Here is an 89,712-nt window from a genome sequence, read left to right as displayed (position 1 = left end):
CGCTCGCGCAAATCAATCGAATAGGCTCGGCTCATCCCTGCTGGCCTCCTGCCCAGCCAGCAGGTTGAATCAGAAATCCCCCAACAAGGGAATCCAGATTCAATCAATCACGATCACGCTCTAGGACCCAATTCCTCCCCTCCGGGGAAGGAATGACCTCACCCACAATGAAAAAAGCCGCGGGATCGCTCCCGCGGCCTTTTCTTGCCCGTCGAGCGGACGGCTTATTCGGCGCGTTCGGCCAGCACGGTCAGCCCGCGCTCGTTCACTTCGGCGAAGCCGCCTTCGATGCGGATCGTCTCGGGCGTGGTCGCGCCGGCCTTGTAGATTTCGAGATTGCCGTCGCGGATCGTCGACATCAGCGGCGCATGGCCCTCCAGCACGCCGAAGTCGCCTTCGGTGCCGGGGACGACGACCATATGCACCTCTTCCGAGCGGACGAGGCGTTCCGGCGTCACGAGTTCGAAGTGCAGTGCCATTGTTTTCTTCCTAAGCCTCTCCCCTTCAGGGGGAGGGGTTGGGGTGGGGCGTTTCAGTCTCACCGAGACCGGAGCCTATGTGGATAGGCCCACCCCAACCCCTCCCGTAAAGGGAGGGGCTAGTGGAAAGTTACGCCTCGTCGGCCAGCTTCTTGGCCTTGGCGATCGCATCGTCGATGCCGCCGACCATGTAGAAGGCCGCTTCGGGCAGATGGTCATAGTCGCCCGCGACCACCGCCTTGAACGACTTGATCGTGTCCTCGATCTGCACGAACGCACCGGGGATGCCGGTGAACACCTCGGCGACGTGGAACGGCTGGCTGAGGAAACGCTGGATCTTGCGAGCGCGCGAGACCGTCAGCTTATCTTCTTCCGACAGTTCGTCCATGCCGAGGATCGCGATGATGTCCTGCAGCGACTTGTACTTCTGCAGCGTCGACTGGACGGCGCGGGCGGTCTCGTAATGCTCCTGGCCGACGATGCGCGGCTCGAGCACACGCGAGGTCGAGTCGAGCGGATCGACCGCCGGGTAGATGCCCAGCTCCGAGATCGCGCGGTTGAGCACGGTCGTCGCGTCCAGATGGGCGAACGAGGTCGCCGGCGCCGGGTCGGTCAAGTCGTCGGCGGGCACGTACACGGCCTGCACCGAGGTGATCGAACCCTTGTTGGTCGAGGTGATGCGCTCCTGCAGCGCGCCCATGTCGGTCGACAGCGTCGGCTGATAGCCCACCGCCGACGGGATGCGGCCGAGCAGCGCCGACACTTCCGCGCCCGCCTGGGTGAAGCGGAAGATGTTGTCGACGAAGAACAGCACGTCCTGGCCTTCGACGTCGCGGAAATATTCGGCGATCGTCAGGCCCGACAGCGCGACGCGCGCGCGGGCGCCCGGCGGCTCGTTCATCTGGCCATAGACCAGCGCCACCTTCGAACCTTCGCTGATGGCATTGCCGTCGGCGTCCTTGGCGATGACGCCTGCGTCGAGGAACTCGTGATAGAGGTCGTTGCCCTCACGGGTACGCTCGCCGACGCCCGCGAACACCGACGTGCCGCCATGGCCCTTGGCGATGTTGTTGATCAGCTCCTGGATGAGCACGGTCTTGCCCACGCCGGCGCCGCCGAACAGGCCGATCTTGCCGCCCTTCGCATAAGGCGCGAGCAGGTCGATGACCTTGATGCCGGTGACCAGGATCGCGCTGTCGGTCGACTGGTCGACGAACAGCGGGGCCTCAGCATGGATCGGCGAACGCAGGTCGGTCTGCACCGGGCCGCGCTCGTCGATCGGCTCGCCGATCACGTTGAGGATGCGGCCGAGCGTCGCCGGGCCAACCGGGACCTGGATCTGCGCACCGGTGTCGGTGACGGCCTGGCCGCGGGTCAGCCCCTCGGTCGAGTCCATCGCGATGGTGCGGACGGTGCTCTCGCCGAGATGCTGTGCGACCTCGAGCACGAGGCGCTGGCCATTGTTGCTGGTTTCCAGCGCCGAGAGGATCTTGGGCAGCGCGCCGTCGAAGCTGACGTCGACGACCGCGCCGATCACCTGGCTGATGCGGCCGGTGCTGGTGCCGGCGACGGGCGCGGCGGCCTGCGTCGTGCCAGTGACGGCCTTGGGCGCGCGGGGCTTCCGGGCGGGCTTTTCTGCGGTGGGGGCTGCGGTTGCCATGATCGGTTCCTTGGCTTTCTTAGTTCGATTGCTTGGTAAAATTGATGGTCGTGCGGGCGTCCTTGCGGAGCACCGCGTAATTCGCGCCCGCGACCTTGCCGGTGGCGGGCTTGGCGTCAGCGGTCAGCGCGGCCTTGACGACCGCTTCGCCGTCGAGGCCCGCGACGCGCAGCACATTGCCGATCGACTCGAGCGCGCGCTGGCGCGAGGCTTCGGCCTGGGCCTGATCCTCGATCACCACATCGAACGACACGCCCTGCAACTGACTGGCATCGCCGCTCGCGGTGAAGGCCAGCGTGTTCTTCTTGCCCGCCGCGGTATCGGCGAGGCTGATCGGCGCGCCGTGCGACATGTGCATGTCGCCCATGACCTCATAGGCACCCGGACGCAGGCTCAGCTTCTCGAAGATCGCGATGGCCTCGCTCGCGGGCTTGGCGAACAGCTCGTCCCAGCCCCTGGTTTCGGCGGCGGGCGCAGCCACATTCTCCGCAGCCACGACGTTCTCCGCGCCGGCAGCATTGCCGGGCGCGGTTCCGCCGCAGCCCGCCAGCGCGAGCGCCGGAAGCAGGAGAAGGGCGAAACGCATCGCTTAGAGCGCCTCGGCGCCCGAGATGATCTCGACCAGCTCGGTCGTGATCGCGGCCTGACGCTGGCGGTTATAGACCGTGTTGAGCCGCTTGATCAGGTCACCGGCGTTGCGCGTGGCGTTGTCCATCGCGGTCATCTTGCTGCCCTGCTCCGACGCGGCGTTCTCGCGGATCGCGCGATAGAGCTGGATCGCGACGTTGCGCGGCAACAGGTCGGCGAGGATCGCTTCCTCGTCCGGCTCATAGATGACGGCGGCGGGCGCACCCTGGCTGACCGGCGTGCCGGCCGGGACCGAGCTCGGCGCGACCGGGATGATCTGCTGCTCGGTCGGTTCCTGCGCCAGCACTGACCTGAAGTTCGAATAGAACAGATGCGCCACGTCGAACTGGCCGGCTTCGTAGCGGGCGATCAGGTCGTCGGCATAGCCGCGCGCGCTGGAAAAGGTCAGCTTGCCAAGGTCGCCCGGCTCGATCGAGTGGATGAAGTCCTTGGGATAGAGCCGGTTCAACACCGCGCGGCCCTTGCGGCCGATCGTGTAGAATTTGACCGTCCTGCCCTCGGCGATCAGCTCGCCCGCGCGCTTGCGGGCGAGGCGCGCGATGTTGGTGTTGAACGCGCCGGCGAGGCCCTTGTCCGAAGTCGCGACGACGAACAGATGGACCTGATCCTTGCCGGTGCCGGCAAGCAGCTTGGGGCTGGATTCGCTGACGGTCACCTTGCTGGCGAGCGAGGCGACGACGCTTTCGAGGCGCTGGGCATAGGGACGCCCGGCCTCGGCCGCTTCCTGCGCCCGGCGCAGCTTGGCGGCGGCGACCATCTTCATCGCCTTGGTGATCTTCTGCGTCGACTTCACCGAAGCGATGCGGATCTTGAGTGCCTTGAGGCTGGCCATTTATCGTCCGTTTCTAGCCCCGGCCGCCGGAGCGGCCGGGAAAGAGATCAAGCAAAGGTCTTGCCGAACGCTGCGAGCGCGTCCTTGAGCTGACCCTTGACGTCGTCGCCCAGATCCTTGGTGTCGCGGATCGTCTCGAGGATGCCGGCGTGCTTGCTGCGCAGCTCCGCGAGCATCGCGGCCTCGTAACGGGTCACGTCCTGCACCGGCACGCTGTCGATATAGCCGTTGGTGCCCGCGAAGATCGACACCGTCTGCTCCTCGAACGGCAGTGGCGAGAACTGCGGTTGCTTGAGCAGCTCGGTCAGGCGCGCGCCGCGGTTGAGCAGCTTCTGCGTCGAGGCGTCGAGGTCCGAGCCGAACTGAGCGAAGGCAGCCATTTCGCGATACTGCGCCAGCTCCAGCTTGATCGAGCCGGCGACCTTCTTCATCGCCTTGGTCTGCGCCGACGAACCCACGCGGCTCACCGACAGACCCACGTTGATCGCCGGACGGATGCCCGCGAAGAACAGGTCGGTCTCGAGGAAGATCTGGCCGTCGGTGATCGAGATCACGTTGGTCGGAATGTACGCCGACACGTCGCCTGCCTGAGTCTCGATGATCGGCAGCGCGGTCAGCGAGCCATTGCCATTGGCGTCGTTGAGCTTCGCGGCGCGCTCCAGCAGGCGGCTGTGCAGATAGAACACGTCGCCTGGATACGCTTCGCGGCCCGGCGGGCGGCGCAGCAGCAGCGACATCTGGCGATAGGCGACCGCCTGCTTCGACAGATCGTCGAACACGATCAGCGCGTGCATGCCGTTGTCGCGGAAATACTCGCCCATCGCGGTGCCGGTATAGGGCGCGAGGAACTGCAGCGGGGCCGGCTCCGACGCGGTCGCGGCGACGACGATGGAATATTCCATCGCGCCATTCTCTTCGAGCGTCTTGACCAGCTGGGCGACCGTCGAGCGCTTCTGGCCGACCGCGACATAGACGCAGTACAGCTTCTTGCTCTCGTCATCACCGGCGTTGGTGTGCTTCTGGTTGATGAAGGTGTCGATCGCGACGGCCGACTTGCCGGTCTGGCGGTCGCCGATGATCAGCTCGCGCTGGCCGCGGCCAACGGGGACGAGTGCGTCGATCGCCTTCAGGCCGGTCTGCACCGGCTCGTGCACCGACTTGCGCGGGATGATGCCGGGCGCCTTCACCTCGACGCGCGAGCGCTGATCGGAGACGATCGGACCCTTGCCGTCGATCGGGTTGCCCAGGCCATCGACCACGCGGCCGAGCAGGCCCCTGCCGACGGGGACGTCCACGATCGTGCCGGTGCGCTTGACGACGTCACCTTCCTTGATCTCGCTGTCGGAGCCGAAGATCACGACGCCGACATTGTCGGCTTCGAGGTTGAGCGCCATGCCCTGCACGCCGTTCGAGAACTCGACCATCTCGCCCGCCTGGACGTTGTCGAGGCCGTGGACGCGCGCGATGCCGTCACCGACGCTCAGCACCTGGCCGGTCTCGCTGACCTCTGCCTCGGAGCCGAAATTGGCGATCTGGTCCTTGATGACCTTCGAGATTTCTGCGGCGCGGATATCCATTGTCTTAGCCTTCAGCCTTTCATCGCGTGCGCGAGGGAATTGAGACGGGTCTTGATCGAGCTGTCGATCATCTGGCTGCCGATCTTCACGACCAGGCCGCCAAGCAGCGAAGCGTCGACCGACAGGTCGACATTGACGTCACGGCCGACGCGCTGGCGCAGCTGCGCCTTGAGCGCCTCGACCTGATCGTTCGAGAGCGGATGCGCCGAAACCACTTCGGCGGTCACTTCGCCGCGGTGATTCGCGGCGAGCGCACGGAACGCACGGGCAATCGCCGGCAGTTCCTTGAGGCGGCGGTTCTGCGCGAGCACGCCGAGGAAGTTGGCGGTGAGCGAATCGAGCTTCAGCGCCTTCGCCGCCGCCGCCACGCCATTCGCCGCGTCGCCGCGCCCGATCAGCGGGCTCGTGGTGAGCGAGGCGAAATCCGCCGAATCGGTCAGCGCCTGGCGGACGGTGGAAAGGCTCGATTCGACCGTCTCGATCGATCCGCCTTCGCGTGCCAGTTCGAACAGGGCGGTCGCATAACGTCCGCTTAGGCTGGCTTGAATACCGCCGGAATTATCCACGCGATGCTGCTTCCTCTTGGGCTTACCAGAAATGGCCCCATGCAAAAAAGGGGCAGGCCGGAAAGGCAGCCCCGCTTGGGTTGGCGGGCGCGTAGCAAAGGGGTGCACAGGATGCAACCCGAGTCCGGTTGCAGTGCGGTATGGCGTGGCGGATTACACCTCGGCGCGGCGCAGTGCCTCATTGATTCGCGTCTGCCAGCCCGGGCCGGTGGCGCGGAACTTGGCCAGCACGTCCTTGTCGATGCGCAGCGCGACCTGCTCCTTGTTGGAGCCGCGCGGGCGGCCGGTCTTGGCCTTGGCGAAGGCCGCGATCACTTCGGCGGGCAGCACCTCGGCAGCGGGCCTTGCTCGCGCGAAGTCCTCTTCTGTCCATTCGGGGTCGTCGTCGTCAAAAACGACGGGCGGCACTCTATCTGCCATAGCGGCGCATCTCCTTTTCACGCGCGCGCGGAAGCTGATGATCCGAACGGCGTCCTCGCGAAACGTGAACACTAGACAATGTCTGATGCCGTCAATCCGTCCGAAGGCGCGATACCGGACCTCACCATAGTCCGCGCGATTATCGATTTCGACCACGGCATCGCCCAATTCGAAGCGATGGGCGTCCGCCAAAGGCAGCCCGTGCTTCCGAGTTCACGGCATCCTTCGCGGGATCGAACTCGATATCCACGGCAGTTTATGCAGATGCAAAAACGCCGGGGATCAAGGTCTACAAACGAAAAAGGCCAGCGCGAAGGCTGGCCTGTTCCGATGCGTTAGACGATTTACTTGCTGCGCTCGACCTGGTCGAAATCCAGCTCGACCGGGGTCGCGCGGCCGAAGATCGACACGCTGACCTTGACCTTCGACTTGTCGAAATCGAGCTCCTCGACCACGCCGTTGAAGCTCGCGAACGGGCCGTCCAGCACCTTGACCGAGTCGCCGATCTCGTAATCGACCTTGATCTGGTGCTTGGGCGCGGCGGCGGCTTCCTCCTTGGTATTGAGGATGCGCGCGGCTTCGGCCTCGCTGATCGCCTGGGGCTTGCCCATCGAGCCGAGGAAGCCGGTCACCTTCGGCGTGTTTTTCACCAGGTGATAGACGTCGTCGTTCATCGACAGCTTGGCCAGCACATAACCGGGGAAGAACTTGCGCTCCGACTGCACCTTCTTGCCGCGGCGCACTTCGGTCACGGTCTCGACCGGCACCTCGACCTGCTCGACCAGCGCGTCGAGGCCGAGCCGCGTCGCGTCGGACAGGATCTGGTCCCGCACCTTGTTCTCGAAGCCCGAATAGGCGTGAATGATGTACCAGCGCGCCATGACGATCCCTGTTCTGTTATGCGGCGAAGCTAAGGAGGAACTTGACGATCGCGTCGAAGAAGCGATCGACGCCGAAGAAGAAGATGCCCAGCAGCGATGCCATGATGAACACCATCACGGCGGTCATCACGGTTTCCTTGCGCGTCGGCCAGACGACCTTCTTCGTCTCGGCCTGTACCTGGCGCATGAATTCGAGCGGACTGGTCTTGGCCACCTGGTTTGCCTCGCAAATGTTTGCCCGTCAGCGGGACAGGTTTCGCCGCCCGGCTCCGTCAAGGAACCCGGCGAAGCCCATCCACGCTGTCGGATTGGGGGCGGTATCTAGCGACTCGGGAGGCAGCGGGCAAGGGGGCGCGCAAGCAGCGCGCTTGAACGCATACAGGGCGCTTCTCCACAGAGAAACGCCCCGCGCGGCCGAACGAAAAACGGGCGATCAGTTGCTGTCGGAATCGTCGATGATCTCGACCAGACCCCAGATCATGGCGCCCGCCACGACCGCGAGCAGGACATAGCCCAGTGCCGATCCGCCGGTGAGTTCGTTGCCGTCACCGGCATCGCTGGCCGCGCGCGAGATGGCGGGCGAATTGCCGAGACTCAGCGCCTGCGCCGACGTCGCCTGCGCCGTCGTGGCGGTCAGCAGCGAGAGCGATGCGACGAGCATCGCCAGAAACTTCTTGATCACGGGCCTTCTCCTCCATTGCGATTGCACGCCGCGCTCTAGACAGCGGACCGATGGCGATCATCGGTCGGAAGCTGACATGCGCTCGCACGGCTCAACCGGGTGGCCAACGCCGCGTTCCGGCGGCTCTGCTGCGATGCGGCGAAACGTTAGCTGCGAAGGTCGAGCAGTTCGACACGGGGCAGGGTGACCGATCCGCCCTGCTCGTGCCAATGCGCATGGTTGAAGACGGCGCCCTCGCGCCGCACGCGCTCGACCCGCGCCGGGTCGATCTCGCCGAACACCCAGCCGGGCCGATCCAGCTCGCCCTGCGCGACGTTGCCGTCCGCCGGAAAACCGAGATCGGGCGGGCCGAAGATGCCCGCCGCGCCGTGGCTCGTGCCGAGCGACGGCGTCCATTCGGCCTCGCCGATCACCGGCGACTGCACGACATAGCATTGATTCTCGAGCGCCCGCGCCCGCGCACCCACGCGCACGCGATGAAAGCCGTGCAGCGAATCGGTTGCCGACGGCGCAAGGATCAGCGTCGCGCCCGCCTCGGCCAGCGCGCGGACCAGCAGCGGGAATTCGACATCATAACAGATGGCGATCCCGATGCGGCCGAGATCGGTGTCGAACAGGGTCAGCGCTGCGCCGCTCGCGATGTCCCATTCCTCGCGCTCGAAGCGAGTCATCACGATCTTGCGCTGCGTGCCCGACTTGCCGTTGGGCGCGAACAACCGCGCATGGTTGCGGAACCGGCCATCGGCTTCGCGCACGGGGAGGCTCGCGGCGCAGATATGCATGCCATATCGCGCGGCGAGGCCCGCGTGCAGCGAATCGACTTGTTCGACCAATGCGCCGAGCGCCGCGATCGAGGCGTGGAGGTCGTCGACGCTCGCCGGGTCGAGGGCGGTCAGCTCCATCCCGCCATATTCGGGAAATACCGCCAGCTTCGCGCCGCCCGCCGCCGCCTCGGCCACCCAGCGCTCGATCTTGGCGGCATAGTCGGCGAAGCTCGCCAGTTGCTCGACCGGATATTGCGCTGCCGCGAGGATGAACGCGCTCACAGCGCGCGGCTCCAGAACTGCAACGCATGCGGTGATTCGGCGGCCTCGCCGATCTCGCGCCAGTCGAGACGGCAGGTCAGCCCCGGCACCTCCGCATAGCCGCGTTTCGTCCAGAAATGATGGTGGCTGCGCGCATCGGCGGGGCGCAGCGGGTGGTCGGCGGTGCGGACCACCGAGCAGAACAGCGCCGTTTCTGCGTCCGCCGCCCGTGCGCCCGCCTCACGATGGTCGAAAAAGGCGTGGCCGATGCCATGGCCACGATAGCCCGGCAGCAGCACCGATTCGCCGAAATAGAAGCAGCGGCTGATGTCGAACCGGGCTGCGGCGACCGGCTCGCGAATCTCGGGCGCTTGCGCCGTCATCGGCGACGCGGTGGCCATGCCGACGATCGCGTCGCCGTCGAACGCTGCGGCCAACACAGCGTGCGGCGCGTGCGCGAAGGCGGTCAGATAGGCCGCCTCATAGCCGGCATCGCCGTCGTAGAGATAAGGCCATTCGCGGAACACCGCGATCCGCAGCCGCGCGAGATCGTCGAGCTGCTCGGCGATCTGGCCCGGTTCGAGCGTGCGGACTGCGATCCCCATCGAAATGGCTGCTCAGCCTTCGACCTGCCGCGTCCAGTCGGCGAGGTTGTAATAGACGCTGACGCGCGCGATCCGCCCGTCGCTGATGTCGAAGAACGCCCCGGCGGGCAGCATGTAGCGCTGGCCCAATGCGGGCGGCAGGCCTTCGTCGGTGGTCAGATATTCGCCATGCACCACGAATTCGGCCGCGCCGCGCGCGCCGTCTTCGGATGCCATCAGCACGATGCCGTCGAGCCGCTCGCGATAGCAGCGGTCCATATGGCCGAGAAATGCGCGGAAGGCGTCCTTGCCGGTCTGGCGCTCGCCTTGGTTGATGTCATGCGCCACGTCATCGGCGAGGCAGGCGAGCATCGCTTCGCGGTCGCCGGCATTGAAGGCGGCGTAGTAACGCGAAAGCAGGTCGAGCGAATCGGTGCGGCTGGTCATCGCGCGCTCATAGCAATGTTTTGCGGGTCGACGAGCGGGTCACGGCCGCAACGCACAAAAAATGGCGGCCGAAGCCGCCATTTCCCGCGATCCGCAAGGATCGAATAAGGCTTAGTTGCTGTCCGAAGTCAGCTCGATCACGCCCCACACGACCAGGCCAAGCGCGATCGCGGCGAGGACCCATGCGGTGGTGCCGACCAGCTCGTTGCTCTCGCCGGTGGCGGTCGCAGCGCGCGGGCTGTTCTGCAGGCTAAGCGCCTGAGCCGAGGTGGCCTGAGCGGTGCTGCCCATGAGCAGCGCTGCGGTAGCCGCAGCAGCAAACATCTTCTTCATAAAACTTCTCCCCTTCAAAACTGCAGTGCAGGCAAAGTTGCACGCCTGACGGCACGTCTCCGACTACGCTCGGTGACGCATAGGCATCCATTTCACTACGATTGCGTTACACGCAAGCATATTTTTTGCAGTGCGGTACGATTTCACCCCCAGAACGGGTATAACTATCGATTATATCAGCGCGACCACTGCAAAACCGCCGATCAGCGCCGCCAGAACGACCCACCCGATCAGGTTCATCCGTTCTTCGATCACCCTTTGCACGGGCTCGCCGAATCGCTTGAGCAGATAGGCGACGAGGAAGAAGCGCGCGCCGCGGGTGATCGAGGCCAGAATCACGAACAGCGGGAAGTTGAAGGTGAAGATGCCGCTGGCGATGGTGACCAGCTTGAACGGGATCGGCGTCAGCCCCTTGATCAGGATCACCGCCGCGCCATACTGGTCGTACAGCGCCTTGAGCCCCGCAATCTTGCCCTCGAGATGATAGAGGTCGAGCAGCCACTTGCCCACGCTCTCGTACAGGAAATAGCCGATCCCATAGCCGAGCATGGCGCCGAGCACCGACGAGATCGTGCAGATCGCGGCGATTCGATAGGCCTGCTCGCGCCGTGCCAGGATCATTGGCACCAGCATCACGTCCGGCGGGATCGGGAAGAAGCTGCTCTCGGCAAACGACACCGCCGCCATGTAGCGGTCGGCATGACGGTGACCGGCGAGCTTGAGCGTCCAGTCGTACAGCGCGCGGAACATGCGGGGCGGAACCTCGGTGGTCCGGTGCGACCGGAAAAGATGGCAGGGGAGCTCGGATTCGAACCGAGGGCCTTCGGTTTTGGAGACCGACGCTCTAACCAGCTGAGCTACACCCCTGTGCGGTGGAGCGCTTTAGCGTCGCGTGTCGGCGGGGGCAAGCGCCGCTTGGCGGAATTACGCCGCGACGCTCGTCCCGCCGCTCTCGCGCGTCGCCAGCCCGCGCGCCTCGAGCACGGGCAGCGGGCGGCCGAAATAATAGCCTTGTACCTTGGTGCAGCCCAACGCCTGGATCATGCGGTGCTCGTCCTCGGTTTCGACGCCTTCCGCGGTCGTCGCCATGCCGAGGCTGTCGGCCAGCGCGACGACGGCGCGAATGATCGCGATCGCCTCCTTGCTGCCCTTGGAGGCGCCCTGCACGAAGCTGCGGTCGACCTTGATCGACGAGAAGCGCGTGCGGCTGAGATAGCCGAGCGAGGAATAGCCCGTGCCGAAATCGTCGAGGCTGAGGCGCACGCCCAGATCGAGGATCATTTCGAGCGTCTGCACCGCCGCCGTGCCTTCGCGCATGAACACGCTTTCTGTCACCTCCAGCTCGAGCCGCTCGGGGCGCAGCCCGCTGTCCTGCAGCGCGGTAGCGACGAACGAGGCGAAGGCGGGGTTGTGCAGCTGTTCGGGGCTGACATTGACCGCGACGCGGATCGGGCTGTCCCAGCGCGCCGCTTCCATGCACGCGTTTCGCAGCACCCATTCGCCGATCGGCGCGATCAGCCGCGCTTCCTCGGCCAAAGGCACGAACTTGGCCGGTGAGATGTTGCCATGTTCGGGATGCGTCCAGCGCAGCAGCGCCTCGAACCCCATCAGAGCGCCGGTGCCGGCCTGCACCACCGGCTGATAAAGCAGATGAAACTGGTCATTCTCGAGTGCCGCGCGCAGCGCCATTTCGAGCACCCGGCGCTCCTCGGCCTGGGTGTGCAATTCGGGCTCATAGGCGTGATAGGCGCCGCCGCCGGCATCCTTGGAGCGATAGAGCGCAAGGTCGGCCGAGCGGATCAGCATCTCCGCGGTGCGGCCGTCGCGCGGGCCCATCGCGAGGCCGACGCTGGCGCCGATAAAGAGCGTGTGCGCATCGACCTCATAAGGCTGCGACAGCACGCCGATGATGGTCTGAGCGAGCCGCTCGACCGCGGCGGTGTCGGTCGCGTCGCGCACCACCACGGCGAACTCGTCGCCGCCCAGCCGCCCGATCATCTCCTTGGCGCTCATCAGCTGCTTGAGCCGCTCCGACACGCGCATCAGCAGCCGGTCGCCGACGGGGTGGCCGAGCGTGTCGTTGACTGCCTTGAAGCGGTCGAGGTCGATCATCATGAAGGCGCAGCGCGAACTCCATTTGTCGGCTTCGGCCATCGCCAGTGCCAGCGTCTCGTTGATCAGTAGCCGGTTGGGCAGGCCGGTGAGCGAATCGTAACGCGCCATGCGGCTGATCTTGCTCGCCGATTCACGCGCCTCGGTGACGTCCGATCCGACGCCCCGAAAGCCGCAGAACGCGCCGTCCTCGCCAAAGCGCGGCGACCCGGTCATTTCCCACCAGCGCTCGACCCCCTCGACCTTGACGGGTAGCAGCAGGTCGCGGAACGCCTCGCGCTTCTTGAGCCTGTCGGCCATGTCACGCAGCCCCGGCGCGAAGTCGCCGCTCTCCCATGCCGGTCCCGCCAGCACCTGCAGGAACGGCATGCCGTTGATCGCCTTGGGATCGACGCCGAGCGACACCGCGAAGCGCGGATTGGCGCGGATCACGCGCCGCTGCGCGTCGGTCTCCCACAGCCAGTCGGCGGCCTTGTCCTCGAACTCGCGCAGCAATAGGCTGACGGTCTCGTCGCGCTCGGTAAGCGCGAGCTCGTTGGCGCGAATGACGACCAGCGCCTTGCCGCGCGAATAGCAGGCGACTATCAGCAATGTCGTAAACAGCATCCACGCCGCGCTGAGCGTCGGAGAGAGCGAAAGCCAGGTCAGCGCCGCGACCGAACCGCCCAGCATCGCCATGAAGATGATCGTCGCGAGCGGCAGCGCGGCCATCGCGACCGCCGATGCGGCGATCAGGATCGCCACCACCGCCCATAAGCCCAAAGTCGCGCCCGCATCCGCCTGGATCCCGAAGAGCAGCGGCGCGATCGACCACACCGCGCCCAGCGCCACGCCGTCGAGCATGGTGTCGCGCACATCCTTGAGACTGGCAGCCCGCTCGGTACGATGCCGTGCCGACAGGCGGCGGAACGCGACCGCCACGCCGACTGCAGCGACTAGTGCGCCCCAGCTGGCGAGCTGCCACACTGGTATCAGATGCGCGAAGTTGAGCGTGACAAGCGCCGCGCCGAGCACATTGGCGGCGAGCATGAACACGGCGAGCTGGCTGCCGGCATTAAGCTGAGCCGCACGAATCGGCCCCCAATCCGTCGTATCCGCAGGATCGTACAGGCCTAGCAGCGCACGAACATCGATGCGCGGCTTCGCGAATTGAGAAGTCGTCTGGCTCGTCACGCGATCGAAATAGCCGCGAGCAGGTTAGCGAACGGTTAGATTTACCCGAAACGACGAAAATTTTTTTCCGCCGTTTCGAGGGGTTAACCTCGATCAGGCCGCGATGCTGTAGGGCTTGATCTCGCCGTTAAGATACTGATTCCGCGCCTTCGCCCGGCTCAGCTTGCCCGAACTGGTGCGTGGCAGCGTGCGTGGCGGGACCAGTTCGATCACGCAGTTCATGCCGGTCACCGTGCGCACTCGCTCGCGAATCTCCTCGCGCAGGCGGACGCGCTCGGCCTCGTCGCTGGTGCGGCACTGAACCAGCACCGCGGGGGTTTCCTCGCCGCCCGGCGTGGTGATTGCGAATGCGGCGACGTCACCCTGCTTGAACGCGGGCAGCTGCTCGACCGCCCATTCGATGTCCTGCGGCCAGTGATTCTTGCCGTTGACAATGATCATGTCCTTCGCCCGGCCGACGATGTAGATATAGCCGTCCGAGAGATAGCCCATGTCGCCGGTGTCGAGCCAGCCATCGACGAGGCACGCGGCGGTCGATTCGGGGTCGCGGAAATAGCCGACCATCACGCTTGGGCCGCGGCACCACACCTTGCCGATCGCGCGTTCGGGCAGCGGCGTGCCGTCCTCCTCGCGGATCTCGATCTCCATGTCGCGTGCGGGCTTGCCGCAATTGACGATCGCGCGGAAGCGCTGCGGCCGCTTGCCGCTGACGCCGGAGCTGTCGCCCGACAGCTGCGTCTCCTCGACCAGCTCGACGACGATCCCCTCGCCTGGCGGCATGATCGACACCGCCAGCGTCGCCTCAGCGAGGCCATAGCTCGGCAGGAAGGCGCTCGCCTTGAACCCGGCATCGGCAAAGGCATCGACGAACGACTGCATTACGTCGGGCCGGATCATGTCCGCGCCATTGCCCGCGACGCGCCAGCGCGACAGGTCGAAGCGATCGGCCGGGTGGCTCTGGCTGGAGATGCGCCGCGCGCAGATGTCGTAGCCGAAGGTTGGCGAATAGGAGAGGGTGGTGCCCTGGTTGCGGCTGATCAGGTCGAGCCATGCCAGCGGACGCCGCGCGAAATCCTCGGTCTTGAGATAGTCGGTCGAGACCTGGTTGGCGACGATCGACAGGAAGCAGCCGACCAGCCCCATGTCGTGATACCAGGGCAGCCACGAAACGCAGCGGTCGCCGTCGCCGACATGCATGCCATGGCTGTGCGCGGCGAGATTGTTGAGCAGCGCATGGTGTGTGATCGCCACGCCATGCGGAAAGCGCGTCGAACCGCTGCTATACTGAAGATAGGCGATGTCGTTGGTGTCGGCTTGCGGCAGCTCGGCCTGGGGCGCCTCGCGCTCGCCGAATTCGGCCCAGTCCATCCCCTCGACGCCGCGGTTGCTCGCGGCCTCGGCGCACATCGCGCCGATCTCCGGCGGATAGAACAGCATCGTCGGGTCGCAGCTGGTGAGCTGGACGGTGAGCTGGTCGATATAGCTCTGCGCGCCGCCGAAGCTGGTCGGGAGCGGCAGCGGCACCGGCCAGGCGCCGGCATAGATCACGCCGAAGAAGATCGAAGCGAATTCCGGCCCGGTCTCGGCGATCATCGCGATCCGGTCCTGCGGCTTCACGCCCGCAGCGATCAGGCGGTGCGCCTGGGCCAGCGCATCCGCGCGCATTTCGGAAAAGGGATAGGCACGGGTCAGCGTGCCGCGCGCGTCATGGAAGTTCAGCCCGCGCACGCCCTGCGCGGCATAATCCAGCGCATCGCCCAGCGTCGCGAAATCCGCGAAGCGGCGCGGAAGCGCGTCATCGGTCGGTGTCGGCTGCAATGCCGCGACGGTCTCGACCTTATCCTTGACGTTCAAAGCCATTCTCTCAATTTTCCGTGCCCCTGACCGTGACAGGCCGCCTCGCTATCGACGATTGGCCCCACATCAGAAATGCGGGCGGCTCTGCTACGCACTATCGTTCAAAATCGGTTGCCAGTGTGGCACAAAGAAGGCGCATGCCCAGAGTCCGCACAGGCGACTGCCGCCCCATTCCCCCGCTCGACGCGGCGTCGCTCGACCGGCTCGCGCTGCGCTATGTCGAGCGTTTCGCCACCACGCGCGGCAAGCTCGCCGCCTATCTCCACCGCAAGATTCGCGAGCGCGGCTGGGACGGGCCGCCAGCCGACCCGACCGCGCTCGCCGAGCGCTTCGCCAAGCTTGGCTATGTCAACGACCGGCTGTTCGCCGAATCCAAGGCCTCGGCGATGGCACGCCGCGGGCTGGGCGCGCGTCGCGTGAACGAGGCGCTGCGCCATGCCGGGATCGATGGAGACGATGCCGAGGCGATCGCCCCGCAAGTCGCCGCGCGGCGCGGCGAAACCGCTGTGGCTTTTGCCCGACGCAAGCGAATCGGGCCGTTCGCGCTCGCGCCCGCCGACCGCGCGGCACAGGCAAAGAGCGTCGCGGCAATGGTCCGGGCGGGCCATTCGCCCGATCTCGCGTGGAAGATTGTCCGGATGCAGCCGGGTGAAAACGTTGACCCGTTTCTGGAAGGCGATGGCTAACAAAGGATTCGCACCAGTCGGAAATGCTGTGTTAATGTCGGCGGTCTGGGGGAAATCTTCATGCGCGTTTCGCCGCAGGGAGTGCAGGAAGAATATGACGTCGTGCCGATCGGTGCGACGCTTTCTGCGCTGGATGCGGCGGAGAGTTGGGCGGACGAACCGCGCCACGCCGGCACCGTCAAATGGTTCGATGTCACCCGCGGCTTCGGCTTCATAGTCGCCGATGACGAGACCGTCGGCGACATCCTCATCCATTTCTCGGTGCTTCAGCCGCATGGCCGACGCAGCCTGCCTGAAGGCGCACGGGTCGAGTGCACCACGGTCAAGCGCGAGCGTGGTCTGCAGGCGCGCGAGATCCTGTCGATCGACCTCACCAACGCGGTCGAGCCGGTCAAGCCGCGGAGCAGCGGCGGCGACCGCACCGACCGGCTGGGCCTGATCGATTCCGCCGGCCCGTTCGAGCCGGTAACCGTCAAATGGTTCAATCGCCTCAAGGGCTATGGCTTTCTGGTGCGCGACGCCGATTCGGCCGATATATTCGTGCACATGGAAACGCTTCGCCGGGCGGAGATTTATGACGTCGAACCAGACCAGCCGCTACGCGCCCGCATCGTCGAGGGCGAAAAGGGACCGCTCGCGGTCGTCGTCGAACAGGCTTAGTTTGTTGTTCAGCATCGCTGGATTGCGGCGCCGCACCACCAGCGGCGTGCTGCTGGCAATAGGCGCGCTGGCACTGCTGCCCGGCTGCCAGGGCACCGATGCCGGCAACGCGCCTGCCGAGCAGTCGATGGCGCAGGCGGTTGTCACCGTCGAAAGCGCCGGCGCAAAGCACGTCTTCAAGGTAGGAGTCGCGCGCACAGCGCAGGAGCAGCAGCGCGGTCTGATGTTCCGCACCGGCATCCCCGCCGATGGCGGCATGCTCTTCGCGCCCTATCCCGCCGGCGGCGGCGCGCCGAAGGAGGCGAGCTTCTGGATGAAGGATACGCCAAGCCCGCTCGACATCATCTTCATCCGCGCCGACGGCACCATCGCGCACATCGCGGAGAACACCGTGCCCTTCTCGGAGGCGCAGGTGAGATCGGGCGAGCCGGTCGCGGCCGTGCTGGAGATCAACGGCGGAAGGTCCGCGGAGCTGGGCATATCGGTCGGCGACAAGGTGAGCTGGAAGTAGCAACTTCTAGCACTCTCGCTTGCGGGAGAGGGGCGGGTGAGGGCCTTCTTGCTTTTCTAGCCAATGGTCAGCGCTGCGCGGGCTTGCGGCGAGCCCGAAAACACAAAAGAAGACCCTCCCCAACCCCTGCCGCGAAGGGCGGGAGGGGCTAAGAATGGCTGCACCCGACCGGTCTCAATTCGCCATTCCCTTCGGCAAACGCAACGGCCTGTCGAAGACCCATCACAAGAAGTGTCGAAATCGTCACATTGAGATTCCACCGCACGTCGCGCAATCGGCGTAAAATCGTGTTCAACCTTGCTACCGCTGCCATCTTAATCCCCAAAAATCGCGACAAATCAGCCTGTCGAACTGATCGCTTTCCTATGAACCAAATCGGTTATGTCACTCAAGATAGGCCACTGCCGAAGTCCGTAGCCGAACGATGACAACGCCACGCCCCCACGCAAACCCGATTGCCGCCGCCGCGCAGGTCTCGTAAAGCGCGGGCCATGAGCATCTTCGCCAACATTTTCACCTGGTGGAACGGTTCCACCTTCGGCACCTGGGTCGGTCTGCGCGGCAAGGACGTGGTGGGCGAGGATGCGTTGGGCAACGTCTATTATCAGGGCGGGCGCGACACCGCGGGCAACCCGCGCCGCTGGGTGATCTACAAGGGCTCGAACGATTCGAGCCGCGTGCCGCCCGAATGGTTCAGCTGGCTTCACCACCAGATCGACGACATCCCCTCGCGCGCGCTGCCGCCGGTGCGGCAGTGGGAACAGCCGGCGCTGGCCAACCTGACCGGCACCGCCGCCGCCTATCGTCCGGCGGGCGCGCTCGAAAAGGGCGGCGAGCGCATCGGCGCGACCGGAGACTACGAAGCCTGGACGCCCGGCGCCTGATGCGCCTGACCCGGCTTGCTGTCCTGCTGACGGCGCCGCTGGCGCTGGCGGGTTGCGACTGGGTGAAGAGCCTTCAGCCTGAACCCAAAAAATCGGCGGCGGCCGACAAGGTCGAGGTCGCGCCTAAGGGCGGCGGGCCGGGCGAGGAGATCGTCACGGTCGACGCGAGCGGCGCGGCAGCGTCGACCGCGGGCGCGACGCCGATGAATGATCGTGTCGCGGTGCTCGGCCTGCTCAACAAGCGCAATGGCGTCGCGCGCGACATCTCGTTGAAGCCCGGGCAGGCCACGCGCGTCGGCGACGTCATCGTCCGGCTGCGCGCATGCGAGAAGACGGCGCCGTTCGAGAGCGAGCAATATACCGGCGCCTTCGCTCAGGTCGACGTGCGCGGCACCGATGGCAATTGGTCACGCGTCTTTTCGGGCTGGCTGTTCAAGGAGCGGCCCGCGCTCAACGTCGTGCCGCACCCGATCTACGACGTCTGGGTCAAAAGCTGCGCGATGACCTTCCCCGAAACGGGCGGCGAGACGGTGGACGGCGCAGCGCCCGATGGCGACGCGCCGAAAGCGTCGAGCGCGCCGAAGTCGCCGGCCACCACCGCAACACCCGTCGCCAGACCCGCCGAGCCTTCGCCGAGCGAATCCGACAAGAGCGAAAGGTAAGTCTCGCGCGGCACCTCCACCGCGCCCAGCGAGGCGAGGTGGTCGGTCATGAACTGGCAGTCGAGCAACGTGAACCCGCCGAGCCGCAGCCGCGCCACCAGCGCCGCGATCGCCACCTTGGACGCGTCGCGCGCGCGGCTGACCATCGATTCGCCGAAGAACGCCCGGCCCAATGCGAGTCCATAGAGTCCGCCGACCAGCTGCTCGCCGTCCCAGCATTCGACCGAATGCGCGAAGCCGCGGCGGTGCAACTCGCCGAACACGCGTTCGATCGCCGGGTTGATCCAAGTGTCCGGGCGGTCGTCGGCGGACTCGGCGCACAGCGCGATCACTTGCTCCAACGCCGCGTCGGCAGTGACGCGGAAGCGGCCGGACGTGAGCGTCTTGCGCAGCGAGCGCGAGAGGTGGAAGCCGTCGAGCGGGAGGATCGCGCGCTGGCGCGGCTCGACCCAGAATACGCTGGCCTCGTCGCGATGCTCGGCCATCGGGAACACGCCCATCGCATAGGCGCGCAACACCAGATCGGGGTCGAGATCCTGCGAGCGGGGCGTCGGGCGGGTCATGCTTTCCTTTTCGCTTTGGCGAGGCGACGTTCGATCGCCTGCCACAGCTCGGCAAACGCCCTGGCCCCGGCAGTGCGCCCGGCAAAGGCGCCGACCGGCGCACGCCGCGCCGCCATCGTCTCGACCACGCTCGCCATCGGAATGACGGGCCAGCCGGGATTTCGCGCAATCGTCTCTGCGTGCAGCTTGCGGCGGCGGTCGGCCATCGAATGCACCGGCATCAGCCGCCCGGTCGCCTTGTTGCCGAGATGGGCCTCGATTTCGGCCAGCGCGCGTTCCGAGAGTGGCGAGGGGATCACCGGCACCACGATCAGGTCGGCGGCGCGCATTACCTGCTCGCTGGTCTCGGTCAGGCCCGGCGGACAATCGAGCACCATGCGGTCATAGGCCTTGTCGAGCTGGCCGAGCAGCTTGGCGAGCCGCTTCTTCTTGTCGAGTTCGTGGAACAGCAGGTCGAGCCCGCGCAGCGACGCGTCGGCGCCGATCAGGTCGAGCCGCGCGGTCGCGCTCGCGTGGACCAGCTTGGCCGGCTCCACATCCTTGCTGAACACCGACTGCGCCTGTGCCTTGCCTGTGCCGCCGCCGAGCAGGAAGGTCGCGGCGGCCTGCGGGTCGAGGTCCCACAGCAATGTCCGGCGGGCTGACAGCGTCGCGGAGCACCAGGCCAAATTGACCGCCAGCGTCGTCTTTCCGACCCCGCCCTTGAGACTATAGACCGCAACCGTCGCCAACCCTCAACTCCTTGCACTCAGCGTGGCACAAGCAGGCGATGGATGAAAATTGTTTCAGTTCACCGCGCAGTCAGCTGTCATAGGCGAATGGTACACAGGCTTGCGCTCCGCCTGATGGCGACGGTATCACCTGCAACATCATTCAATTCCCGGGAATTCTCATGAAACTAGCCCTTGGCGCGGCGCTGTTTGCCACTACCTCGCTCCTGACCCCGATGAGTTTGGCCAGCACCATGCAACAGACCGCGCCTGCGCCGACCGCGCCCAATCCCGCACCGATGACCGACGTCTGGCCCGGGCCGTATGATGGCGTGCCCCAGTGGGACAAGGTGACGCCGGCGATGTTCCCGGCCGCGTTCGAGCGGGGGATGGCCGAGGCGCGCGCGCAATTCGCCAAGGTGCGCGACAATCCCGAAGCGCCCACCTTCGCCAACACGATCGAGGCGCAGCAAAAGGCGACCAACTCGCTGAACCGCGTCTTCCCGGTATGGGGCGTCTATACCAGCAACCTCGCTACGCCCGAGGTTCAGAAGATCGCGACCGAGTGGAGCCCTAAGCTCTCGGCCTTCTCGACCGAACTCAGCCTCGACCGCAAGATGTTCGCCCGCGTCAAGACACTCTACGACAAGCGCCAAACGCTCGGCCTCAACGCGCAGCAGCTCCGGCTGCTCGAGCGCAGCTATCGCGATTCGGTGACCTCCGGCGCGCTGCTCAACGAGGCGCAGAAGACCGAGATCAAGCGCATCAACGGCGAGCTGGCCAAGGCCTATACCGAGTTCAGCAAGCGCGTGCTGGCGGACGAAGAGACGGCGATCTTCATCGACAAGGAAGCCGACCTCGCCGGACTGCCCGACAGCTTCAAGTCGAGCCTCGCCGACGAAGCCAAGGCGCGCGGGCAGGCGGGCAAATGGGCGGTCAAGAACACGCGCTCGTCGATGCAGCCCTTCCTGATGTACGCCAGCAACCGCGCGCTGCGTGAGAAGATCTACAACGCCTATATCAACCGCGGCGACAATGGCGACGCCAACGACACCAATGCGGTGATCGCCGGCATCCTCAAGCTGCGCCAGGAACGCGCGGTCATCCTCGGCTTCAAGACGCATGCCGACTATCGCATGGACGAAACGATGGCGGAGACGCCGGCCAATGCCATGAAGCTGATGATGTCGGTCTGGCCCGCCGCGCGCGCCCGCGTGCTGGAGGAAGTCGCCGACATGCAGAAGCTCGCCGACGCCGAGGCTGCGGCGGGCAGGGGGCCGAAGATCAAGGTCGAAGGCTGGGACTATCGCTACTATGCCGAGAAGGTGCGCAAGGCGAAGTATGACCTCGATGAGAGCGAGGTGAAGCCGTATCTCGAGCTCAACAACATGGTGAACGCCATGTTCTACGCGGCGGGGCGGCTCTACGATCTCAATTTCAAGGAGAATAGCGGCGCGGTGCCGGTGTTCCATCCCGACGTCCGCACCTTCGAGGTGACGCGGCAGGGGCAGGTCGTCGGCGTCTTCTACCTCGACAATTTCGCGCGGGCGGGGAAGCGCTCGGGCGCCTGGGCGACGGCCTATCGGGGGCGGTCCGGGCTGCGCGGCGACAAGCTCGTGCTGGCATCGAACAACAACAATTTCACCAAGGGCGGGGCGGGTGCGCCGACGCTGATCAGCATCGACGACGCCTCGACGCTGTTCCACGAGTTCGGCCATGCGCTGCACAGCCTGCTCGGCAATGTCTATTATCCGGGTCTCGGCGGCACGCCGCGGGACTTTGTGGAATATCCCAGCCAGGTGAACGAGAACTGGTTGCTGACCCCCGACGTGCTCAACCGCTTCGCCAAGCATTACAAGACGGGCGAGGTGATTCCTGCGGCGTTGGTCGAGAAGATCGAGAAGGCGCAGACGTTCAACCAAGGGTTCGACACGGTCGAATATCTGTCGTCGGCGATCGTCGACATGAAGCTGCATGACCGCACCACGCCGGTGACCGATCCGGATGCGTTCGAGCGGACGGCGCTGGCCGAGCTGCAGATGCCCAGGGAGATCGTCATGCGGCACCGGTTGCCGCAGTTCAATCACCTGTTCTCGTCCGACGCCTATTCGGCGGGCTATTATTCCTACCTGTGGTCGGAGACGATGGACGCCGACACCTGGGCGGCGTTCGAGGAGAGCGGGAACGTCTGGGACAAGACGACCGCCGACAAGTTCCGCACCGTGCTGCTGGAGACGGGCAACGAGACCGACCGGAAGGTGGCGTACCGGGCGTTTCGGGGCCGCGATCCGGATGTGAAGGCGCTGTTCAAGCGGCGGGGGTTTCCGAGCCAGTGACGAAAAAGGGCCGGTGGGTGAACCACCGGCCCTTTTTTTTAATCACTTAAGCCGCAATCAGGCGTGGCAGGTGAGCTTGCCCTTGCCGGGCAGTTCGACGGTCGCGGTCTTCGAATTGCCGGTCAGCTTGTAGCCGCCCTCGGCCGTGAAGGGCTGGCCTGCCTCGGCCGCCTTGAGGTCGGTCGGGTCGCCATCGCGCTCGGTGCGGACCTTGACCAGCTTGTCGCCCTCGAAGAATTCGGCGAACACAAGCGCGTTGCCGGGCTGGCAGCGCATCGAGACCGAAGCCTTGATCGCCGGCGGCAGCTCGACCTTCGGCGCATTCTTGAGCTGCTCCTCGAGCGGATCGGGCGCGCGGCTATCGACCACTTCGGGCTTGTTGTCACAGGCGGCGAGCGACAGGAGCGCGATCGCGGCGGCGGGGAGGAGGGGGCGGATGTTCATAGCGAGCGGTCCTTTTGCTTACGCAGCAATTGACGTCAAGAGATACGTTATACCGGGCACCAATCGATTTTGCGGTGCAATAGGCAAGTTCAACGCTCACTCGTGAAATTCATCGAGATCAGGGATACGGCCGAACGCAATTTTCGTTCCGATGCGATCGCTTCGGCTGCCGTCCATCGGCCCGACCGAGACGGCATGACGCCCGAACTTTTCATTGATCCGGTCCATCGCCCTGCTGAGCGAGAGCGTTCGCGTCTCGCGCGCCAGCGGGTCGTTGGGATCGAGCATCGCGAACAGCGAATCCTGCTCGCCCTCAAGCGGCGCGATTTCGGCCAGCGTCACCCCGATCATGCGGATCTGGAAGCCGCCGGCACGCATGCGGCCGGCCTCCTTGAGCCGCGGGAAGATCGAATCGAGCGCGGCGAGGACGGTGAAGCTGTCCTGCGTCGAGGGCAGCTTGATCGATGTGCGCCAGACCGACTTGTCATCCTCGAACCGCGCATGCAGCACCAATAGCCGGCTGACCTTGCCCTTGCGCCGCAAGCGGCTCGCGGCCTTGAGCGCGAGGCGGCGGGCGGTGAGGCGGACCGGCTCATAGCCGCGCTTGCGGGGCGAGAGGACGTGGCTGTGACCGATGGTGCGGCTCTGCGTCGGCTTTTCGGGCAGGTCGAAGCCGTGGAGCAGATACCAGAGCCGGTCGCCATTGACCCCGCCCCAGGCGGAGCCCGCGTCGCGCGGGCGGCGATCGCACAGCTGGCCGATGTCGAGAATGCCCTGCTGCGCGAGCCGCTTCTCCATCTTCGCGCCAATCCCGGCGATGTCGCGCAGCGGCATCGAGAACAGGCGATGCGGCAGTTCCTCCTCGCTCAGCACGACGAGGCCGTCGGGCTTCTGCATGTCGCTGGCGAGCTTGGCGAGCAGGCGGTTGGGGGCGATGCCGACCGACGAAGTGAGGCACTCGCCGACGTTGGCGCGGATGCCGGCCTTGATGCGGTTGGCGAGCGCGATGGCGGTGTCGCGGTCATTCTCGTTGTCGAGCAGGCGGCAGGCGACCTCGTCGATCGAGCAGACGCGGTCGACCGGGATGTGCTTCCACACTTCGTCGACGATCATCTGGTGGAATTCGACGTACTTCTCGTGCTGGCCGGGGGTGACGATGAGGTCGCGGCACAGGCGCTTCGCTTCCCACACCGGCGTGCCGGTGCGGATGCCGTATTTCTTGGCCTGGACCGAAGCGGCGATGGCGACGGTGGTGTCGGAATTGACCGGCGCGACGATGATCGGCTTGCCGCGAAGATCCGGGTTCAACTGCTGCTCGACCGCCGCGAAATAGCTGTTGAGGTCGAGATACAGCCAGCGCAGCGGGCGGGGCGGAAGGTCGAGAGGCGCCGCGTCGGGCATGGCGGAACGATACGCGAACGGGGGCGGGGAGTCACGCGGCGGCGCGGGGGTACCCAAAATGATCGAAGTTGACAGGGGTACGAGGGGAAGTTGACAGTTTTGGGGGGTGTCATGCGCGAGGCGGGGACGGCGGAAAGTCACAAAGGTCCCGACATCCTTCGCGCGCGAGCGGGCGCGGGAGGGCGTGCGGGTGACGCCTGCGGTTGCGCGGGACGAACTTGAAGGGAAGGGCGGCATGAGGAGCGTCCCGGCGAAAAGGGGACGGATGAGATATGCCGGAATGGGGGTTGTAGGAAAGCGGCCAATCGCCACGTCTTGCCGCAATCGATCGCTGCCGTCAGGCCTGTCCGACCGACGCTGGATGAGGACGGTCTAACCTAGCGATCGAGCGCGTTCAGCGCTTCGGTCAGAGCGTTCGCTGAAATGAGCAGCGCAGCCTCCTCGGCCGGTTCGAGCGGTGGAAACAGGACTCGCTCGATTCCCGCCGAGCCGATGACACAGGGCAGGCTCAGGCAAATATCGGCTGCCCCAAGCCTTCGGTCGATCCATGTGCTCACTGGCAGCACGGCGCGCTCGTCGCGAACGATGGCCTCGCAGATCCGGACGATCGCCGTGGCGATGCCGAACGAGGTATATCCCTTGCCGGTAATGATGCGATAGCCGGCGTCGCGAACATCTACAGCGAGCGCGGCTAGATCGGGCTGGGGATGGCCCGCCGCGAATTGCGCGATCGTCTGGCCGCCGATGCGCACGGTCGAGAATGCGGCAACTTCGCTGTCGCCATGCTCGCCGAGCACATAACCGTCGATCGCGCCGGGTGCGACGTGCAGCGCATCGCCGAGCGCCTGTTTGAGGCGACTGGTGTCGAGCAAGGTGCCGGTGCCGATGACGCGCGTCGGCGCAAATCCCGCGGCGCGCATGGCGACGACGGTCATCAAATCGACGGGGTTCGATGCGACGATCAGCACGCCGGTGAAGCCCCCATCGACAAGCCCGGTTGCGCACGCCCTGACGATCGCGGCACTGCGCGACGCGAGGCTCAGCCGGCTTTCACTGCCGTGCGAGGCTGCGCCGGCGGTGATGACCGCGACTTGCGCCGAAGCGGCATCGTCATAGCATCCAGCCCATATCCGCGCCGGTCGAGCCAATGCATTGGCATCGGCAAGATCCTCCGCCTCGGCGCTGGCCAGTTCGACATTGCTGTCGATCAGGACGATTTCCTCGAACAGCGCCCGCAGCATCATCGCATAGGCGGCGGTCGCGCCAACGTGGCCCGCGCCCACGAAGGCGATGCGGGAGGGCGCGTCGTTCGACGAAACCGTGATCAAGCGATCATTCCTTCTGGAAGATGGCGGCAGAACTGAAGCGTGTTGCAAGGGTATGAGCGACGAGACGGATGCTGTCCGAGTCCCGCCGCCCAATCCCGTGGCGCAGCGCGATCGCGCCGCGCGCTGTCGAGCCGGCACTCCGCCGGCTCGCGAATCACATGTCGCGATATCGCCGCGGGAACACCGCCGCCACGCGGCCGCTGCGTATGTTCACCAGAAGCACATCGTCGCCATAGCGAATCCAGCGTTGATTGCGAGCCAGCGAGCCGAGCTGATAGGCTTCAGGGTTCGAGATCACGTAGCGCGTGCCGTAGAATTTGGGCCGCAGTCGCGAGCCCATCGCAGGCGTGCTCTGGCTCCAGTCGCGGTAGGGTGCTTCGTACCGGCTCGTCTTCTGATCGCGGCGATCTTCGCGCAGTTCCTGTCGGGCATCGCGGAGGTCTTCACGCGCTTCCTGCACGTCCTTGGGGTCGCTGCGATCGCGAGCCTCGACCAGCTGCTCCTGCTTCGTTTCGACCGCGCGCTCGTCCTTGCGGATTTCGCGCTCGGATTGTGCGCTGGCGGTTCCAGCGAGGCTGATGCCGGCGAGAAGCGCGGCGATCAATAATCTGCTCATATTTTGTACCTGGGCTGTGGGGAAGGGGATTTGGCTGGACAACCGCCATGCAGCAATCGCATCGACGCTCATATAAGCGTAGTAATTTATAATATAAGAGCGTATAAATTAAATAATGATGTGACTATATTCCATCCGACAATAGTATAGGTGAATCCGAATTGCGGGTTGTAACGGCAGGATAATTTGATGGATCCTCTAACTTTTATTACGATAATCCTTGTTTTGTTCATCATGGGCATGACGGGTGTGTGTGTCTGGACGTTGTGGCACCGCCAAAAGGTTCGGCGCGGCACCTAGCGCAGACGAGTCGGCGCCGATGCTGCTGCGGCTGGTCGAGCCGGGCGTGCCGGCAGCTTTGGAAGCGCAAACCGATCTCGCGGGCGATCTCCGGCAAGTCGCCCCCTCATCACCCATCTCATGCCCGATTTCACCCGTCTGCGCCGTTCTCGCCGGCCTCGAACCATGTTCAACTCGTCTGGGCGGCGACGCGGGTTTGCGGGGCCGGTGCATCGGGAGGCGATATGAGGGCGTTGGTTCTGCTTGGCGCGTTGCTGGTGTCCACGAGCGCTCTGGCGCAATCGACCTTGAAGGCGACCACGCCGGATAGCGCCGAGGCGAAGTCGCTGCCGACGTTCGAGCTGTTCAAGATCGTGCCGGGCAAGCTCGACGAGTTCATGGAGGGCGTCGCGGTGTGGGATCTGGTCAGCATTGCCGGCGGCCAGCCCAAGACGCAGGTCTATCTGCTCAAAAGCGGCCGCTACGACATCTATGACGTGATCCTGTACAAGGAGCCGCGCGTCCCGCCGACACCGGCACAGGAGGCGGCGATGGCGGCGAAGATCAAGGAGCTTGGCCTGCCCACCGGCGACGCGTTCGTGAAGAAATTTCTCACCCAGATCCGCGGCCGCAGCATCCTGGAGATGGAAGGGCCGATCGACGGCGCGGAATGGATGGCGAAGCGCAGGAAGCCATAGGAGTGGGCATGATGGGCATTCGCAACGTTCCCGTTGCGGCTGCGGCTGCGGCTGCGGCTGCGGCCGCGATCGCCATCGCGGCCTTGCCGGTCGCGGCGCAGGACAAGGCGGCGAGCCCGGCGCCGGCGGCAGCGGCGAAGGTGCAGCCCTTTGCAATGCCGCAGACCGACAGCTGGGAGCTCACCTCTGACGGCGGCGAAGTCTATCGCATCTTCGTCTCGTTCCCGATCACGCCGCCGCCGGCCGACGGGTGGCCGGTGCTGTATGTGCTGGACGGCAATGCCGAGTTTGCGGGCTTTGCGGAGGCGCGGCGGGTGCAGGAATATGACGATGTGGGGAAGGGCATCGTCGTCGGCGTCGGCTATCCGACCGACCAGGTCTATGACTCGCGGCGATTGTACGATTATGCGCCCAAGATCCCCAATCCGCCGCCGCCCGGGATGGAGCGGTTCGCCAAGTTGCGGAGCGGCGGGCAGGACCCGTTCGTGGCGTTCCTGACCGGAAAGCTGCGCGCCGAGATCGCGCGGCGCTATACGATCAACCCGCATCGCCAGTCGCTGTTCGGCCATTCGCTCGGTGGGTTGCTCGCGCTGCATGCGCTCTACACGCGGTCCGATGCCTTCAATGCGATCGTCGCGGCGAGTCCGTCGCTGGCGTGGAACGGGCAGAGCGTGCTGCCGCTGGAGCGCGAGTTCACCGCGCGGCTGGTCGCCGGGAAAATCGCGCGGCCGAGCCGGCTGATGGTGGTGGTCGGCGGGCAGGAAGGCGGCGCGGAAACGGCGGCGTCGTTCGCGCGGCGGATCGACCGGCTGTCCGGCTATGGCCTGCGCTCGCAATTCCGGCTGTATGGCGAGGAAGGCCATATGAGCGTGCCGTCGCGCGCGGTCACCGATACGCTGCGTTTCGTGTTCGGGGCGCGCTGAGCCGCCCCGTCAGAACAACGTCGTCAGGCCATAGAACAGCGCGCCGACGGCCGCCGAGGCGGGGATGGTGATCACCCACGCCGCGATGACGTTCTGCGCCACGCCCCAGCGCACGGCGCTGGCGCGGCGGGCGGTGCCGGCACCGATGATGCTGCCGGTGATGGTGTGGGTGGTGGAGACGGGGATGCCGAGCAGCGACGCAGTGAACACCATGATCGAGCCGCCCATCGAGGCGCTGAAGCCCTGGTGCTGGGACAGCTTAGTGATGCGGCTGCCCATCGTCTCGATGATCTTCCACCCGCCGGAGAGCGTGCCGAGCGCGATCGCGATGTAGCACGCGATGGCGACCCAGTGGGGGACGTGGAACTCGCCCGACAGGTATCCCGTGGAGTAGAGCAGGACGGTGATGATCCCCATCGTCTTCTGCGCGTCGTTGAGGCCGTGGCTGATCGAATAGGCGGCGGAGGAGACGAGGTGGAGCGCGCGGAAGCTCTTTTCGGCGACGCGGTTGCTGGCGCGGGCGAAGGCCCAGCTGCTGATCAGCATGATCAGCATCGCGAGCAGCATGCCGAGCAGGGGCGAGAGGACGATGGCGATCAGCGTCTTGTTGAGGCCGGTCCACTGGATGCCGGTGAAGCCGGCATGCGCGACGCCGGCGCCGACGATGCCGCCGACCAGCGCGTGGCTGGAGGAGGAGGGGATACCCTTGAGCCATGTGACGACGTTCCAGAACATCGCGCCGACCAGCGCGCCGAACACGACGCCGGGGGTGACGAGGTCCTTGTCGATCAGGCCCTTGCCGATCGTTTCGGCGACCTTGTGCAGCTCGGGGAAGCCGAGCGTGAGGAAATAGGCCGCGAAGTTGAAGAAGGCGGCGAAGGCGACCGCCTGCACCGGGCCGAGCAGGCGGGTGGCGACGACGGTCGCGATCGAGTTGGCGGCGTCGTGCAGGCCATTGAGGAAGTCGAAGGCGAGCGCGACGAGGATCAGGCCGACGAGCAGCGGAAACGCGAGTTCATGCATTACGCGTGGTCGATCACGATGCCGTCGATCTCGTTGGCGACGTCTTCCAGCGCGTCGACGATGCGTTCGAGATGCTTGTAGATTTCGCGCGCGACGATGAACTTGAGCGTGTCGGTGGCGCCATATTCGGTGAAGGCGCGCTTGATGCCGGCGTCGTGGATGTCGTCGGCATGGCCCTCCATGCGGACGAGGCGCTCGGTCAGCTCGTGCAGGCGTGCGCCGTTCTTCGCGACGTCGCGCAGCAGCGGCATGGCTTCACAGGTAAGACGAGCGGCATCGACGATGATCGCGGCCATGTCGCGCATCTCGGGCTCGAACACCGTGACTTCGTAGAGATCGACCGCGGCGGCGGCGGCCTGCATCTCGTCCACCGCATCGTCCATCGCGCCGATCAGGCTGGTGATCGCGCTGCGGTCGAACGGGGTGAGGAAGGTTTTCCGCACGGTCTGGAGCACTTCGCGGATGATGTTGTCGGCATCATGCTCGCGCTCCATGATCTCACGGATGTGATCCTGGGTCGGACCGCCATTCTGCTGGAACAGCCGCGCGAGCGCGTCGGCCGCGGCGGTGATGGTGACCGCATGCGCCTCGAACAGCTCGAAGAAGTTGCCGGTCTTGGGGAGGAGGCGCTGGAACCAGCCGAACATGTGGGGAATCCTCGATTTCTGGGCGACGGCGGCGAGCATGGTGGCGCGCCTTGTGGCGGCCTTGAACTCGCGCGCGTCGAACGAGCGGATGAGATCGCGAAGGTCGGGCTCCTCGACCGCGTCGGCGGCGTCGGCGAGCGTGAACCAGCGGCGTTCGCGCTGGTGCTGCTCCTTCCATTTGAGGAGCTCGGTGGTGACGGCGAGCGGGAAGACCTCGACATCGGCCATCAGCGAGGCGCCGTTGCCGCGGCGCTTGCGGTAACGGTAGCTGCCGATCGGCGTAGGGCAGGCGGCGCCGACGACGCCGGCTTCCTCCTCGGCCTCGCTGGCGGCGGCGACGTGCGGGGCGAGGCCGGAGGCGACATTGCCCTTGGGAATCACCCAGCGCCCGGTGCCGCGCGAAGTGACCAGCAGTACGCGCACGGGGGCGTCGATGGCTGAACCTTCGGTGCGATAGGGCAGGGCGGCGATCTGGCGAATGGCTATGGCTCCGGTTGGCGCTCCGATGCCCGATCGCGGGGAATGTTACAATATTGTGACGCGAGTTTGTGGTGGATGGTCAGTAAGGTGCTCGCGCAGGGCGAGCCAGGCGGGCAGCTTGGCGGCGAGGCCGACGGTGTGCAGCGGGCTGCTGGAGGGCAGGGCGATGGTGGCGAGCGAGGTCGGGCCGAGCTGGCGCAGCCCGTGTTTCAGCGCGGTGCCGCCGTTGAAGGCGATCGCGCGCAGGCCGGGTAGCGTGGCGGCGAGCGCGGCGATGTCGTTGGGGGCGATGTCGGCGAGCGCGGCGTCGGCGCTGCCCTCGCGGCGGGCGGTGGCGACCACGTCCCACAGGCCGATATGATGGTCGAGCAGCGCGGCGAGGCGGTCGGGGTAAGCGAGGGTGGTGAGGTCGCGGCCGATGACGGCAGAGATCAGTGGCCAGAACTGGTTCTGCGGGTGGGCGTAATATTGGCGCTGGGCGAGGCTGCGCTCACCGGGGAGGCTGCCGCAGATGAGCAGATGGGTGTGGGCGTCGGCTACCGGGGGGAAGCTAGATTTGAGCGCGGTTGATTGCATGATCCGGGCGTCCTAGCATCGGTGCATGGCGCGCGCGATCACCCGCTATGCCGAGTTCTGGCCTTATTACCTTCGCGAACATGCGAAGCCGCAGACGCGGGCGCTGCATTATGCGGGGACCGGGCTGACCTTCGTCGCGCTGGCGGCGGGGATCTGGCTCAATGCGTGGTGGTTGCTGGCGATTCCGCTGGCGGGCTACGGGTTCGCGTGGAGCGGGCATTTCGGGGTGGAGAAGAACCGGCCGGCGACCTTCACCTATCCGTTGTGGTCGCTGGGCAGCGACTATCGCATGTTCTTCCTGTGGTCGACGGGGCGGTTGGGGCCGCATTTGAAGGCGGCTGGCGTCTCGACATAGTTTCACTTGCTTGCGAGTGCGCGTGCGGCGTGCAATCCAAGCCCCATGCAGATCGCAAAAGATACGCTCGCGCTGATCGGGAACACGCCCTTGGTGCGCCTCAAGGGGCCGAGCGAGGCCGCCGGGTGCGACATCTTCGGCAAGTGCGAATTCGCCAATCCCGGCGCCAGCGTGAAGGACCGCGCGGCGCTGTTCATTGTCGAGGATGCCGAGGAACGCGGGCTGATCCAGCCCGGCGGCACGATCGTCGAGGGGACCGCGGGCAATACCGGGATCGGGCTGGCGCTGGTCGCCAATGCCAAGGGCTACAAGACGATCATCGTCATGCCCGAGACGCAGAGCCGCGAGAAGATGGACACGCTGCGCGCGCTCGGCGCCGAGCTGGTGCTGGTGCCGGCGGCGCCCTATTCGAACCCCGGCCATTTCGTACACACCAGCCGCCGCATCGCGGAGGAGACGCCCAACGCCATCTGGGCCAACCAGTTCGACAATATCGCCAACCGCCGCGCGCATATCGTGACGACCGCGGAAGAGATCTGGACGCAGATGGAGGGGCGGATCGACGGCTTCACCTGTTCGGCCGGCACCGGGGGCACGCTGGCGGGCGTCGGGCTGGGGCTCAAGGAAAGGGACGAGAAGGTCAGAATCGCGCTGACCGATCCGCACGGCGCGGCGCTGTACGAATATTATGCGCATGGCGAGCTCAAGGCCGAAGGAACGTCGGTCGCCGAGGGGATCGGGCAGGGGCGGATTACCGCGAACCTCGAGGGCGCGCCGGTCGATACGCAATACCGTGTTGCCGACGAGGAAGGGCTGGAATGGGTTCGCCGCCTGCTCGACGAGGAAGGGCTGTGCTTGGGCCTGTCGTCGGGAATCAACGTGGCGGGCGCGGTGCGGCTCGGGCGCGAGCTGGGATCGGGCAAGCGCGTCGCGACGATCCTGTGCGATACCGGCTTTCGTTATCTGTCGACGCTCTACAATGCCGAGTGGCTGCGCGAAAAAGGACTGCCGATTTTCCCTTGGCTTGAGACGAACTGAAACAGGGGTTCGACAAAGCGCTGGCGAAGCGTTACATTTATACCACAGCCATGAAGTCGCTTCCGACCGATCCCAAACAGAGCATGCAGCGAGTCCGCGTGGGCCTGACCGGCCTTGCCACGGTGCTGTTGCTGATCGGCGTGGCGAGCGCGATCTTCTCCTCGGCCGACCGTGAGGCGCCGGTGCTGGCGGACGGCGCGTCGCGGCCCGACGTGGTCGCCAACATGACCGATGGTGCGGCGAATGGCGCCGCCGAAAAGAACGAGCCGATCGCCGAACTGGGCATCGCACCGCGCACCGCAGAGGAAAAGCCCGAGCCGGCACTCAGTCCGACTCCGCAGCGCTGACTTCAGATTCGGCCAAATCGCCGGCTGAAATCCGATCACAGATTCAAGAACAAACGGCGAACTGTTAAGCACTATGCTTAACCGAACGGAGCCGGCTATTGCCGTTCGAACCCATTCGGGACCATCTGGTGGGGCATTTTACCGTGAATTCCCCGGTTCAGGCATTGAAAACCGGACAGGCTTGAGTTACGCCATCAAGTTAACAGGGCAACCTTATCGTCAGCCGGGAATGGGTCCGGGGCGGGCAGCGATGCGCGCTTCCGGAGACGGGGGAGGTTTGTCCGCAGCAAGGGGCGGGCGTGGCGCGAAGCGGGTATCGAGGCGTGGGGCTGCAGATGGTGGACGACAAGGGTCGTGTCGCCATCCCCGCCGCCCTGCGCGCGACGCTCGAGAAGAATAGCGGCCAGCCCGTCGACACCAAGGACAGCCGAGTCGCCATTCTCTCCGCCCATGAGAGCGACCGCTGCCTGATCGCCTATGACGAGCCCTATTTCGACTTGCTGTTCGAGCGGCTGAGCAGCCGCGCCGAAACCTTTGCCGGTGCCCGCGGCGAGGCGGATTCGAACATCATGCGCGAAGGCATCGGCCCCGGCGAGAACATCGCCTTCGACCCCTCCGGCCGATTCATCCTGCCCGGCTTCCTCGGTGAACATGCCGGGGTGAAGAAGCAGGGCTATGCCTTTTTCTATGGCGTCGGCAACGTGATCGAGATCTGGGACCCGAGGACCCTGCTCGATCATCCCAAGGCGCCCGAGATCATGAAGTCGGCGTGCCGCTACCACCTCTCCGAGAAGAAGGTGGTGCTGTGACCGCTCCGCATATCCCCGTCCTGCTCAACGAAGTGATCGACGGCCTCGCGATTTCGCCCGGCGAGCGGCATGTCGACGCGACGTTCGGCGCGGGCGGGTACACCAGCTCGTTCCTCGAGCGGGGAGCCGAGGTGGCCGCTTTCGACCGCGACCCGAGCGCGATCGAGAGCGGCCAAACCCTCGTCGCCGCGAGCAACGGCCGGCTGACGCTGATCGAGGCGCCGTTCTCGGCGATGGACAGCGAGCTCGAATCGCGCGGGCTGGCGCCGGTCGATGGCGTGACGATGGATATCGGCGTGTCGTCGATGCAGCTCGACCAGGCCGAGCGCGGGTTCAGCTTTCAGGGTGACGGGCCGCTCGACATGCGCATGGCCGCAGAGGGGATGACCGCGGCGGAGTTCGTCAACGAGGCGGACGAGGCCGAGATCGCCGACGTGCTGTTCCATTATGGCGAGGAGCCGCGCTCGCGCCGGGTGGCGAAGGCGATCGTCGCGGCGCGACCGCTGAGCCGCACCGGCGAGCTGGCGAACGTCGTGCGCAAGGCGCTGGGCTACAAGCCGCACGACAAGAAGGACCCGGCGACGCGGACCTTTCAGGCGATCCGCATCCATATCAACCGCGAGCTCGACGAACTGGCCGAGGGGCTGGCGGCGGCGGAGCGCGTGCTCAAGCCCGGCGGGCGGCTGGCGGTGGTGACCTTCCACAGCCTGGAAGACCGCATGGTCAAGAAATTCCTGCGCGAGCGGTCGGGGAGCGAGCCGGCCGGATCGCGGCACCGGCCCGCCGCGAGCGCGGCGCGTGCGCCGAGCTTCGAGACCCCCGCCAAGGCGGTGCGGCCGAGCGAGGCAGAGATTGCGGCGAACCCGCGCGCCCGGTCCGCGACGCTCCGCGTCGCGCGGCGCAGCGCGGCGGATGCCTGGGCGAGTTGAGGAGGCGGTGATGGCGATAAAGGCATTGAACGGGTTCGGCTGGTTCCTGACCGGGGTGATCGTGGCCCCGGGCTGTTATCTCGTCTCGTCGCAGGTGGCGTCGGAGCGCGCGCGCGTCGAGGGGCTGGAACGCGCGATCGTCAAGGCGCGCAAGGATATTCGCGGGCTGGAAACCGAATTCGACACGCGCGCAAACCTCGCCCAGCTCGAACGCTGGAACGGCGAAGTGATGCGCTACACCGCGCCGACTCCCGCGCAGTTCCTGCCGGGCGACGCCGCGCTGGCGCAGCTGCGGCCGCTCGAGGGCAATGGCCTGGCCGAGCGCTATGCCGCGATGGTGGTGCCCGAGGGCGTGCCCGATGTCGTGACCGGCACGGCCCGGACCGCGTCGGACGCGGTCGCTGCCGTGGCGCCTAAGCCCGCGGCAGTGGCGGCAGCGGTAACGTCGGCGCCGGCGGTGAAGTCCGAGACGATCGCGGCGGCGGTGTCCAAGCCGGTTCGCGCGGCGGCGGCGAAGGCCAAGGACGAGGCAGTCGCCGCGCTCGACAGCAGGCTGCTCAAGGACAGCTCGTTCGGCGATCTGATGAAGGGCGTGCGCGCGGAGGCAAAGAAGATTCGGTGACCGTCCTCGTCGCCCCCGCGCATCGTGATCGCCCGCGTCCCGGTTCCCGGCACGCGGGCGTCGCCGTCGCGCATGTGCGGCTGATGATCCTGGCGCTGCTGTTCGCCGCGGCGATCAGCGTGATCGTCGGGCGGCTGGCGCTGCTCGCCTTGTTCGCGGAGCCGCAGAGTTCGCCGAGCATCAACGCGATGCTGGTGCCGTTGCGCGGCGACCTGGTCGACCGCAACGGCGCGCCGCTCGCGCGGACGATCGACGCCTGGTCGATCGGCGTGCGGCCGGGCAAGGTGATCGGCGACAAGAACGAGCTGGCGCGGATGCTGGCGGCGACGCTGCCGGGCAAGAGCGAGGGCGAGTATCGCGCGCTGCTCGATAGCGAGTCCAAATTCACTTATCTGAAACGCCGCGCGGTGCCCGAGCTGGTCGCGGCAGTGCATGCGCTGGGCGAGCCGGGGATCGAGTTCGCGCGCGAACCGCAGCGGCTCTATCCGCAGGCGGCACTGGCGGCGCACACGCTCGGCTATGTCGATTTCGACGGCAAGGGCGCGTTCGGCATGGAGCTGGCGCTCGACAAGCAGCTGACCGATCCGGCGCGGCGCGGCCAGCCGGTGGCGCTCTCGCTCGACCTGCGCGCGCAGGCGGCGCTTGAGAGCGAGCTGGGGCAGGCGATGACCAGCTTCCAGGCGCGCGGCGCGGCCGGGCTGATCATGGACGTGGCGACCGGCGAACTGGTCGCGGTCGCGTCGCTGCCGACGTTCAACCCCAACAACGTCAAGGGGTCGAATCCCGAGCATTTCCGCAACAACGTCACGCAGAGCGTCTATGAGCTGGGCTCGACGTTCAAGCCGCTGACGATGGCGATGGCGATCGAGACCGGCGTGGTGCCGTCGATGGCCAAACGCTATGACGCGACCGCGCCGCTTCAGGTCGGCGGGTTTCGTATCCGCGACGACCATTCGCAGCGGCGCTGGCTCAACGTGCCGGAGACGCTGATCCACTCGTCGAACATCGCCACCGCGCGCATCGCCGACGAGCTGGGCAAGGAGCGGATGGAGACGATGTTCCGCAAGCTCGGCTTCGATCACAAGCCGCCGGTCGAGCTGGGTGGCCTCGCCGGGCCGCTCTGGCCGAAATATTGGGCGCGCACGACGGTGATGACGACCGCTTACGGCCATGGCATCGCGGTGACGCCGCTGCATCTCGCCAGCGCCTATGCCTCGCTGGTCAATGGCGGGATGTGGCATCCCGCCACGCTGCGCAAGATCGAGCCAGGCAAGACGCCCGAGGGCCGCCGCGTCTTTTCCGAGGCGACGAGCGCGCGCATGCGTCAGCTGTTGCGGCTGATCGTGACGCACGGCACCGGCAGCAAGGCCGACGCGCCGGGCTATCGCGTCGGCGGCAAGACCGGCACCGCCGAAGTGCCCGGCGCGGGTGGTTACAAGCGCAATCAGAATGTTTCCACGTTCGCGGCGGCTTTCCCGATGGACGCACCGCGCTATGTGGTGCTGGTGATGCTCGATTCCCCCATCGGAAATGCCCAGTCATTCGGTCTGACCACCGCCGGCTGGACCGCCGCCCCGGTCGTCAACCGCGTGATCATGCGCACCGGCGCGATGCTGGGCGTGGTACCCGACGAGACGCGCGACGTCGATGTCTCCGACGTGATTCCGCTGCTGTGGAAGGCCGAGCCGAAGAACAAGGGCACCGCCGTCGCCGCCGTGCGCGCGCCGATCGTCGCGCCGGGAGCCGGGGAGTGAGGCTGGGCGAACTGACCGGCGGCGCCGAAGACACGATCGTCACGGGCTTCGCCATCGACCACCGCAAGGTTGCCCCCGGCACGGTGTTCGGCGCCTTTCGCGGGATCAAGTTCAACGGCGAGGATTTCATCGCGCAGGCGGTGGCGAGCGGCGCAGTGGCGGTGGTGGCGCGGCCCGAGGTGACAGTCGAGGGCGCGGCGCATATCGCGAGCGACCACCCGCGCACCGAGTTCGCACGGATCGCGGCGCGCTTCTTCGCGCCATTCCCCGAAACGTCGGTGGCGGTCACCGGCACCAACGGCAAGACCTCTACCGTCGAGATGGTGCGGCAATTGTGGCGGATGGCGGGGCATCATGCCGCGTCGATCGGCACGCTGGGCGTGACCACGGCGGACGAGATGGTGTCGACCGGACTGACGACGCCGGACGTGGTGACATTTCTGTCGAATGTCGCCGGGTTGGCGCGCGAGGGCGTGACGCATCTGGCGTTCGAGGCGTCGAGTCACGGGCTGTCGCAATACCGCACCGAAGGGCTGCCGGTGAAGGCGGCGGCGTTCACCAACCTGTCGCGCGATCACCTCGATTATCATGCCGATATGGCCGATTATCTGACCGCCAAGCTACGGTTGTTCGCCGATGTGCTCGATTCCGATGGGACGGCGGTGGTGTGGGCCGATGATCCGCATTCGGAGCGGGTGATCGATATCGCGCGGATGCGCGGCAACCGCATCATGACGGTGGGCGAGCATGGCGACGCGCTGCGGCTGGTGTCGCGCGAGCCGACACTGCTCGATCAGAAACTGGTGATCGCCGCCGACGGGGCCGAGCATCGCGTGAGCCTGCCGCTGATCGGCGGCTATCAGGCGGCGAATGCGCTGGTCGCGGCGGCGCTGGTGATCGCGACCGGTGGCGACACGGCGGCGACGCTGGGCAATCTGGCGCGGCTGCAACCTGTTCGCGGGCGGCTGGAGCGGGCGGCGATCAGCCGCAGCGGGGCGCCGGTCTATGTCGACTACGCGCACACGCCCGATGCGATCGAGGCGGCAATTGCTGCATTGAAACCGCATGCCGAGGGGCGGCTGATCCTTGTGCTGGGTGCGGGCGGCGACCGCGATCCGGGCAAGCGCGAGCCGATGGGGCAGGCCGCGGCGGCGGGCGCGGATGTGGTGATCGTGACCGACGACAATCCGCGCAGCGAGAGTCCGGCGGCGATCCGCGCGGACGTGCTCAAGGGTTGCCCCAACGCGGCCGAGATCGGCGACCGGCGTGCGGCGATTGCCGCCGCCATTGCCGAGGCCGGGCCGCAGGATATCGTGCTGATCGCGGGCAAGGGGCATGAGGAGGGACAGATCGTCGGCAGCATGGTGCTGCCGTTCGACGACGTTACGGTCGCGCGCGAGATGGCGGCGTGACGGAAGCACTCTGGACCTCCGCCGAAATCGCATCGGCGACCGGTGGCACGGCGTCGGCCGAGTTCGAGGCCGGGGCGGTCGCGTTCGACAGCCGCGAGGTGGGGTCGGGCGCGCTGTTCTTCGCGCTGACCGGCGAATCCACCGACGGACACAAATTTCTGGATCAGGCCTTCGCGAGCGGGGCCGCGGGTGCGGTCGTTTCCTCCCAGACACCGCACCCCAATATTCTGGTGGGCGACACCACCATAGCACTGGAGAATCTGGCGCGGGCGAGCCGCAAGCGGATCAGCGGCGTGGTGATCGGCGTCACCGGATCGGTCGGCAAGACCGGGACCAAGGAAGCGCTGTTCGAGTGCCTCGACCGCATCGCGCCCGGGGAAGCGCATCGCTCGGTCAAGAGCTACAACAACCATACCGGCGTGCCGCTGAGCCTCGCCCGCATGCCGCGCGAGACCAAATATGGCGTGTTCGAGATGGGCATGAACCATGCCGGCGAACTGCTCGCGCTGACACATATGGTGCGGCCGCATGTCGCCGTGGTGACGACGATCGCGCCGGCGCACACCGAGTTCTTCGCCAGCGAGGAAGCGATTGCCGACGCCAAGGGCGAGATCTTCCAGGGGCTGGAGCCGGGCGGGACCGCGATCGTGCCGTTCGACAGCCCGCATCGCGACCGGCTGATCGCGGCTGCCGAACCCCATGCGGACAAGATCGTGACGTTCGGGCTTGGCGAGGGCGCCGATGTGCGCGCGATCGAGATCCTGCCGGGTCAGCCGGGCGGGACCTTCGTCACCGCGCAGATCGGGGCGGCCAATGAAGATGGTGGGCGGACGCTGGGCTTCACGCTGTCGCAGCCGGGTGATCACTGGGTCGCCAATGCGATGGCGGTGCTGGCGGCGGTCGATGCGGCGGGCGGCGATCTGGAGCAGGCGGGGCTGGCGCTGGCCGAGATGGGCGGTCTGGCCGGGCGCGGCGCACGCTTCAAGACCGGAGCGGGCGACGGCACCGCGCTGGTGATCGACGAGAGCTACAACGCCAACCCTGCATCGATGCGCGCGACGCTGGCGGTGCTGTCGGAAACGCGCGCCACGCGGCGGCTGGCGGTGCTGGGCGAAATGCGCGAGCTGGGCGAGCAGTCGGCGGCTTTTCATGCCGGGCTGGCCGGCCCGATTCGTGACGCCGGCGTCGAAGCGTTGCTTCTGGTCGGTGAAGGGATGGCGCCGCTCGCACGAGCGCTTGAGGGCCATATCGAATTGGTCCATGTGCCCGACGCCGCTGCCGCCCGTGAGCGCATCGAGACAATGCTGCGCCCGGGCGATGCGGTCCTCATCAAGGGTTCGAACGGGGTCGGGCTGTCGCGCGTGGTCGCGGCGCTGGCGGGAAGGGCATAGGCGAATGTTGTACGAGATCGCCGAGTGGCTGGGCTTTCCGGGGCTCCTCAACCTGATCCGCTATCTCTCGTTCCGCACCGGCGCGGCGGTGGCGACGGCGCTGGTGATCGGCCTGATCATCGGGCCGCGCTTCATCGGCTGGCTGCGCGTGCGGCAAGGCAAGGGCCAGCCGATCCGCAGTGACGGGCCGCAGAGCCACCTCGCCAAGCGCGGCACGCCGACGATGGGCGGCCTCATGATCCTCACCAGCCTCGCGCTGTCGGTGTTCCTGTGGATGGACCTCAGCAACCCTTATGTCTGGGCGTGCATGTTCGTGACGCTTGGCTTCGGCCTGATCGGGTTCCTCGACGACTATGACAAGGTGCGCAAGGCGAGCACGGCGGGCGTTTCGGGGCGCACGCGGCTGCTCGGCGAGTTCGTCATCGCGGGCGTCGCCGCGTGGGTCATCACGCAGCAGAACGGGACCGTGCTGTATGTGCCGTTCTTCAGCCAGTTCAGCGTCGATCTGGGGCCGGCCTATATCGCCTTCGCCGCGTTCACGATCGTCGCGTTCGGCAATGCCGTGAACCTGACCGACGGGCTCGACGGCCTCGCGACGATGCCGGTGATCATCGCCAGCCTCGCTTTCCTGCTGATCGTCTATCTGGCGGGCAACAAGGTGTTCGCGGCGTATCTCGGCATTCCGCATGTGCCCGGCGCGGGCGACCTTGCCATCTTCTGCGGCGCGATCGTCGGCGCGGGCCTCGCCTTCCTGTGGTTCAATGCACCCCCAGCCGCGGTGTTCATGGGCGATACGGGTTCGCTCGCCTTGGGCGGGGCGCTAGGTGCGATTGCGGTCACCGCGCATCACGAGCTGGTGCTGGGCATCATCGGCGGGCTGTTCGTGGTCGAGGCGATGAGCGTGATTATCCAAGTGTTCTTCTACAAACGCACCGGCAAGCGCGTGTTCAAGATGGCGCCGATCCACCATCATTTCGAGCAACTGGGCTGGAGCGAGCCGACTGTCGTCATCCGCTTCTGGATCATCGCCTTCGTGCTGGCGCTGGCCGGGCTTTCGACGCTCAAGCTGCGGTGATCACGAGCGCGGCCTGGCGCGGCAAACGCTATGCGGTGCTGGGGCTGGCGCGGTCCGGGGCGGCGACGGTGCGTGCGTTGGTCGCGAGCGGGGCCAGCGTTGTAGGATGGGATGACAACGAAGGCGCGCAGAGCGCTGTTTGGAAACAGCTCAAAACTGATCGCGTGGAAATCGGCAGTGAGCCGGCGTTCACGACGAAGGATTGGGTGAAGTTTCCGATCGACCTTCGACAGTTCGACGCACTGATCGTATCCCCCGGCGTGCCGCTCAATCGGCATCCGATCCGCACCAAGGCGGCTGATGCGAACGTGTCCATCATCGGCGATATCGAGCTGTTCGCGCATGCGCGGGCTGAACTGCCGGCGCACAAGGTCGTCGGCATCACCGGGACCAACGGCAAGTCGACCACCACCGCGCTGATCCACCATATCCTGGGCACGGCGGGCATCCCTGCGCGGCTGGGCGGGAATATCGGGCTGCCGATCCTCGATCAGGAACCGTTGCCGGAAGGCGGGGTCTATGTGCTCGAGCTTTCGAGCTATCAGATCGACCTGACGCAGAGCCTCGATTGCGACGTTGCCGTGCTGCTCAACATCACGCCGGATCATCTCGACCGCTATGACGGGTTCGCGGGCTATGCCGCGTCCAAGGCGCGGCTGTTCGCGATGCAGTCGAAGGGGCATGCAGCCGTGATCGGAATCGGCGACGAAGCCTCGCAGGATGTGGCGAAGCAGGTGTCGCGATCGGGACGGGCGGAAGACCTGACCAAGATTGCGGCGGGGGTGTGCCTCGACCAGTCGCGCTGGCCCGCGCTGCAGGGACCGCACAATGCGCAGAACGCGCTCGCCGCAATTGCCGCGTGCGAGGCGCTGGGGGTGGATCAGGCGAGCATCGACCGCGGGCTGGAGACATTTCCGGGCCTGCCGCACCGCATGGAGCGGGTGGCCACGCGCAATGGCGTGCTGTTCGTCAACGACAGCAAGGCGACCAACCCCACCTCAACCGCGCCGGCGCTGTCGGCATTCAAGGATATCCACTGGATATTGGGCGGGCAGGCCAAGACGAACGACCTCGACGCATGCCGTCCGGGATTCCCCAATGTCCGCCGCGCCTATACGATCGGCCAGGCGGCGGGGCTGTTCGCCGATTTGCTGAAGGATGAGATGCCGGTCGAGCAGAGCGATACGCTGGAAGCAGCGGTGCAATCCGCCGCGGCGCAGGCAGCGGCGGGCGAGACGGTGCTGCTGTCGCCGGCCTGCGCATCGTTCGACCAGTTCAAGGACTATGAGGATCGGGGCGCGCGGTTTCGCGCGGCGGTGGGGGCACTATGACCGATGTGAGACGGAACGTCCCGGCGCTGCGCGGTTGGCGCGGACGCATGGAAGACAAGCTCAGCCGGGGTAGCAACTCCAGCTTCGGCCTGTGGTTCTGGGAGATCGACCGCGTCCTGCTGCTGCTCGCGATGCTGCTGATCGGGATCGGGCTGATCGCGGTCGCGGCGGCGTCGCCGGCCTCGGCGGTGCGCTATTCGGACGAGGGCAAGACCTTCGCCGCGATGCATTATTTCTGGCGGCAGGCGCTGTGGGTCGGCGTGTCGCTGCCGGTGTTGTTCATCGTGTCGATGCTGCCGGTCAGCCTGGCGCGGCGCATGGCGATCCTGGGCACCGCGGTATGCCTGGTGCTGGTCGCGGTGGCGGGGTTCTTCGGCGCCGAGGTCAACGGCGCGCGGCGCTGGATCGGGATCGGCTTTGCGAGCTTCCAGCCCTCCGAGTTTCTGAAGCCGTTCTTCATCGTGACGACCGCGTGGTTCCTGTCGCTGCGCGCCAAGGACGAGACGCTGCCGGTGATCCCGCTGACCGGGGTGCTGACGGCTTTGGTCGCGGCGCTGCTGATGAAGCAGCCCGATTTCGGGCAGACGATGGTGTTCGGCCTCGTATGGATCGTGCTGCTGATGCTGGCGGGGATCTCGACGCGGGCGATGGGCGTGCTGGGCGGCGGCGCGGTGGTCGGCGTGATCTCGGCCTATATCTTCTACGATACGGCGCGCACGCGGATCGACAGCTTCCTGTTCCCCGATCCCGAAAAGGCGGCGGCGGAGCATTACCAGACCGACATGTCGCATGCAGTGCTGACCGCCGGCGGCGCGACCGGCACCGGGCCGGGCGGCGGGACGGTCAAGTTCAAGCTGCCCGAGGCGCATACCGACTATATCTTCTCGGTCGTGGGCGAAGAGTTCGGCCTGATCGCGTGCATCGGCATCGCCATCCTGTATCTGGCGATCATCATTCGCGTGCTGGTCAAGCTGCTCGACGAGGAGGATAATTTCCGTCTGCTCGCCGCGGCGGGGCTGGCGGCGCAGTTCGGCATTCAGGCGCTGATCAACATGGCGGTGAACACCGGGCTGGCGCCGTCCAAGGGCATGACGCTGCCGTTCATTTCCTATGGCGGGTCGTCGATGGTGGCCCTGTCGATCGGCATGGGGCTTCTGCTCGCTTTCACGCGCCGGAACCCGTATCTCAAGCGCTCGCCCTATACGGTTCGAGGAAGTTGATGGGTTCGGGTAAGCATTATGTTCTGGCAGCCGGGGGTACCGGCGGGCACATGGTTCCGGCAGCGGCGTTGGCCGCCGAGCTGACGCGGCGCGGGCACAAGGTCGCGCTGCTCAGCGATACGCGCGGGGCGCGCTTCCCCGACCTGTTCGACGGGGTCGAGACGCGTGTGGTGCAGGCCGGGCGGTTTTCGGGCGGGCCGGTCGGCTGGATCAAGACCGTCGGGCTGATGCTGCGCGGGCGCGAGCAGGCGTTGCAACTGTATCGCGAGTTCAAGCCGGCGGCGGTGATCGCGTTCGGCGGCTATGCCTCGATGCCGGCGCTGATGGCGGCGTTCTCGGTGAAGGTGCCGACGATCATCCACGAGCAGAATGCCGTGCTGGGCCGGGTCAACCGGCTGGTGGCGGGGCGCGTGAGCGCGATCGCGACGAGCTATGACAAGGTCGAGCGGCTCAAGCCAAGTCATGAGAAGAAGACGCATCTGGTCGGCAATCCGGTGCGCGAGGCGGTGCTGGACCTGCGGCTCAAGCCCTATCCGCCACTGGAAGAGGACGGCATCTTTCGCGTGCTGGTGACCGGAGGCAGTCAGGGCGCTTCGGTACTGTCCGAGGTGGTGCCCGACGGACTGGCGCTGCTGCCGGTGCATTTCCGCCGCCGCTTGCAGGTGACACATCAGGCGCGGGTCGAGGATATCGACGATGTGCGCCGCAAATATGCCGAGCATGGCATCCCGGCGGAGATCGCGACCTATCTGCCCGACCTGCCCGAGCGGCTGGCCTGGGCGCATGTCGTGATCGCGCGCGCGGGCGCCTCGACCATCGCCGAGCTGACCGCGGCGGGGCGGCCCGCAATCCTGGTGCCGCTGCCGAGCGCGACCGACGATCACCAGACCGCGAACGCGCGCGAGATCAGCGCGGCGGGCGGCGCGCGCACGATCCCGCAGCGCGCCTTCACCCCGCAGGAACTGGCCAAGCAGATGCAGAAGCTGGGGCTGGAGCCGGTGGGGCTCGCCCATGCCGCGGCATGTGCCCGCAGCGTCGGGCGACCCGATGCGGTGCGCGATCTGGCCGATCTGGTCGAATCGATCGATGCCGACTGGGCGTCGGCAGGGTTGGGCCGGGCCGAGCCCGTCAAGGTCCGGCAAGGCGGGGAGGCGTTCGCATGAAGGGCGTCGCTACGGACATCGGTACCATCCATTTCGTCGGGATCGGCGGGATCGGCATGTCGGGCATTGCCGAGGTGATGCACAATCTCGGCTACAAGGTGCAGGGCAGCGACAGCGCCGAGGGCTATGTCGTCGAGGGGCTGCGCAAGCGCGGGATCGCGATCACGATCGGGCAGAGCGCCGACAATCTCGGCGATGCGGCGGTGGTCGTGACCTCGACCGCGATCAAGCGCGACAATCCCGAGGTGCAGGCGGCCTATGCGCGGCGCATTCCGGTGGTGCGGCGCGCCGAGATGCTGGCCGAGCTGATGCGGCTCAAGTCCACCGTCGCGGTGGCGGGGACGCATGGCAAGACCACGACGACCAGCATGATCGCGGCGTTGCTCGATGCGGGCGGGGTCGATCCGACCGTGATCAATGGCGGGATCATCAACCAATATGGCTCGAACGCGCGGCTCGGCGACAGCGAGTGGATGGTGGTCGAGGCCGACGAGAGCGACGGCAGCTTCCTACGATTGGACGGCACGATCGCGGTGGTGACCAATATCGATCCCGAGCATCTCGACCATTATGGCTCGTTCGACGCGGCGAAGGATGCCTATGTCGAGTTCGTCGAGAATGTGCCCTTTTACGGCGCGGCGTTGCTTTGCCTCGACCATCCCGAGGTGCAGGCGATCATCCCGCGCGTGCGCGACCGGCGGATCGTGACCTATGGCTTCGCGGCGTCGGCGGACGTGCGCGGGGTCAATGTCCATCCCTATCCCGGCGGCAACAAGTTCGAGGCGATCATTCGCTCGCGCGATGGCTCGACGCGCTCGATCGAGGGAATCGACCTGCCGATGCCGGGGCGGCACAATGTCCAGAACGCGCTCGCCGCGATCGGCGTGGCGCTGGAGATGGGCATCGCCGATGCGACGATCCAGAATGGCTTCGCCAAGTTCGGCGGGGTGAAGCGGCGCTTCACCAAGGTCGGCGAGATCGGGTTCGATGTCGGCAATCCGGCGATCGTGATCGACGATTATGGCCATCATCCGGTCGAAATCCGCGCGGTGCTGGCGGCGGCGCGCGAGAGTGTTGAGGGCAGGGTGATCGCAGTGGTGCAGCCGCACCGCTATTCGCGACTCGGCAATCTGATGGACGACTTCGCGCAGGCATTCAACGATGCCGACATGGTGTTCGTCTCGCCGGTCTATGCGGCGGGCGAGGCACCGGTCGAGGGCGTCGATGCCGAGGCGCTGGTGGCGCGCGCAAGCGAGCGCGGGCATCGCGCGGCGGCGACGATCGCCGACGCTGGCGCACTGGCGGCGACGCTGGCCGACGTCGCGCAGCCGGGCGATCTGATCGTGTGCCTGGGCGCGGGCGACATCACCAAATGGGCGGCCGGCCTCGCCGATGCGGTCAATGCGCAGCGGAAAGTGGCGGCATGAGCGACTGGTTCACCCTCGCCACCGACATGCAGCGCGAAATCCTGCGCGCGCAGAAGGCGCAGATGGATGCGGCGAAGAAGCTGCTCGATGCCGGCGAACCGGTGACCGATCTGCAGGAAGCCGGGCAGAAGGCGGCCGAGGCGAACCTCAAGCTGTGGAAGCAATGGGCGAAATATTGGGGGATCAAGTGAGCGTCGCGCTTCTCCCCAAGGTGCGGGGGAAGCTGACCGCCGACGCGCCGCTGGCGCCGCTCGTCTGGTTCAAGAGCGGCGGGCCGTCGGAATGGCTGTTCGAGCCGGCGGATGTCGAGGATCTGTGCGCGTTCATGGCCGAGCTGGATCCGGCGGTGCCGGTGATGGCGCTGGGGCTGGGGTCCAACCTGATCGTGCGCGACGGCGGCGTGCCGGGTGTGGTGGTGCGGCTGGGCAAAGTCTTTGCCAAGGTCGCGCCGCATGGCGATTCCGAGGATGACCTGACGCTGGACTGTGGCGGCGGTGCGTCTGGGATCCTCGTATCCTCGACGGCACGCGATGCGGGGATCGCCGGGCTGGAATTTCTGCGTTCGATCCCGGGCACCGTCGGCGGCTTCGTGCGGATGAACGGCGGCGCCTATGGCCGCGAGACGGCGGACATATTGGTCGATTGCGACGTGGTGCTGCGTTCGGGCGAACTCGTGACGCTGCCGGCCGCCGACCTCGATTACACCTATCGCCATTCCGAGCTGCCCGACGGCGCGGTGGTGGTGAGCGCTGTGTTTCGCGGCAAGCGCGGCGATCCGGCGGCGATCCAGGCCGAGATGGACCGCATCGCCAACGCGCGCGAGGAATCGCAGCCGCTGCGTAGCAAGACCGGCGGCTCGACCTTCAAGAACCCGGCCGGGCAAAAGGCATGGGCACTGGTCGACGCGGCGGGCTGTCGCGGGATGACGCGCGGCGGGGCGCAGGTGAGCGAGAAGCACACCAACTTCCTGCTCAATCTCGGTGACGCGACCAGTGCGGACATCGAGGGTCTGGGCGAGGATGTGCGGGCAAAGGTGAAGGCGCATTCCGGCGTCGAACTGGAATGGGAAATTCAGCGTGTCGGCGTGTTCGCCGACGACGAACAAGAGCGTGTGGGTGTATCGAAGTGAGTGAGAAGTTGCACATCGCGGTTCTGATGGGTGGCTGGTCCGCGGAGCGGCCGGTGTCGTTGATGTCGGGTGAGGGCGTCGCCGAGGCGCTGGAGTCGCTCGGGCACAAGGTCACGCGGATCGACATGGACCGCGACGTCGCTGCGAAGCTTGCGGCGGCGAAGCCCGATGTCGTGTTCAACGCGCTGCACGGCACGCCCGGCGAGGACGGGACGGTGCAGGGCATGCTCGACCTGATGGGCCTCAAATACACGCATTCGGGCCTCGTCACCTCGGTGATCGCGATCGACAAGCAGCTGACCAAACAGTCGCTGGTGCCGCAGGGCATTCCGATGCCGGGCGGGCATATCGTGTCGACCGCGTCGCTGTACGAGCGCGACCCGCTGCCGCGGCCCTATGTGCTCAAGCCCGTCAACGAGGGCTCGTCGGTCGGGGTGGCGATCGTCACCGCCGAGGGCAATTATGGCAACCCGATCTCGGCCGAAGCCAAGGGGCCGTGGCAGGAGTTCGACGAGTTGCTCGCCGAACCGTTCATCCGCGGGCGCGAACTGACCACCGCGGTGCTGGGCGACCGCGCGCTGCTGGTGACCGAACTCAAACCCAAGAGCGGCTTCTATGATTTCGACGCCAAGTACACCGACGGGCTGACCGAGCATGTCTGCCCCGCCGAGATTCCCGACGAGATCGCCGAGGCGTGCAAGCAGATCGCGCTCGACGCGCACCGGCTGCTCGGCTGCAAGGGCGCGTCGCGCTCGGACTTCCGCTGGGACGACGATCTCGGCGTCGAGGGGCTGTTCCTGCTGGAGGTCAACACCCAGCCGGGGATGACGCCGCTGAGCCTGGTGCCCGAACAGGCGAAGAAGCTGGGCATGAGCTATCCCGAGCTGGTTCAGGCGATTGTCGACGAAGCACTCGAGGCGGATGCGGGATGAGCCGCAAGCCGCCCTCTACCAGAGCGCCCGCCAAGCGTCCGTCGGTCAAGCCCAAGCGGCGTGCGCAGAACTCGCGCGCGGTCGCCAAGAAGAAGCAGCCCAACGTGCTCGACCTCGCCATCGCGGCGCTTCCGGTCAGCGAGGCGACGCTGCACCGGATGACGGTGTGGGGGATCACCGGGATCGCGGTGGCGTCGGTGCTGGGCGTGGCGACGATCTTCGGCGTGCCGGGGATCATCGGCAGCGCGGTGGCGGAGAGCGTCGGCCGCGCGGGCTTCCGCGTCGAGCAGGTCGAGGTTACCGGGATCAAGCGCGCCGACAAGATGGCGGTCTATAACTACGCGCTCGACCAGAAGTCGCAGGCGATGCCTTTGGTCGATCTGGAGGAAGTGCGCGGCAAGCTGATGTCGATCGGCTGGGTGGCGGACGCGCGCGTCTCGCGGCGGCTGCCCGACACGCTGATGATCCATATCGTTGAGCGCAAGGCGGCGGCAGTGTGGCAGCACAAGGGTCAGCTGATGCTGATCGACGCCGAGGGCGTGCTGCTCGAGCCGGTGTCGGCCGAGGCGATGCCCGACCTGCCGCTGGTGATCGGTGACGGCGCCTATGCGCAGCAGCCTGCCTATCAGCGGCTGCTCGATGCCGCACCGGCGCTCAAGCCGCTGGTCAAGGCTGCAACGTGGATCGGCAACCGGCGCTGGGATCTGAGCTTTAACACCGGCGAGCGGCTGGCGCTGCCCGAGGGCGAGGCGGATGCGGCCAAGGCGCTGACCAAGTTCGCCGAGCTGGACGGCGCCGACCGGTTGCTGGGGCGCGGCTATATGCGCTTCGACATGCGCGATCCGACGCGGCTGGTGGTGCGGATGCCGGGGCAAGTGGTTCGCAAGACGATCGAAACGGCGAGTGTGGGCGAGTAGGGGGATTTATGGCGAAGACGGCACCTGAGGGACTGATCACCGCGCTCGATATCGGATCGTCGAAGGTCTCGGCGCTGATCGCGCAAAAGGGCGATGGCGGCGAGCTGGTCGTGCTCGGCACCGGCCAGCGCGAGAGCCGCGGCGTCCAGCGCGGCTATATCGCCGACATGCACGCGACCGAGGTCGCGGTGCGCGAGGCGGTCGAGCAGGCCGAGCGCATCGCCGGCACCAATATCGAGAATGTGTGGGTCAGCTTCTCCGCCGGGGGCATGGAATCGAACATCCTGCGGCTGGAGGTCGATCTGGGCGGGCACCGCGTCGATCAGTCGGACGTCGACGATCTGCTTCGCGCAGGACGCGACGCGATCAATCCGGGTGGCCGCATGGTGCTACACGCGCAGCCGACGCGCTACACGTTGGACGGTTTGGCGGGCGTCAAGCAGCCCAAGGGGCTGCATGCCGAGCGGCTGGGCGTCGACATCCATGTTGTGTCGACCGAGGGCGCGCCGGTGCGCAACCTCGATTTGTGCGTCCGTTCGGCGCATCTCGAGGTCAAGTCGATCATCGCCGCGCCGGTCGCGACGGGACTGGCGTGCCTGAGCGAGGAAGAGCGCGAGCTGGGCGTGGCGCTGGTCGAGATCGGCGCGGGCGTGACCAACGTCTCGGTCTACAAGGACGGCGTACTGACCGGACTGTCGTCGATCGCGTGCGGATCGGCCGACATCACCGACGATATCGCCAGCGCGTTCGGCACGCGGCGTGGCCAGGCCGAGCGCATGAAGTGCTTTTACGGCTCGGCGAATATGACGCCGCGCGACAATCACGAGATGATCGACGTCGCCCCGCTCGCGGCGCAGGAGGAGAATGCCGAGGGCACGCGCATCACCCGCGCGCAGCTGATCGCGGTGATCCGCCAGCGGCTCGACCGGCTGATGGTCGATATCGCGAAGGAACTGACCAAGCTCAATTTCGAGGACCCGGTCGGGCGGCAGATCGTGCTGACCGGCGGCGGCGCGGAGCTGAAGGGCATCGCCGACTATGCGCAGCAGGCGTTGGGGCGGTCGGTGCGCGTCGGGCGGCCGCGCGGCCTGTCGGCGCTGCCCGAGGCGCATGCAGGACCGGCCTTTGCGACGCTGGCGGGGCTGGCGACCTTTGCCGCGGCCGATCCGGTCGACCTGCGCACGCTTGAGCCGGCGGGGCAATTGGTTGTCCGCGCCAACCCCAAGGCGATGTTCCAGCGGATGATCGCGGCATTTCGGGCGAATTACTGAAATGGGTGAATGACTGAAAATACTTGTTGATGACTGGTTAAATGCGCTGGCACCGGCGGAGTCCATGGTGCAGACATGAAGGTTAAGCAGGCCGCGTCGTGGGGTGCGTCGCTTGAGGAGACAGGTTAGCATGAGCATCGACTTCCTTCCGCCCGACCTCGACGAGCTGACCCCCCGGATCACCGTCATCGGTGTCGGAGGCGCGGGCGGCAACGCCATCGCCAACATGATCCGAGCCGAGGTGCAGGGCGTCGAGTTCCTGGTCGCCAACACCGACGCGCAGGCGCTCAAGCAATCGACGGCGGCGCACCGCATCCAGCTCGGCGCGAAGATCACGCAGGGCCTGGGCGCGGGCAGCCGGCCCGAGATCGGGCGCGCGGCGGCGGAAGAGACGATCGAGCATGTGCAGGAGTCGCTCAACGGCGCGCACATGGTGTTCATCGCGGCCGGCATGGGCGGCGGCACCGGTACTGGTGCGGCGCCGGTGATCGCCAAGGTGGCGCGCGACATGGGCATCCTGACCGTGGGCGTGGTGACCAAGCCGTTCGCGTTCGAGGGCAAGAAGCGCGCCCAGTCGGCCGAGGCCGGCATCGAGGAACTGCAGAAGTACGTCGATACGCTGATCGTCATCCCCAACCAGAACCTCTTCCTCGTCGCCAATGCGAACACGACCTTCAAGGAAGCGTTCCAGATGGCGGACGAGGTGCTGCAGCAGGGCGTGCGCGGCATCACCGACCTGATGGTCATGCCGGGCCTGATCAACCTCGACTTTGCTGACGTGCGTTCGGTGATGAGCGAGATGGGCAAGGCGATGATGGGCACCGGCGAGGCGAGCGGCGACAGCCGCGCGATCGAGGCGGCGCAGCAGGCGATCGCCAATCCGCTGCTCGACGGCGTGTCGCTCGACGGGGCCAAGGGCGTGATCGTGTCGATCACCGGCGGCGACGACATGCGCCTGCTGGAAGTCGACGAGGCCGCGAACCACATTCGCGAGTTGGTCGATGACAACGCCAACATCATCTGGGGCTCGGCGTTCAATCCCGAGCTGGAAGGCAAGATCCGTGTGTCGGTCGTTGCGACCGGCATCGAGGCGGACCCGGCGAAGAAGGCCGCTGCCGCATCCGCCGCCGACACGTCGCGCAGCTTCTCGTTCGGCACGGTGCGCCGTCCACTGACGCCCGCCGCTGCGGACGTCGCGCCTGAGCCGGTGGCTGAGCCCGCGCCCGAGCCGGTGGCCGAAGACGCAGCGGAAGAGACAGCGCCGGTCGCCGAAACCGCCGAGCAGGGCTTGTCGGTGAGCGCGCCCGAGGCCGACATGAGCGATGAAGAGTTGACGCTCGAAGCGCCGCTGGCGGCCGAAGCGCCGGCCGCGGAAGAGCCGCTGCGGTTCGAAGACGAGCTGGTGCTGGGCAGCGATGCCGTGGTGCCCGAGCAGCCCGAAACGCCGCCCGAACCGACGATCCGCCGGCGCTGGCTGACCGGCGGCGGGAGCGACGACGAGGCGCCGGCGGCGGAGACACCCAGGCGCGGCGGCACGCTGTTCGAGCGCATGGCGGCGGCGCGTGGCGGTGGGAAGGACGAGGACGACAAGGATCCGCTGGATATTCCGCGCTTCCTCAACCGCCAGAACAACCAGTAATCGCGAGCGGCCCCGTCCCTGACCGGACTGGGCCGTTTCGCTTCGCCGCTCGCGCGGCTCGCTTCGCCGACGATGGCAGAAACCGACAGTGCGCGTTCAGCCGCGGCGTGGTGTAGCGGCGGACAGGCATGAACCGGATTTCCAATTTTCGCGCTCGCGCGGCGCTTATCGTGCCGGCGCTGGCGCTCGCGACCGTTTCGTTCAGCGCTTCGCGCGCCGCAGCACAGGAAGTGGCGCCGCCCGCCACGCCCAATGCCGACCGCCTCGCCGAACAGGTGCGCATCCTCACGCGCGATCCTCGGAACGTGCGCGCGCTGCTGGCGGCAGGCGAGCTGAGCGCGCGGTTGAACGATCCTTCTGCTGCGGCGGGCTTCTTCGCGCGGGCGCGCGCGCTCGATCCGGGCAACCCGCGGCTTCAGGCGGGCCAGGCGATGGTGATGGTGCGCATGGAGCGGCCGGGCGAAGCGCTGCGGCTGTTTGCCGAAGCGGCGCGCGGTGGGCTCGACATTGACGATTATGCGTCGGACCGCGGGCTTGCCTATGACCTGATCGGCGCGCAGGCGCACGCCCAGCGCGATCACCGCGTGGCGATGCGGCGCGATGCCGACGACGAGACGCGGCGGCGCTACGCGCTGTCGCTCGGCATCAGCGGTGACGCCAAGCAGGCGATGGACGTGCTCGAGCCGCTCCTGCGCAAGAGCGACCGCGCGGCGTGGCGCGCGCGTGCGTTCATCCTCGCGATGACGGGCGACGCGGTGGGCGCGGACAAGATCGCGGCGAGCATGATGGGCGGGTACGGCAGCGCGCTGTCGCCCTTTTTCCGACGGTTGCCCATGCTGGCCGCTGCCGACAAGGCATTCGCCGTTCATTTCGGCGAGATCCGGCGCACGCCGGCGCGGGTTGCCGATGCGAGCATCGCGCCGCCGCTGCCCGCGTGGCGCGGAGAGCCCGGCGTGGCGGTGGCCGCCGCGCAGCCAGTGCGCGTGCCGCCACCGACCGACAGCGGCGCGCGGGGGGGCGAGGCTGGTTCAAGGCGCGCCGAGCGGCAACCGTTGCGGCGCGTCAGCGCGCGCGAGCAGCGTGAGACCGAGGCGCGCGCGGCCGAAGCACTGCGCCAGGCCGAGTTGCAGACGCAGCAGCGCGAGGCGCAGCGACTGTCCGACCTCAGAGCGCAGCAGGAACGCGATGCGCTCGCCGCACGGCAGCGCGAGAGCGAACGGCTGGCGGCCGAGCAGGCGGCGCGCGAGGCCGAGGCGCGCCGTGTCGCTGAATTGCAGGCGCGCGAGCGCGAGGCGGCAGCGCAAGCGGCGCGGGTTCGTGAAGCGCAGCGGCTGGCCGAAGCGCAGCCACAACCGCAGCCGGAACCGCCGGTGCCCGCAGAAGCGCCGCCAGTACAGGTGGCGGGCGCGAGCGACGCGCCGCCCGCCACACCGGCACCAGAGCCAGCTGAAACCGCGCCGCCGGCACCGGCGCAGATTGCCGCCGCACCGCCAGCGCCGGCTGTCGGACGCGAGGACAATGTCATTGCCCGGATCATTTCGGGGATTACCATCCCGGCGTCGGAGCTGGGCGTCGAGCCGATGCCGGGCGAGCAGCGCGCGCCGGCCGAGCCCCAGCCATCACCGCCGCCACCCGCCGCGCCCGTTCGTGTGGCACGCGCCGCGCCGGTTGTGCCCAAGCCCGCTGCGGAAAAGCCGCGGCCCGAACCGGCCGCGGCCAAACCTGCCGCCAGGGACAAACCGGTCGATCCGAAGGCCAAGGCCACCGAGGCTAAGAAGGCAACTGAGGCAAAAGCCGCGGCGGCGAAGACCAAGGCCAAGCTTGACCCCGCCAAGGCCGAACCCGCACGCCATTGGGTTCAGGTTGCAGGTGGCGCCAATGTGAGTGACCTGCCCAAATCGTGGCGCGGGCTCGTCGCCAAGGCACCGGCCGAGTTTCGGGGCAAGCAGGCGTGGACCACGCCGCTGCGCTTCACCAACCGGCTGCTGGCGGGACCGTTCAGGACGCCGGCCGAGGCGCAGGCGTTCGTCAACGCGATCGGCAAGAAGGGCCTGTCGGCGTTCGTCTGGACGAGCGAGGCCGGGCAGAAGATCGAGAAGCTGGCGGCGAATTGATCTATGTCGCGGCGATGTCGATTCGCCTGACAACCACCGCATGACCCTTGCGCCCTATGCCAGCGATCCGGCGCGCAGCCGCGGGCGGTTGCATGTCGAGGGTGACGGCACGGCGCGCGGGCCGCGCGATGCGTTCCAGCGTGATCGCGACCGTATCGTTCATTCGATCAGCTTTCGCCGGCTGCGCCACAAGACTCAGGTGTTCATGGCGCCCGATGGCGACCATTTCCGGGTGCGGCTGACTCACAGCCTGGAGGTCGCACAGATCGGGCGCGCAGTGGCGCGGACGCTGGGGCTGAACGAGGATCTGACCGAGGCTTTGTGCTTGGCGCACGACATCGGCCATCCGCCGTTCGGCCATGCCGGCGAGGACGCGTTGAAGGCGGCGCTGGGCGATCAGGGCGGGTTCGACCATAATGGCAACACGCTGCGCGCGCTGATGACGGTCGATTGCCCCTATCCCGGCTGGGACGGGCTGAACCTGAGCTGGGAGGCGCTGGAAGGGCTGGCCAAGCATAACGGCCCGGCGCGGCATCCGGGCTGGGCGCTGGCCGCCGCAAACGCGGCGTTCCCGCTGGAGCTGGGCAGCCATGCGTCGCTGGAGGCGCAGGTGGCGGCGATCGCCGACGATATCGCCTATGACAATCACGATATCGACGACGGGCTGCGGGCCGGGTTGTTGACGATCGAGCAGTTGCTCGACGTTCCGCTGGTCGCGCGCGGTTGGGACGCGGTGCGTGCGCGGTTTCCGGATGGCGAGCCGAAACGGCTGATGCGCGAACTGGTGCGCGCGCAGATCGGGGTGATGGTCAACGACCTGATCGGCGAGACACGGCGGCGCGTCGCGGACGCTGGCGTCGCGACGGTCGAGGATGTGCGCGCGGCTGGCGAAACGCTGGCCCGCTTCTCCGACGAGATGCGTGAGGCCGAACGCGCGCTCAAGCGCTTCATGTACGCCAATCTCTATCACCACCCGCGCCAGCTCGAAGCGGCGGCGGCGGCGCAGGGGATCGTCAGCGGGCTGTTCGCGGCCTATTCGGCAGACCCCGGGCTGATGCCCGAGGGCTGGGGCGATTGCCTGCCCGCGGACGAGCCGTGGCGCAGCCGCCATATCGCCGACTTCATCGCCGGGATGACCGACCGCTACGCGATCACGCGGTATCGCGAAGCGGTCGGCCCGATCGACTTGCCCGAAGGCTTTTAGTTCACGCTGGCGGTTTCGACCGCCCCGGCCAGCGGCTTGGCGATGGTGAAGGAGACCGGCGCACCGCCGACCAGACCGGTCACGCGCTTGCCGCGCACGGTGAGGGTATAGGCCGAACCGGTCGACGTCTTGCCGGTGATGACGGTGTTCGCACCCTTCTGCGCGCTGGAATAGGTGTAGGTCACGCCGTCGCGGGTAAAGCTGCGCTCGCTCGCGCTGGCCGCGGCGGGAACGGCGAACAGGGCGGCGGCGAGGATCAGGGTCTTGGTCACGATCTTTCTCCCTTGGTTAGAGCCAGATCGGCACCTCTCATTATGTTCTGGAAACGATCGTATGTTGCGACGCAACATCGGCCTAACGCTAAGGCTGCATTTACGCTTGCGCTCGGCGCAATCGCAGACCGGTGCCCGCCGCTTTACATGAAGCGGCCGATCTCGCGATGCAACGCGGCGGCCGTCGCCTGAAGGCGCGGGAGGATGCGGGTGCGCAAATCGTCGATGCTGCGTTCGAGCGCGTTGGTGCCGACGTTGAGCGCCGCGATCAGGCGTGCCTCGGGATCGCGCACCGGCACCGCGATCGACCGCAGCCCGGCCTCCAGCTCCTGATCGACCAGCGCGAAGCCGTCGCGCAAGGCTTCGTCCAGCTTCTCGTCGAGCGCAGCGCGGTTTGCGACGGTGTCGGGCGTAAGCCGCGGCAGCGTGGCCGGGATCAGTGCGTCGCGATCCGCCGGCGGCAGTTCGGCGAGCAGCACGCGGCCCATCGATGTGCACCAGGCCGGCAGGCGGCTGCCGACGCGCAGGCCGATCGTCATGATGCTGCTGCGCGAGGCGCGCGCGATGTACAGGATGTCGCTACGGTCGAACACGCCGAGCGAGCAGGATTCGCCGATCTCGTCGCGCAACTGTTCGAGCAAAGGCTGGGCGAGCGCGGGCAGCGAGCGGTCGGAAAGGAATGCGTCGGCCAGCCGCAGCACGCCGGGCAGCACCGAGAAATGGCGGTCCTGCCGCTCGACATGGCCGGTGCGGACCAAAGTGTGCAGACACCGCGCGACCACCCCGCGCGCGAGGCCGGTATGCGCGGCGAGGCCGGCGACCGATTGCCTCTGCCCGAGCACGGCGAACGCTTCGAGCACTTGCAGCCCTCTTGCGAGCGACTGCATGTAATCGGGATCGCGCTCGGTCATGCGCGCATCAGACCCGCTCGATCAGCAGGCCGATGCCCTGGCCGACCCCGACGCACATGAACGCCATCGCATAGCGTCCGCCCGTGACGTGAAGCTCTTCCGCCGCGCTCAGTACGATGCGCGCGCCCGACATGCCGAGCGGGTGGCCGAGCGCGATCGCACCGCCATTGCGGTTTACGCGCGGGTCGTCCTGCGCGAGGCCGAGGTCGCGCAGCACCGCGATTCCCTGCGACGCAAAGGCCTCGTTGAGCTCGAACACATCGACCTGGCCGGCGGTGAGACCGGCGAGCTTGAGCAGCTTTTGCGCGGCGGGCACCGGACCGATGCCCATCACGCGGGGTGCGACGCCGGCGGCCGCCATGGCGACGATCCGCGCGCGGGGCGTGAGGCCGTTGCCGCTGGCGGCGGCTTCCGACGCGATCAGCATCGCCGCCGCGCCGTCGTTGACGCCGGACGCGTTGCCTGCGGTGACGGTACCGTCGGGGCGCACGACCGGCTTGAGCTTGGCGAGCGCGTCCCAGGTGGTCGCGCGCGGATGTTCGTCGGCGGCGAAGACGATGGGATCGCCCTTCTTCTGCGCGATCGTCACCGGCACGATCTCGCGCGCGAGCCGGCCGCTGGCCTGCGCGGCAGCCGCCTTTTGCTGGCTGGCGAGCGCGAACCGGTCCTGATCCTCGCGCGACACGCGCCATTCCTGCGCGACATTCTCGCCGGTCTCGGGCATCGAATCGACGCCATAGGCGGCCTTCAGCGCCGGGTTGACGAATCGCCAGCCGATCGTCGTGTCCTCGAGCTTCTGTCCGCGCGAGAAGGCGCTGTCGGCCTTGCCCATCACATAGGGCGCGCGGCTCATGCTTTCGACACCACCCGCGATCATCAACTGCGCGTCGCCGCTGCGGACGGCGCGCGCGGCGAGGCCGACCGCGTCGAGGCCCGAGCCGCACAGCCGGTTGACGGTCGAACCGGAGACTTGCTCGGGCAGACCGGCGAGCAGCGTTGCCATGCGTGCGACATTGCGATTGTCCTCGCCCGCCTGATTGGCGCAGCCGAGGATGACGTCGTCGACCGATTGCCAGTCGACTTGCGGATTGCGTTCGGCGAGCGCGCGGATCGGCACTGCGGCCAGATCGTCGGTACGCACCGAGGCGAGCGCGCCGCCGAAGCGGCCGATCGGCGTGCGGATCGCGTCGCAGATGAAGGCGTCGGTCATCACGCGGCCTCCAGTTCGACGTCGAACGGTGCACCGGTCTTGGCGCGGATTTCGTCGAGCGTGACGCCCGGGGCGAGTTCGATCAGGCGCAGCCCCGGCTTGTCGCAGGCCATGACGCACAGGTCGGTGACGATCAGGTCGACCACGGCCTTGCCGGTCAGTGGCAGCGTGCATTCGGGCAGGATCTTGGTCTCGCCGGCCTTGTTGGCGTGGTCCATTACGACGACCACGCGCTTGACGCCCGCGACCAGGTCCATCGCGCCGCCCATGCCCTTCACCATCTTGCCCGGGATCGTCCAGTTGGCGAGATCGCCATTGGCAGCGACCTCCATCGCGCCGAGCACCGCCATGTCGATATGCCCGCCGCGGATCATTGCGAAGCTGTCCGCGCTGGAGAAGAAGCTCGACGTGGCGAGGGCGGTGACGGTCTGCTTGCCGGCGTTGATCAGGTCGGGATCGGCTTCGCCTTCATAGGGGAAGGGGCCGATGCCGAGCATGCCGTTCTCCGACTGGAGCGTGACCTTGACGCCCGCGGGGACATGGTTCGCCACCAATGTCGGAATGCCAATGCCGAGATTGACGTAGAAGCCGTCGCGCAGTTCGAGCGCGGCCCGCGCCGCCATTTCATCGCGATTCCAGGGCATTATACGACCTCCTTCGCGCGCGTCGTCAGCTTTTCGATCCGCTTCTCGTTGATCGTGCTCAGCACGATGCGATCGACGAAGATGCCGGGGGTGTGGATGTGGTCGGGATCGAGCGTTCCGGCTTCGACGATCTCCTCGACCTCAACCACGGTCAGCTTGCCCGCGGTCGCCATGTTGGGGTTGAAGTTGCGCGCGGTCTTGCGGAAGACGAGATTGCCCTCGGGATCGGCCTTCCACGCCTTGACGATGGCGAGGTCTGCGCGCAGCCAGGTCTCGCGGACATAGTCTTCGCCCTCGAACGTCTCGACCGGCTTGCCCTCGGCGACGACGGTGCCGACGCCGGTTTTGGTATAAAAGGCAGGGATGCCCGCGCCGCCCGCACGGATGCGCTCGGCGAGCGTGCCTTGCGGATTCAGCTCCAGCTCCAGCTCGCCCGAGAGGTACTGCTGCTCGAACAGCTTGTTCTCGCCGACATAGGACGAGATCATCTTCCGGATCTGGCGGCTTTCGAGCAGCATCCACAGCCCGAAACCATCCGCGCCGGCGTTGTTCGAGATGACGGTCAGGTCCTTGACCCCCGCCTTGCGGATCTCGGGTATCAGGCTCTCAGGATTACCCGACAGGCCGAAGCCGCCTGACATGATCGTCATGCCCTCGAACAGCGCGCCTGCGAGCGCCGACTGCGGATCGTCGAAAATCTTCCCGCTCATGAAGCTCCTTTCAACGTCCGATAATCGGACATGATTCACGTTTATCGTGAAATAGGGGATTTAGGAGGAGTCGTCAAAGGTGGGCGGTCAACGCCCCAGGATGCGGGCGTAGAGCGCGAGATAGGCGTCGGCCATTCGCTCGACGCTGAAGCGGTCGATCACCGTCTGCCGGATCGCCGCGCGGTCGAGTTCGCCGGCGCGCCCAATCGCGGCGACCGCGTCGCCGATGCTGTCGACCAGATAGCCGTTGACGCCATGCTCGATCAGTTCGGGCATCGATCCGCGGTTCATCGCGATGACCGGCGTGCCGCATGCCATCGCCTCGATCACCGACAGGCCGAACGGCTCGTCGAAATTGATGAGGTGGAGCATCGCGCGCGCGTGACCCAGCGCCGCGAGCCGCTGCGAACCGCCCGCGACGCCGTGATAGCGGATCGTCTCGCCATCGACCTGCGGCTGGACCTCGCGCGCGTGATAGCCTTCGTCCTGGATCACGCCGTACAGGTGCAGCGTGCGGCGGCTCGTGCGGGCGGCGGCGATGGCTTCGGCGGCGCCCTTGTCAGGATGGATGCGGCCGAAGAACAACAGGTCGTCGCTGCCCTGCGGGTCGAACGGGAACGTCTCGACCGGGATGCCGTGATGGATCGTGGCGGCATAGCGCAGCGCGGGATGGCGGTCGGCGTCGCTGATCGCGACATAATGCACGCGGTCCTGATAGGGTTCGTACATCGGCAGAATGCGGTCGGACGAGAAGCCGTGGATCGTGGTGACGATCGGCGTGTCGGTCAGATTGGCGAAGGCGTGCGCCGGGAAATCGGCCTGGTTGTGGATCAGGTCGAACGTGTCCGCCTGTTCGAAGACGTGCGCGAGATGGCGAAACTCCCACACTTTCGCGTCGATCGCGGGGTCTTCATTGTAGGAAGCGGGGACGACGCCATCGAGCTTGCCCGCGGTGAGACTGTCCTGCGTCGCGAACAAAGTGACGTCGACGCCGCGCGCGACGAGCGCTTCGGTGAGCAGGCTGGTGACCAGCTCCCACGGACCATAATGACGCGGCGGCGTGCGCCAGGCGATCGGGGCGAGCATGGCGATCTTCATGCGAGGATGACGCCTTCGTTCGGCGCGAGCGTGAAGACATCGCGGCCGACCGGAGGGTCGCCGGGCAGCGTGCTCAGCAGGACTCGGCAGTGTCGCGCCGATTGAGAGGGCTCGAATTCTGTGGCTTGGCTGGTCAAGTTGAGAATGATTATGAACTGTTCGCCGCCCTGCGCCCGCTCATAGACGAGCAGCGAATCATGCGCGCCATGGAGCGCCATCGTGCCAACGGCGAGCGCCGGATGCGTCCGCCGAAGGCTGAGCAGGCGGCGATAGAGTGCTAGCATCGACTCCGGATCGCCGGCCTGCGCGGCCACGTTGCGCGTTCGCCAATCGGGGTTGAGCGGCAGCCACGGTTCGACCGCGCTGAACCCCGCGAATGGCGTATTGTCCCACGGCATCGGCGTGCGCGAGCGGTCGCGGCCGATGTCGAGATGCGGCTGGCGCAGATGCTGGGGGTCGCGGATTCGCTCGGGCGGGATCGGCACCTGACCGATGCCGAGCTCGTCGCCCTGATAGAGTGTCGGGGTGCCGCGCAGCGTGAGCAGCAGCATCGCCGCGACCCGCGCCTGGGCCTCGCCGATGCGCGCGGCGATGCGCGGCGCGTCGTGGCTGCCGATCACCCAATTGGGCCAGCCGAATTCGGGCAGCGAGGCTTCATAATCGGCGATCACGCGGTGCAGCGTGCGCGCGTCCCAGCCATTTTCGATCAGCTGGAAGTTGAAGGGCAGATGGACTTGCGGCCGCTTGGGCGTGCCGTACCAGCGGGCGTGGCGCTCGTTGGGCAGGAAGATCTCGCCGATCAGCACGCGGTCTTCATATTCGTCAGCCAGCTCGCGCATTTCGGCGGAAATTACATGCGCCTCGGGCTGGTCGGTCGAGTGGTGCTGCAACACCTTGTCGCGCTCGGTGCGGTCGGGCGTCCAGTCGGGGTTGAACGGATTGTCCTCGAACCCCGCCGACTTTACGATGTGCCACAGCACGTCGATGCGGAACCCGTCGACGCCGCGGTCCATCCAGAAGCGCAGCACGTCCAGCATCGCGCGCCTGAGCTCGGGGTGGCGCCAGTTGAGGTCGGGTTGTTCCTTGAGGAAGGCGTGGAGATAATATTGGCCGGACGCCGCGTCCCATTCCCACGCCGGGCCGCCGAAATCGCTGATCCAGTTGTTGGGCGGGCCGCCGTCGGGCGCGGGGTCGCGCCAGATATACCAGTCGCGTTTGGGATGATCGCGCGAACTGCGGCCCTCGGCGAACCACGGGTGCTGATCGGAGCTGTGGTTGGGCACGAAATCGAGGATCAGCTTGAGCCCGCGCGCATGCACCGCGGCGAGCAGCCGGTCGAACGCCGCGAGATCGCCGAACATCGGCTCGATCCCGCAATAGTCGGCGACGTCATAGCCGAAATCCTTCATCGGCGAGGGGAAGATCGGCGACAGCCAGATCGCATCGACGCCGAGGCTGGCGACATGGTCGAGCCGGACTTGGATCCCGGCGAGATCGCCGACGCCGTCGCCATCGCTGTCCTGGAACGAGCGCGGATAGATTTGATAGACGACGCCCCGTTCCCACCAGGGCCGCGAGTCCGGCAAGTCGTGTGTTTCCCCCGTCATCGCTGCCATAGCGATGCAGCGGCGCTTCGGTTCCGTCTCAGCCGCGCGGGCGGCGGAACACCGGTTCTTCCTCGCGCAGACAGGCCTCGACTCGATTTACCAGCTCGGCGGGCTCGAACGGCTTGACCAGATAGTCGCGCGCGCCCGCCGCCATCGCCTCGTCGATGCTCTTCTGGCTGCGGTTGGCGCTCAGCATCAGGATCGGGGTGCGGTAGAGCCCGGCGAAGCTCTTGAGCGAGCGCAGGATGTCGACGCCCTCCATGCCGGGCAGGTCGCGGTCGAGGATCACCAGGTCGGGCTGCTTGAGATAGATGGTGTCGTGGCCGAGCTCACCATGATGGATCACGCCGACGATATGCCCGGCCTCGCTCAGGATTTCCTGCACCAGCTGCGCGATGATCTCGTCATCCTCGACATAGATGATTCGCGCCATGTCAGGCTCCTCCCAGAAGCAGTTCCGCGCGGAACACGAGCTCGTCCGGGTCGAACGGCTTGCGCAGATAGTCGTTGGCGCCCGCAAACCGCGCGAGTTCTTCGTCCTGCCCGCTGCGCCGCCCGGTGAGCATCAGGATCGGCAGGTCGGCGAAGTCCATCAGCTTGCGCAGCTCGCGCACCACGTTGACGCCCGACAGTTCGGGCATGTTGCAGTCGAGAATCGCGAGGTCGGGCCGGCGCGCCTTGATCACCGCGAGCGCCTCCGCGCCATTTGGCACGAGCCCTGCGCCATGCCCGGCGGCGATCAGCGCGTCGCGCGCCACTTCGCCCACCAGCGGGTCGTCGTCTGCGATGATGATCCGTGCCATTGATCCGTATCAACCTTGCGGTGTTCAGCCGGTTCCCGCGCTTTTCTCACGATCGTCCCTAACGAGAAGTTAGAAAGGTCGCGGCATCGCCGCCAAGGATCTGGTAACCGGTTCGCGCGTAATCGCCGTCTGGGGAGACAGGAGTCACATGGCATCCGCGCCGCCCGAATCATTGCCTGAGATCGATTGGCCAAGGCCGCCAATCCCCGCCAACGAAGCGCACCGGCTGCGCGCGATCGAGCGCTACAAGCTGGGCGGGATCGGCCGGGAGCCGGCGTTCGACCGCGTGACACGGCTTGCGGCGGAGCTGTTCGATGTGCCGATGTCGCTGGTCTCGATCATCGGGTCGGACATGCAGTGCTTTCGGGGCGCGTGCGGCATGGACGCCACCGGTACGCCACGCGACGAAGCGTTCTGCGCCTTCGCAATTCTCAGCGATGAAGTGATGGTGGTGCCGGACACGCATCTCGATCCGCGGTTCATTCGCCATCCGTTCGTACTCAACGACCCCTTTGTCCGCTTCTATGCCGGCGCCCCGCTGCGCATCGGCGGGCTGGCCCTTGGCACATTGTGCCTCGTCGACAGCAAGCCGCGCAGCTTCGGCGCGGCCGAGCAGCGGCGGCTGGCGGCGCTGGCCGAGACCGTTGTCGACATGATCGAGCTGCGCGTCGACCGTTTCGCCGCCGAGGCGCATCGCCAGCGCACCGTGGAAGAACGCGAGTTGCTGACGCTGACGGTCGAGAATGTCAGCGAGGGCGTCGCGCTGTTCGACGGCGATCTGCGGTTGACGCTGTGGAACGAGGCGTTCTGCGAGCTGTTCGCATATACGCCGGACGAGATCCGGGAAGGCATGGGGGCGGACGAACTGATGCGGCTGACCGCCAGGCGCGGTGAGCTCGGCCCCGGCGATCCCGACCTGATCGTCGCGGCGTTCGTCGCCTCGATCAAGGCGAGCACGGGGCGCGACATCGAGGTGCAGCGCGCCCGCCGCGTGCTTGACGTGCGCCGCCGCACGATTTCGGGCGGGCGCTTCATCCTGACGGTGCGCGACGTGACTCACGACCGGCAGATCGCGCGGCTCAAGGACGAGCTTGTCTCGACCGTCAGCCACGAATTGCGCACGCCGCTGACCGCGATTTCGGGCGCGCTGGGGTTGATGGCGTCGGGCGCGGCGGGCGCCCTGCCCGAGCGTGCGGGGCGGCTGGTGACCGTCGGCTACCGCAACGCCGAGCGGCTGGCGACACTGGTCAACGACCTGCTCGACATGGACAAGCTCCAGTCGGGCAAGCTCAGCTTCAACTTCGCGTCGGGCGATCTGGGGGCGCTGCTGGCGGAGGCGGTCGAGCAGAACCAGCCCTATGCCGAGCGCTTCGGGGTCACGCTCGACCTTGTGCTGCCCGACGCGCCGGTTGCCGCGCACTTCGATCATCTGCGCGTGATGCAGGTGGTCACCAACCTGCTGTCCAACGCGGCCAAATTCTCGCCCGAGGGCGGGCAGGTGCGGATCTCGCTCGGCGTGGACGGCGACACCGCGCGGATCAGCGTCGCCGATGACGGGCCGGGTATCTCGCCCGAATTCCGCAAGCGGCTGTTCGACCGCTTCGCGCAGGAGGACGGGGCGCACCAGAACAAGCATGCCGGGACCGGTCTCGGCCTCGCGATCAGCCAGGGCATCGCACAGGCGCATGGCGGCGGGATCACGCTCGATGACGCGGCCGGGCCGGGCGCCACCTTCCACCTGACACTGCCGCTTGCCGGTCCGGGAGAGCATTGAACCATGCCGACACGCATTCTCTATGTCGACGACGAGGCCGATCTGCGCGAGGTCGCGGTCATGTCGCTCGAGCTCGATCCCGATTTCGAGGTGCGCGAGTGCGGGTCGGGCGAGGCCGCGCTGGCGGTTGCGCGCGAGTGGCAGCCGGGTTTGATCCTGCTCGACATGATGATGCCGGGGATGGACGGCCCGGCGACGCGCCGGGCACTGGCCAATCAGCCCGAAACCGCGGCGATACCCGTCGTATTCATAACAGCGCGCACGCAGGCGCAGGATGTCGAGGGACTGATGGCGCTCGGCGCGCGCGCAGTGATCGCCAAGCCGTTCGATCCGATGGCGCTGGCCGGGCAAGTCCGGGGATTGCTGAGTGTCTGATTTCCAGGCGCGGATGGCGGCGCTGCGCGAGCGGTTCGTCGCGCAGGCGCTCAGTCATCGCGAGACCATTGCCGCCTGCACCCGCGACGGCAGCTGGGCCGAGCTTAGCGAGACTTGCCATGTGCTGGCCGGTGGCGCGGGGATGTTCGGCTTCGCCGCGCTGGGCGATGCCGCGCGCGATGTCGAGGAAGCAATCGACAACGGGCTGGACGAGATTCAGCTGCGCGCGCTTGCCGCCACGCTGCTCGATGAGGCGAACAGGCTGCCCGAGGGTCTGAACTCAATTAGAACGAGGTCGTGACGGAGCCGAATTTGACGCCAGGCTAGGAGCAAGGAGGGAGCGATGGGTTTCGATCGTGACCGACGCGCGACGCCGCATGGCGCCAAATTCGGCCCGCCGCCCGCGGTCGCCCGTGGAAGGCCGCCGAGCAGCGTCGCTTGCTTGCGCGTAGCGCCGCTACGCGACTGCGCTGCGCTCCTTGTCGGCGGCCTTCCACGGGCGATCACGATCCTCGTTCTAATTGAGTTCAGACCCTAGTCAGGCGGCGTAATGTTCGATCGCGCCGTCGCCACGCCGCTTGGCGCGGTAGAGCGCCTGATCGGCCTCCATCAGCAACTGCTCAAGGTCGCGCGTGCGGTCGGCGGTGATCGCGGTGCCGACACATGCGGAAATCTCGACCATCTCGCCCTTGATCGCGAACGGCTGGCGGATCGCAGCGACCAGCCGCTGGCCGAGCAGCTCGGCCTCGCCGGGGTGCCGCAGCCCGAGCTGGAGCACGGCGAATTCGTCGCCGCCGAGCCGGGCGGCGATGTCGCCGGCGCGAAGACTCTGTGAGAGCCGGGCGCCGACCGCCGCCAGCAAGGCATCGCCCGCCGGGTGGCCGTGACGGTCGTTGACGGGCTTGAACCGGTCGAGATCGAGATAATGGACCGCGATCGCCGAGTCGCCATCGGCAAGCGAGAAATGTGCCTCGAACCATTCGCGCAGTGCGAGCCGGTTGGGCAGCGCGGTCAATCCGTCCTGGCGGGCGAGCGAGCCGAAGGTGACGCGCTGGCCGATCTCGGCGGTGGTGGTGCGGTTGCGCGCACCGACGCTGTGGCTGCCGCCCGCCAGCAACGCGGCGAGGATCACGCTCATGCCGACATAGACGGGTTTCCCCGACAGCGCGGCGGTGAGGATCGTCGGGGTGATGGCGAGCGCCATGCTGGGAATCGCGATGCCGGGCCGCAAGCCCACGCCCGCCGCCGCGCCCGCGCAATAGCCGACCATCAGGCTGACCACGAGCATATGGAGCTCCGGGTCGGGCAGGCGCAGGACATAGGGGCCGAACAGGCCGAGGCAGGCGGCGAAGGCGAGATAGGTCGTGGCGAAGCGGCGCTCGATTCGCCGTGCGCGGGCGGGGGCGAGCGCATCCGCCAGCGCCTCGCGCCGGAACCATGCGACGGTACCGAGCCGGGCCAGGCTCGCCGTGATGCCGAGCGCACCGGTGGCGATAAGGAACGTGTCGACGAAACGCGTGCCGACCAGCACGACCGTCAGCACGAAGGCGAAAGTCATGATCAGCGGGGGCAGAGCGGCGCGAACAGGCTGCGCACCAGCTCGATATAGATGACGTCCTTCAGCTGGGGCGGACGCTGCGACATTTCGAACGGACCTTGCCTGCGCACATGGCTTGCAAATGCCACAGCGAAGTTAACGATATGCTCGCGCAACGGTGAGCCGTTGGCCCCGCCGGATGGCGCGAGCTTGGCGGTGGCCTCGCGGCGGCGATGCGGGCTATGTGGCGGCGGGTGCAAGGCGAGGGATGTGTGGCAGATCGGATTGACGGCCTGACGGCGAGCGCGCTCGACCCCGAGATCGGCGAGTTCGTCGAGCGGATCAACCGCGGCTATGCCGAGCAGGGTGAGCCCACCGACATGGCGGACCGCCGCCGCATCGCCGAAGCCGTGCGCGAATCCTGGCGCAGCGGCGGCCCTTCGATGGCGGAGACACGCGAGCTGACGCTCGACGGCATCCGGCTGCGGCTACACCGTCCGGTCGCCGATGCGGTGCTGCCGGTGATGCTCTACATCCATGGCGGCGGCTGGACCGTGTTCAGCATCGACACGCACGACCGGCTGATGCGCGAATATGCCGCGCGGGCTGGGATCGCGGTGCTCGGCATCGATTACAGCCTGTCGCCTGAGAGTAAGTTTCCGGTCGCGCTGGACGAGATCGTTCGCGTGCTCGACTGGCTGCCGGGGCAGGCGGACGCGCTCGGCATCGATCCGGCGCGCATCCTGATCGGTGGGGATTCGGCGGGCGCGAACCTGTCGGTCGCCGCGTGCCTGCGCCGCCGCGATGCGGGGCAGGCGCCGCTCGCGGGCATGCTGCTCAACTATGGCGCGTTCGATGCCGATCCGACGGAAAGCTATCCGCTCTATGGCGGGCCGGACTATCCGCTCTCGCCCGAGGAGATGGACGGATTCTGGGCGAACTATGTAAGCGACGCGGCCCAGCTGACCGATCCGTTGGTCGCGCCGCTGCGCGCCGGTCTCCACGACCTGCCGCCAGCTTTCCTCGCGGTGGCGGAATGCGACATCCTCGCGGGATGCAACCACGCCTTCGCGCGCAAGCTGGCGGCGGCGGGCGGCGAGGTGACCGAAGTGACCTATGCGGGCGCGGCGCACAGCTTCCTCGAGGCGGTGTCGATCGCGCCGCTGGCGGATCGCGCGCTCGATGATCAGGCGCGCTGGCTGCGTGAGCGGTGCGGGCCGTGAGGCGTTTCTTCGATCCGCGTCAGCTCGCGCATGCGCCGGTGCGTGAGCTGCACAATGGCGACTGGGTCCCCTATGCCGAGACGCCGGCGCGCGCCGAGCAGATCGTCGCGGCGCTCGGCGGCGGCGAGCCCGCGCGCGATTTCGGCCTGGCACCGATCGCGGCGGTGCATGACTCGGCCTATCTCGATTTCCTGAAGGGCGCGTGGGCCGAGTGGCACGCGGCGGGGCGCAGCGGCGACGCGATCGGCTATACCTTCCCCGTGGTGCGGCGGCGGCCGCTCGATTGCAGCCGGATCGACGCAAAGCTCGGCGCGTACAGCATGGATGCGGCGACGCCGATCGCCGAAGGCACCTGGGATGCGGCCTATTGGGCGGCGCAGACGGCGCTGACCGGGCTCGATGCGGTCGCAAGCGGCGACCGCCACGCCTTCGCTTTGTGCCGTCCGCCCGGGCATCATGCCGGGCGCGATTACATGGGCGGCTATTGCTACCTCAACAACGCTGCGATCGCGGCGCAACGGGCTGCGGCGCTGGGGCTGGGGCCGGTGGCGGTACTCGACGTCGACTATCATCACGGCAACGGCACGCAGGACATCTACTACGAGCATGGCGACATCTTCTTCGCCTCGATCCACGCCGATCCGCGCACCGACTATCCCTTCTATTGGGGTCATGCCGACGAGACCGGCGAAGGCGAGGGGGCAGGGTCGACGCTCAACCTGCCGCTGCCGCGCGGGACCGACTGGCCGGCCTATCGCGCCGCGCTCGATAGCGCGCTCGCGGCGATCACCGGATGGGGCGCGAAGCTGCTGGTACTCTCGTTCGGCGCCGATACGTTCGTGGGCGATCCGATCTCGAGCTTCGCGCTGCAGACCGGGGACTTCACTGCGATGGGCCGTGCCATCGCCGGTGCCGGGCTGCCCGTGCTGGTGGTGATGGAGGGCGGCTATGCCGTTGGCGATCTCGGCGGCAACGTCGCGGCACTCGTCGAGGGCTTCTGATCCGCCTGACGCCTGTTCAGGCGCGCGCCGTATTCGGTAGCCCGGTCAGATGCACCAGCCGCAGCGCTTCGGGCAGGGTCCGCACCGCCAGCCGCCGCATCATCCGCACGCGGTGCATCTCGACCGTGCGGATGCTGAGGCCCAGGTCGAACGCGATGATCTTGTTCGATTTGCCCGCGGCGAGGCAGGTCAACACTTGCTGTTCGCGGTTGCTCAGGTCCGCAACGCGCCGGCTGGCGTCGAGCCGCGCTTCGTCCTGCTCGACCGTTTATCGGCGTGATGAAGCTGCTCAAACGGCACGGCACGCTCGGCCTCGGCGACGTCAAATTCCTTGCCGCTGCGAGCATCTGGGTCGGCTTTGTGGGCGCGACTTTGCTGTTTGTCCTCGCCAGCCTGCTTGCGCTCGGCTTCACGCTCGCGAGCGCGCCGTGGCGCAAGCTCGATTTCAAGGCCGCGATCCCGTTCGCGCCGTTCCTCGCGGTCAGCCTCGCGCTGGTCTTCGTCGGCAGCGCGTCGCTGGCCGGCTAGCCGCCGGGCTGCGTCGCGGCGGGCGCAGCCTGTGCGGCGAGTTCGGCCTCGATATCGGCGCGTTGCACGAGGTCGGCGACCGCTGCGAGCAGGCGCCGTGCCTCAACCGCGCTGAAGGTCATTGCGCACGACAAGGATAGCAGCACCGCCGCGTAATCCGTGCGCTTGTAGGTCCGATATGGCTCAGTCGATCGATCGGGCCGCCGTTCAGCCGGCGCGGCTGAGCGGTGTTGCGTCACTGTCGCTCGATCGATCCTGCCCCTCTGACCGTGCTGCCGACCGCCTGCGTCGTGCGGCGAACACCTTCGACCGGGCGGCGACCCCGAACCGGTTCTCGACCAGTGCCACGGCGTCCAACAGCGCTTCCATGTCGACGCCCGTCGCGACACCGAGCCCGTCGAGCATGTACAGCAAGTCCTCGGTGGCCAGATTGCCGCTCGCGCCGGTCGCATAGGGACAGCCGCCCAGACCGCCCGCGGCGGCATCGACGATCGCTACGCCCTCGTCGATACAGGCGAGCACGTTCGAAAGTGCCTGGCCGTGGGTGTCGTGAAAGTGGATCGCGATGCGGTGGAGCGGGACGGCGTGCGAAACGGTTTGCACCATGGCTTGCGCCTGCCGCGGCGTGCCGACGCCGATCGTGTCGCCGAGTGAGATCTCGTAACAGCCCATCGCCACCAGCCGTTCGGCGAGGTCCGCGACGGCGGATGGCTTGACGGCGCCCTCATAGGGGCAGCCCAGGACGCAGGAGACATAGCCGCGCACGAGGATCGAATGCCGCCGCGCCATCGCGATGACCGTTTCCGCACGCTCCAGCGACTGCGCGATCGAGCAGTTGATGTTGCGCTGGCTGAAGCTCTCGGTGGCGGACAGGAACAGCGCGACCTCGTCGGCGCCGGCGCGGATCGCATGTTCCATGCCGATCGCGTTGGGTACCAGCACCGGATAGCTGACGCCCGGCGCGCGCGCGATGCCGCGCAACACCTCGTCCGATCCCGCCATTTGCGGCACGCGTTTGGGCGAGACGAAACTGCCCGCCTCGATCGTCTGAAGGCCGCTGGCGGACAGCGCGTCGATCAGCGCGATGCGCTGGCGGACGGGGATGATCCATTGCTCGTTCTGCAGCCCGTCACGCGGACCGACCTCGACGATGCGGACCTCCGGCGGACAGGTCATCGCCCGCCGCGCAGCTCGGCGAGCGCGAGGCCGGCCGCTTCCTCGTTGATCGACTGGCGATCGATCAGCCGCCGCGCGATCTCGCCGACCTCCTCGCCCACCGCACCGGCGGCGAAGGCGACATTCTGCGCGTGCAGCGACATATGCCCCCGCTGGATGCCCTCGGTCGCGAGCGCCTTCATCGCCCCGAAATTCTGCGCGAGACCCACCGCCGCGATGATCCGCGCAAGTTCTTCGGCAGTCTTGACCTGCAGGATCGCGACCAGCGCGCGCGCGGTCGGGTGGATCTTGACCGCGCCGCCGACCAGTCCGACCGCCATCGGCAGCTCGATCGTGCCGGTCAGATCACCCTGCGCGGTGACTTCCCACGCCGAGAGGCTGCGGTAGCGGCCAGTGCGCGCGGCATAGGCGTGTGCGCCGGCTTCGACCGCGCGCGTGTCGTTGCCGGTGGCCAGCACGACGGCGGACACGCCGTTCATGATCCCCTTGTTGTGAGTCGCCGCGCGGTAGGGGTCGTGATCCGCGAAATGATAGGCGGCGATCATCGCGTCACGCACCGCTTCGCCGCCGATCACGGCGCACGGCCAGGTCGCGCGCGCGCGCACCACGCGGCGGTCGGCGAGGTTGGAGAGGATGCGCAACAGCGCGCGTCCGCCGGTCCAGCGTGCGAGTTCGGGCGCGAGCCGCTCGGCCATGGTGTTGACCGCGTTCGCCCCCATCGCGTCACGCGTATCGACGATGATGTGCGTGATGACCATCGCGCCGCCGGGCGTGTCGAGGACGCGCACTTCCAGCTCACGAAAGCCGCCGCCGAACTTGACCAGCGTCGCATCGCAGGCGTTGCAGATGCGCTCGATCTCGGCGCGCTGTTCGAGAATGACGAGCCGTCCGCGATGCGGGTCGGCGACGTCGAGCAGTTGAATCTGCGCGATCATCTGCGTGCCCGACATCGATGTGGTGAAGCCGCCGGAATCGTAGCATTGCCGCGCCGAGTTGCCGACCGCGGCGATCACCGACGATTCCTCGGTCGCCATCGGCACCAGCACGTCGCGCCCGTCGACGCGCATGTTGGTGGCGATGCCCACCGGAATCGCGATCGTCGTGACCATGTTCTCGATCATATGATCGGCGAGATGGGCGTCGATGTTGGACGGTGCGGCGAGCTGTGCGCGTTGCGCCTCGTCCAGTCCGGCAAAGGCGGCGGCGCGGTCGATGCGCTGTTGCGCGGACAATTTGTGGAAGCCCGAAATCCTCGACGTCCGGGGTCTCGCATCTTCGGTCACGACGTCACTCTCGCTGTTGAACTTCGGCGTCTTCAGTTGCTTCCGTCACGCCGGTCTCGCCGTTGTCCGGATCCCCCAAAGATCGTGCCCAGGAATAGCCTCGACAGCGGACATGATGCAGGTACAATTCGGGACGATGTGATAGGGACGTGAGGACAGGGGGAATTGCCGGCCATGCCCTCGCCGCCATTGAAGATCGATTTCGTCATCAACAGCATCCTGATGCAGATCCAGGCGGGCACGCTGCGGCCCGGCGAGCGCCTGCCGTCGATCCGCGACGAGGCGCAGCGGCTCGGCATCGGCAAGAACACCGTGGTCGAGGCGTATCTGCGGCTGGTCGGCCAGGGTGTGCTTCAGGCCAAGCCGGGATCGGGCTATTATGTCGTGTGGACGCCGGAGGCGAGCTCGGGGCCGCGCGCCCAGCCACTGGCCGCCGCGACCGACCGCGTGTCGCTGTTGTCGGAACAGCTCGACCGGCGGCTGCCGGTACGGCCTGGCGACGGACGCCCGCCGACCGAATGGCTCGAGACCTCCGAGCTGCGGCGCTATCTGTCGTATCAGCGCTTCCAGGAAGGCGACGCCTATAATTCGAGCTGGGGGCATGCACCCCTGCGCGCGCGGCTGTGCGGCGCGCTGGCCGAACGCGGCATTTCCTGCCGCGACGACCAGCTGCTGATGACGCATGGCGCCAACCACGCGATGGACCTGATCATCCGGCGCTACGTCAAGCCGGGCGACGCCGTGCTGGTCGACGATCCCGGCTATTATCCGTTGCTCGCCAAGCTCTCGCTTGCCGGCGCCGAGGCGGTCGGCGTCGCGCGGCGGCACGACGGGCCGGACGTGGCCGACCTCGAGGCGAAGGCGCGGACGAGCGGCGCGCGATTGTTCTTCACCCAGTCGCTCGCGCACAACCCGACCGGCGGATCGATCACCTTCGGCACCGCCTATTCGGTGCTGCGCACCGCGGCCGAGCACGACCTGCTGGTGATCGAGGACGACCCGTTCGCCGATATCCTGCCCTACACCGCACCGCGGCTGGCCGCGCTCGACCAGCTCGAACGCGTGATCTATCTCGGCACCTTCTCGAAAACGCTCGCAGGCAGCTTTCGCGTCGGATACGCCGCCGCCGCGCCGGGGCTGGCGAGCGAGCTCAACGAGTTGAAGGTGATCACCGCGGTCTCGACCTCCGCGCATGACGAGCGGCTGATCTTTCAGCTTGTAGAAAACGGCCATTATCTCAAGCACCTGCGCCGCCTGCGCGCGCGGGCGAGCAAGGCGACGGCGGAAAGCGTCGAGGCGCTCGAAGCACTCGGCTTCACCATCCGCCGGCCGATCGGCGGCGGCTTCTATCTGTGGATCGACCTGCCCGAACATATGGGCGATCCGGATCTGGTGCATGACGCCGCCCGCGCGGGCATCTTCATCGCGCCGGCCATCAATTTCTCCACGTCGCGCGATCCCGCGCCGGCGATGCGGATCAACGTCGCCTATGGCGCCGACCCGCAATTCCTGGCGTGGCTGCGCGAGAAATTGGGCTAGCGTTTCGCGAAGCGCGCAAGCGTCGCCCTGGTATCGTCGCTGGTGAAGCTGCGCTTGCTGAGTTCGGCCTCGCGCGCGAAGGCGTCGGCGAGCGGGAGATCGTATAGCGTCAGCGCGGCTTCCTTGATCGACTGGACCGCGTGCGGGCTCTTTGCGGCGAGCGCAGTGGCCCATTCCATCGCCAGCGGTTCGACTTGAGCGGCGGGCACGACCTGATTGAGCACACCGCGTATCAGCAATTCGTCGGCGCTGAAGCGGCGGCCCGACAGCATGATCTCCATCGCATGCGCGTAAGCGATCTGGCGCGTCAGGCGGACCAGCGTGCCGCCGGCGGGGACGAAGCCGTGATTGACCTCCGGGAACTGAAACACCGCATCGTCGGCGGCGATGCGCAGGTCGGTCGCCAGCATCATCTCGAACCCGCCGCCCATGCACATGCCTTTCACCGCCGCGACGATCGGCTTGAAGAAGCCGGGCGGCTTGAGATGTGCGGGATCCCACGCGCTGATGTCGAAATCGCCGGTGGCGAGCGCGGGGATCGATTCGGCGAGGTCGGCGCCGACGCAGAAGGCGCGGTCGCCGGTGCCCGCGAGGACGACGGCGTTGACCGCGTCGTCGGCCATGATCTCGGCATAGGCACGGCCGAGATCGTCGTACATGGCGAGGGTGAGCGCGTTGAGCTTATCCGGTCGGGCGAAGCGGACGATGGCGACGGCGCCTTCGCGGGTGAAGTCGATGCCCATCAGATCACGCCGCGTTCGCGCAGCGCGGCGACCGCGCCGGGTTCCAGGCCCAGCAAGTCCTGAAGCACCCGCTCATTATGCTCGCCTAGCGCCGGGGCCGCGCCGTGCGGCTGGCCTGCGTCGCCGGACAGCTTGATCGGCAGCCCCAGCATCCGCACCGGCTGACCCGCGACGGGCACGTCGACGATCATGCCGCGCGCGGCGATATGCGGATCGGCGATCACCTCGTCGATCGTCTTGATCGCGCTCAGCGGCACCGCATCCCCGGCCATTTCTTCCAGCTCGGCCTTGGTGTGGCGCGCGAACCAGCGGTGGAGCAGGGGGGTGACGATCTCGGCATCCACCTGCGCGTCGAAGCGCTTCTCCATCGTGTCGATGCGCGGGTCGCTCGCCATGTCCGGTTCGCCGAACAGCGCGCAGGTCACCGCCCAGAATTTGTCGGTGTAACCGCCGAAGAAAACATAGCCGTCGGCGCAGGGATATTGGCCATAGGGCCGCACGAACGGATGGTCGTTGCCGAGCGGCCCGGCGATCTCGCCGCTGACGGTGTGGCGGATCACGGCATGTTCGGTGAGCGAGAGCACGGCGTCCTGCTGCGAGATATCGACCACCTGCCCGATCCCGGTGCGCTCCGCCTGACGCAGCGCCGCGAGCGTGCCGGTGGCGGCGTAGAGCGACGCCGAGAGGTCGCCGATGATCGTGCCGACGCGCACCGGCGGCTGATCGGGATAGCCGTTCATCGACCACAGCCCACCCGCCGCCTGCCCGCTATTGTCATAGCCCGGGCGGCTCGCGTTCGGCCCCGTGCGCCCGTATCCGCTGATCGCGGTATAGACGAGGCGGGGGTTCTCGGCGCGCAACACGTCATAGCCGAGGCCGAGCTTGTCCATCACCCCCGGCCGGAAATTCTCGATCAATATATTCGCCTTGCGCACCAGCCGCTTGAGCAGCGCCTTGCCCTCGTCGCTGCGCAGATCGAGCGAGATGCCCTGCTTGTTGCGGTTATATTGCGCGTAATAGGCGCTGGTCGGACCGTCATCGGCCTCGATCATCGGCGGGAAGGTGCGGGTGTAGTCGGGGTCGTTGGGATTCTCGACCTTGATCACCGTCGCGCCGAGATCGGCGAGCATCATTGCGCAGAACGGCCCGGCGACGACGCGGGTCACGTCGAGCACGACGACGCCCGCCAGCGGGCCGGTGCGTGGCGTGGGTGGCGCGTCGGTCATCATCCGTCCTTCAGCAAATCGCGTTCGCGCAGCAGCAGCAAGGTCACCACGAGCGCCATCGCCACCACGCCCCAGCTATACCACAGCCCGGCATAGGGATCGCCGGTGCGCGCGACGATATATTGCTCGACGAATGGGAGCACCCCGCCGAAATAGCCGGTGCCGAAATGATAAGGGATCGACATCGAGCTGTAGCGGATCTGCGGCGGGAACAGCTCGGTGAGCAGCGCCGCGACCGGGCCATAGGTCATGCCGGACAGCGCCGTCAGCGCCATGATTGCGGCGAAGATGACGAGGAGGCTGGTGAGCGGCGGCGTCACCTTGCCGAGCGGATAGCCGGCCTGTGTCAGCGCGGCGTCGATCGCCGGCGCCGTCGAATCGGTCAGCATTGTGCCGCCGATCTTCAGCCCGACCGCCGGTGCCGCCTCGACGCTGTAGGCGATGCCGCGTTTTGAGAGATGGTCGAGTAGGCGGCCGCACGGATTGTCCTGTTGTTTCGCGAACGGGTTGAACGCGCAGTCGGTGCCGGACACGACGACCGGCGCGCGCTGCGAGGCGGCGGTCAGCGCTGGATTGGCGGCGTTGCCGATCACCCAATAAAGCGGGAACAGCAGCGCCAGCGTCAGCACATAGCCGGTGACGATCAGTCTGTTGCGCCCGAACCGGTCGGACAGTCTCCCGAACAGGATGAACCAGCCGAGCCCCATCAGCGCGCCCGCGCCGACCACGATCTGCGCCACGCTTTCCTCGACATGCATCGCATTGCGCAGGAAGCCGAGTGTGGTGAACATCGCGGTGAACCAGATCACCGTCAGCCCGGCGGCGATGCCGAACAGCGCGAGCAACAGCCGCCGTCCGTTGCCGGGATAGGTGAAGCTTTCCTTGAGCGGGTTCTTCGACGTCTTGCCGGCTGCCTTCATCGCCTTGAACACCGGGCTTTCAGAGAGCTTGACGCGCATCCACAGCGAGATCGCGAGCAGCAGCAGCGAGAGCAGAAACGGCACCCGCCAGCCCCAGCTGTCCCAGGCCTCGGCGGGCATCGCGCCTTTGCACGTGAGCACCACGATCAGGCTGAGGAAGAAGCCCGCGCCGACGCTGGCCTGGATGAAGCTGGTATAGAAGCCGCGCTTGCCCGCCGGCGAATGCTCCGCGACATAGATCGCCGCGCCGCCATATTCGCCGCCCAGCGCAAGTCCCTGACAGATGCGCAGCAGGATGATGAGCGCGGGGGCGAGCCAGCCGATCGCGGCATAGGACGGCACCAACCCGACGCCGGCCGTGGCGATGCCCATCAGCACGATCGTCACGATGAAGGTGTGCTTGCGCCCGAACCGGTCGCCGAGATAGCCGAACACGACCGCGCCCAGCGGGCGGAAACCGAAGCCGACCGCGAAGCCGGCCCAGGCGAGCAGGGTCTGCATCGTCTCGTTGCCGGTGGGGAAGAAGGTGCGGCCGATGATGCCGGATGCGGCGAGCGTGCCGTAGATGAAGAAGTCGTACCATTCGAACAACGTGCCGAGCGACGACGCGGTGATCACGCGCCGCACGTCGCGGCGCGGGAGCTCGCCCGGCGTTTCTGCTTGTGCTGGTACAGTTGAGCTCATCGACATGCCCCTCTCGGCCGTTCTCTCTTTATGCAGCGGTTCGTAGGCCAGTTCAGGCAGGCGCCCGAGGCATGGTTATGGACGAATGCGACGAAGGCGTATCGGCATCGAGGCGGGTACAGCGCATCACGACTTCGCGGCGGCGTTCACGGCGCCGGCGATCCGGCAAGTGTTCCTCCATATGGTCTTGGCGCCGGTACAATCTGGAGTCTGACTGGCCGGGATCTTGATCAGCCGCTGCCGTAATGATCGCGCAATCCAGCCGCTACAGGGCGCCGAATAGAAATTGTACCAGCCATTTGGGCAAAACACGTTCCCGCTATTGCCGAGCTTTCGTACCTCAGAATTTCCGATCGCTTGGCCTAGTCCTGAAATCACACACGAAAAACAAAATCGCAAAGCTGCAGGAAAACAGGCTGCGGAGCCGGGCGCCACAAGGCGAGGGCTTCGACATCAGGGAGGCATCAGGACATGATCAGTTTCAATCGGCGCATGATGATCGGGACATCCGCTGTGGCGTTGCTCGCCGCGGCCACGCCAGCACTGGCGCAGGACAGCGAGCAGCCCGCCGACGACGGCGCGATCGTCGTCACCGGCCTCGCCATCGCCGAGGACGAGCCGGCATCGGCCACCGGCCTGTCGCTGACGCTGCGCGAGACGCCGCAGTCGGTGACGGTCATCGACAATCAGCGCATTCAGGATTTCGCGCTGACCAACACCGGCAAATTGCTCGAGCAGGTCGTCGGCCTCAACGTCCAGCGCTATGACAGCGACCGCACGATGTTCACTGCGCGCGGCTTCGACGTGTCCAACGTGCAGATCGACGGGATCGGTTCGCCGCTGCGCTTCAACATCCAGTTCGGCGAGCTCGACACGCTGTTCTACGAGCGGATCGAGGTCATCCGTGGCGCGAGCGGCCTCACCACCGGCGTCGGCAACCCATCGGCGACGATCAACTATATCCGCAAGCGCCCGACCAGGGAGCGCAGCCTGTATCTGGGCGGCTATGCCGGCTCCTACGATGCGTGGCGGGTCGAGGCCGACGCCAATGTCCCGCTCGACGCCGATGGCGACATCGCATTCCGCGTGGTCGGCGCGCACGACCAGCGCAAGAGCCACATGTTCAACTATGACAATACCCGCAACCTCGCCGGCGGGATCCTGTCGGCGCAGATCACGCCCGATCTCAAGGCGACCGCGGGCTATACCTATCAGCACAATCTCAGCCACGGCGCGGGCTGGAGCTCGGTGATCCATCACTATAGCGACGGGACTCGGATCCAGCACGAACGCGACGTCAACTTCGCGCCGCCCTGGGCGTTCTGGAAGGTGATGGACGAGCAGGCGTTCGGCGAGCTCGCCTGGTCGCCCGGCGGCAGCGACTGGAAGGTTCGCGCGATCGTGTCGATGAAGCGTGCGGTCGAGGACCAGGCGCTGCTCTATGTCGGCTTCGGCAACCCCAACCGCACCACCGGCATCGGGCCGATCGGCTTCGCCTCGCAATATCAGGCCGATTATATGCGCTGGACCGGCGATCTGACCGCCGCCGGGCCGTTCACGCTGTTCGGGCGCGAGCATGAGCTGACGCTGGGCGGATCATGGACTCAGGAGGACGGCCGCCAGTGGTCGAACGCCGCGCAGCCGGTGACCTTCCCGGTCGCGGTTCCCGACTTCCGCAACTTCCGCAACGTCCATGTCCCGCGGCCGACCTCGTTCGGGCCGAAGATCCTGCAGCTCGACGAAGTGGAGCGGCAGGCACGCGGCTATATCGCGACGCGGCTCAACCCGGCCGACTGGCTCAAGCTGATCGTCGGCACCAGCTATTCGCACTATAAAGTGACCGGCGTGAATTACAGCGTGCCGACGTTGCGCGACAACAAGGAGTTCAACCCTTATGCCGGCATCCTGATCGATCCGATCGACAACGTCACGCTCTATGCCAGCTACACTTCGACCTTCAATCCGCAGGGCGAGGTGGATGCCAACCGCGTGCGGTTGCAGCCAATTCGCGGCAGCAACATTGAGGCGGGCATCAAGAGCGAGTTGTTGAACAAGCGGCTCTATCTCGCGGCCACCTTGTTCCGGACCAGGCAGGACGGCCTTGCCGAGCTCGTCGGGTCGAGCGTTCCGCCGGCAGACTTCTATCTCATCTACCGTCCCGTCGACGTCACCGCCACGGGCTTCGAGATCGAGCTTGCCGGCCACCTGACCGCCGCCTGGCAGATCAGCGGCGGCTATACCGGGCTGCGGATCGAGGACAAGGATGGCAAGCTGACGCGCACCTATCAGCCGCGCCAGTCGCTCAAGCTGTCGACCAACTACCGCTTCGTCGATCTCAACAATCTGACGATCGGCGCGCAGCTGCGGTGGCAGGGCGATACCTACGCCGCGGTGGCGGCGCTGCCCGGCGTCGAGCTTCGGCAGGAGGCCTATGCGGTGTTCGACCTGATGGCGGGCATCGACATCGACGACACCTTCCGCGCGTCGATCAACCTCGCCAATGTCACCGACAAATTTTATATCACCTCGATGGCGGCCGCGGCCTCCGACATGGGCAATTTCGCGCCGGGCCGCAATTTCACCGTCTCGCTCAGCGCCAAGTTCTGAGGCGTGTGGCCGGGCGCGCGGACCGGACAGCCCGTGCGCCTGACCCGCACGATTGCGACAATGACCCGCCAGACGGCTTCACGGCGTCTGGCGGGCTTTGTAGCAAGGGTATCCATGCCGCGAAGCCGAGGTCACCGATGCGCCTGATCCTGACGCTGATGCTTGCCCTGGCGGGACTCGTGCCCGCTGCCGCTGCCCAACGCGGTCAGCCGGTGCAGCGCGCCGAGCTGTGGAACAGCGAACAGTTCGTGGTGCATTCGAAGATCCTCGACCGCGATTTCCTGATCCAGGTCGCCAAGCCGTTCGGGCCGGTCAAGGGCAAGGTGCCGGCAGTCTATATCACCGACGGCAACATGCTGTTTTCGACTGCCGCCGGGATCATCGCGTCGAGCGCCGGCAAGGAGAGCACGGCGCCGGCCTATTATGTCGGCATCGGCTATCCCGAGCAGGACCGCGAGCGGTGGTACCGCGATCGTTCGCAGCATCTGACGCATGTCGACATGAAGGCGGCGATCGCGACCGGCAACGGCGCGCGGTTCGCGCAGTTCGTGATCAAGGAGCTGCAGCCGCTGATCGAGAAGCGCTACCCCGTCGATCCGGCGCGCAACGTGCTGGTCGGCTATTCGTTCGGGGGGCTGTTCGCGACCAATGTGCTGCTGCGGCATCCCGAAGCGTTCGAAACCTATCTGCTCGGCAGCCCGTCGATCTGGGCTCAGCCGAAACTGCTGGAAATGGCGAAGGCGTTCGAGAGCGCGGCATCGCCCAAGCGCGTGTTCATCGCTATTGGCGGCGAGGAGAAGCCGTTCATGCTCGCAAAGGAGCTGCACGCGGCGCTCGACCGGCCGGGCAACGGCGTGACATTGCGCTATTGGTCGGTGCCCGATGAGAACCATATGACCGTGCCGCCGGCCTTTCTGTCGCGCGCGCTGCGGTTCGCGCTGCCGCCGCAGCCATGAGGCGGCGCGAGGTTCTGGCCGCGAGCGGCGGGGCCGGGCTGGCGCTCGCCGCCGGCGCGCCGGTGCCGGCGGGCGCGGTCGATCGAAAGCGCGACGTGACGGTGAGCGAGGCGACCAACGTCGCGCTCGCCGCATCGCCCGACGGCAAGCGCATCGCCTTCGATCTGCTCGGCATCCTGTGGACCATCCCGGCCGGCGGTGGCGAGGCGATCCGGCTGACCGGCGATTTCGACGATATCGCCCAGCCCGACTGGTCACCGGATGGCAAGCGCATCGCCTTTCAATCCTATCGCACCGGCAATTTCCAGATCTGGTCGATTGCGCCAGACGGCACCGGGCTGAGACAGCATAGCGATGGGCCGTTCGACCATCGCGAGGTGCGCTGGTCCCCCGATGGCCGGACGATTGCCTTTGCCTCGGACCGCAGCGGTGGGCGCTATGCCATCCACCTGCTCGACATCGCATCGGGCCGAGTGAGCCTGTTCTCGCGCGGCACGGGGCAGGATTCCGAACCGGCCTGGTCGCCCGACGGCAAGCGGATTGCCTATGTCACGGACGGCACGAAGCTGATGGTCGTGGACCTCGCCGGACGAGGCGAGCAGGTCGCCATCGTGGCGTCGCCCGCCACCCTGCGCGCGCCGAGCTTCGCCCCTGATGGACGGCTGGCCTATTTGCGGGTCGAGGCTGGCGGCGTGACGCTGGTCGTCGACGGCAAGGACAGGATCGTCGGTCAGGATCTCTATGTGTTCCGGCCAGCCTGGCTGCCCAATGGCGATTACCTCTATGGCGCAGCCGGACATATCCGCACGATGTCGGCGACCGGGGTCAGCCGCATCGTTCCTTTTTCGCTCAAGGCGCCGGTCAGGACGCCGAACTATGCCAAGCGGCGGCGTGATTTCGACAGCGCGGCGCGGCGCCCGGTGGCCGGTATCGCCTCCCCGATGCTCTCGCCGGACGGGCGGACGGTCGCCTTTGCCGCGCTCAGCCAGCTCTGGACGATGCCGATCGGCGGACGGCCGGTTCGGTTGACCGACGATGGCTGGTACAAATGCCATCCGGCCTGGTCGCCCGATGGGCGCATGCTTGCCTATGCCTGCGATCGCGGCGGCACGCTGCAATTGTGGCTGCGCGACTTGCGGGATGGCGCGGAACGGCAGCTGACCAGCCTGCCCAACGCCGCTGCGGTGTCACCAGCCTGGTCGCAGGACGGCAAGCTGATCGCGTTCCTCACGCAGGACGGTGAGCTTCATACGGTCGAGCTGGCGAGCGGCGCGGTGCGCAAAGTCTATGACGCGCTGTGGGAGCCCGGCCGCCCGTCGTTCGGACCGGAGGCTCGCACCATCGCGCTGGCGGCGTTCAAGCCGGCTTCGGCGCGCTACCGTGAAGGGCTCAGCGAGATCCTGACGATCGACCGCGCGACGGGCAGGGGCAGCTATGCGCCGGTCCTGCCGGGCAAGTCGATCGCGACGCGCGGCGACGACGGGCCGGTGTGGTCGCCCGATGGCAAGGCCATGGCGTTCGTCTTCGCCTCGACCTTGTGGACCGCGCCGGTCGATGCGAATGGCACGTTCACCGGCAAGCCGAAACAGCTCAACGCCGAGGTCACCGATGCGATCAGCTGGAGCGGGGATTCGAAGTCGATCCTCTATCTCTGCAACGGCAAATTGCGGCTGATCGCGGCGGCGGGCGGCAAGCCGCGCACGATCCCGTGCGCGCTCGACTGGGCCAATGCCCGGGTCGCCGGGCGGATGGTGGTGCGCGCCGGGCGGCTATGGGATGCGAGCGGCCCGGCCTATCGGCGCGATACCGATGTGGTGATCGAGGGCAACCGTATCGCCGCGATTGTGCCGCGCGGCAGCGTCACCGATGCCGATGCGCGCGTGATCGACGGCGGCCGGCTGACATTGCTGCCCGGCCTGATCGACATGCACACGCATCGCCAGATGCAGGGCTATGCCTATGGCGACCGCATGGGGCGGTTGTGGCTGGCGATGGGGGTAACGGCGACGCGCTCGCCCGGCGCGCCAGCCTATCATATGGTCGAGGACCGCGAGGCGATCGACAGCGGCGCGCGGATCGGCGCGCGGCACTATGCCACCGGCGAAGCGATCGACGGGTCGCGCATCTTCTACAATTTCATGCGGCCGGTGACCGAGCCGGGCCAGCTTGCCCTCGAACTGTCGCGGGCACGGGCGCTGTCCTACGACATGGTCAAAACCTATGTCCGGCTGCCGCATGCCGACCAGGCGGACGTCGCGCGCGCGGCGCATGCGATGGGGATGCACCTGTCGTCGCACTATCATTATCCCGCGCTCGCCAGCGGGATGGATTGCGTCGAGCATATGGGCGCGACCAGCCGCTATGGCTATTCGCGCACGATGACGACGCTGGGCGGCGGCTATCAGGATGTGAACGGCCTGTTCGCCGCCGCGCGGGCGGGGCGGGTGCCGACCCTGTTCAGCGCGCATGCGCTGCTCGGCGAGAGCGACGAGTGGCTGGACGATCCGCGGATACGCGCGCTCTATCCGGCGTGGGACTATGCGAAGCTCGCGGCGCGGGTGAAGCTGATGCGCGAGAGCGATCCGGCGCCCGCGCTCGCCAATCTCGCGCGGCAGGTGCGCCAGATCCGCGACATCATGGCGGCCGGCTGGCATGTGATGACCGGCACCGACGCGCCGATCGATTTTTCGGGCATCAGCCTGCACCTCAACCTGCGCGGCATGGTCCGCTTCGGGATCACGCCGCACGAGGCGCTGCTGACCGCGACACGGCATTCGGGCGAGTTCATGAACGAGCCGATCGGCCGTATCGCGCCGAGCATGCTGGCCGACATGATCCTCGTCGATGGCGATCCGCTGAACCGGATCGAGGATGCGGCCAAGGTCAAGTGGATCATCCTCAACGGCACGCCGCAGACGCCGGACGCGCTCATCGCGCCGTTCGCCGGCGTCCGCACGTCAGCCGGCGTCCGCGAAACACCGCGGCGCGCGCATGCAGGCCCGCCGCAGCATTGGTGGGAGGATGCCGCCTATACGGCCAGCGCCCGGACGAGTTGCTGCGCCGATCACCTCGCTTGAGGCCGTGAGGACGGCACGAGGCGGCGCTTGAGGAAGTTCGCCATCAGTGCGTTGGCCTGATCGGTCTCGGGAATGTCGAGAAGGTAGGTCCAGAAAGCGTGCGGCAGGCCGTCGAAGATCACCAGCTGCGCGTCCACGCCGCGTTCGAGCAGCGCTCGGCCGAAGATCGACGTGCCGCTCAGCGCCAGGTCGCGCGTGCTGCTGACCAGCAGCGTCGGCGGGAAGCCCGACAGATTGCCATGGATCGGCGAGAGGACGGGATCGGTACGCGGCACCTTGTAGCTGTCCTCCAGCTCCAACCCGCCGCCCGGCATCGGCATCCAGGATTCCGAATCGCCCTTCTTGCTGGCATCGGCGGTGCCCGAGAAGAAGCCGAGCGCCGCCGGCATCGGCCGGCCGAGGCTGGTCAGCCGCGCGAGCAGCTGCGCGCCCAGCACGGCGCCGGCGGAGGTGCCATAGACCGCGAGCCGCGACGCCTTGCGGTCCTTCTCGAGCGCCTGATACACGGCGAGCGCGTCGTCGAGCCGGGCAGGATAGGGGTTTTCGGGCGCGAGCCGGTAGAGCACCGCGACGACCGGCACCCCCGTCAGCGCAGCCATTGGAATGGTCTCGGTCAGCGATCCCGAATCGACCTTGCCGCCCCCGCCATGCAGGTTGAGCAGCACCGGCCCCTTGCCGAGCGCGTTCACGCCCTTGGGATAGATGATCCGTACCGGCACGCCGGCGATCACCGCCGCCTCGATGCGGACGCCGTGGCGCTTTGCGAGCTTCGCCCCCATCGCGTCCTGCATCCCGCCGACGAGCTGGCGGATCACCGGCATCGGCGGCAGTGGATTGGGCATCGGCGTGTTGGCCGACGCCATCGCCGCCGCGCGCCCCTCCGGGCTGACCGTTTCGGGCATCGGCCAGATGCGGATGTTGCGCGCGGGCGGCGTGGTCTGAGAGAAGGCGGCGGTCGCGATGCCGCCGGCCAGCAGCGTGACCGCCGCGATGCGGGCAAAAAGGTGGATTCTCGACGGTGCCGTGCGTGTCATGCTTCCACTCCCGATGCGGACAAGGGCTGTTGGGGTTGTTCGATTGAGTCCGGTGTCTTCGCCGGCCAGGCGAACGCCACGCCGAGCGCGGCCAGCACGGCCATGGCGAGATAGGCGGGCGCGACACCGTGCGACCACAGCAGGCCCGACCCGGCGGTGGTGACGGCGAGCGCCACCCCGAGCAGCACGGCGTTGAGACCCTGCGCCGCCGCGCTGGTCTGCACCGGCACGCGCGCCGCGATCACCAGCATCGTGCCGAGGATCGCGCCGGTCGAGGTGATGCCGTGCAGCAGCTGCGCCGCGAACAATATGCCGATCACGGGATCGCTCGCCATGACCAGCCAGCGCAGCGCCGCCGCGGCGGCGGCGATACAGATCAGCAGGCTCGGATCGCGCCGGCCGAGCAGCTTCGAGCCGAACCAGAAAGCGAGGATCTCGGCGCTGACCGCCAGCGCTTGCAGCAGGCCGATCATCCCGGTCGAGATGCCCTGTGCGCTCCACTGGATCGCGCCGAAGCTGGTCAGCACGCCGTGGCTGCCCATGATCATCGCGGCGGCGATCATCGCGCGCATCAGCTTGCGGTCGGCGATGACGTCGCGCCACTTGCCGGTCACCCCGGCCTCGACCGTCGCCATCTGGCGGTCGGACGGCAGCAACGGCGCGACCGCGGCCGGCAGCAACAGCAGCAGCGCGACCAGCCAGGGGAGCGATTCGATCCCGATCACGCCGAACGCCCAGCCGGCGGCCGCGGTGGACGCGACCACGCCGATCGCCCCCCACACGCGCATCCGCCCGAAATCCAGCGCGCGGCTGCGCACCGCCATGACCGCATAAGCATCGGTCAGCACCGGCAGCTGGTCCCACATGATCGAGAAGGCGAGGATGATCGCGATCCGCCCGGCATGTTCGGGATTGCCGAGCAGCAAGGTGATCAGCGCCGCCGACAGCAGCGCCGTCACCATGATCGAATCGCGCACCCGGCCGCGCTTGCCGGCCCAGGCCGAGAAGGGCGCGACCGTCAGCAGTCGCAACACCAGCGGGATCGCCAGCAGCACGCCGATCTCGCCCGGCGTGGCGCCCATCGTCTTCAGGTACAGCGGGATGAAGGCGAAGAAGCCGTAATGCAGGTACAGAGCGAGATAGAGCCCCGACACGCCCAGCGAGAGACGCCGCGCGGCACGATCAGGCGCTGCACCGGGCACTAGGCCGATGCCCGACGGGCTCATCTCCAAACTCATTTTCCACTCCCGCTATTGTAATGCGCCGCAGCCTGATTGATATCGATGTCATCAATCAGGAGAGGTTCATGCTGGATCGCGACATTGCCGCATTGCTGGGGGAGCCCGCGCCGATGCCGGCGCTGACCCCCGAGATCATTCCGATGATGCGCGCCGGCATGGCCGCGGCCGGACAGGCGCTGACCGGGCCTGAACTGGCGAACATTCGCGATCTCGATGCCGACGGCGTGCCGGTGCGGCTGTATCTGCCCGAGGGCGAGGGGCCGCTCCCGCTGCTCGTGTTCCTGCATGGCGGCGGCTGGATGTTCGGCGACCTCGAGACGCATGATGCGATGCATCGCCACCTCGCCGCACGCACCGGCTGCGCGGTGCTCGGCGTCGGCTACCGGCTGGCGCCCGAGCATTGCTTTCCCGCAGGGCTCGACGACGCGGCCACGGCGTTCGCTTGGGCACGGCGCGAGGCGCAGGCGCTCGGCTGCGACCCGGACCGAATCGCGCTGGGCGGTGAAAGTGCGGGCGGCAACTTCACCGCCGCGATCACGCTGAAGCTGCGCGAGGTCGGCGAGCCGCAGCCGCTGTTCCAGCTGCTCGTCCACCCCGCGACCGATCTCGCCTTCCAGATGCCGTCGTTCGACGAGGTCGAAGCGCCGGGATTGAGCCGGGATTATCTCGACAGCGGGGTCGCGATGTATGCCGGGAAGGCCGATGTCGCCGACCCGCTGATCTCGCCGCTGCGTGCCGATCGGCATGACGCGCTGGCGCCGGCGATCGTGCTGACCGCGGCGGAGGATCCGTTGCGCGACGATGGCGAGTACTATGCTGCGGCGCTGGCGCGGGCGGGGGTCGAGACGCTGGTCTCCCGGTTGCCCGGCCTGCCGCATGGCTTCATGTTCCTGCCGGTCGAACTGCCCGCCGTCTCGCGCGCGTTCGACTTGATCGCGCGGCTGCTGCGCCGCTATTTTGCCGCCGCGTAAGGGGGGATGATGAACAAGCCCGGCACCGCCAGCGAGCGGCCGACGATGGAGATGGTCGCGGCGCTCGCCGGCGTCTCCAAGATCACCGTGTCGCGCGCCCTGCGCGGCAGCGAGCTGGTGCGCCCCGAACTGCGCGAACGAATCGCCCGGATCGCGGGCGAGGCCGGCTATCGCATGAACGTCGCCGCGCGCAGCCTGCGCACGCGGCGCACCCAGACGATCGCGGTGGTGATCGAACAGCTCGCGCGCGATGATCGCCCGATCGCCGATCCGTTGCTGCTGACGATGATCGGCGGTCTGCTCGAAGTGCTCACGCCCGCCGATCACGCGATGCTGCTGACCACCAACGATCACTTCCTCGAATCGAACACAATCGGCGCCGACGGCGTGGTCGTGATCGGGCAGGGCGAAGGCGGGCGCTGCCTCGCGCAGCTCGGCAATTTCGGGCTGCCGCTGGTGGCGTGGGGCGAGCCGGTGCCGGGGCTGAACGTGCCGGTGATCGGCAGCGACAATCGCCAGGGCGGGCGGCTCGCCGCCGAACATCTCGTCGCGGCAGGCCGCAAGCGCCTGTTGTTCCTCGGCGACGCGCAACATCCCGAAGTCGCCGGCCGGCTGGAGGGCGTGCGCGAAGTGCTCGCCGCGAGCGAGGCGGTGCTCGCTGGCGTGGTGCCATGCGCCTTCTCGATCGAAAGCGGCGCGGAAGCGACTCAGGCGGCGCTCGACGCCGGGACTCGCTTCGACGCGATCGTCGCCGTCAGCGACTTCATCGCCGCGGGCGCCTGCGACACGTTGACCGCGCATGACATCGCGGTGCCGCGCGCCGTCGCGATCGTCGGGTTCGACGATACGCCGATCGCCAGCACGCATCGCCCGTCGATCTCCTCGGTGCGGCAGGACGCCACCGCCGCCGGGCGCGCGCTGGGCAACGCCATCCTCGCGCTGATCGACGGCGCGTCCGCCTTGCCGGTCGCCACGCCGCTTCCGGTCGCGCTGATCGTGCGCGAGAGCAGCAGCTGAGGGGCGGCGCGCCGGCGTCACGTCAAATGCGTGTCGAAGAAGCGCGCCATCGCCGCGAAGGTCTCGCGCGATTCGGGCAATGTCGTCGCCATGTGATGCGCGTGCCACATGCCGTCGAAATGGATGAGCGACGCCTCGGCACCGGCGGCGAGCAGGCGGCGGTGCATCACGGCCACTGAGCTGGCCGCAAAATCGCGCGTGCCGGTGACCAGCAGGCTGGGCGGGAATTGCGCGAGCATTTCGGGATGCTCGCCGGGGAACACCAGCGGGTCGCGCGGATCGGCGCCGGTGAAATAGGGCAGGCCGGCCAGGCCGAGCGGCTCGGCGGTCTCGGGCTGGCCGTTGAATGCAGCGGTGCTGGCGGCCGAATCGCCCTGCATTTCGAGGCCGGTGCCGCACAGCATCGCGATCGCGCCGGGCAATGGCAGCCCGTCCGCGATCATTCGCGCGGTCGCCTGCGCAGTGAGGATGCCGCCCGCCGAGCAGCCATAGATGCCGGTGCTGCCCGCCGGCTGGTCCGCGAGCAGCGCACGATACACCGCCAGCACATCTTCGACCGCGGCGGGAAACACCTGCTCGGGCGCGAGTGCATATTCGACTGCGATCACGCGGATGCCGCTGGTCGCAGCGACCGGCACGGCTTCGAGCAGCGCGCCCGCACCGCGGCCCCACATGAACGCCCCGCCATGCAGGCACAGCAGCGTGCGGCCGCCCGTATCGGCGCCCGGCGGGGTGACGATGTCGACTCGAACGCCGGCAATCGCGTCCGATGCGATGTCGACGGGATAGGCATCACGCGCGGCGGCAAGATGGCGCTGGTTGAAGGCGTCATAATGCGTGCGCAGCGCGGCGATGTCGCCTTCAGGGGCGGCGGGGGCTTCGGCTTCAGCACGGAACAGTGCCTGCGCTTCCTCGCTGACCCACGGCGCGAACCGGTTGGGGTCGATCATCACATCCTCACCTTGCTACCGATAGCATTCGTTCATTGGCCATGATCATAAGAGCGTTTCCAAACATCGCAAGCGATATTGACATCGATATCATTCGCTCGTAATTCGATGTCGTGCCCGGCGCAGATCCGGCAACTCGGGAGAGGAATATGAAGTCGATGCGTTCCGCACTTGCCCTGGCGCTGCTTGCCGGCACCAGCCTGATTCCAACGATGGCGCATGCGCAGACTGCGGCCGATGACGCTACGCAGCAGGCCGGCGGCCTCGACGACATCGTCGTCACCGCCCGCCGCCGCGAAGAGAATCTTCAGGACGTGCCGATCGCGGTGACTGCGTTCTCGCCCGAGGCGCTGGCGCAGAAGGGGATTACCGACCGCACCTCGCTCGCCGACAACACGCCGTCGCTGTTCACGATCAATGGCGGCTATCCGCGTGAGTTCGCCTTCTTCGCGCTGCGCGGCCAGGGTCCGGCCTTCGGATCGACGCCCGGCGTGGTCAATTACTTCGCCGAGGTCCCCAACAGCGTCAACATCGACGGGCGCACCGGCACCTATTACGACCTCGCCAACGTCCAGGTGCTGGCCGGGCCGCAGGGCACGCTGTTCGGTAAGAACGCGACCGGCGGCAACATCCTGTTTGAGCCGGCGAAGCCGACCAGCGAGTTCGGCGGCTATGTCCGCGCCGAATATGGCAATTACAACAATCGCCGGGCCGAGGGTGCGATCAACGTGCCGATCGTGACCGACAAGGTGCTGTTGCGCGTCGCGGGATCGATCGGCCGGCGCGACGGCTATACGATCGATGTCGGCACGAAGTTCGCGGGCAAGGATTATGACGATCTCGGCTATGAGAGCGTCCGCGTCGGCCTGACGCTGCGCCCGATGGACGGCGTCGAAATCTATACGATGGGCCGCTATTTCCATTCCGCGACCAATGGCGGCGGCACGACGCTGGGTGCGTTCAAGCCGACGGCGGGTTTCGACGCCTCTGCGTTCGGCTTGGGCTTCCTGCCGGTGGTGGCCTTCTATCCGGGCATGGCGACCGCGGTGGCCCAGCAGCAGGCAAGAGGGCCGCGCCGGGTCGCTTATGATCTCGATCAGTTTTCCGACACGCAATATTGGCAGGTCATCAACCAGACCTCGATCGAGCTGACCGACAATATCAAGCTGCGCAACATCATCAGCTATTCGCAGTTCCGCAACCGCTACGCCTATGATTACGACGCGACAATGTTCCCGCTCGCGGGGCAAAGCTCGCAGTCCTACGACACCAATGCGCCCAATTATTTCACCGAGGAACTGCAGCTCCAGGGCAGTGCCTTTGGCGGCGCGATCGACTTCTCGGTCGGCGGCTATCTCGATCGCCAGACCTGGGAAGATCCGGCGGGCATTGAGACCTTCTATCAGTTCCCGCTCGGCACGGTGCTGCCGCCTGCCCAGGCGTTTTTCACGCAGACCAACAAGAGCGAAGCGGTGTTCGGGCAGGCTACCGTCGATCTCGGCACGCTGTCGCCGTCGCTGACCGGCCTCAGCGTCACCGGCGGGCTGCGCTATACCTGGGAGCATAGCTTCGTCTCGCAGAACATCAGCGGCACGGTCGTCGCCGGCGACGCGAATAGCGATTATCTGAGCTACACCGCGACGCTCGACTATGACGTGTCGCAAGGCGTGCATGCCTATATCACCGCGCGCAACGCCTTTAAGTCGGGCGGCGTCAACGGGCCGGTGCCGGTGGGATCGAGCTTCCGCACCTTCCCGCCGGAAAAGCTGTCGGACATCGAGCTTGGTCTGAAGTCGCAATTCACGATCGGCGG

The 89,712-nt window shown here is 67.0% G+C and carries 88 protein-coding genes, 1 tRNA gene and 1 pseudogene (1 of these 90 running past the window's edge); 43 read left to right on the top strand and 47 right to left on the bottom strand.

Translation table 11 applies throughout. The features are described from left to right. Positions 1 to 224: 224 nt before the first annotated feature. From M9978_RS12340 to M9978_RS12250, 18 genes are all read right to left on the bottom strand, one after another. The gene (locus M9978_RS12340) at positions 225 to 479 is read right to left on the bottom strand and encodes an ATP synthase F1 subunit epsilon (RefSeq protein WP_254293593.1); all 255 of its coding nucleotides are present in this window, start codon (positions 477 to 479) and stop codon (positions 225 to 227) included. 130 nt (positions 480 to 609) lie between these two features. Then, positions 610 to 2,139, bottom strand: a complete 1,530-nt coding sequence (gene atpD, locus M9978_RS12335) for a F0F1 ATP synthase subunit beta (RefSeq protein WP_254293591.1) — start codon at positions 2,137 to 2,139, stop codon at positions 610 to 612. Positions 2,140 to 2,158: 19 nt separating this feature from the next. Then, the gene (locus M9978_RS12330) at positions 2,159 to 2,725 is read right to left on the bottom strand and encodes a hypothetical protein (protein ID WP_254293589.1); all 567 of its coding nucleotides are present in this window, start codon (positions 2,723 to 2,725) and stop codon (positions 2,159 to 2,161) included. Positions 2,726 to 2,728: 3 nt separating this feature from the next. After that, positions 2,729 to 3,619 (bottom strand): F0F1 ATP synthase subunit gamma, encoded by an 891-nt coding sequence (locus tag M9978_RS12325; RefSeq protein WP_254293587.1) that lies wholly within the window; start codon positions 3,617 to 3,619, stop codon positions 2,729 to 2,731. Between the two features lie 47 nt (positions 3,620 to 3,666). Further along, positions 3,667 to 5,196 (bottom strand): F0F1 ATP synthase subunit alpha, encoded by a 1,530-nt coding sequence (atpA, locus tag M9978_RS12320; protein WP_254293585.1) that lies wholly within the window; start codon positions 5,194 to 5,196, stop codon positions 3,667 to 3,669. Between the two features lie 11 nt (positions 5,197 to 5,207). After that, positions 5,208 to 5,762: a F0F1 ATP synthase subunit delta gene (locus M9978_RS12315; RefSeq protein WP_254293583.1), complete on the bottom strand. Its 555-nt coding sequence runs from the start codon at positions 5,760 to 5,762 to the stop codon at positions 5,208 to 5,210. Between the two features lie 153 nt (positions 5,763 to 5,915). Then, entirely contained in the window at positions 5,916 to 6,380 is a 465-nt protein-coding gene (locus tag M9978_RS23340; RefSeq protein WP_436977189.1) for a BrnA antitoxin family protein, read from the bottom strand. A gap of 146 nt (positions 6,381 to 6,526) precedes the next feature. Next, positions 6,527 to 7,063 carry a transcription termination/antitermination protein NusG gene (gene nusG / locus M9978_RS12300; protein ID WP_254293581.1) on the bottom strand — a complete coding sequence of 179 codons (537 nt, stop codon included), beginning with the start codon at positions 7,061 to 7,063 and terminating at the stop codon, positions 6,527 to 6,529. A 16-nt stretch (positions 7,064 to 7,079) separates the two neighbouring features. Further along, complete coding sequence (gene secE / locus M9978_RS12295) at positions 7,080 to 7,277, bottom strand: preprotein translocase subunit SecE (RefSeq protein ID WP_254293579.1); 198 nt, start codon at positions 7,275 to 7,277, stop codon at positions 7,080 to 7,082. A 219-nt stretch (positions 7,278 to 7,496) separates the two neighbouring features. Further along, positions 7,497 to 7,745, bottom strand: a complete 249-nt coding sequence (locus M9978_RS12290; RefSeq protein ID WP_254293577.1) for a hypothetical protein — start codon at positions 7,743 to 7,745, stop codon at positions 7,497 to 7,499. A 146-nt stretch (positions 7,746 to 7,891) separates the two neighbouring features. Beyond that, positions 7,892 to 8,791, bottom strand: a complete 900-nt coding sequence (locus tag M9978_RS12285; RefSeq protein WP_254293575.1) for a carbon-nitrogen hydrolase family protein — start codon at positions 8,789 to 8,791, stop codon at positions 7,892 to 7,894. Continuing rightward, positions 8,788 to 9,375 carry a GNAT family N-acetyltransferase gene (locus M9978_RS12280; RefSeq protein ID WP_254293573.1) on the bottom strand — a complete coding sequence of 196 codons (588 nt, stop codon included), beginning with the start codon at positions 9,373 to 9,375 and terminating at the stop codon, positions 8,788 to 8,790. Before M9978_RS12280 ends, M9978_RS12285 begins: the two co-directional genes overlap by 4 nt. Positions 9,376 to 9,387: 12 nt before the next feature. After that, positions 9,388 to 9,801: a ketosteroid isomerase-related protein gene (locus M9978_RS12275; RefSeq protein ID WP_254293571.1), complete on the bottom strand. Its 414-nt coding sequence runs from the start codon at positions 9,799 to 9,801 to the stop codon at positions 9,388 to 9,390. Between the two features lie 111 nt (positions 9,802 to 9,912). Next, complete coding sequence (locus M9978_RS12270) at positions 9,913 to 10,134, bottom strand: hypothetical protein (RefSeq protein WP_254293569.1); 222 nt, start codon at positions 10,132 to 10,134, stop codon at positions 9,913 to 9,915. A gap of 171 nt (positions 10,135 to 10,305) precedes the next feature. Then, on the bottom strand, positions 10,306 to 10,884 hold the full coding sequence (locus tag M9978_RS12265) for a YqaA family protein (RefSeq protein WP_254293567.1): 579 nt from the start codon (positions 10,882 to 10,884) through the stop codon (positions 10,306 to 10,308). Between the two features lie 40 nt (positions 10,885 to 10,924). Further along, positions 10,925 to 11,001: transfer RNA gene (locus tag M9978_RS12260), tRNA-Trp, on the bottom strand. A 57-nt stretch (positions 11,002 to 11,058) separates the two neighbouring features. Continuing rightward, a complete protein-coding gene (locus M9978_RS12255; protein WP_254293565.1) occupies positions 11,059 to 13,419 on the bottom strand; it encodes a putative bifunctional diguanylate cyclase/phosphodiesterase in 2,361 nt (786 codons plus the stop codon). Positions 13,420 to 13,512: 93 nt separating this feature from the next. Continuing rightward, positions 13,513 to 15,279: a fatty acyl-AMP ligase gene (locus M9978_RS12250; RefSeq protein WP_254293563.1), complete on the bottom strand. Its 1,767-nt coding sequence runs from the start codon at positions 15,277 to 15,279 to the stop codon at positions 13,513 to 13,515. Between the two features lie 134 nt (positions 15,280 to 15,413). On the opposite strand from M9978_RS12250, the gene M9978_RS12245 reads away from it, so the two are divergent. The 5 genes and pseudogenes from M9978_RS12245 to M9978_RS23545 all read left to right on the top strand — a co-directional run. Further along, complete coding sequence (locus M9978_RS12245) at positions 15,414 to 15,962, top strand: regulatory protein RecX (protein WP_254293561.1); 549 nt, start codon at positions 15,414 to 15,416, stop codon at positions 15,960 to 15,962. A gap of 60 nt (positions 15,963 to 16,022) precedes the next feature. Continuing rightward, positions 16,023 to 16,622, top strand: coding sequence for a cold-shock protein (locus tag M9978_RS12240; protein ID WP_254293558.1), 600 nt, complete (start codon positions 16,023 to 16,025; stop codon positions 16,620 to 16,622). A gap of 4 nt (positions 16,623 to 16,626) precedes the next feature. After that, on the top strand, positions 16,627 to 17,133 hold the full coding sequence (locus M9978_RS12235) for a DUF192 domain-containing protein (protein WP_254293556.1): 507 nt from the start codon (positions 16,627 to 16,629) through the stop codon (positions 17,131 to 17,133). Between the two features lie 491 nt (positions 17,134 to 17,624). Further along, positions 17,625 to 18,017, top strand: a complete 393-nt coding sequence (locus M9978_RS12230; RefSeq protein WP_254293554.1) for an NADH:ubiquinone oxidoreductase subunit NDUFA12 — start codon at positions 17,625 to 17,627, stop codon at positions 18,015 to 18,017. Beyond that, a pseudogene (locus M9978_RS23545) lies at positions 18,017 to 18,454 on the top strand (DUF2155 domain-containing protein); the annotation flags it as partial. The gene M9978_RS12230 and the pseudogene M9978_RS23545, both read left to right, overlap by 1 nt. 35 nt (positions 18,455 to 18,489) lie before the next feature. Here the strand turns inward: M9978_RS23545 and aat are convergent. Both aat and M9978_RS12215 read right to left on the bottom strand, forming a co-directional pair. Beyond that, positions 18,490 to 19,242, bottom strand: coding sequence for a leucyl/phenylalanyl-tRNA--protein transferase (gene aat, locus M9978_RS12220; RefSeq protein ID WP_367305079.1), 753 nt, complete (start codon positions 19,240 to 19,242; stop codon positions 18,490 to 18,492). Further along, entirely contained in the window at positions 19,239 to 19,973 is a 735-nt protein-coding gene (locus tag M9978_RS12215) for a ParA family protein (RefSeq protein ID WP_254293552.1), read from the bottom strand. The genes aat and M9978_RS12215 overlap by 4 nt, the downstream gene beginning before the upstream one ends. 215 nt (positions 19,974 to 20,188) lie before the next feature. Here M9978_RS12215 and M9978_RS12210 point away from each other — a divergent pair, with 215 nt between their 5' ends. Beyond that, positions 20,189 to 22,288 (top strand): M3 family metallopeptidase, encoded by a 2,100-nt coding sequence (locus tag M9978_RS12210; protein WP_254293550.1) that lies wholly within the window; start codon positions 20,189 to 20,191, stop codon positions 22,286 to 22,288. 57 nt (positions 22,289 to 22,345) lie between these two features. On the opposite strand, the gene M9978_RS12205 is transcribed toward M9978_RS12210, so the two are convergent. The 4 genes from M9978_RS12205 to M9978_RS12190 form a co-directional block, all read right to left on the bottom strand. Continuing rightward, on the bottom strand, positions 22,346 to 22,732 hold the full coding sequence (locus M9978_RS12205) for a hypothetical protein (protein WP_254293548.1): 387 nt from the start codon (positions 22,730 to 22,732) through the stop codon (positions 22,346 to 22,348). Positions 22,733 to 22,828: 96 nt separating this feature from the next. Further along, on the bottom strand, positions 22,829 to 24,133 hold the full coding sequence (locus M9978_RS12200) for a DNA polymerase Y family protein (protein ID WP_254293545.1): 1,305 nt from the start codon (positions 24,131 to 24,133) through the stop codon (positions 22,829 to 22,831). A gap of 377 nt (positions 24,134 to 24,510) precedes the next feature. Continuing rightward, a complete protein-coding gene (locus M9978_RS12195) occupies positions 24,511 to 25,461 on the bottom strand; it encodes an L-lactate dehydrogenase (RefSeq protein WP_254293543.1) in 951 nt (316 codons plus the stop codon). Positions 25,462 to 25,615: 154 nt separating this feature from the next. Continuing rightward, positions 25,616 to 26,149 carry an RcnB family protein gene (locus tag M9978_RS12190; RefSeq protein WP_254293541.1) on the bottom strand — a complete coding sequence of 178 codons (534 nt, stop codon included), beginning with the start codon at positions 26,147 to 26,149 and terminating at the stop codon, positions 25,616 to 25,618. 452 nt (positions 26,150 to 26,601) lie between these two features. Between M9978_RS12190 and M9978_RS12185 the strand changes: the two genes are divergently transcribed. Then, positions 26,602 to 27,054, top strand: a complete 453-nt coding sequence (locus M9978_RS12185; RefSeq protein WP_254293539.1) for a hypothetical protein — start codon at positions 26,602 to 26,604, stop codon at positions 27,052 to 27,054. 11 nt (positions 27,055 to 27,065) lie between these two features. Next, on the top strand, positions 27,066 to 27,977 hold the full coding sequence (locus tag M9978_RS12180; protein WP_254293537.1) for an alpha/beta hydrolase: 912 nt from the start codon (positions 27,066 to 27,068) through the stop codon (positions 27,975 to 27,977). A gap of 9 nt (positions 27,978 to 27,986) precedes the next feature. Here the strand turns inward: M9978_RS12180 and M9978_RS12175 are convergent, their stop codons facing one another. Genes M9978_RS12175 through M9978_RS12165 form a run of 3 tightly spaced genes read right to left on the bottom strand, consistent with a single transcriptional unit; the run spans position 27,987 to position 30,703 of the window. Beyond that, on the bottom strand, positions 27,987 to 29,000 hold the full coding sequence (locus M9978_RS12175) for an inorganic phosphate transporter (RefSeq protein WP_254293535.1): 1,014 nt from the start codon (positions 28,998 to 29,000) through the stop codon (positions 27,987 to 27,989). Then, on the bottom strand, positions 29,000 to 30,127 hold the full coding sequence (locus tag M9978_RS12170; protein WP_254293597.1) for a DUF47 family protein: 1,128 nt from the start codon (positions 30,125 to 30,127) through the stop codon (positions 29,000 to 29,002). Before M9978_RS12170 ends, M9978_RS12175 begins: the two co-directional genes overlap by 1 nt. A gap of 45 nt (positions 30,128 to 30,172) precedes the next feature. Beyond that, positions 30,173 to 30,703, bottom strand: coding sequence for a DNA-deoxyinosine glycosylase (locus tag M9978_RS12165; protein WP_254293533.1), 531 nt, complete (start codon positions 30,701 to 30,703; stop codon positions 30,173 to 30,175). Positions 30,704 to 30,728: 25 nt separating this feature from the next. On the opposite strand from M9978_RS12165, the gene M9978_RS12160 reads away from it, so the two are divergent. The 22 genes from M9978_RS12160 to M9978_RS12055 all read left to right on the top strand — a co-directional run bounded on the left by M9978_RS12160 (position 30,729) and on the right by M9978_RS12055 (position 54,782). After that, the gene (locus tag M9978_RS12160) at positions 30,729 to 31,058 is read left to right on the top strand and encodes an Mpo1-like protein (RefSeq protein WP_254293531.1); all 330 of its coding nucleotides are present in this window, start codon (positions 30,729 to 30,731) and stop codon (positions 31,056 to 31,058) included. A 45-nt stretch (positions 31,059 to 31,103) separates the two neighbouring features. After that, entirely contained in the window at positions 31,104 to 32,096 is a 993-nt protein-coding gene (locus M9978_RS12155; protein ID WP_254293529.1) for a cysteine synthase A, read from the top strand. Between the two features lie 50 nt (positions 32,097 to 32,146). Next, positions 32,147 to 32,443 (top strand): hypothetical protein, encoded by a 297-nt coding sequence (locus tag M9978_RS12150; RefSeq protein WP_254293526.1) that lies wholly within the window; start codon positions 32,147 to 32,149, stop codon positions 32,441 to 32,443. A 299-nt stretch (positions 32,444 to 32,742) separates the two neighbouring features. Next, positions 32,743 to 33,252 carry a division/cell wall cluster transcriptional repressor MraZ gene (locus M9978_RS12145; protein WP_254293524.1) on the top strand — a complete coding sequence of 170 codons (510 nt, stop codon included), beginning with the start codon at positions 32,743 to 32,745 and terminating at the stop codon, positions 33,250 to 33,252. Further along, positions 33,249 to 34,181 carry a 16S rRNA (cytosine(1402)-N(4))-methyltransferase RsmH gene (gene rsmH / locus M9978_RS12140; protein ID WP_254293522.1) on the top strand — a complete coding sequence of 311 codons (933 nt, stop codon included), beginning with the start codon at positions 33,249 to 33,251 and terminating at the stop codon, positions 34,179 to 34,181. Before M9978_RS12145 ends, rsmH begins: the two co-directional genes overlap by 4 nt. A 10-nt stretch (positions 34,182 to 34,191) precedes the next feature. Next, positions 34,192 to 34,803, top strand: coding sequence for a hypothetical protein (locus M9978_RS12135; protein ID WP_254293520.1), 612 nt, complete (start codon positions 34,192 to 34,194; stop codon positions 34,801 to 34,803). Beyond that, complete coding sequence (locus M9978_RS12130) at positions 34,800 to 36,557, top strand: peptidoglycan D,D-transpeptidase FtsI family protein (protein WP_254293518.1); 1,758 nt, start codon at positions 34,800 to 34,802, stop codon at positions 36,555 to 36,557. The genes M9978_RS12135 and M9978_RS12130 overlap by 4 nt, the downstream gene beginning before the upstream one ends. Continuing rightward, the gene (locus tag M9978_RS12125) at positions 36,554 to 37,969 is read left to right on the top strand and encodes a UDP-N-acetylmuramoyl-L-alanyl-D-glutamate--2,6-diaminopimelate ligase (RefSeq protein ID WP_254293516.1); all 1,416 of its coding nucleotides are present in this window, start codon (positions 36,554 to 36,556) and stop codon (positions 37,967 to 37,969) included. The genes M9978_RS12130 and M9978_RS12125 overlap by 4 nt, the downstream gene beginning before the upstream one ends. After that, a complete protein-coding gene (locus tag M9978_RS12120; RefSeq protein WP_254293514.1) occupies positions 37,966 to 39,360 on the top strand; it encodes a UDP-N-acetylmuramoyl-tripeptide--D-alanyl-D-alanine ligase in 1,395 nt (464 codons plus the stop codon). Before M9978_RS12125 ends, M9978_RS12120 begins: the two co-directional genes overlap by 4 nt. 4 nt (positions 39,361 to 39,364) lie before the next feature. Beyond that, positions 39,365 to 40,435 carry a phospho-N-acetylmuramoyl-pentapeptide-transferase gene (mraY, locus tag M9978_RS12115; protein ID WP_254293512.1) on the top strand — a complete coding sequence of 357 codons (1,071 nt, stop codon included), beginning with the start codon at positions 39,365 to 39,367 and terminating at the stop codon, positions 40,433 to 40,435. Further along, the gene (gene murD / locus M9978_RS12110) at positions 40,432 to 41,766 is read left to right on the top strand and encodes a UDP-N-acetylmuramoyl-L-alanine--D-glutamate ligase (protein ID WP_254293510.1); all 1,335 of its coding nucleotides are present in this window, start codon (positions 40,432 to 40,434) and stop codon (positions 41,764 to 41,766) included. The genes mraY and murD overlap by 4 nt, the downstream gene beginning before the upstream one ends. Before the next feature lie 47 nt (positions 41,767 to 41,813). After that, entirely contained in the window at positions 41,814 to 42,986 is a 1,173-nt protein-coding gene (locus tag M9978_RS12105; protein WP_254293507.1) for an FtsW/RodA/SpoVE family cell cycle protein, read from the top strand. After that, positions 42,986 to 44,149: an undecaprenyldiphospho-muramoylpentapeptide beta-N-acetylglucosaminyltransferase gene (gene murG, locus M9978_RS12100; protein ID WP_254293505.1), complete on the top strand. Its 1,164-nt coding sequence runs from the start codon at positions 42,986 to 42,988 to the stop codon at positions 44,147 to 44,149. The genes M9978_RS12105 and murG overlap by 1 nt, the downstream gene beginning before the upstream one ends. After that, a complete protein-coding gene (gene murC / locus M9978_RS12095; protein WP_254293503.1) occupies positions 44,146 to 45,576 on the top strand; it encodes a UDP-N-acetylmuramate--L-alanine ligase in 1,431 nt (476 codons plus the stop codon). The genes murG and murC overlap by 4 nt, the downstream gene beginning before the upstream one ends. After that, a complete protein-coding gene (locus M9978_RS12090) occupies positions 45,573 to 45,767 on the top strand; it encodes a hypothetical protein (protein ID WP_254293501.1) in 195 nt (64 codons plus the stop codon). The genes murC and M9978_RS12090 overlap by 4 nt, the downstream gene beginning before the upstream one ends. Then, entirely contained in the window at positions 45,764 to 46,705 is a 942-nt protein-coding gene (murB, locus tag M9978_RS12085) for a UDP-N-acetylmuramate dehydrogenase (protein WP_254293499.1), read from the top strand. Before M9978_RS12090 ends, murB begins: the two co-directional genes overlap by 4 nt. Then, entirely contained in the window at positions 46,702 to 47,637 is a 936-nt protein-coding gene (locus M9978_RS12080) for a D-alanine--D-alanine ligase (RefSeq protein WP_367305078.1), read from the top strand. The genes murB and M9978_RS12080 overlap by 4 nt, the downstream gene beginning before the upstream one ends. Beyond that, positions 47,634 to 48,554 carry a cell division protein FtsQ/DivIB gene (locus M9978_RS12075; RefSeq protein WP_254293495.1) on the top strand — a complete coding sequence of 307 codons (921 nt, stop codon included), beginning with the start codon at positions 47,634 to 47,636 and terminating at the stop codon, positions 48,552 to 48,554. The genes M9978_RS12080 and M9978_RS12075 overlap by 4 nt, the downstream gene beginning before the upstream one ends. Before the next feature lie 8 nt (positions 48,555 to 48,562). Beyond that, a complete protein-coding gene (gene ftsA / locus M9978_RS12070; protein WP_254293493.1) occupies positions 48,563 to 49,825 on the top strand; it encodes a cell division protein FtsA in 1,263 nt (420 codons plus the stop codon). A 130-nt stretch (positions 49,826 to 49,955) separates the two neighbouring features. Next, the gene (ftsZ, locus tag M9978_RS12065; protein WP_254293490.1) at positions 49,956 to 51,464 is read left to right on the top strand and encodes a cell division protein FtsZ; all 1,509 of its coding nucleotides are present in this window, start codon (positions 49,956 to 49,958) and stop codon (positions 51,462 to 51,464) included. Between the two features lie 128 nt (positions 51,465 to 51,592). Continuing rightward, the gene (locus M9978_RS12060; RefSeq protein ID WP_254293488.1) at positions 51,593 to 53,578 is read left to right on the top strand and encodes an SPOR domain-containing protein; all 1,986 of its coding nucleotides are present in this window, start codon (positions 51,593 to 51,595) and stop codon (positions 53,576 to 53,578) included. Between the two features lie 40 nt (positions 53,579 to 53,618). Continuing rightward, complete coding sequence (locus tag M9978_RS12055) at positions 53,619 to 54,782, top strand: deoxyguanosinetriphosphate triphosphohydrolase (RefSeq protein ID WP_254293486.1); 1,164 nt, start codon at positions 53,619 to 53,621, stop codon at positions 54,780 to 54,782. Here the strand turns inward: M9978_RS12055 and M9978_RS12050 are convergent. From M9978_RS12050 to M9978_RS12010, 9 genes are all read right to left on the bottom strand, one after another. Beyond that, positions 54,779 to 55,054, bottom strand: a complete 276-nt coding sequence (locus tag M9978_RS12050; protein WP_254293484.1) for a hypothetical protein — start codon at positions 55,052 to 55,054, stop codon at positions 54,779 to 54,781. The two genes, M9978_RS12055 and M9978_RS12050, sit on opposite strands and share 4 nt — an antisense overlap. 143 nt (positions 55,055 to 55,197) lie before the next feature. Continuing rightward, on the bottom strand, positions 55,198 to 55,965 hold the full coding sequence (locus M9978_RS12045) for an IclR family transcriptional regulator domain-containing protein (RefSeq protein ID WP_254293482.1): 768 nt from the start codon (positions 55,963 to 55,965) through the stop codon (positions 55,198 to 55,200). Between the two features lie 7 nt (positions 55,966 to 55,972). After that, positions 55,973 to 57,175, bottom strand: coding sequence for a 3-oxoadipyl-CoA thiolase (gene pcaF, locus M9978_RS12040; protein WP_254293480.1), 1,203 nt, complete (start codon positions 57,173 to 57,175; stop codon positions 55,973 to 55,975). Continuing rightward, positions 57,175 to 57,819 carry a 3-oxoacid CoA-transferase subunit B gene (locus tag M9978_RS12035; protein WP_254293478.1) on the bottom strand — a complete coding sequence of 215 codons (645 nt, stop codon included), beginning with the start codon at positions 57,817 to 57,819 and terminating at the stop codon, positions 57,175 to 57,177. Before M9978_RS12035 ends, pcaF begins: the two co-directional genes overlap by 1 nt. Beyond that, positions 57,819 to 58,529, bottom strand: coding sequence for a CoA transferase subunit A (locus M9978_RS12030; protein ID WP_254293477.1), 711 nt, complete (start codon positions 58,527 to 58,529; stop codon positions 57,819 to 57,821). Before M9978_RS12030 ends, M9978_RS12035 begins: the two co-directional genes overlap by 1 nt. Before the next feature lie 87 nt (positions 58,530 to 58,616). Further along, positions 58,617 to 59,627, bottom strand: a complete 1,011-nt coding sequence (locus M9978_RS12025; RefSeq protein ID WP_254293475.1) for a glycosyltransferase family 4 protein — start codon at positions 59,625 to 59,627, stop codon at positions 58,617 to 58,619. Beyond that, entirely contained in the window at positions 59,624 to 61,213 is a 1,590-nt protein-coding gene (locus M9978_RS12020; protein WP_254293473.1) for an alpha-amylase family glycosyl hydrolase, read from the bottom strand. The genes M9978_RS12025 and M9978_RS12020 overlap by 4 nt, the downstream gene beginning before the upstream one ends. 58 nt (positions 61,214 to 61,271) lie before the next feature. Beyond that, positions 61,272 to 61,667, bottom strand: coding sequence for a response regulator transcription factor (locus M9978_RS12015; protein WP_254293471.1), 396 nt, complete (start codon positions 61,665 to 61,667; stop codon positions 61,272 to 61,274). A gap of 1 nt (position 61,668) precedes the next feature. Next, positions 61,669 to 62,037: a response regulator transcription factor gene (locus M9978_RS12010; protein WP_254293469.1), complete on the bottom strand. Its 369-nt coding sequence runs from the start codon at positions 62,035 to 62,037 to the stop codon at positions 61,669 to 61,671. A gap of 172 nt (positions 62,038 to 62,209) precedes the next feature. On the opposite strand from M9978_RS12010, the gene M9978_RS12005 reads away from it, so the two are divergent. From M9978_RS12005 to M9978_RS11995, 3 genes are read left to right on the top strand one after another with little or no spacing between them, the layout of a single operon-like run. Then, positions 62,210 to 63,811, top strand: a complete 1,602-nt coding sequence (locus M9978_RS12005) for a GAF domain-containing sensor histidine kinase (protein ID WP_254293468.1) — start codon at positions 62,210 to 62,212, stop codon at positions 63,809 to 63,811. Between the two features lie 3 nt (positions 63,812 to 63,814). Next, a complete protein-coding gene (locus tag M9978_RS12000; RefSeq protein WP_254293466.1) occupies positions 63,815 to 64,186 on the top strand; it encodes a response regulator in 372 nt (123 codons plus the stop codon). After that, positions 64,179 to 64,487: an Hpt domain-containing protein gene (locus M9978_RS11995; RefSeq protein ID WP_254293464.1), complete on the top strand. Its 309-nt coding sequence runs from the start codon at positions 64,179 to 64,181 to the stop codon at positions 64,485 to 64,487. The genes M9978_RS12000 and M9978_RS11995 overlap by 8 nt, the downstream gene beginning before the upstream one ends. 237 nt (positions 64,488 to 64,724) lie before the next feature. Here the strand turns inward: M9978_RS11995 and M9978_RS11990 are convergent, their stop codons facing one another. Further along, on the bottom strand, positions 64,725 to 65,744 hold the full coding sequence (locus M9978_RS11990) for a GGDEF domain-containing protein (RefSeq protein WP_254293462.1): 1,020 nt from the start codon (positions 65,742 to 65,744) through the stop codon (positions 64,725 to 64,727). Positions 65,745 to 65,995: 251 nt separating this feature from the next. Here M9978_RS11990 and M9978_RS11985 point away from each other — a divergent pair, with 251 nt between their 5' ends. Continuing rightward, positions 65,996 to 66,946 carry an alpha/beta hydrolase gene (locus M9978_RS11985; protein WP_254293460.1) on the top strand — a complete coding sequence of 317 codons (951 nt, stop codon included), beginning with the start codon at positions 65,996 to 65,998 and terminating at the stop codon, positions 66,944 to 66,946. Next, positions 66,943 to 67,947 (top strand): histone deacetylase family protein, encoded by a 1,005-nt coding sequence (locus M9978_RS11980; RefSeq protein WP_254293459.1) that lies wholly within the window; start codon positions 66,943 to 66,945, stop codon positions 67,945 to 67,947. Before M9978_RS11985 ends, M9978_RS11980 begins: the two co-directional genes overlap by 4 nt. 16 nt (positions 67,948 to 67,963) lie before the next feature. Here the strand turns inward: M9978_RS11980 and M9978_RS11975 are convergent, their stop codons facing one another. Next, a complete protein-coding gene (locus tag M9978_RS11975; RefSeq protein ID WP_302053965.1) occupies positions 67,964 to 68,164 on the bottom strand; it encodes a LuxR C-terminal-related transcriptional regulator in 201 nt (66 codons plus the stop codon). A 62-nt stretch (positions 68,165 to 68,226) separates the two neighbouring features. Between M9978_RS11975 and M9978_RS11970 the strand changes: the two genes are divergently transcribed. Further along, a complete protein-coding gene (locus M9978_RS11970; RefSeq protein ID WP_254293455.1) occupies positions 68,227 to 68,475 on the top strand; it encodes a prepilin peptidase in 249 nt (82 codons plus the stop codon). Here M9978_RS11970 and M9978_RS23125 read toward each other — a convergent pair. The 3 genes from M9978_RS23125 to M9978_RS11960 all read right to left on the bottom strand — a co-directional run bounded on the left by M9978_RS23125 (position 68,472) and on the right by M9978_RS11960 (position 70,934). After that, positions 68,472 to 68,597 (bottom strand): hypothetical protein, encoded by a 126-nt coding sequence (locus tag M9978_RS23125; RefSeq protein ID WP_302053951.1) that lies wholly within the window; start codon positions 68,595 to 68,597, stop codon positions 68,472 to 68,474. The two genes, M9978_RS11970 and M9978_RS23125, sit on opposite strands and share 4 nt — an antisense overlap. 85 nt (positions 68,598 to 68,682) lie before the next feature. Next, positions 68,683 to 69,651, bottom strand: a complete 969-nt coding sequence (locus tag M9978_RS11965) for a hydroxymethylglutaryl-CoA lyase (protein ID WP_254293453.1) — start codon at positions 69,649 to 69,651, stop codon at positions 68,683 to 68,685. After that, positions 69,648 to 70,934, bottom strand: a complete 1,287-nt coding sequence (locus M9978_RS11960) for a hydroxymethylglutaryl-CoA reductase, degradative (protein ID WP_367305077.1) — start codon at positions 70,932 to 70,934, stop codon at positions 69,648 to 69,650. Before M9978_RS11960 ends, M9978_RS11965 begins: the two co-directional genes overlap by 4 nt. Positions 70,935 to 71,108: 174 nt before the next feature. Between M9978_RS11960 and M9978_RS11955 the strand changes: the two genes are divergently transcribed. Next, positions 71,109 to 72,473 carry an aminotransferase-like domain-containing protein gene (locus M9978_RS11955; RefSeq protein WP_254293595.1) on the top strand — a complete coding sequence of 455 codons (1,365 nt, stop codon included), beginning with the start codon at positions 71,109 to 71,111 and terminating at the stop codon, positions 72,471 to 72,473. Here the strand turns inward: M9978_RS11955 and M9978_RS11950 are convergent. Genes M9978_RS11950 through M9978_RS11940 form a run of 3 tightly spaced genes read right to left on the bottom strand, consistent with a single transcriptional unit; the run spans position 72,470 to position 76,046 of the window. Then, positions 72,470 to 73,216 (bottom strand): enoyl-CoA hydratase/isomerase family protein, encoded by a 747-nt coding sequence (locus tag M9978_RS11950; RefSeq protein WP_254293449.1) that lies wholly within the window; start codon positions 73,214 to 73,216, stop codon positions 72,470 to 72,472. The two genes, M9978_RS11955 and M9978_RS11950, sit on opposite strands and share 4 nt — an antisense overlap. Further along, positions 73,216 to 74,442 (bottom strand): CaiB/BaiF CoA transferase family protein, encoded by a 1,227-nt coding sequence (locus tag M9978_RS11945; RefSeq protein ID WP_254293447.1) that lies wholly within the window; start codon positions 74,440 to 74,442, stop codon positions 73,216 to 73,218. Before M9978_RS11945 ends, M9978_RS11950 begins: the two co-directional genes overlap by 1 nt. Beyond that, complete coding sequence (locus M9978_RS11940; protein WP_254293446.1) at positions 74,442 to 76,046, bottom strand: MFS transporter; 1,605 nt, start codon at positions 76,044 to 76,046, stop codon at positions 74,442 to 74,444. Before M9978_RS11940 ends, M9978_RS11945 begins: the two co-directional genes overlap by 1 nt. A 471-nt stretch (positions 76,047 to 76,517) precedes the next feature. On the opposite strand from M9978_RS11940, the gene M9978_RS11935 reads away from it, so the two are divergent. From M9978_RS11935 to M9978_RS11925, 3 genes are all read left to right on the top strand, one after another. Next, a complete protein-coding gene (locus M9978_RS11935) occupies positions 76,518 to 78,653 on the top strand; it encodes a TonB-dependent siderophore receptor (protein WP_254293444.1) in 2,136 nt (711 codons plus the stop codon). Positions 78,654 to 78,790: 137 nt separating this feature from the next. Then, the gene (locus M9978_RS11930; RefSeq protein ID WP_254293442.1) at positions 78,791 to 79,609 is read left to right on the top strand and encodes an alpha/beta hydrolase; all 819 of its coding nucleotides are present in this window, start codon (positions 78,791 to 78,793) and stop codon (positions 79,607 to 79,609) included. Then, positions 79,606 to 82,686 carry an amidohydrolase family protein gene (locus tag M9978_RS11925; RefSeq protein ID WP_254293439.1) on the top strand — a complete coding sequence of 1,027 codons (3,081 nt, stop codon included), beginning with the start codon at positions 79,606 to 79,608 and terminating at the stop codon, positions 82,684 to 82,686. Before M9978_RS11930 ends, M9978_RS11925 begins: the two co-directional genes overlap by 4 nt. Here M9978_RS11925 and M9978_RS11920 read toward each other — a convergent pair. Further along, complete coding sequence (locus M9978_RS11920) at positions 82,674 to 83,720, bottom strand: alpha/beta hydrolase (RefSeq protein ID WP_254293438.1); 1,047 nt, start codon at positions 83,718 to 83,720, stop codon at positions 82,674 to 82,676. The two genes, M9978_RS11925 and M9978_RS11920, sit on opposite strands and share 13 nt — an antisense overlap. Continuing rightward, positions 83,717 to 84,958: an MFS transporter gene (locus M9978_RS11915; RefSeq protein WP_254293436.1), complete on the bottom strand. Its 1,242-nt coding sequence runs from the start codon at positions 84,956 to 84,958 to the stop codon at positions 83,717 to 83,719. Before M9978_RS11915 ends, M9978_RS11920 begins: the two co-directional genes overlap by 4 nt. Before the next feature lie 68 nt (positions 84,959 to 85,026). Between M9978_RS11915 and M9978_RS11910 the strand changes: the two genes are divergently transcribed. Both M9978_RS11910 and M9978_RS11905 read left to right on the top strand, forming a co-directional pair. After that, positions 85,027 to 85,932, top strand: a complete 906-nt coding sequence (locus tag M9978_RS11910) for an alpha/beta hydrolase (RefSeq protein ID WP_254293434.1) — start codon at positions 85,027 to 85,029, stop codon at positions 85,930 to 85,932. A gap of 9 nt (positions 85,933 to 85,941) precedes the next feature. After that, entirely contained in the window at positions 85,942 to 86,949 is a 1,008-nt protein-coding gene (locus M9978_RS11905; protein ID WP_254293431.1) for a substrate-binding domain-containing protein, read from the top strand. 17 nt (positions 86,950 to 86,966) lie between these two features. Here the strand turns inward: M9978_RS11905 and M9978_RS11900 are convergent, their stop codons facing one another. Continuing rightward, entirely contained in the window at positions 86,967 to 87,899 is a 933-nt protein-coding gene (locus M9978_RS11900; RefSeq protein ID WP_254293429.1) for an alpha/beta hydrolase, read from the bottom strand. 149 nt (positions 87,900 to 88,048) lie between these two features. On the opposite strand from M9978_RS11900, the gene M9978_RS11895 reads away from it, so the two are divergent. After that, positions 88,049 to 89,712: the 5' portion of a TonB-dependent receptor gene (locus M9978_RS11895; RefSeq protein WP_254293427.1), read on the top strand. It continues 628 nt past the right edge of the window; 1,664 of the gene's 2,292 nt are visible here — the first part of the coding sequence; it begins with the start codon at positions 88,049 to 88,051; its stop codon lies beyond the right edge, outside the window.

Source organism: Sphingomonas tagetis, assembly GCF_024211275.1.
Taxonomy (GTDB): Bacteria; Pseudomonadota; Alphaproteobacteria; order Sphingomonadales; family Sphingomonadaceae; genus Sphingomonas; species Sphingomonas tagetis.
Note: the sequence above shows the minus strand (reverse complement) of the source record. Positions and strands in the feature narration are given on the sequence as shown.

Coding starts and splice junctions, on each gene's coding strand:
- M9978_RS12090 (WP_254293501.1), top strand. CDS start 45,573: ATGAGCGACTGGTTCACCCTCGCCACCGACATGCAGCGCGAAATCCTG.
- M9978_RS12135 (WP_254293520.1), top strand. CDS start 34,192: ATGGCGATAAAGGCATTGAACGGGTTCGGCTGGTTCCTGACCGGGGTG.
- M9978_RS12340 (WP_254293593.1), bottom strand. CDS start 479: ATGGCACTGCACTTCGAACTCGTGACGCCGGAACGCCTCGTCCGCTCG.
- M9978_RS12250 (WP_254293563.1), bottom strand. CDS start 15,279: ATGGCTTTGAACGTCAAGGATAAGGTCGAGACCGTCGCGGCATTGCAG.
- nusG (WP_254293581.1), bottom strand. CDS start 7,063: ATGGCGCGCTGGTACATCATTCACGCCTATTCGGGCTTCGAGAACAAG.
- aat (WP_367305079.1), bottom strand. CDS start 19,242: ATGACCCGCCCGACGCCCCGCTCGCAGGATCTCGACCCCGATCTGGTG.
- M9978_RS12200 (WP_254293545.1), bottom strand. CDS start 24,133: ATGCCCGACGCGGCGCCTCTCGACCTTCCGCCCCGCCCGCTGCGCTGG.
- M9978_RS12075 (WP_254293495.1), top strand. CDS start 47,634: ATGAGCCGCAAGCCGCCCTCTACCAGAGCGCCCGCCAAGCGTCCGTCG.
- M9978_RS11965 (WP_254293453.1), bottom strand. CDS start 69,651: ATGACCTGTCCGCCGGAGGTCCGCATCGTCGAGGTCGGTCCGCGTGAC.
- M9978_RS12230 (WP_254293554.1), top strand. CDS start 17,625: ATGAGCATCTTCGCCAACATTTTCACCTGGTGGAACGGTTCCACCTTC.
- M9978_RS11990 (WP_254293462.1), bottom strand. CDS start 65,744: ATGACTTTCGCCTTCGTGCTGACGGTCGTGCTGGTCGGCACGCGTTTC.
- M9978_RS12000 (WP_254293466.1), top strand. CDS start 63,815: ATGCCGACACGCATTCTCTATGTCGACGACGAGGCCGATCTGCGCGAG.
- M9978_RS11955 (WP_254293595.1), top strand. CDS start 71,109: ATGCCCTCGCCGCCATTGAAGATCGATTTCGTCATCAACAGCATCCTG.
- M9978_RS11950 (WP_254293449.1), bottom strand. CDS start 73,216: ATGGGCATCGACTTCACCCGCGAAGGCGCCGTCGCCATCGTCCGCTTC.
- M9978_RS12330 (WP_254293589.1), bottom strand. CDS start 2,725: ATGCGTTTCGCCCTTCTCCTGCTTCCGGCGCTCGCGCTGGCGGGCTGC.
- M9978_RS12165 (WP_254293533.1), bottom strand. CDS start 30,703: ATGCAATCAACCGCGCTCAAATCTAGCTTCCCCCCGGTAGCCGACGCC.
- M9978_RS12155 (WP_254293529.1), top strand. CDS start 31,104: ATGCAGATCGCAAAAGATACGCTCGCGCTGATCGGGAACACGCCCTTG.
- M9978_RS11945 (WP_254293447.1), bottom strand. CDS start 74,442: ATGACCGACGCGCCACCCACGCCACGCACCGGCCCGCTGGCGGGCGTC.
- murC (WP_254293503.1), top strand. CDS start 44,146: ATGAAGGGCGTCGCTACGGACATCGGTACCATCCATTTCGTCGGGATC.
- M9978_RS12275 (WP_254293571.1), bottom strand. CDS start 9,801: ATGACCAGCCGCACCGATTCGCTCGACCTGCTTTCGCGTTACTACGCC.
- M9978_RS11925 (WP_254293439.1), top strand. CDS start 79,606: ATGAGGCGGCGCGAGGTTCTGGCCGCGAGCGGCGGGGCCGGGCTGGCG.
- M9978_RS12325 (WP_254293587.1), bottom strand. CDS start 3,619: ATGGCCAGCCTCAAGGCACTCAAGATCCGCATCGCTTCGGTGAAGTCG.
- M9978_RS12270 (WP_254293569.1), bottom strand. CDS start 10,134: ATGAAGAAGATGTTTGCTGCTGCGGCTACCGCAGCGCTGCTCATGGGC.
- M9978_RS12055 (WP_254293486.1), top strand. CDS start 53,619: ATGACCCTTGCGCCCTATGCCAGCGATCCGGCGCGCAGCCGCGGGCGG.
- M9978_RS12205 (WP_254293548.1), bottom strand. CDS start 22,732: ATGAACATCCGCCCCCTCCTCCCCGCCGCCGCGATCGCGCTCCTGTCG.
- M9978_RS12010 (WP_254293469.1), bottom strand. CDS start 62,037: ATGGCACGGATCATCATCGCAGACGACGACCCGCTGGTGGGCGAAGTG.
- M9978_RS12185 (WP_254293539.1), top strand. CDS start 26,602: ATGAGGGCGTTGGTTCTGCTTGGCGCGTTGCTGGTGTCCACGAGCGCT.
- M9978_RS12280 (WP_254293573.1), bottom strand. CDS start 9,375: ATGGGGATCGCAGTCCGCACGCTCGAACCGGGCCAGATCGCCGAGCAG.
- M9978_RS11900 (WP_254293429.1), bottom strand. CDS start 87,899: ATGATCGACCCCAACCGGTTCGCGCCGTGGGTCAGCGAGGAAGCGCAG.
- M9978_RS12060 (WP_254293488.1), top strand. CDS start 51,593: ATGAACCGGATTTCCAATTTTCGCGCTCGCGCGGCGCTTATCGTGCCG.
- M9978_RS11910 (WP_254293434.1), top strand. CDS start 85,027: ATGCTGGATCGCGACATTGCCGCATTGCTGGGGGAGCCCGCGCCGATG.
- ftsA (WP_254293493.1), top strand. CDS start 48,563: ATGGCGAAGACGGCACCTGAGGGACTGATCACCGCGCTCGATATCGGA.
- M9978_RS12105 (WP_254293507.1), top strand. CDS start 41,814: ATGGAAGACAAGCTCAGCCGGGGTAGCAACTCCAGCTTCGGCCTGTGG.
- mraY (WP_254293512.1), top strand. CDS start 39,365: ATGTTGTACGAGATCGCCGAGTGGCTGGGCTTTCCGGGGCTCCTCAAC.
- M9978_RS11970 (WP_254293455.1), top strand. CDS start 68,227: ATGAAGCTGCTCAAACGGCACGGCACGCTCGGCCTCGGCGACGTCAAA.
- M9978_RS12240 (WP_254293558.1), top strand. CDS start 16,023: ATGCGCGTTTCGCCGCAGGGAGTGCAGGAAGAATATGACGTCGTGCCG.
- murG (WP_254293505.1), top strand. CDS start 42,986: ATGGGTTCGGGTAAGCATTATGTTCTGGCAGCCGGGGGTACCGGCGGG.
- M9978_RS12015 (WP_254293471.1), bottom strand. CDS start 61,667: ATGGCGCGAATCATCTATGTCGAGGATGACGAGATCATCGCGCAGCTG.
- pcaF (WP_254293480.1), bottom strand. CDS start 57,175: ATGACCGACGCCTTCATCTGCGACGCGATCCGCACGCCGATCGGCCGC.
- M9978_RS12175 (WP_254293535.1), bottom strand. CDS start 29,000: ATGCATGAACTCGCGTTTCCGCTGCTCGTCGGCCTGATCCTCGTCGCG.
- M9978_RS12045 (WP_254293482.1), bottom strand. CDS start 55,965: ATGACCGAGCGCGATCCCGATTACATGCAGTCGCTCGCAAGAGGGCTG.
- ftsZ (WP_254293490.1), top strand. CDS start 49,956: ATGAGCATCGACTTCCTTCCGCCCGACCTCGACGAGCTGACCCCCCGG.
- M9978_RS11935 (WP_254293444.1), top strand. CDS start 76,518: ATGATCAGTTTCAATCGGCGCATGATGATCGGGACATCCGCTGTGGCG.
- M9978_RS12160 (WP_254293531.1), top strand. CDS start 30,729: ATGGCGCGCGCGATCACCCGCTATGCCGAGTTCTGGCCTTATTACCTT.
- M9978_RS12245 (WP_254293561.1), top strand. CDS start 15,414: ATGCCCAGAGTCCGCACAGGCGACTGCCGCCCCATTCCCCCGCTCGAC.
- atpD (WP_254293591.1), bottom strand. CDS start 2,139: ATGGCAACCGCAGCCCCCACCGCAGAAAAGCCCGCCCGGAAGCCCCGC.
- M9978_RS12030 (WP_254293477.1), bottom strand. CDS start 58,529: ATGAGCGGGAAGATTTTCGACGATCCGCAGTCGGCGCTCGCAGGCGCG.
- M9978_RS12180 (WP_254293537.1), top strand. CDS start 27,066: ATGGGCATTCGCAACGTTCCCGTTGCGGCTGCGGCTGCGGCTGCGGCT.
- M9978_RS12025 (WP_254293475.1), bottom strand. CDS start 59,627: ATGAAGATCGCCATGCTCGCCCCGATCGCCTGGCGCACGCCGCCGCGT.
- M9978_RS11940 (WP_254293446.1), bottom strand. CDS start 76,046: ATGAGCTCAACTGTACCAGCACAAGCAGAAACGCCGGGCGAGCTCCCG.
- M9978_RS11915 (WP_254293436.1), bottom strand. CDS start 84,958: ATGAGTTTGGAGATGAGCCCGTCGGGCATCGGCCTAGTGCCCGGTGCA.
- M9978_RS12265 (WP_254293567.1), bottom strand. CDS start 10,884: ATGTTCCGCGCGCTGTACGACTGGACGCTCAAGCTCGCCGGTCACCGT.
- M9978_RS12035 (WP_254293478.1), bottom strand. CDS start 57,819: ATGCCCTGGAATCGCGATGAAATGGCGGCGCGGGCCGCGCTCGAACTG.
- M9978_RS12150 (WP_254293526.1), top strand. CDS start 32,147: ATGAAGTCGCTTCCGACCGATCCCAAACAGAGCATGCAGCGAGTCCGC.
- M9978_RS12190 (WP_254293541.1), bottom strand. CDS start 26,149: ATGAGCGTCGATGCGATTGCTGCATGGCGGTTGTCCAGCCAAATCCCC.
- M9978_RS11920 (WP_254293438.1), bottom strand. CDS start 83,720: ATGACACGCACGGCACCGTCGAGAATCCACCTTTTTGCCCGCATCGCG.
- M9978_RS23125 (WP_302053951.1), bottom strand. CDS start 68,597: ATGACCTTCAGCGCGGTTGAGGCACGGCGCCTGCTCGCAGCGGTCGCC.
- M9978_RS11905 (WP_254293431.1), top strand. CDS start 85,942: ATGAACAAGCCCGGCACCGCCAGCGAGCGGCCGACGATGGAGATGGTC.
- M9978_RS12210 (WP_254293550.1), top strand. CDS start 20,189: ATGAGTTTGGCCAGCACCATGCAACAGACCGCGCCTGCGCCGACCGCG.
- atpA (WP_254293585.1), bottom strand. CDS start 5,196: ATGGATATCCGCGCCGCAGAAATCTCGAAGGTCATCAAGGACCAGATC.
- M9978_RS11930 (WP_254293442.1), top strand. CDS start 78,791: ATGCGCCTGATCCTGACGCTGATGCTTGCCCTGGCGGGACTCGTGCCC.